94 protein-coding genes and 1 rRNA gene are annotated in these 114,593 nt (G+C 51.9%); 49 read left to right on the top strand and 46 right to left on the bottom strand.

Going from position 1 to position 114,593, the window contains the following annotated elements:
* A 16S ribosomal RNA gene (locus FCL42_RS17060) occupies window positions 1–115 on the bottom strand; the annotation flags it as partial.
* Between the two features lie 413 nt (window positions 116–528).
* On the opposite strand from FCL42_RS17060, the gene FCL42_RS17055 reads away from it, so the two are divergent.
* A complete protein-coding gene (locus tag FCL42_RS17055) occupies window positions 529–1,059 on the top strand; it encodes a gamma carbonic anhydrase family protein (RefSeq protein ID WP_136864635.1) in 531 nt (176 codons plus the stop codon).
* On the opposite strand, the gene FCL42_RS17050 is transcribed toward FCL42_RS17055, so the two are convergent.
* The 6 genes from FCL42_RS17050 to FCL42_RS17025 form a co-directional block, all read right to left on the bottom strand.
* Window positions 1,052–1,327, bottom strand: coding sequence for a DUF1488 family protein (locus tag FCL42_RS17050; protein ID WP_136864634.1), 276 nt, complete (start codon window positions 1,325–1,327; stop codon window positions 1,052–1,054). The genes FCL42_RS17055 and FCL42_RS17050 overlap by 8 nt on opposite strands.
* Before the next feature lie 7 nt (window positions 1,328–1,334).
* Window positions 1,335–2,177, bottom strand: a complete 843-nt coding sequence (gene aroE, locus FCL42_RS17045; protein ID WP_205729293.1) for a shikimate dehydrogenase — start codon at window positions 2,175–2,177, stop codon at window positions 1,335–1,337.
* A gap of 69 nt (window positions 2,178–2,246) precedes the next feature.
* The gene (gene hemF / locus FCL42_RS17040) at window positions 2,247–3,164 is read right to left on the bottom strand and encodes an oxygen-dependent coproporphyrinogen oxidase (protein WP_136864632.1); all 918 of its coding nucleotides are present in this window, start codon (window positions 3,162–3,164) and stop codon (window positions 2,247–2,249) included.
* Between the two features lie 19 nt (window positions 3,165–3,183).
* Entirely contained in the window at window positions 3,184–3,750 is a 567-nt protein-coding gene (locus FCL42_RS17035; protein WP_136864631.1) for an L-threonylcarbamoyladenylate synthase, read from the bottom strand.
* 6 nt (window positions 3,751–3,756) lie between these two features.
* Window positions 3,757–4,263, bottom strand: coding sequence for a 5-(carboxyamino)imidazole ribonucleotide mutase (gene purE, locus FCL42_RS17030; protein ID WP_136864630.1), 507 nt, complete (start codon window positions 4,261–4,263; stop codon window positions 3,757–3,759).
* A gap of 52 nt (window positions 4,264–4,315) precedes the next feature.
* Window positions 4,316–4,876, bottom strand: a complete 561-nt coding sequence (locus tag FCL42_RS17025; RefSeq protein ID WP_136864629.1) for a DNA topoisomerase family protein — start codon at window positions 4,874–4,876, stop codon at window positions 4,316–4,318.
* A gap of 132 nt (window positions 4,877–5,008) precedes the next feature.
* Here FCL42_RS17025 and FCL42_RS17020 point away from each other — a divergent pair, with 132 nt between their 5' ends.
* Window positions 5,009–6,763 carry a collagenase gene (locus FCL42_RS17020; RefSeq protein WP_136864628.1) on the top strand — a complete coding sequence of 585 codons (1,755 nt, stop codon included), beginning with the start codon at window positions 5,009–5,011 and terminating at the stop codon, window positions 6,761–6,763.
* Between the two features lie 71 nt (window positions 6,764–6,834).
* Here FCL42_RS17020 and FCL42_RS17015 read toward each other — a convergent pair whose 3' ends face one another.
* From FCL42_RS17015 to FCL42_RS17005, 3 genes are read right to left on the bottom strand one after another with little or no spacing between them, the layout of a single operon-like run.
* Window positions 6,835–7,308 (bottom strand): DUF494 family protein, encoded by a 474-nt coding sequence (locus FCL42_RS17015; protein ID WP_136864627.1) that lies wholly within the window; start codon window positions 7,306–7,308, stop codon window positions 6,835–6,837.
* A gap of 3 nt (window positions 7,309–7,311) precedes the next feature.
* On the bottom strand, window positions 7,312–8,388 hold the full coding sequence (dprA, locus tag FCL42_RS17010; RefSeq protein WP_136864626.1) for a DNA-processing protein DprA: 1,077 nt from the start codon (window positions 8,386–8,388) through the stop codon (window positions 7,312–7,314).
* Entirely contained in the window at window positions 8,388–9,389 is a 1,002-nt protein-coding gene (locus tag FCL42_RS17005) for a LysM peptidoglycan-binding domain-containing protein (RefSeq protein ID WP_136864625.1), read from the bottom strand. The genes dprA and FCL42_RS17005 overlap by 1 nt, the downstream gene beginning before the upstream one ends.
* Window positions 9,390–9,534: 145 nt before the next feature.
* Between FCL42_RS17005 and def the strand changes: the two genes are divergently transcribed.
* The 5 genes from def to FCL42_RS16985 are packed head-to-tail and all read left to right on the top strand — an operon-like array spanning window position 9,535 to window position 15,155.
* Window positions 9,535–10,047, top strand: coding sequence for a peptide deformylase (gene def, locus FCL42_RS17000; protein ID WP_136864624.1), 513 nt, complete (start codon window positions 9,535–9,537; stop codon window positions 10,045–10,047).
* Between the two features lie 9 nt (window positions 10,048–10,056).
* On the top strand, window positions 10,057–11,001 hold the full coding sequence (gene fmt, locus FCL42_RS16995) for a methionyl-tRNA formyltransferase (protein ID WP_205729292.1): 945 nt from the start codon (window positions 10,057–10,059) through the stop codon (window positions 10,999–11,001).
* The gene (rsmB, locus tag FCL42_RS21845; RefSeq protein ID WP_205729291.1) at window positions 10,998–12,305 is read left to right on the top strand and encodes a 16S rRNA (cytosine(967)-C(5))-methyltransferase RsmB; all 1,308 of its coding nucleotides are present in this window, start codon (window positions 10,998–11,000) and stop codon (window positions 12,303–12,305) included. Before fmt ends, rsmB begins: the two co-directional genes overlap by 4 nt.
* Before the next feature lie 3 nt (window positions 12,306–12,308).
* Window positions 12,309–13,709, top strand: coding sequence for a Trk system potassium transporter TrkA (gene trkA / locus FCL42_RS21840; RefSeq protein ID WP_205729290.1), 1,401 nt, complete (start codon window positions 12,309–12,311; stop codon window positions 13,707–13,709).
* Window positions 13,710–13,712: 3 nt separating this feature from the next.
* Entirely contained in the window at window positions 13,713–15,155 is a 1,443-nt protein-coding gene (locus FCL42_RS16985) for a TrkH family potassium uptake protein (protein WP_136864622.1), read from the top strand.
* Window positions 15,156–15,218: 63 nt separating this feature from the next.
* Here FCL42_RS16985 and hemG (FCL42_RS16980) read toward each other — a convergent pair whose 3' ends face one another.
* Window positions 15,219–15,755: a menaquinone-dependent protoporphyrinogen IX dehydrogenase gene (gene hemG, locus FCL42_RS16980; protein ID WP_136864621.1), complete on the bottom strand. Its 537-nt coding sequence runs from the start codon at window positions 15,753–15,755 to the stop codon at window positions 15,219–15,221.
* Between the two features lie 701 nt (window positions 15,756–16,456).
* Here hemG (FCL42_RS16980) and FCL42_RS16975 point away from each other — a divergent pair.
* The gene (locus FCL42_RS16975) at window positions 16,457–16,765 is read left to right on the top strand and encodes an ArsR/SmtB family transcription factor (protein WP_205729289.1); all 309 of its coding nucleotides are present in this window, start codon (window positions 16,457–16,459) and stop codon (window positions 16,763–16,765) included.
* A 62-nt stretch (window positions 16,766–16,827) separates the two neighbouring features.
* On the opposite strand, the gene hemG (FCL42_RS16970) is transcribed toward FCL42_RS16975, so the two are convergent.
* The 4 genes from hemG (FCL42_RS16970) to pepQ are packed head-to-tail and all read right to left on the bottom strand — an operon-like array spanning window position 16,828 to window position 20,781.
* Window positions 16,828–17,355, bottom strand: coding sequence for a menaquinone-dependent protoporphyrinogen IX dehydrogenase (hemG, locus tag FCL42_RS16970; RefSeq protein ID WP_136864620.1), 528 nt, complete (start codon window positions 17,353–17,355; stop codon window positions 16,828–16,830).
* Window positions 17,356–17,367: 12 nt separating this feature from the next.
* Window positions 17,368–18,825 carry a TrkH family potassium uptake protein gene (locus tag FCL42_RS16965; protein ID WP_136864619.1) on the bottom strand — a complete coding sequence of 486 codons (1,458 nt, stop codon included), beginning with the start codon at window positions 18,823–18,825 and terminating at the stop codon, window positions 17,368–17,370.
* A gap of 16 nt (window positions 18,826–18,841) precedes the next feature.
* Window positions 18,842–19,462 carry a YigZ family protein gene (locus FCL42_RS16960; protein WP_136864618.1) on the bottom strand — a complete coding sequence of 207 codons (621 nt, stop codon included), beginning with the start codon at window positions 19,460–19,462 and terminating at the stop codon, window positions 18,842–18,844.
* On the bottom strand, window positions 19,462–20,781 hold the full coding sequence (gene pepQ, locus FCL42_RS16955) for a Xaa-Pro dipeptidase (RefSeq protein WP_136864617.1): 1,320 nt from the start codon (window positions 20,779–20,781) through the stop codon (window positions 19,462–19,464). Before pepQ ends, FCL42_RS16960 begins: the two co-directional genes overlap by 1 nt.
* A gap of 209 nt (window positions 20,782–20,990) precedes the next feature.
* Here pepQ and fadB point away from each other — a divergent pair, with 209 nt between their 5' ends.
* From fadB to FCL42_RS16935, 4 genes are all read left to right on the top strand, one after another.
* A complete protein-coding gene (gene fadB, locus FCL42_RS16950) occupies window positions 20,991–23,144 on the top strand; it encodes a fatty acid oxidation complex subunit alpha FadB (protein ID WP_136864616.1) in 2,154 nt (717 codons plus the stop codon).
* An 11-nt stretch (window positions 23,145–23,155) separates the two neighbouring features.
* Entirely contained in the window at window positions 23,156–24,319 is a 1,164-nt protein-coding gene (gene fadA / locus FCL42_RS16945; protein WP_136864615.1) for an acetyl-CoA C-acyltransferase FadA, read from the top strand.
* Between the two features lie 164 nt (window positions 24,320–24,483).
* Window positions 24,484–24,729: a sulfurtransferase TusA gene (gene tusA, locus FCL42_RS16940; RefSeq protein ID WP_136864614.1), complete on the top strand. Its 246-nt coding sequence runs from the start codon at window positions 24,484–24,486 to the stop codon at window positions 24,727–24,729.
* A gap of 221 nt (window positions 24,730–24,950) precedes the next feature.
* Window positions 24,951–28,154 (top strand): amidohydrolase family protein, encoded by a 3,204-nt coding sequence (locus tag FCL42_RS16935; protein WP_136864613.1) that lies wholly within the window; start codon window positions 24,951–24,953, stop codon window positions 28,152–28,154.
* 60 nt (window positions 28,155–28,214) lie between these two features.
* Here FCL42_RS16935 and FCL42_RS16930 read toward each other — a convergent pair whose 3' ends face one another.
* The gene (locus tag FCL42_RS16930) at window positions 28,215–28,808 is read right to left on the bottom strand and encodes a DNA-3-methyladenine glycosylase I (protein ID WP_136864612.1); all 594 of its coding nucleotides are present in this window, start codon (window positions 28,806–28,808) and stop codon (window positions 28,215–28,217) included.
* A gap of 111 nt (window positions 28,809–28,919) precedes the next feature.
* On the opposite strand from FCL42_RS16930, the gene glyQ reads away from it, so the two are divergent.
* The 3 genes from glyQ to FCL42_RS16915 all read left to right on the top strand — a co-directional run bounded on the left by glyQ (window position 28,920) and on the right by FCL42_RS16915 (window position 33,226).
* Window positions 28,920–29,831, top strand: coding sequence for a glycine--tRNA ligase subunit alpha (glyQ, locus tag FCL42_RS16925; protein ID WP_136864611.1), 912 nt, complete (start codon window positions 28,920–28,922; stop codon window positions 29,829–29,831).
* Between the two features lie 6 nt (window positions 29,832–29,837).
* A complete protein-coding gene (gene glyS, locus FCL42_RS16920) occupies window positions 29,838–31,910 on the top strand; it encodes a glycine--tRNA ligase subunit beta (protein ID WP_136864610.1) in 2,073 nt (690 codons plus the stop codon).
* 278 nt (window positions 31,911–32,188) lie between these two features.
* A complete protein-coding gene (locus FCL42_RS16915) occupies window positions 32,189–33,226 on the top strand; it encodes a GMP reductase (RefSeq protein ID WP_136864609.1) in 1,038 nt (345 codons plus the stop codon).
* 102 nt (window positions 33,227–33,328) lie between these two features.
* Here the strand turns inward: FCL42_RS16915 and gyrB are convergent, their stop codons facing one another.
* From gyrB to dnaA, 4 genes are read right to left on the bottom strand one after another with little or no spacing between them, the layout of a single operon-like run.
* Window positions 33,329–35,743: a DNA topoisomerase (ATP-hydrolyzing) subunit B gene (gyrB, locus tag FCL42_RS16910; RefSeq protein WP_136864608.1), complete on the bottom strand. Its 2,415-nt coding sequence runs from the start codon at window positions 35,741–35,743 to the stop codon at window positions 33,329–33,331.
* Window positions 35,744–35,757: 14 nt separating this feature from the next.
* The gene (recF, locus tag FCL42_RS16905) at window positions 35,758–36,825 is read right to left on the bottom strand and encodes a DNA replication/repair protein RecF (RefSeq protein WP_136864607.1); all 1,068 of its coding nucleotides are present in this window, start codon (window positions 36,823–36,825) and stop codon (window positions 35,758–35,760) included.
* Complete coding sequence (gene dnaN, locus FCL42_RS16900) at window positions 36,825–37,925, bottom strand: DNA polymerase III subunit beta (protein WP_136864606.1); 1,101 nt, start codon at window positions 37,923–37,925, stop codon at window positions 36,825–36,827. The genes recF and dnaN overlap by 1 nt, the downstream gene beginning before the upstream one ends.
* 13 nt (window positions 37,926–37,938) lie before the next feature.
* A complete protein-coding gene (gene dnaA, locus FCL42_RS16895) occupies window positions 37,939–39,327 on the bottom strand; it encodes a chromosomal replication initiator protein DnaA (protein WP_136864605.1) in 1,389 nt (462 codons plus the stop codon).
* Between the two features lie 404 nt (window positions 39,328–39,731).
* Between dnaA and rpmH the strand changes: the two genes are divergently transcribed.
* The 19 genes from rpmH (at window position 39,732) to FCL42_RS16800 (ending at window position 56,164) form a co-directional block, all read left to right on the top strand.
* Complete coding sequence (gene rpmH, locus FCL42_RS16890) at window positions 39,732–39,866, top strand: 50S ribosomal protein L34 (protein ID WP_136864604.1); 135 nt, start codon at window positions 39,732–39,734, stop codon at window positions 39,864–39,866.
* A 27-nt stretch (window positions 39,867–39,893) separates the two neighbouring features.
* Entirely contained in the window at window positions 39,894–40,256 is a 363-nt protein-coding gene (gene rnpA / locus FCL42_RS16885; protein ID WP_136864603.1) for a ribonuclease P protein component, read from the top strand.
* Window positions 40,238–40,456 carry a membrane protein insertion efficiency factor YidD gene (yidD, locus tag FCL42_RS16880; RefSeq protein WP_136864602.1) on the top strand — a complete coding sequence of 73 codons (219 nt, stop codon included), beginning with the start codon at window positions 40,238–40,240 and terminating at the stop codon, window positions 40,454–40,456. Before rnpA ends, yidD begins: the two co-directional genes overlap by 19 nt.
* An 18-nt stretch (window positions 40,457–40,474) precedes the next feature.
* Entirely contained in the window at window positions 40,475–42,082 is a 1,608-nt protein-coding gene (gene yidC / locus FCL42_RS16875; RefSeq protein WP_136864601.1) for a membrane protein insertase YidC, read from the top strand.
* 83 nt (window positions 42,083–42,165) lie between these two features.
* Window positions 42,166–43,530 carry a tRNA uridine-5-carboxymethylaminomethyl(34) synthesis GTPase MnmE gene (gene mnmE / locus FCL42_RS16870; RefSeq protein WP_136864600.1) on the top strand — a complete coding sequence of 455 codons (1,365 nt, stop codon included), beginning with the start codon at window positions 42,166–42,168 and terminating at the stop codon, window positions 43,528–43,530.
* Window positions 43,531–43,648: 118 nt separating this feature from the next.
* Window positions 43,649–44,089 carry an FMN-binding protein MioC gene (mioC, locus tag FCL42_RS16865; RefSeq protein ID WP_136864599.1) on the top strand — a complete coding sequence of 147 codons (441 nt, stop codon included), beginning with the start codon at window positions 43,649–43,651 and terminating at the stop codon, window positions 44,087–44,089.
* A gap of 420 nt (window positions 44,090–44,509) precedes the next feature.
* Window positions 44,510–46,399, top strand: coding sequence for a tRNA uridine-5-carboxymethylaminomethyl(34) synthesis enzyme MnmG (gene mnmG / locus FCL42_RS16860; protein WP_136864598.1), 1,890 nt, complete (start codon window positions 44,510–44,512; stop codon window positions 46,397–46,399).
* Between the two features lie 86 nt (window positions 46,400–46,485).
* The gene (rsmG, locus tag FCL42_RS16855; protein WP_136864597.1) at window positions 46,486–47,112 is read left to right on the top strand and encodes a 16S rRNA (guanine(527)-N(7))-methyltransferase RsmG; all 627 of its coding nucleotides are present in this window, start codon (window positions 46,486–46,488) and stop codon (window positions 47,110–47,112) included.
* Window positions 47,113–47,127: 15 nt separating this feature from the next.
* Window positions 47,128–47,919, top strand: coding sequence for a ParA family protein (locus FCL42_RS16850; RefSeq protein WP_136864596.1), 792 nt, complete (start codon window positions 47,128–47,130; stop codon window positions 47,917–47,919).
* Window positions 47,920–47,928: 9 nt separating this feature from the next.
* Entirely contained in the window at window positions 47,929–48,846 is a 918-nt protein-coding gene (locus tag FCL42_RS16845; protein WP_136864595.1) for a ParB/RepB/Spo0J family partition protein, read from the top strand.
* 423 nt (window positions 48,847–49,269) lie between these two features.
* Window positions 49,270–49,662 carry an ATP synthase subunit I gene (locus FCL42_RS16840; protein ID WP_136864594.1) on the top strand — a complete coding sequence of 131 codons (393 nt, stop codon included), beginning with the start codon at window positions 49,270–49,272 and terminating at the stop codon, window positions 49,660–49,662.
* Between the two features lie 3 nt (window positions 49,663–49,665).
* Window positions 49,666–50,487 (top strand): F0F1 ATP synthase subunit A, encoded by an 822-nt coding sequence (gene atpB / locus FCL42_RS16835; protein ID WP_136864593.1) that lies wholly within the window; start codon window positions 49,666–49,668, stop codon window positions 50,485–50,487.
* A gap of 40 nt (window positions 50,488–50,527) precedes the next feature.
* Window positions 50,528–50,749 (top strand): F0F1 ATP synthase subunit C, encoded by a 222-nt coding sequence (gene atpE, locus FCL42_RS16830; RefSeq protein WP_028110369.1) that lies wholly within the window; start codon window positions 50,528–50,530, stop codon window positions 50,747–50,749.
* Window positions 50,750–50,826: 77 nt separating this feature from the next.
* Entirely contained in the window at window positions 50,827–51,297 is a 471-nt protein-coding gene (gene atpF / locus FCL42_RS16825) for a F0F1 ATP synthase subunit B (protein ID WP_136864592.1), read from the top strand.
* A 15-nt stretch (window positions 51,298–51,312) separates the two neighbouring features.
* Window positions 51,313–51,846, top strand: coding sequence for a F0F1 ATP synthase subunit delta (gene atpH, locus FCL42_RS16820; protein WP_136864591.1), 534 nt, complete (start codon window positions 51,313–51,315; stop codon window positions 51,844–51,846).
* Window positions 51,847–51,859: 13 nt separating this feature from the next.
* Entirely contained in the window at window positions 51,860–53,401 is a 1,542-nt protein-coding gene (atpA, locus tag FCL42_RS16815; RefSeq protein WP_136864590.1) for a F0F1 ATP synthase subunit alpha, read from the top strand.
* Window positions 53,402–53,417: 16 nt separating this feature from the next.
* The gene (gene atpG, locus FCL42_RS16810; RefSeq protein WP_136864589.1) at window positions 53,418–54,278 is read left to right on the top strand and encodes a F0F1 ATP synthase subunit gamma; all 861 of its coding nucleotides are present in this window, start codon (window positions 53,418–53,420) and stop codon (window positions 54,276–54,278) included.
* Window positions 54,279–54,311: 33 nt separating this feature from the next.
* A complete protein-coding gene (gene atpD, locus FCL42_RS16805) occupies window positions 54,312–55,715 on the top strand; it encodes a F0F1 ATP synthase subunit beta (protein ID WP_136864588.1) in 1,404 nt (467 codons plus the stop codon).
* A 20-nt stretch (window positions 55,716–55,735) separates the two neighbouring features.
* Entirely contained in the window at window positions 55,736–56,164 is a 429-nt protein-coding gene (locus FCL42_RS16800; protein WP_136864587.1) for a F0F1 ATP synthase subunit epsilon, read from the top strand.
* Window positions 56,165–56,491: 327 nt separating this feature from the next.
* Here FCL42_RS16800 and FCL42_RS16795 read toward each other — a convergent pair whose 3' ends face one another.
* Complete coding sequence (locus tag FCL42_RS16795) at window positions 56,492–57,061, bottom strand: sugar O-acetyltransferase (RefSeq protein ID WP_136864586.1); 570 nt, start codon at window positions 57,059–57,061, stop codon at window positions 56,492–56,494.
* A gap of 12 nt (window positions 57,062–57,073) precedes the next feature.
* Window positions 57,074–57,964, bottom strand: a complete 891-nt coding sequence (locus FCL42_RS16790) for a DMT family transporter (RefSeq protein ID WP_136864585.1) — start codon at window positions 57,962–57,964, stop codon at window positions 57,074–57,076.
* A gap of 225 nt (window positions 57,965–58,189) precedes the next feature.
* Here FCL42_RS16790 and glmU point away from each other — a divergent pair, with 225 nt between their 5' ends.
* Window positions 58,190–59,545 (top strand): bifunctional UDP-N-acetylglucosamine diphosphorylase/glucosamine-1-phosphate N-acetyltransferase GlmU, encoded by a 1,356-nt coding sequence (gene glmU / locus FCL42_RS16785; RefSeq protein WP_136864584.1) that lies wholly within the window; start codon window positions 58,190–58,192, stop codon window positions 59,543–59,545.
* A 229-nt stretch (window positions 59,546–59,774) separates the two neighbouring features.
* Here the strand turns inward: glmU and FCL42_RS16780 are convergent, their stop codons facing one another.
* Window positions 59,775–61,439, bottom strand: a complete 1,665-nt coding sequence (locus tag FCL42_RS16780) for a hypothetical protein (RefSeq protein WP_205729288.1) — start codon at window positions 61,437–61,439, stop codon at window positions 59,775–59,777.
* A 68-nt stretch (window positions 61,440–61,507) separates the two neighbouring features.
* Entirely contained in the window at window positions 61,508–63,319 is a 1,812-nt protein-coding gene (locus tag FCL42_RS16775; RefSeq protein WP_136864583.1) for an alkaline phosphatase PhoX, read from the bottom strand.
* 233 nt (window positions 63,320–63,552) lie between these two features.
* Here FCL42_RS16775 and FCL42_RS16770 point away from each other — a divergent pair, with 233 nt between their 5' ends.
* Window positions 63,553–64,335 (top strand): DeoR/GlpR family DNA-binding transcription regulator, encoded by a 783-nt coding sequence (locus tag FCL42_RS16770; protein WP_136864582.1) that lies wholly within the window; start codon window positions 63,553–63,555, stop codon window positions 64,333–64,335.
* 2 nt (window positions 64,336–64,337) lie between these two features.
* A complete protein-coding gene (gene glmS / locus FCL42_RS16765; protein WP_136864581.1) occupies window positions 64,338–66,170 on the top strand; it encodes a glutamine--fructose-6-phosphate transaminase (isomerizing) in 1,833 nt (610 codons plus the stop codon).
* A gap of 71 nt (window positions 66,171–66,241) precedes the next feature.
* Here glmS and FCL42_RS16760 read toward each other — a convergent pair whose 3' ends face one another.
* The gene (locus tag FCL42_RS16760) at window positions 66,242–66,838 is read right to left on the bottom strand and encodes a GTP cyclohydrolase II (protein ID WP_136864580.1); all 597 of its coding nucleotides are present in this window, start codon (window positions 66,836–66,838) and stop codon (window positions 66,242–66,244) included.
* 50 nt (window positions 66,839–66,888) lie between these two features.
* A complete protein-coding gene (locus FCL42_RS16755; RefSeq protein WP_136864579.1) occupies window positions 66,889–67,245 on the bottom strand; it encodes a winged helix-turn-helix transcriptional regulator in 357 nt (118 codons plus the stop codon).
* 125 nt (window positions 67,246–67,370) lie between these two features.
* On the opposite strand from FCL42_RS16755, the gene FCL42_RS16750 reads away from it, so the two are divergent.
* Window positions 67,371–67,955: an NAD(P)H-dependent oxidoreductase gene (locus FCL42_RS16750; protein ID WP_136864578.1), complete on the top strand. Its 585-nt coding sequence runs from the start codon at window positions 67,371–67,373 to the stop codon at window positions 67,953–67,955.
* Window positions 67,956–68,017: 62 nt separating this feature from the next.
* Here FCL42_RS16750 and FCL42_RS16745 read toward each other — a convergent pair whose 3' ends face one another.
* Window positions 68,018–68,989, bottom strand: coding sequence for a S41 family peptidase (locus FCL42_RS16745; RefSeq protein ID WP_136864577.1), 972 nt, complete (start codon window positions 68,987–68,989; stop codon window positions 68,018–68,020).
* Window positions 68,990–69,067: 78 nt separating this feature from the next.
* Window positions 69,068–69,460 carry a hypothetical protein gene (locus tag FCL42_RS16740; protein WP_136864576.1) on the bottom strand — a complete coding sequence of 131 codons (393 nt, stop codon included), beginning with the start codon at window positions 69,458–69,460 and terminating at the stop codon, window positions 69,068–69,070.
* A gap of 186 nt (window positions 69,461–69,646) precedes the next feature.
* Between FCL42_RS16740 and FCL42_RS16735 the strand changes: the two genes are divergently transcribed.
* Both FCL42_RS16735 and FCL42_RS16730 read left to right on the top strand, forming a co-directional pair.
* Window positions 69,647–70,564, top strand: coding sequence for an acyl-CoA desaturase (locus tag FCL42_RS16735; RefSeq protein WP_136864575.1), 918 nt, complete (start codon window positions 69,647–69,649; stop codon window positions 70,562–70,564).
* A gap of 122 nt (window positions 70,565–70,686) precedes the next feature.
* A complete protein-coding gene (locus FCL42_RS16730) occupies window positions 70,687–71,865 on the top strand; it encodes an MFS transporter (protein WP_229359894.1) in 1,179 nt (392 codons plus the stop codon).
* A gap of 37 nt (window positions 71,866–71,902) precedes the next feature.
* Here FCL42_RS16730 and FCL42_RS16725 read toward each other — a convergent pair whose 3' ends face one another.
* From FCL42_RS16725 to ygfM, 6 genes are all read right to left on the bottom strand, one after another.
* Window positions 71,903–72,142, bottom strand: a complete 240-nt coding sequence (locus FCL42_RS16725; protein ID WP_136864574.1) for a YdcH family protein — start codon at window positions 72,140–72,142, stop codon at window positions 71,903–71,905.
* 314 nt (window positions 72,143–72,456) lie between these two features.
* Window positions 72,457–73,833 carry a uracil-xanthine permease family protein gene (locus FCL42_RS16720; RefSeq protein ID WP_136864573.1) on the bottom strand — a complete coding sequence of 459 codons (1,377 nt, stop codon included), beginning with the start codon at window positions 73,831–73,833 and terminating at the stop codon, window positions 72,457–72,459.
* A gap of 95 nt (window positions 73,834–73,928) precedes the next feature.
* The gene (locus FCL42_RS16715) at window positions 73,929–75,287 is read right to left on the bottom strand and encodes an NCS2 family permease (RefSeq protein WP_136864572.1); all 1,359 of its coding nucleotides are present in this window, start codon (window positions 75,285–75,287) and stop codon (window positions 73,929–73,931) included.
* Between the two features lie 132 nt (window positions 75,288–75,419).
* Window positions 75,420–76,736 carry a guanine deaminase gene (guaD, locus tag FCL42_RS16710; RefSeq protein ID WP_136864571.1) on the bottom strand — a complete coding sequence of 439 codons (1,317 nt, stop codon included), beginning with the start codon at window positions 76,734–76,736 and terminating at the stop codon, window positions 75,420–75,422.
* Window positions 76,737–76,850: 114 nt separating this feature from the next.
* The gene (locus FCL42_RS16705; RefSeq protein ID WP_229359893.1) at window positions 76,851–79,730 is read right to left on the bottom strand and encodes a molybdopterin-dependent oxidoreductase Mo/Fe-S-binding subunit; all 2,880 of its coding nucleotides are present in this window, start codon (window positions 79,728–79,730) and stop codon (window positions 76,851–76,853) included.
* Window positions 79,730–80,512 (bottom strand): molybdopterin-dependent oxidoreductase FAD-binding subunit, encoded by a 783-nt coding sequence (ygfM, locus tag FCL42_RS16700; RefSeq protein WP_136864570.1) that lies wholly within the window; start codon window positions 80,510–80,512, stop codon window positions 79,730–79,732. Before ygfM ends, FCL42_RS16705 begins: the two co-directional genes overlap by 1 nt.
* A 454-nt stretch (window positions 80,513–80,966) precedes the next feature.
* Here ygfM and fdhF point away from each other — a divergent pair, with 454 nt between their 5' ends.
* The gene (fdhF, locus tag FCL42_RS16695; protein ID WP_169308429.1) at window positions 80,967–85,091 is read left to right on the top strand and encodes a formate dehydrogenase subunit alpha; all 4,125 of its coding nucleotides are present in this window, start codon (window positions 80,967–80,969) and stop codon (window positions 85,089–85,091) included.
* Between the two features lie 577 nt (window positions 85,092–85,668).
* Here the strand turns inward: fdhF and FCL42_RS16690 are convergent.
* From FCL42_RS16690 to FCL42_RS16665, 6 genes are all read right to left on the bottom strand, one after another.
* Window positions 85,669–86,490, bottom strand: a complete 822-nt coding sequence (locus FCL42_RS16690) for an FAD binding domain-containing protein (protein ID WP_136864569.1) — start codon at window positions 86,488–86,490, stop codon at window positions 85,669–85,671.
* Entirely contained in the window at window positions 86,484–86,954 is a 471-nt protein-coding gene (locus FCL42_RS16685) for a (2Fe-2S)-binding protein (protein WP_136864568.1), read from the bottom strand. The genes FCL42_RS16690 and FCL42_RS16685 overlap by 7 nt, the downstream gene beginning before the upstream one ends.
* Window positions 86,944–89,070 (bottom strand): xanthine dehydrogenase family protein molybdopterin-binding subunit, encoded by a 2,127-nt coding sequence (locus tag FCL42_RS16680; protein WP_136864567.1) that lies wholly within the window; start codon window positions 89,068–89,070, stop codon window positions 86,944–86,946. The genes FCL42_RS16685 and FCL42_RS16680 overlap by 11 nt, the downstream gene beginning before the upstream one ends.
* Window positions 89,071–89,154: 84 nt before the next feature.
* Window positions 89,155–90,483 (bottom strand): putative aminohydrolase SsnA, encoded by a 1,329-nt coding sequence (ssnA, locus tag FCL42_RS16675; RefSeq protein ID WP_136864566.1) that lies wholly within the window; start codon window positions 90,481–90,483, stop codon window positions 89,155–89,157.
* Window positions 90,484–90,557: 74 nt separating this feature from the next.
* Window positions 90,558–93,662 carry a putative selenate reductase subunit YgfK gene (gene ygfK / locus FCL42_RS16670; RefSeq protein ID WP_136864565.1) on the bottom strand — a complete coding sequence of 1,035 codons (3,105 nt, stop codon included), beginning with the start codon at window positions 93,660–93,662 and terminating at the stop codon, window positions 90,558–90,560.
* A gap of 294 nt (window positions 93,663–93,956) precedes the next feature.
* On the bottom strand, window positions 93,957–94,586 hold the full coding sequence (locus tag FCL42_RS16665; RefSeq protein WP_229359892.1) for an NTP transferase domain-containing protein: 630 nt from the start codon (window positions 94,584–94,586) through the stop codon (window positions 93,957–93,959).
* On the opposite strand from FCL42_RS16665, the gene yqeC reads away from it, so the two are divergent.
* The 6 genes from yqeC to FCL42_RS16635 all read left to right on the top strand — a co-directional run bounded on the left by yqeC (window position 94,558) and on the right by FCL42_RS16635 (window position 102,818).
* Window positions 94,558–95,346, top strand: a complete 789-nt coding sequence (gene yqeC, locus FCL42_RS16660; RefSeq protein WP_136864564.1) for a selenium cofactor biosynthesis protein YqeC — start codon at window positions 94,558–94,560, stop codon at window positions 95,344–95,346. The genes FCL42_RS16665 and yqeC overlap by 29 nt on opposite strands.
* Before the next feature lie 2 nt (window positions 95,347–95,348).
* Window positions 95,349–96,944 (top strand): selenium-dependent molybdenum cofactor biosynthesis protein YqeB, encoded by a 1,596-nt coding sequence (yqeB, locus tag FCL42_RS16655; protein ID WP_136864563.1) that lies wholly within the window; start codon window positions 95,349–95,351, stop codon window positions 96,942–96,944.
* 166 nt (window positions 96,945–97,110) lie between these two features.
* Window positions 97,111–99,030: a methyl-accepting chemotaxis protein gene (locus FCL42_RS16650; RefSeq protein WP_136864562.1), complete on the top strand. Its 1,920-nt coding sequence runs from the start codon at window positions 97,111–97,113 to the stop codon at window positions 99,028–99,030.
* 159 nt (window positions 99,031–99,189) lie between these two features.
* On the top strand, window positions 99,190–100,092 hold the full coding sequence (locus FCL42_RS16645; RefSeq protein WP_136864561.1) for an oxidoreductase: 903 nt from the start codon (window positions 99,190–99,192) through the stop codon (window positions 100,090–100,092).
* 13 nt (window positions 100,093–100,105) lie between these two features.
* Entirely contained in the window at window positions 100,106–101,005 is a 900-nt protein-coding gene (locus tag FCL42_RS16640) for a helix-turn-helix domain-containing protein (protein WP_136864560.1), read from the top strand.
* A gap of 262 nt (window positions 101,006–101,267) precedes the next feature.
* Window positions 101,268–102,818 carry an Ig-like domain-containing protein gene (locus FCL42_RS16635; protein WP_136864559.1) on the top strand — a complete coding sequence of 517 codons (1,551 nt, stop codon included), beginning with the start codon at window positions 101,268–101,270 and terminating at the stop codon, window positions 102,816–102,818.
* Window positions 102,819–102,952: 134 nt separating this feature from the next.
* Here the strand turns inward: FCL42_RS16635 and FCL42_RS16630 are convergent, their stop codons facing one another.
* The 6 genes from FCL42_RS16630 to ygeW form a co-directional block, all read right to left on the bottom strand.
* Window positions 102,953–103,867, bottom strand: coding sequence for an AraC family transcriptional regulator (locus tag FCL42_RS16630; protein WP_136864558.1), 915 nt, complete (start codon window positions 103,865–103,867; stop codon window positions 102,953–102,955).
* Window positions 103,868–104,264: 397 nt separating this feature from the next.
* Window positions 104,265–105,167, bottom strand: coding sequence for a carbamate kinase (arcC, locus tag FCL42_RS16625; RefSeq protein WP_136864557.1), 903 nt, complete (start codon window positions 105,165–105,167; stop codon window positions 104,265–104,267).
* Between the two features lie 15 nt (window positions 105,168–105,182).
* Entirely contained in the window at window positions 105,183–106,604 is a 1,422-nt protein-coding gene (gene hydA, locus FCL42_RS16620; protein WP_267873242.1) for a dihydropyrimidinase, read from the bottom strand.
* 26 nt (window positions 106,605–106,630) lie between these two features.
* Window positions 106,631–107,854: a YgeY family selenium metabolism-linked hydrolase gene (locus tag FCL42_RS16615; protein ID WP_136864556.1), complete on the bottom strand. Its 1,224-nt coding sequence runs from the start codon at window positions 107,852–107,854 to the stop codon at window positions 106,631–106,633.
* A 58-nt stretch (window positions 107,855–107,912) separates the two neighbouring features.
* On the bottom strand, window positions 107,913–109,112 hold the full coding sequence (gene dpaL / locus FCL42_RS16610; protein WP_136864555.1) for a diaminopropionate ammonia-lyase: 1,200 nt from the start codon (window positions 109,110–109,112) through the stop codon (window positions 107,913–107,915).
* A gap of 53 nt (window positions 109,113–109,165) precedes the next feature.
* Window positions 109,166–110,353, bottom strand: coding sequence for a knotted carbamoyltransferase YgeW (gene ygeW / locus FCL42_RS16605; protein WP_136864554.1), 1,188 nt, complete (start codon window positions 110,351–110,353; stop codon window positions 109,166–109,168).
* Between the two features lie 469 nt (window positions 110,354–110,822).
* Between ygeW and FCL42_RS16600 the strand changes: the two genes are divergently transcribed.
* Window positions 110,823–112,589 carry a sigma 54-interacting transcriptional regulator gene (locus FCL42_RS16600; protein WP_229359891.1) on the top strand — a complete coding sequence of 589 codons (1,767 nt, stop codon included), beginning with the start codon at window positions 110,823–110,825 and terminating at the stop codon, window positions 112,587–112,589.
* 112 nt (window positions 112,590–112,701) lie between these two features.
* Window positions 112,702–114,129 carry a cytochrome c oxidase accessory protein CcoG gene (gene ccoG, locus FCL42_RS16595; protein ID WP_136864553.1) on the top strand — a complete coding sequence of 476 codons (1,428 nt, stop codon included), beginning with the start codon at window positions 112,702–112,704 and terminating at the stop codon, window positions 114,127–114,129.
* Window positions 114,130–114,593: the final 464 nt, after the last annotated feature.

The following is a 114,593-nucleotide window of genomic DNA, read 5'->3' as shown; positions in this document are numbered from 1 at the left end:
CCGCTCGACGCCCAGTAAATCCACCGAAGCTTCAATACTGTCGTTTCCGCTCGACTTGCATGTGTTAGGCCTGCCGCCAGCGTTCAATCTGAGCCATGATCAAACTCTTCAATTAAAAAGTTTTTTGAAGTCCGAAAACTTCGACTCAATGAATTACTGAATTAACTTGTTATAGTCACTCAGTGCAACATTGATATATGAGATATCAATCCTGCGCGAGTGCCCACACAGATTGTCTGACAAATTGTTAAAGAGCTTGCTACGAATTTTCGTCCGTAGCGGGATGCGTATGTTACGCCTCCGAGATATTAAGTCAAGAAATTTTTCGTCGAATTTCGTAGAAATCGTCACTTGGCTTACTATCTTCAACGAAGGCGGCGTTTTCTGCCGTTGCCCCCGTCGATGGATGCGCATTATAGGGGGTAATCTGACGCTGACAATAGCTAATTAGAAAATTCTCTATCGTTCGCTCACAATTCGAACCAACACGTTTAAAAAGCCAACTGCCAGTGCAATAAGGAAGCAAAAATGGGGCTATATACCTATAACCAAACCCAGCCAACCGTAGATGAGTCAGCCTTTGTAGAACAAAGTGCCGTACTCTATGGAGATATCCATCTTGATGCGGACGCCAGCATCTGGCCATTGGTCGCAGCCCGAGGGGATGTGAATCGCATCCGTATCGGTAAGCGTTCTAACATTCAAGATGGCTCGGTACTGCATGTCACACGCAGCAGTAGCAATAATGAAGCGGGCTACCCACTGCTCATTGGTGATGATGTCACCGTTGGCCACAAAGCGATGCTGCATGGCTGCCAAATTGGTAATCGCGTATTAGTCGGCATGGGGGCCATCATCTTAGACGGTGCCGTGGTTGAAGATGACGTGATGGTCGCAGCAGGCAGCTTGGTGCCTCCGGGTAAAAAACTGGAATCGGGCTTTCTTTATGTAGGTAGCCCGATTAAACAAGCCCGGCCGCTAACCGAGAAAGAGATAGCCTTCTTGAAAGTCTCCGCAGATAACTATGTTCGTCTCAAAGATGAGTACCTATCTAAATAGGGTCGTGCTGTAACCAGATTCGACCTTGAGCGTCATAGTTTTCTTCATCTATTAAGGTTTCCGCTTCGTCTTCTAGGTCGAAGCGGTATTTCTCAAAGGCTTGCCCAATCTGCAGCTCGGTTTCCAGTGGGCTTTGAGCCAGATGAGACAAGCTAGGCACACTGATGTAGCAACCAACCTGCTGACCTGAGACCATGGCGTTAAAACGGAGCCACTGCTGCTGCATGTCAATTTCAAACTGGTCATTAAAGAGAATTTGCTGGTTCATGGCGACCTCACAACTGCCGTTTAATTAAATCATAGACAGGTTGAGGGTCAGGCGTCACTCCACGCCAACGCTCAAAGCTCACCGCCGCTTGTTGAATCAACATGCCGAGGCCATCTAGGCTTTTGCTGACCCCAAGCTGCTTAGCCTGCTGCTGAAATACAGTCGGTTCGCTGCCATAGGCCATGTCGTAGCAGCACTTGGCCCGCTGAATCACATCAGCGTTAACAGGAAGCGCCGTAGAAGATAAAGAGGCCGAAGTGCCATTGATGATGAGATCAAACGCGCCATCAATCTCATCCATCGCACAACTGGAAATATCACCAAGTTCTGCAAAATGCTGAGCTAACGTCTCTGCCTTGGCTTGTGTTCTGTTAGCGACCACGATGGACTGTGGCTGTTGCTCAAACAGAGATGGAATCACCCCACGAACTGCGCCGCCGGCGCCAATCAACAAGATACGGCAGCCTTTGAGTTCAACTCCATTACGTAGCAGATCACGTACTAACCCCTCCCCGTCGGTGTTATCTCCCCACAGTTGGTCACCCTGCCAATATAGGGTGTTCACTGCACCAGAAAGTCGAGCCCTATCGGTCAGGCCATCACAGAGTTCAAACGCCTGCTGCTTAAATGGCAAGGTGACATTGGCACCCTGCCCGCCCTGGCGACGAAACTCTGCCACCGCTTGCGGGAATTGATCTTCTGCCACCAACTGTTTGTCATAGCTAAGCTGTTGCTGGGTTAGTGACGCAAATTCAGCATGAATAAGCGGGGATTTGCTATGGGCAATGGGGTTACCAAAAACGCAGTATCTGTCCATGGGTGTCATCGAATGTTTAGGTATTTCAACCATGGTGACGGCTCGCAAATTAAAAGGAAAGCCTAAAACGAAAAAGCGCCCTGATTCAGAGCGCTTAAAACCTTATGCCAACTCGTTGAGCCAATCCCGAGGTCGTAAGTAATCCTCATAGAGTTTAGCTTCTGGGCTGCCCGCTTGTGGCTGGTATTGATACTCCCAACGCACCAACGGCGGCATCGACATTAGGATGGACTCCGTTCGGCCACCGGATTGCAATCCAAATAGAGTTCCACGGTCAAAGACCAAATTGAATTCTACGTAGCGACCACGGCGGTACAGTTGGAACTGACGCTGTGCTTCGCTGTACTCATCGTGTTGACGACGCTCGACCACAGGCAGGTACGCATCTAAGAAGCCATTACCCACCGCCTGCATAAAGGCAAAGCTATCTTCGAACCCCGGCTCATTCAGATCATCAAAAAACAGGCCGCCGACACCACGAGTCTCATTACGGTGTTTTAGGAAGAAGTAGCGATCGCACCACTCTTTGTATTTCGGATAGTAATCATCCCCAAACGGCCGGCATAACGTCTCTGCAGTACGGTGCCAATGCAGCACATCTTCATCAACTGGGTAGAAAGGCGTCAGATCGAAACCTCCACCAAACCACCAGATTGGCTCAGCGCCCTCTTTCTCTGCAATGAAGAAACGAACGTTGGCATGACTGGTTGGAATATGAGGGTTGCGAGGGTGAATCACCAAAGAAACGCCCATGGCTTGAAAGCGGCACCCTTCCAGTTCTGGTCGTTGCGCCGTCGCCGACGCTGGCATCTTATCGCCAAACACGTGAGAAAAGTTAACCCCGGCTTGTTCAAACAGCCGCCCTTCGGTCAGCACTCGGCTGCGGCCACCGCCGCCCAATTCGCGCTGCCATTGGTCTTGCTGAAATTGCGCCTGACCATCAATGTCAGCCAGTTGCTCACAGATACGGTCCTGCAGCCCTAATAGAAACTGCTTAACTAATTCAATCCGTTGCTGCATGTCGTCCTCGGGGGTGGCGTTAACCGGCGCGAATCAAATCGCCTGTTATCGCATCTCTAATGGTGGAAGGCAGACGCTGCTCCCCGACCTGGCTGTCGAGGACACCGTCCAGTAGATCGCCCAATGCTTCAATGACCTCATCAACGGACGTTCCTGGAGGAAAGGTCGTGAGGTTAGCACTGGTGGAGATAATCGGTTTACCAAAGGCTTGGGTAAGCTCAGCCGCTTGCTGATGCGCGGTCACGCGAACCGCTACCGAATCAAATTGACCGGTAACCCAGCTTGGTGTTTTGGATTGGGCTGGCACGATCCAGGTGAACGGACCAGGCCAAGTAGACTCAACGCGATTCAGCTGAGCTTCGGTCAGCTGAGTGAAGTCCACATAGGGCTGAAGCTGCTGTTGGCTAGCCGCCAGCAAGATCAGCCCTTTCTCGATGGGGCGTTGCTTTATCTGCAACAAACGCATTACCGCTTGCTCATTGTCTGGGTCACAACCCAATCCAAATACAGCTTCGGTGGCATAAGCAATTACGCCACCGGATTTTAGAGCGGTGACCGCCTGATCTAGGGTAATGCGTTTACTCATCGTTTATTAGCGACCCAACTTCTCTTGCAGGGCAGCATCTTTCGCGATTACGGCTTCAGCGTTCTTCTGACGATCCGCTTTAACACGCTCAGCCATGGCATCGTCACCGATAGCCAGCAGTTGAGCAGCTAGGTAACCTGCGTTCTTAGCGCCCGCTTTACCGATAGCGACAGCGGCAACTGGAACACCACCAGGCATCATGACGGTAGACAGCAGAGCATCGTGGCCTTGAAGTGGGCCCGCATCGATTGGTACACCAATCACTGGACGAGTGGTGATACCAGCAACAGCACCAGCTAGGTGCGCAGCCAGACCGGCAGCACAGATGAATACTTTACAGCCACGCTCTTCCGCATCGGTAACGTATGCGTGAGTCGCTGCTGGAGTACGGTGTGCTGAGGTTACTTTTACTTCGAAATGGATATCAAAGCTGGAAAGCACATCTAGAGTGGACTGCATAACGGGCAGATCGGAATCTGAACCCATGAGTACTGCTACAAAAGGTGTGGTCATTGGTACTTCCTTTTTATACCGTTTTATTATGGGTAGGGTATTTCGACGGCGATTATAGCGTTTCACCTCGATATTTACACTGCCGTTGAGGACAAACTAACCTAAGTTCCCCTCGAACCTTTTTCTCAACCAGTACCCCCCAACCGCACTCAGGACAGCATTGTTGATGCGGTTTATCGTTAACAGCGTATTTACACTTAGGGTAACAACTGCATGGGTAGAAGGTTTTGCCACTTCGGTTACTTCGAGCAACCAGTTCGCCTTTTCCGCATTCAGGGCAATTTACGCCTGCCGATTCCACCTCTTCACGAACAATAAAATCGCAGTTGGGATGCGCTGTACAACCGATATAAATTCCATAACGACCGGATTTCAACGCCAACGGCTGCTCACACTTAGGGCAAAGCTGATCCTCCATCACCTCAATAATACCAACCTCTTGGTGGCTTAAGGGACGGCTGTAATCGCAACTTGGGTAACTTTGGCAGCCCAAAAATGCGCCTCGTTTGCCATTTAGTACATGGAGCTCAGAGCCACACTTAGGGCAAACTTCATATTCACGCTCAAGGGCATGTTCGTGGGCACTGAATAGACCATCGTCAATTTTGCTCATGGCCGTTAATACCTGTTCATCCAGTTAGTTAATTAATGATACCAGTGGTTGGCGGTTTTAACGCACAACAATTGCACCCGCCGCCACATCGGGATACTGTATACAAAAAATAATTCTGATAAGGAGCATCAGGTGAACCAACGCATCACCCTTTCCGCCATCGCCTCTCTGCTGTTTTTAGCAGGCTGTGCTTCCACAGCACCAACGCAAATACCCCAGAAGATAGCGCTAAGCCAAGCCAACCAAGGCGACCCAGCCCAGATAAACGAAACTCTGTTTACTCAAGCCAGTCTTGGCACTTCTCAACTGATTGAAGCCAACCAGCAGCAACCACTGCTGTTAAATCAACTGGGTTATCTGCGCACGTTTAGCTACTTCGGTGAATTAGATGAAGTGTCTGAATCCGCTCAGCAACAGTTTAATGAGGCAATGGTTGCTCTAGGTGACACCCTTAACGCAAACACCCCAAGCCTAGTTGAGCAGTGGAGCGTACTGGTGTACCGCTACTACGCCAACGAAAAATTCGATGCACCATTGGACGACATCTTCGATACTCAAATTCGATTGCTGGCTCAGTTCGAAACCACCCCGATCACCAACATTGAGCAGGAATATGCCCTGTGGGAGTTAATTCGCAGTGTTGGCCTACTGATGCACTCCACCTATCGGGAAGACAGTGACAATCCGCTCAAGCAGCAACTGTTGGCATCGAAGCTTAGCGACAGCCTACTGAAATTTGCCAGCAGCGATAACGCCATCATCAATGGCGACGACTGGCCTCTGCAAAATACTTATTGGGCACTGGCGATGTGGCAACTCAACCAAGAGGGTGATGACTGGAACCAACTGGAGGCAAAAGTCACTCCCATTGCCAAAGCCGATATCACTAAGCGTGGCGATGAGGCCAAGCAAGCCTTCACTCTGGGTTATCTGGTTAACGGTTTTTACGGTCAAGAGGCCTGTAACGAGGAGTACAGTGACTACTGCTTAATGCCTACGGAAGAGCAGATTCTGCCCATCGAGCATTATTGTTCAGACAGCTTGTTTATTCGTACTCAAGACCTGTCGCAACAGGAACTGGCAATCTCCTGTGAGAAGCTAACCTCGCAAGAGTCTAACTTCCATCATCTGCTCAACACCCACCAACAGCCGGTTGCCAACGACAACAACACCGCACTGAAAGTGGTTGTGTTTAAGAACTGGAGCCAATACAACGCCTACGGCCAGCTGCTGTATGACATTGGTACCGATAACGGTGGTATGTATATCGAGGGCACGCCACAGGCGGAAGTAAACCAAGCGACCTTTTATGCTTTCCGAGCTTGGTGGTTGGAGCCGGAATTTAAGGTATGGAACCTAAACCATGAGTACGTTCATTATCTAGATGGTCGTTTCATTAAGTACGGCGGCTTTGGCCACTTCCCCAACAGCCTAGTATGGTGGGCGGAAGGGATGGCAGAGTACATCTCCAAAGGTAACGACAACGACAAAGCTCTTCGGTTAGCCAAAGAGACGGACAAAGCCGAGCAGCCCAGTTTGGAAACCATCTTTGCCACCGAGTACAACGATGGTCTGGATCGCACCTACCGCTGGAGCTATCTGGCGATACGCTTCCTGTCAGAACATGACCTCGAAGGTCTAAACCGTTTAGGGCAGCGCCTAAAAGCCGATGACTTCGGTGGTTATGAAGCGCAGATGGCCAAATTGGCCAAACAGCATCAACCGCAATTTGAGCAATGGCTGGCTACGATCAGTTCCGAAGTTAAGGATGAGCAAGTGCAAAGCGATGACGGCATGTTGAAGCCCCACAAGCAAAATCGTTACAGCTACCGAGACTACCTCAAACCGGAGCATCTAAGCTTAGACAGTTCTCGCCTGCACTTCTGATGCGAAGTGATCCGAGATCAACAAGGGCAAGCCTAAGCTTGCCCTTTTATTTACTTATCGTAGTTTGAGATTTAGTGAATCAGACCATCGGGCTCTTCAAACACCAGATCTTCCATCTGCCGATAAGCGGTTTCATTGCCTGGAGCATTAAACAGCACCATCAGCACCACCCATTTAAGGTCATCCAGACTTAATGGCTCACCGTCGAGCTCCATCACTCGATCGATCACCATCTCGCGAGTTTCCCCACTGAGCACCTTGACCTGCTCTAGGAACAACAAGAAGCCACGGCAAGTGGTATCCAATCGCAACATCTCAGCTTCCGTGTAAACCCGCACCGTTTTAACCGGATTGGCATACAGATAGGGTTGATCCCCCGCTTCCTGCAGCGCCGCTAGCTTTTCAATCCACACTAGGGCTTTGCCAATCTCATCGGCGCGAAATCCCGCTCGGCTTAACTCCTCGGTTAGCTCTTCACGATCCAACAACAGCTCAACGTCACTCTGCACATAGGTTTCAAATAGGTACATCAGTATGTCAAACATGCGTTACCCTCCCCTAAGTCGAACATAACCACCGGGCACTTGAGCCACCCGGCCCTCGAGTTCCAGCATCAACAGCTGTTCTAGTACCTCCTCTACAGGAAGATCGCTTCGAGCTACGACAACGTCCACCGCTGTCGCCTCATAACCCACACTATCCAACAACTTAGGCAAAGGCAACTCAGTCTCAACCGCAGCTGCCTCTATCGCCTGAGGTTGCCCCATAGGCAACAGCTCCTCACTAATGTGGACCGGCTCAGTCACCAGTTTGGCACCCTGCTGAATTAAAAAGTGACAACCCGCAGCCTCTGGGTGAGCAACCGAGCCCGGTACCGCAAACACCTCGCGTCCCTGTTCAGAAGCTAAGCGAGCGGTAATGAGCGAACCCGACTTCAACCCCGCCTCCATCACCACCGTTCCATAACTTAGACCGCTGACAATACGGTTTCGTTGCGGAAAATAAGCCCGCTTCGGTTTTTCCCAAGGAGGAAACGGCGATACCAACGCCCCTTTAGTTCGAATCTGCTGGCTTAATTCATAATGCCGCTTGGGGTAACACTGAGCCAAACCACAGCCGGTTACCGCCACCGTAAGCCCCGCTTCCAACGCGCCTCGATGAGCACAGGCGTCCACGCCTTCGGCCAAACCACTGACGATCACCCAGCCTTCTGCGGCCAGTTGCCTGCTCCACTCAGCCGTGAGTTCTTTTGTGGTGACTGAGGCTCGCCGGCTGCCCACCACCGCCAGCCCAGGTCCATTAATCGCATTAAGGAGGCCCTCAACAAACAGCACTAGGGGAGGGTCAGTTATCTGTTTTAGAGCAAAAGGGTATCGCTCATCGGTGAGTGTCACCAAGTGCCGGTCGGCGGCGGACTCACACCAATCCAAGCATTGCTGAATCGCCCTTTTATCTGGCGTTGCCAACTGTTGCTGTATACGAGTGGAGACCCCAGTTAGATCCCCCGCAATGGCCCACCGCCTTAACACTGACGGCGGCGCCAATTGCAGCAGTTTAAGCTTGCCCTTTAACCCCATGCCTTTGGCCAACAGCAGTGCCAACCAATCGAAAAGGGAATCCGCCATTAAAACCGCTCCCGATCCGTGCCACTTAGAGCACGCTCGCCATACTCATTCACCGTCACTGCGATGCCAAGCCTTATGGGTTCCAAACTGCGACTGACGATGACAGCACACACCACGCCTTCGCAGTGGGTCACAACCCCTTGGCCAACCTGATGAATACTTTCCCCATCAAACTGAGAATGCCAAAAATGCACCACCTGCCCACCAACCAAAGGCAATTGAGATGACGCCCCGATATAGGCAAGGTCGCCCTTAGCCAGCAAACTCTGATTCATGGCTCCCGCAAGCAGTTCTATCTCGCCATCAGGTAATCTAGGAGAGCCTGACAACAACCGCCTGGGTACAGACATCACCTGTAGAGGCAATAACCACTGGCCGACCTCAACCTCCTGATAGCTATCCGTTAATCTCAGTTGCCGACTTGGCAGTCCCGGAGACACTTTAGCGATGGCGGTTAGCTCAAGCACCTGAGCCAACGCTTGCCCGGAGGAGTGGAGTAAACTCCGCCCTAATCGGTAAACGCCCCAAGTGGTATTGGCGGGTAAAGTATCACTGGCCAACAGCGAATCGCCGGCGCTAAAGCGCAATCGATCAGACTCCCCCGCCACCACTTTGGTTTGAAGATTCTCGTCACCATTCCAATCTAATACTAAACGGATACGCTCGACAGCACGCTGCTGCCAATTCAGGGCTAGGATGGCCGAACGTTCGGCTGAGCGTTTTGATAGCGACGGTTGTCGAATTAATTGAGGCTGGCCATCGACCCAACTCAATTTGAGTTGGTCACCAGGGTAGATAAGGTGTGGATTGGCAATTTGAGGGTTGCGCTGCCAAAGCTGCGGCCAGCGCCAAGGGGCATCCAAATAAAGCTCAGAGATGTCCCAAAGGGTATCGCCCTCCTTCACCGTGTAGCGTGAAGGAGCATCGGATTTTATCTGCAGCACCTGCGCCCCAAGATTGGCAACGAACATCAGGCACGCACTCAACACCCAGATCCGCATCCAACTTCCCTGTTGATCGCCCTAAGGTTTACGCCTAATTCCGCTGTTACTGTAAAAGGACAAGGCAAAGCGTTAAAATTAGGCTCATGACAACCTAATTATAATCAGGTTGAGTATTTTTACCGATTTTGAAGACGAGAGAACCATGGCCACTTTGGAAGTCCTGCGTTTCCCTGACGAACGCCTACGCACCGTCGCTAAGCCAGTGACAGAATTTGACGATGAGCTGCAAACCCTTATCGATGACATGTTCGATACAATGTATCACGAGAATGGAATCGGTCTGGCCGCAACTCAAGTAGATCGCCACGTGCAAGTGATCGTAATGGATCACTCCGAAGATAAAGCCGAGCCAATGGTATTTATCAACCCTAAGCTGTCGAACCTACAGGGCGCATTCACCAACGAAGAGGGCTGCCTGTCCGTTCCCGGGGTTTACGCCAAGGTGGAACGTCATGAGACCGTTACCATTGAAGCTCAGGACCGAGAAGGCAACAGCTTCACCGTAGACGCAGATGAACTGCTGTCCATCTGCATTCAGCACGAAATGGATCACCTGCTAGGCAAGCTGTTTGTCGACTATCTGTCGCCTCTGAAGCGTCAGCGCATTCGTCAAAAGCTTGAAAAGCAAGCTCGTTTAGACGCAAAACACGCCTAGGAGATGGCCTTGACCCCGTTGAAAATCGTTTTTGCCGGTACTCCGGATTTCGCCGCTCGCCACCTACAAGCCCTGATCGACAGTGAGCATCAGGTGGTTGGCGTTTACTCTCAGCCAGATCGTCCTGCCGGTCGAGGCAAGAAACTGACGGCCAGCCCAGTAAAGCTGCTGGCGCTGGAACATGACATTCCAGTCTATCAGCCGAAATCCCTGCGTCAGGAACCTGCGCAACAGGAGTTGGCAAGCCTGGATTTCGACATCATGGTGGTGGTGGCTTACGGCCTTATCTTGCCAAAAGTGGTACTAGAAACTCCTCGTCTAGGCTGCATCAACGTCCACGGCAGCCTGCTGCCTCGTTGGCGTGGCGCGGCGCCAATTCAGCGCTCTATCTGGGCTGGCGACGCCACCACTGGCGTAACCATCATGCAGATGGATGAAGGCCTAGATACCGGAGCCATGCTGCACAAGGTGGAACTGCCTATCGCTGCTGATGACACCTCAGCCAAGTTGTACGACAAGCTGGCGGAGCTGGGCCCTCAAGGCCTTTTAGAAGCGCTGGAACAGATCGCCAGCGGCAGCGCAGTAGCCGAGGTTCAAGATGACGCCGAAGCCAACTACGCCGAAAAACTCTCCAAAGAGGAAGCTCGCATCGACTGGGCTCAAGACGCGGACTTTATCGAGCGCTGCGTACGTGCCTTTAACCCTTGGCCGGTTAGCCACTTCGAAGCTGCTGAGCAGAGCATTAAATTGTGGCAAGCAGAAGTAGTGGAAAACCCAGATAACGCCGCTGCAGGCACCGTTATCCAAGCGGACAAAACGGGCTTGGTTGTTGCCTGTGGCAAACAAGCGCTGAAGCTGGAAACCATCCAGATCCCTGGTAAAAAAGCGATGGCTGCCGCCGATGTGCTGAACTCCCGAGGCGAATGGTTCCCGGTAGGTAGTCAATTGTCATGAGCAAGCGCAACCTAAGAGCCCAAGCCGCCTGGGTCATTGAGCAGGTGATCGACAATGGCCAATCACTGGCCACCTGCCTACCTCAAGCACAAAGCAAGCTAAGCAAACCTCAAGACAAAGGTATCTTGGCGGAGATCTGTTACGGCGTCATGCGCCACCTGCCGGTTCTGGACTCTCAGGTCTTAGCCTGTTTGGAAAAACCACTCAAAGGCAAAAAAAGAATCATCCACTGCCTACTTTTAGCTGGCCTATACCAGCTAAAGCACATGCGCATTAAGCAGCACGCGGTGGTGACCGAAACCGTAGAAGCCACCCGCCAGCTAAAAGCTGACGGCATGTCTGGTCTGGTAAATGGCATTTTGCGCCGTTTCTGTCGCGAACTGGACAGCCTGCAGCAGCAGAGTTTCGAAGATGACAGCCGTAAGTATCTGCACCCACGCTGGTTTATCCAGCGCTTGCGCGATGCCTACCCAGACAACTGGCAACAGATTCTCGACGCCAACAATCAGCACCCGCCCCTATGGCTGCGTAATAACCCGCAACACCAGAGCCGAGATCAGTATCTGACACTACTCGCGGAACAAGGCATCGCAGCCAGCGCCGGTAACAACGCCAACAGCCTGCGGCTACATCAACCCATGGACGTTACCCAACTGCCTGGTTTCGATAACGGCGCCATCTCGGTACAAGATCATTCCGCCCAGTGGTCAGCCTACCTGCTAGAACCTCAAGCGGGCGAGCGCGTTCTCGATGCCTGTGCCGCACCTGGCGGCAAAACCTGCCACCTACTGGAAACTCAGCCTGAGCTAACCGAAGTGGTGGCTCTGGATATTGATGACCGACGTCTGGCCCGCGTGCAGCAAAACCTGGATCGCATCGGCCTCAACGCCACCTTGATTGCTGGCGATGGTGCAAATCCTGACAGCTGGTGGGACGGCAAGCCCTTTGATCGCATTTTGCTGGACGCACCCTGCTCTGCCACCGGCGTGATTCGTCGCAACCCAGACAGCAAATGGCTACGCCGCAACGATGACATCGCTGCCCTAGCGGAACTGCAGCAACAAATTCTGCACGCCTGTTGGAAGATGCTGAAGCCTGGCGGCACCTTGGTTTACGCCACCTGCTCGGTATTGCCTGAAGAAAACGTGAGCCAGATCAAAACATTCCTTCAGCAACAAGCGGATGCTATGCTGCTTACCATTGCGCAGGACACGCCGGACAACCCTGGCTGGCAGTTATTGCCTCAAGCCGATGGGGGCGACGGCTTTTACTACGCCAAACTTCAAAAACAGACAGTAAGCTAATCGATGAAGATCATCATTCTTGGCGCCGGACAGGTCGGCGGAACTCTGGCGGAAAATCTGGTTGGTGAAAACAACGACATCACCATTGTCGACAGCAACCATGAGATTCTGCGAAATCTGCAGGACAAGTACGATCTCCGCGTGGTTCACGGCCAAGCCTCCCACCCGGGTGTGCTTCAGGAAGCCGGAGCCGAAGATGCAGACATGCTTATAGCGGTAACCAACTCCGACGAAACCAATATGGTGGCCTGCCATTTGGCCTACACCCTCTATGGTACTCCAACCAAGATTGCTCGAATTCGTTCTCAGCAATACATGGCTCGCCAAGATTCGCTGTTCCAAAGTGGTGGCCACGGCAACAACTTCCGTGGTCGCTTCTTCATCGATGAACTGATCGCCCCTGAACAGCTGGTAACCCAAGACATCAGGCGCCTAATTGAGTACCCCGGAGCTCTGCAGGTGGTGGAATTTGCCGAAGGCAAAGTCAGCCTGGTGGCGGTGAAAGCCTATTACGGTGGGCCGCTGGTAGGCAACGCCCTGTCAGCACTGCGGGAACACATGCCCAATATTGATACCCGGGTGGCAGCCATCTTCCGTCAAGGACGGCCAATTCTGCCTCGAGGTACCACGGTGATCGAAGCCGACGACGAGGTGTTCTTTGTCGCCGACAGTAAGCACATCCGTGCAGTCATGAGTGAGATGCAGGAGCTAGAATCCAGCTATCGCCACGTGATGATCGCCGGTGGCGGTAACATCGGTTTTGGCCTCGCCAAAGCATTGGAGCCCTACCACGACGTTAAGCTGATTGAGCGTGACCCTCAGCGGGCAGCAGTACTGTCTGAATGGCTAGACGGCACCACGGTATTCCACGGCGACGCTTCCGATCAGGAGCTGCTCACCGAAGAGCAGATCCACCAAACCGATGTCTTCATTTCGGTAACCAACGATGACGAAGCCAACATCATGTCAGCCCTGCTGGCCAAGCGCTTGGGCGCCAAAAAAGTGATGGTGCTGATTCAGCGAGAAGCCTATGTGGATCTGGTCAAAGACGCCAACATCGACATCGCCATCTCCCCCAAGCAAGCCACCATCTCGTCGCTACTGACTCACGTCCGTCAGGGGGACATCACCAACGTTTACTCCCTTCGAGGAGGCGCAACCGAAGCCATTGAAGCGGTCGCTCACGGCGATGAGCAGACCTCAAAAGTGGTTGGCAAGCAGATTCAGGATATCAAGCTGCCACCGGGCACCACCATTGGTGCCGTCGTACGCAAGGATGAAGTGTTGATCGCTCATGACCGCACCGTTATCGAAACCGATGACCATGTGATCATGTTCCTCGTGGATAAGAAGTACATTACCGAGGTCGAGCGACTGTTCCAGCCAAGTGCGTTGTTCATCTAAGTCATGATCAACTTACGACCGCTGACCTTCCTGCTGGGGCTGTTTTTAGCCGCAGTGGCACTGTTGATGTGGGTGCCTGCCGGCGTGTCCCTCTACCACAATGAGGGACTCACCGCCGATTTCATCAAGGCATCCCTGTTTACCTTCACCGCGGCCGCCATCGCCATCTCCGGCGGGCAGCGCAGCCAGATAAAACTCAGTACCCGCGACCTCTACCTGTTCACCACCTTTACTTGGGTTGTGGTGTCCATTTTCGCGGCACTGCCGTTCACCTTCTACCACGGCATCACCTATACCGATGCCTTCTTTGAAACCATGTCAGGGATCACCACCACTGGCTCCACAGTACTCTCGGGACTGGACAACACCGCTTGGTCAATCTTGATCTGGCGCTCACTGCTGCAGTGGGTGGGTGGCATCGGCTTCATTGTCATGGGCGTAGCCATCTTCCCCATGCTCAACGTTGGCGGCATGCGCCTGTTCCGTACCGAGTCTTCCGACTGGTCTGATAAATGGTTGCCTCGAACTCACCTGATTGGTCGAGAGCTGGTTAAGGTGTACTTGCTGCTCACGGCCTTGTGCTGTTTGGGTTATCTGTTATCCGGTATGACGCCATTCGAGGCGATAAACCACGCCATGACGACGCTGTCCACCGGCGGCTACTCCACCACCGACAGCTCCATGACCAACTTCAGTACCGGCGCCCACTGGAACGGCACTCTGTTTATGTGGTTGGGCGGCCTGCCGATGTTGCTGTTTGTACAAATGAAACACATGCGCAGCATCAAGGTATGGAACGACCAGCAGGTAAAAGGCTACTTATTATTCACCGTCTGTGCAGCGCTTGGCTTGGGCGTTTGGCTCAGTTCGGCTCAAGATATGCCACTGTTCGAAGCCCTGACCTTGGCTTCCTTTAACCTCGTTTCGGTGATCACCACCACTGGCTTCGCCTCCACGGATTACTCTGCATGGGGACCAGCGTTTGCCATGGTGTTCCTGTTCTTGATGTTTGTGGGCGGCTGTTCCGGCTCCACCTCAGGGGCGGTGAAAATCTTCCGGTTTCAGCTGGCATTTACCATCCTCAAAAAGGCGCTGAGATTACAGATTCACCCTAATGCCGTGATTGCTGCACGTTACAACCGCCGGGTTATTAGTGAAGACATTGTGCGCTCACTGATCAGTTTTACCCTGCTGCTGATGGCGACCATCGTGGTGGTTTCCATCTTATTGGTTGCCATGGGGGTGGATCCCATCACCAGCTTTACCGGCGCCATCACTACGGTAACCAACGTCGGCCCTGGCTTGGGTGAGGTTATTGGCCCTGCAGGAAACTTTGCCACCCTGCCCGATGGCGCTAAATGGCTATTGGCGTTCAGTATGTTGCTTGGTCGACTGGAGATCATCACCATTGCGGTGCTGCTGCTCCCCGCCTTTTGGCGTTACTGATGCCCACTCCACATACAAAAAGAGGTGCCTATCTGGCACCTCTTTTTTTCAAGTTCAATCCGCTCACGCTAGGGTAATTAGGTGGCGGCCATAAGCCTTCACGTCTTCCCAATCGGTATAATCGATCACTGAGGTTTTGTCGGTAGGGCCATTGGTGAACTTCATGATCATCTGAATCATCAAGGTGTCCAGCCAACCCCAAGATGGGTAATCCACTTTACCTGCTATTACTTTCAGATCTTGAGGCTTCCATGAGGACAGCTCCAAAAACTTCTGCATGTAACGGTTGCCTTCAACCGTGGCTTTCTCAGGCGTTCGCGCCACTACTGACAGATTAAAGAAACTGTTTGGTTTGGCGTTCCAACGCTCAGAGTGAGCTTCAACGAACGCTAAGAAACGCTTGTCATAACTGCCATAAAGCACCGGCGCACCCAGCGCCACCAGATCATAACTGTCCCAGTCTACAGACTCATGAATCGCCTCGTTGATGTCCATCATGTCGCACTGATGATTTTCATCGTGGATGGTGTTCATGATGGTGCGGGCTACGCGAGCCGTATGACCACCCTGGCTGGTGTAAAGGATCAGAATGCGTTTCAAGCGAACTCCTAAAAATCGACAATGATTGAGGTCTGTTGACCTTTTGTGCTCATTTTTGCGCCACAAATTGGCATTTTTGTTCTGTATTTAACCGCTTATGTCAGGTTAGATGGCAAACAATGGGTTTCTGAGCGCCCTACGGGTCTGACTAACGGCTTTATACCAAATGCAACAATGCTCTGTGCAGTTCAGAAGCTCTCACAAGTTCTGAATCAAGGCAGCGTTGCGAAGGAATGTAGGTACCTTTCGAACAACGCTAACGCAGAGTCGGGGCTTGTGAGGGCTTCCCGGAGGGCTGATTTAATCGGCACTCATGCTGCGTTAGTAAACCTCACTTTAGGCCCACTAGAGCTTCGCTTTACTGCCTTGCCTGAGAACCGATTAATTTCAGCTGAACCATCAGACCATTAGTGCAATTGGTATTTCTCTACGTCAAACGATTTCAACGTAGAGTCACTATGCCATCAATCGTTTTCCTTGATTAAAAGCCGTTATCCTAGACCAAATTCTCATCACTAAAGATAAACAGACCCTAATTAGCTGAGTGTAATATGGTAAAAATGTTTCCTGACCGTTTTGGTATGGATCACAAAAATCGCCATCAACCCTGATTGAAGCTTCAATTTCGCGATCCAACCCAGCTTAACAAAGCCCATGTTTGCCCTTAATATGAATGGCAAATCATCACCTTGAGGTACTCCATGGCACTAACCATAGATTTAGAATCCATGACCAGCAATGCAGAGCAGGCATCAAAACTGCTAAAAACCATTGCCAATCCTCATCGCTTGATGTTGTTGTGCCTTATTGGCAAACAGGAGCTCACTGTCAGCGAGCTCAATGAACAGGTGCCACTGAGCCAATCGGCTCTATCACAACACCTAGCGGTACTGCGCCGCGAAGGTTTGGTCAGCACCCGTAAAGAGGCACAACAGGTTTGGTATCAATTGGACAGCCCTGAGGTAGAGGCGATCATCAACCTGATGTACGACCTCTACTGCGCCAAGTAGCGCAGCTCTGAACACAAAAAAGCGAGCCTAGGCTCGCTTTTTTAATGCGTCATAGCCCCACTCTATTGGGAAGAGATGTTATCCGCGAAGGCTTCGACCTTACCCCAATCGGTAAACTCCTGATTGGTCGAAAAGTCTGTCGGGCCTTTGGTCATCCACATAATAAATCGAATGATGTGCTTATCGAAAAAGCGCAGTTGGCTGTAGTTCAGCGAACCCGCAAATACCCCTAGAGATTTGGGCTGCCACGGTGATTCCTTCAAAAACTTCTGCATGTAGGCATTGGTTTGCGGCGTGTTCTTCTCTGGCTTACGAGCCACCAGATTAACGCAGAAGAACCCTGAGTGTTTACGCGCCAATAGCCCCTGATATTGATTCACAAACGCCATCACATTGGGGCGAAACTTGCCGTAACGGATACTCGCCCCTAAAACGATGGCATCGAAATCTTCAAGCTCAGCTTTCATTGGCTCATCCAAAGAAGCCAACACCACATGGTTATCGGTAGCTTCCAATCGCCGCTGCATCCGCTTGGCTATCTTGAGCGTTTGTCCATCCACCGTTGAATACAGAATCACTATCCGTTTCATCCGTCAATGCCCCTAACTCTTCCAAAATGCCGGAGTAAATAACACCAATAAGGTAAAGATCTCCAAGCGACCAAACAACATCGCCAGAATCAGCACCCACTTAGATACATCATGAATGTCGCCGTAATGGGACGCAACCTGTCCCAAACCAGGGCCAAGGTTGTTCAAACACGCAGCCGTAGCGCTGAACGCCGAGATGTCATCCATTCCCGTTGCCAACAGCACCACCAAACAGAGGGCAAACACCGCCGCATATGCGGCGAAAAAGCCCCAAACTGCGTCGATAACTCGATCGGGAACCGCTTTATTGTTCAGGCGAATCGAGTACATGGCCCTTGGATGAACCAAACGCTTAAGTTCGCGGCCGCCCTGCTTCAAAAGCAAAATAAAACGCACCACTTTCATGCCTCCACCCGTGGAACCGGCACAACCGCCAACGAAGCTGGAGAGAATCAACAATACCGGCAGGAACAAAGGCCATTCAGAGAAACTGCCGGTACCAAAGCCTGCGGTGGTGGAGATGGATACCGCTTGGAACAGCGCGTAATCAAAGGTCGCTTCTGGAGAATCATAGATGTCTCGATTCAACAGCACTAAGAAACACAGCAGGGTTAGAATCAATTGAAACAACAGGAATACGCGGACTTCCGCATCACGCCAGTAGTTCTTGAGATTAAGACCTCGGCGGGTAAAGGCACCAAAGTGTAGACTGAAGTTAACCCCAGCAATCAGCAGAAACACCACGCAGATGGTATTGATCAGCTGGCTATCAAACTGCCCCATGGAAGCGTCATAACTGGAGAAGCCGCCAATGGAAACCGTAGAAAAGGCATGGCCAACCGCATCAAACACATTCATCCCCGCTGCCCAATAGGCGCCCGCACAGCATAGGGTTAGAGTCAGATAGATGTACCACAGTGCCTTGGCCGTTTCGGCAATTCGAGGGGTCATCTTGGCGTCTTTCACCGGACCCGGCGTTTCGCAGCGATAAAGCTGCATGCCACCAATGCCCAGCATCGGCAGTACTGCAACCGCCAAGACAATGATACCCATGCCGCCCAGCCATTGCAGCAGATGACGATAAAACAGAATCGCTTTAGGAAGGTGATCCAAACCGGTCATCACCGTCGCCCCTGTGGTGGTCAACGCCGAAAACGCCTCAAAGAAGGCGTCGCTGACACTCAACGCGGGTTGTGACGACAACAGGAAGGGAATTGCACCGATCGATCCGAGAACGGTCCAGAAAAGCACCACAATAAGAAACCCTTCCCGGGCCTTCAGCTCCTCTTTGGTGTGGCGATTGGGGTACCAAGCGATCAAGCCGATCACTAGGCTTATCACCAAGGCCTGCATGAAAGTAGAACCCTCACCATCCTTGTAGATCACCGCAATCAGCGCCGGAGGCACCATGGTTAAGCTGAATAACATCACCAGCAGGCCGATGATGCGAATGATGGAACGATATTGCATCTAAATTCTTAATTTATCACTGGTCGTCCCAATGGACTGACAATCTTCCTTGGCTGCTTTGGGCTAACTGATGTGAAAACTGCTCACAGTTAGCTTGAGGCACAGTTAGGGTATAACTTACTTGTTGTTCAAAGCTTTGGGTAATGATTTCGCCATCAAATTGACCAACCCAATGGGCCACATTGGCCTGATCGCCATATTCAGCCACCAATTGGCCCTGAATCATGGGGATGAACGGCTTAGTTTGCAACTGTTCCAAGGCCAATTTGACGCCACCAGAGTAAGCGCGTACTAACCCGCCAACCCCTAATTTAGTGCCCCCGTAATAGCGAATGACCACCACAGCAAATTGACCAACATCGGCACCAAGCACCACGTTAAGCATCGGCTTACCCGCCGAGCCAGCAGGTTCACCATCATCGCTGGCACCAATGTCTCTGGTATTTCCCGGAGGCCCGGCATTGAACGCCAGACAGTGATGACTGGCGTCAGGATGCTCCGCTCGCGCTCGCTGCTGCAATGCCCGAGCTTGCTTACCGTCGGTTACGTGAGCAACCCAGGTGATAAAGCGACTTCGCTTTATCACCTCTTCGACCTCAAGAAAGGCCGCAGGAATTTGAAAACCGCTTGCCGACATCAATCCAAGCCAAGGTCTCGAGTCATATTCTCAATCCGATTTTCGTGCACGATAACATCATCTTCGATGCGGATACCGCCAAATGGGCGCATGGCATCGATGGCGCTCTGATTAAGCATGGTACGAGCTTGTGGGCTCAATTGAGTCAGCAGTGAATCAATCACATACAGGCCCGGCTCGATGGTCAACACCATGCCAGGCTCAATCACACGGGTACAACGCAGGGCACGATGCTGCTCTGGCGCTGCCAAATGGGTTCCCTGCTCGTCCTGCATAAAGCCCGCAACATCATGCACCTGCAGACCAATTTGATGGCCTAAGCCATGGGGGAAGAACGCCGCAGTTACGCCAGATTCGATCAGTGCCTCTTCTGAGCCACTAGCCAAATTGAACTGAGCCAACATGGAAGCAACTCGCTGGTGCATATTCAGGTGCAGATCGGTGTAGCGCATGCCTGGCTTGATGCTGGCGATGATCTCCCGTTGATGTTGATCCATCACGGCAATCATCTCGGCAAAGATGCTGCTCTTATCGAAAGCGTAGGTTCGAGTAATGTCGGAGGCATAACCATGGAAGCTGGCGCCAGCATCGATTAGGAAGCTACGTAGGGATTCTGGAGTAACAGTTTCCAACTTGGTGTAATGCAAGATGGCACTGTTTTCATTGAGTGCGATGATGTTGCCATAGGGAACCTGATTCTCCCCCTGCCCAGTCGCACTGAGATAAGCCAGCTGAATCTCAAACTCACTCTTCTGGCCATAAAACGCATCGCGGGCCGCTTCATGACCACAGACAGCAATCTCACTGGCCACACGCATGCACGCCAATTCATAGTCGGTCTTGATGCTGCGATGGAAATGCAGATAGTCCAACACCGGCTGAGGGTTGCACTGAGTCATGCCCCACTCGGCCGCCAAATCAGTGTGCTCGCCAAGGTAGGCATACTGGTCAAGATTAGCAGGCAATTTAGCCTTGGCCTCAGCTGGCGTTTCAATCAACTCAATGTCGAACCCATCAGTCCAAAATTCGCTGGGAACTGGCGGCACTTTATGCCAGAAATCGACTGGACGATAGAACAGCAGCTTAGGTTTGGCTTCTGGGCGAATCACCAACCAACAGTGCGGGTTATCCGTGACAGGCAGCCAGTGTTTAAAGTGAGGGTTCACCTTAAACGGGTAGTCCATATCATCAAGAAAAATACGATGCGCCTGACCAGAGTGAATCACAAGTCCCTGAAGATTCTGGCGGCGAATGATGGTGTCACTGCGCTGAGACAGTTCTGCAATATGGCTAGCATAGAGTGGAGCTAAACGGTCCATGGCACTCTCTTTATGGTTGCGACTCTGAGAAGCGGCCAGTGTACCACAGACGCTATGCCACTAAACCTAGGGGCTGCCACACCTTGTAACGATGATCTTAAACAGGTGTTTTAAATAGGTGTTGCAATTTAATGTGACCCAAGACACACTTTGAGTAATCGGTCACCACTTGGAGCGGTGACTTTGTCGCGGTAAAAAGGAAACCAAGCATGATTTTTCAAAGCAGCACCATCAAGGTCAGCTGGCTGGAACCCGGTATCGCTAACCTGTGTTTTGATGCCGCAGGTTCAGTCAATAAGTTCGATCAAGCCACCCTCAACGATTTTGACCAAGCCCTTTCGGCTTTAGCCCAACAAGATGAGCTAAAAGGCGTTGTCATCAGCAGCGGCAAGCCCGCGTTTATTGTTGGCGCCGACATCACTGAATTCCTAGGCCTATTTGCCGCCCCGGAAGAGACGTTAGCCAACTGGGTTGTGGAAGCCAATGCCATCTTCAACAAGCTTGAAGATCTGCCAGTCCCAACCATCGCCGCCATTCGCGGTTTTGCCCTAGGTGGCGGTTGTGAAGCCATTCTTGCTTGTGACCTACGAGTGGGTGACACCACCGCCCGTATTGGCCTACCAGAAACCAAGCTGGGCATCATCCCTGGCTTCGGTGGTACCGTGCGTCTGCCTCGAGTGATCGGTGCCGATAACGCCATGGAGTGGATCACCACAGGCCAAGAAAACCGCGCCGATAAAGCGTTGGCAGTTGGCGCCCTGGATGCAGTGACCGCCCCTGAAAAACTAGAGCAAGCCGCAGTTAAGATGCTGAAGCAGGCGATCAGTAAAGAGATCGACTGGCAGGCACGCCGTCAGCGCAAGCAGCAGCCTCTCAACCTATCGCAAATTGAAGCCGCCATGTCATTCACCACCGCCAAAGGCATGGTGGCAATGAAAGCCGGTCCTCACTACCCTGCGCCTCACGCTGCCGTAGCCGTTCTAGAATCGGCCGCGGGTTTTGGCCGCGCTGAAGCTCTAAAAGCAGAAGCCGCCGCCTTTATAAAACTGGCTAAAGGCGACGTAGCTCAGGCTCTGGTTGGTATCTTCCTCAATGACCAATACGTCAAAGGCAAGGCCAAGAAAGCCGGTAAAATCGCTAAGAAAGTTGAGTCTGGTGCCGTCATCGGTGCGGGCATCATGGGTGGCGGTATCGCCTACCAGTCAGCACGCAAAGGCGTACCTGTGGTGATGAAAGACATCGCCCAACCGGCTCTGGAGCTTGGTCTTAACGAAGCCGCTAAGTTGCTTTCGAAGCAAGTTGAGCGCGGACGCATGAAACCTAGCGCCATGGCTGGGGTGCTGAACAGCATCGTACCGTCTTTGGATTACGAAGCCATTAAGCACGCCGACATCGCCGTGGAAGCGGTGGTGGAAAACGAAAAGGTGAAAGGCATTGTGCTGGCAGAGGTCGAGCAGACCATGAAAGAGGATGCCATCCTCACCTCCAACACCTCTACTATCTCCATTACCCGTCTGGCTGAAAAGCTGCAGCGCCCAGAAAACTTCTGTGGCATGCATTTCTTCAACCCGGTACACCGTATGCCGCTGGTTGAGATCATCCGTGGCGAGAAGAGCTCAGACGAAGCCATCGCCACCACCGTGGCTTACGCCGCGAAGATGGGCAAAACCCCGATTGTGGTAAATGACTGCCCAGGGTTCTTCGTTAACCGCGTACTGTTCCCCTACTTCTTCGGCTTTAACATGCTGCTGCGTGATGGCGCTGACTTCCAGCAAGTAGATAAGATCATGAGCAAGCAGTTCGGCTGGCCGATGGGTCCCGCGTACCTGCTTGACGTTGTAGGCATCGATACCGGTCACCACGCCGTTGAAGTGATGGCCGAAGGCTTCCCGACTCGCATGGGCAAAACCTTCCGCTCTGCACTGGATGTAATGTTCGACGCCGGCCGCTACGGTCAAAAGAACGGCAAAGGTTTCTTCCAGTACGCACCTGACCGCAAAGGTAAGCCAAAGAAAACCGTTGATGATGAGGCCATTGCCCTGCTGAAAGCCGAATACGGCGACAGCAAGCCATTTGATGCCGAAGAGATCATCGCCCGCACCATGATTCCGCTGATCAACGAAACCGTTCGCTGCTTAGAGGAAGGCATTGTTGCCACCCCTGCCGAAGCAGACATGGCTCTGGTGTATGGCATCGGTTTCCCTCCATTCCACGGCGGCGTATTCCGCTACCTGGATACCATGGGCTTGGACGCCTATGTGGCACTGGCAGACCGTTTCGCTCACCTAGGCGAAATGTACCAAGTAACAGACAAACTGCGTGAAATGGCCGCCAATGGCGAACGTTTCTACTCGGCTAAATAAGGAGATTGGCAATGAAACATGCGGTAATCGTCGATTGCATCCGCACCCCAATGGGTCGTTCCAAGGGTGGGGTATTCCGCAATGTTCGTGCTGAAACCCTATCAGCCGAACTGATGAAGCAACTGCTTGAGCGTAACCCTCAAGTGGATCCAGAAGAGATTGAAGACGTTATCTGGGGTTGTGTTCAGCAAACCCTAGAGCAAGGTTTTAACGTTGGTCGTAATGCCGCCCTACTGGCTGGCTTACCGAAAAGCGTAGGTGCCGTAACCGTAAACCGTTTGTGTGGCTCCTCCATGCAAGCGATTCACGATGCGGCTCGTGCCATCATGATTGGCGACGGCGACATCTTCATCGTTGGTGGTGTTGAGCACATGGGTCACGTTCCCATGAACCACGGTGTGGACTTCCACCCAGGTCTGGCCAACAACGTCGCCAAAGCCGCTGGCATGATGGGGTTGACTGCGGAGATGCTGGGCAAAATGCACGGCATCAGCCGTCAGGCTCAGGACGAATTTGGCGCGCGCTCTCACCAATTGGCTCACCAAGCCACGCTGGAAGGTCGTTTTGCCAATGAGATTGTGGCCATCAATGGTCATGACGCCGACGGCGCACTGATTCGAGTAACTGAAGACGAAGTGATTCGTCCTGAAACCACCGCAGAAAGCCTATCCACGCTGCGTCCGGTATTTGATCCAGTCAACGGCACCGTAACAGCGGGCACATCATCGGCACTGTCTGATGGAGCCTCAGCCATGCTGATGATGAGCGAAGATAAAGCCAAAGCCCTTGGCCTGCCAATTCGTGCTCGTGTTCGTTCCATGGCCATTGCTGGTTGCGATCCATCCATCATGGGTTACGGCCCAGTACCTGCGACTCACAAAGCATTAAAGCGTGCCGGTCTAACCATGAACGACATCCAGCAGGTAGAGCTAAACGAAGCTTTCGCCGCTCAATCTCTGCCTTGTGCCAAAGACTTAGGTTTGCTGGATAAGATGGATGAAATGGTAAACCTAAATGGTGGTGCCATCGCTCTGGGTCACCCGCTGGGTTGTTCCGGTGCTCGTATCTCTACCACCTTGATCAACCTGATGGAACATCGTGACGTTGAACTGGGTCTGGCGACCATGTGTATCGGTCTAGGTCAGGGTATCGCCACCGTATTTGAACGTGTCTGAACCTAAGTAGAGTTTATTCGATACTCATTAAGGGAAGCTTTGGCTTCCCTTTTTTGTGATCCTGACTGTATAAATAATGCTCAACCCAAGGCCTACCCTTGCACCTCACCATGGGGGGAGTATGATGAGCGCCCTGAAATCGATTCAACCTAGGTGGATATTTGATGACCGACCGTTTTAACGACGCCAATCATACACTCGACGCCATCGGCCTTCGCTGCCCAGAGCCAGTGATGATGGTCCGTAAAACCGTGCGCAATATGGCAGAGGGAGACACCCTACTGATCACCGCTGACGACCCATCCACCACTCGTGATATCCCTAGCTTCTGTCGCTTTATGGACCACACCTTAGTGGCCAGTCAGGTTGAACAATCCCCGTATCAATACCTGATCAAAAAAGGCAGTTGACCTAAATTCATTCAGACACACTCTTTTTCAAAAAAGCCGTTTATGACGGCTTTTTTTGATCCTAAAGGGCTAAACACTGGTGTTGGTTGATTTCATCAACTGGGTTCACTGCACAAGCTTCCTGTAAAACAATAAGCCTCTTGATAAATCGGCCCGAGTTACGGCCGCTGATAATCGGTTTTTAGTATGCTGGCCTGATAACAACAACATCAGGGAAGACCATGAAACGATTCAGCCCTCTCTTTGCCTCTCTCTTGGCCATTGGCCTGAGCTCCACCATTCACACAGTCCATGCCGAAGAAGCCACAGCCCCAAAATGGGACGTAAACAATCCACAAGCGCCCCTAAACACCATCGACATCAAAGTCGATCAGGGTACGTGGATGAATGTGGACATCAGCCCGGATGGCAACACCATTGTGTTTGACCTTTTGGGAGACATCTACACCATGCCAGCCAGTGGCGGCAAAGCCACGCCATTGGTGAAAGGCATCGCTTGGCACATGCAGCCACGCTTTAGTCCTGATGGCAAACAGATCGCCTTTACCTCGGATCAGGACGGTGGCGACAACATCTGGGTAATGAACGCCGATGGCACCAATCAACGCCCTGTAACCAGCGAAACCTTCCGCCTGCTTAACAGCCCAGCGTGGTCTCCTGATGGTCAGTATCTGGTTGGCCGTAAACACTTTACCGCCCAGCGCAGTCTCGGTGCCGGTGAAGTGTGGATGTATCACGTTCAAGGGGGCAAAGGCGTGAAGCTGACCGCCCGCCCTAATGATCAGAAAGACTTAGGCGAACCGGCTTTCTCCCCTGATGGTCGCTACATCTACTTCTCTCAAGATGCCACCCCAGGAAAGACCTTCCACTACTCCAAAGATTCAGTGAAGGGCATCTACAAGATTAAACGTTATGATCGCCAAACCGGCGAGATTGACGTGCTCATCAGCGGCACCGGCGGTGCCATTCGGCCAACCCCGAGTCCCGATGGCAAAACCTTGGCTTACATCACCAAAGATGGCTATCAGTCGGTGTTGTACCTGTATGACCTAGAATCAGGCAGCAAGCGCATGGTGTACGACAACTTGGACCGAGACATGCAGGAAACCTGGGCCATTCACGGCGTCTACCCCAACATCAGTTGGACCGACGACAGTGACGCCATCGTGTTCTGGGCTGGCGGAAAGATAAACAAACTGGATGTGGACTCTGGCACCACCAAGGTGATTCCATTCGAGGTGGAAACCACCAAACAGATCCAGCCTGTCGTTCGCTTCGAGCAAACTCTTGATACCGATCAGTTTGATGTGAAGATGTTGCGTCAGGTGCAGGTATCGCCAAACGGCAAATACGTGATATTCGAAGCACTGGGCAAACTGTGGAAGCGAGATCTTCCCAACGGCAAACCAAAGCGGCTGACTAAACAGGATGACCATTTCGAACTCTACCCGCAGTTCTCCCGTGACGGACGCTATCTGGCCTACGTAAGCTGGGACGATCAAAAGCAAGGCAGTGTTAAAGTCCGTGACCTTAAGCGAGGCAAAACCACCACCTTAACCAGCAAACCGGGTAAGTACTTAGAACCCACCTTCTCTCCTGATGGTTCAACTGTAGTATTCCGTAAAGCCCGTGGTGGTTACCTGACCCCCGCCACCTGGAGTCAGAACAGCGGCATCTACAAGGTATCTCGTAAAGGCGGCACTCCTGAGCAGATTACCGATTGGGGACAAGCGCCTCACTTCGGCAAAGACGGCAGCCGTCTCTACCTATCGACTAGAAAGGACGGCAAACCGGCCTTTGCCAGTGTTAGCTTAGATGGTTTCGAGACGCGCATTCACTTCACCTCAGATCACGCCACCGAATTCCATGTTGCTCCCGATGGCAGCCAACTGGCCTTTGCTGAGCGTTTTAAGGTGTTCCTGACGCCACTGGCTCAACACGGTGAAACCGTGCACATTGGCCCCAATGGTGGCGGCCTGCCAATAAAACAGCTGTCACAACGGGCCGGTGAGAACATCAACTGGAACCAAGATAGCAACACCCTCTATTGGAGCCTCGGCCCAGAGCTGTATCAGGTGGATGTCAGCAACCTGTTCGAATTTGGCTTTGACGGTGAAACTGAGGTGGAGATGACCGACATCGGCTTCAGCAAGCCGATGTATGTTCCACGTGGAACAACCGCCTTTGTGGGTGGCCAAGTGGTGACCATGGAAGGTGAGCAGGTTATTGAAGATGGCGTGGTGATTGTCGAAAACGACACCATCGTTGCCGTTGGTCAGCGTGATGTCGTCGAGATACCTAGCTCAGCAGAGGTGATCGACATTACCGGTAAAACCCTAATGCCGGGCCTATTTGATGCCCACGCCCACGGTGGTCAAGGCAGCAATGAGATCATCCCAGAGCAGAACCGCATCAACTACTCTAGCCTGGCCTTTGGGGTTACCAGCATTCACGATCCCTCCAACGACACCACCGAAATCTTCGCAGCCAGTGAGATGCAGAAGCACGGCGACATCGTTGGTCCCCGTATTTTCTCCACCGGCACCATCCTCTATGGTGCCAATGGCCCGGGCTACACCGCCCACATCGATAGTCTGGATGACGCCAAGTTCCACATTGAGCGTTTAAAGAAGGTTGGCGCCTTCTCGGTTAAGAGCTATAACCAGCCTCGTCGAAATCAACGCCAGCAGGTGATCACCGCCGCTCGAGAGATGGAGATGATGGTGGTACCGGAAGGCGGCAGTTTGCTGCAGCATAACCTCAGCATGATTGCCGATGGCCACACCAGCATCGAGCACTCCATTCCTGTGGCGAACATCTACAACGACATTCGTCAGTTCTGGGGCCAGAGTGAAACCGGGTATACCCCAACACTTGTAGTGGCCTTTGGGGGCATCTGGGGTGAGAACTACTGGTACAACAAAACGGAAGTGTGGAAGCACGACCGTCTCAAGCAGTATGTGCCGAAAGAGACCCTAGACGCTCGCTCCATGCGCCGAGAAAAAGCGCCAGATAACCACTACAACCACTTTAACGTGGCCCGCATCGCCAACGAGCTGCAGGACGAAGGGGTTATCTCCAACATTGGTGCTCACGGCCAGCGTGAAGGCCTGGGGGCTCACTGGGAGATCTGGATGTATCAACAAGGGGGCATGACCAATCTCGAGGCGCTGAAAACCGCCACCATTAATCCAGCCAAGCATTACGGTATGGACAAGCAGATTGGTTCCATTAAGAAGGGCAAACTAGCGGATCTGATCGTCATCGATGGTAACCCACTGCAGGACATTCGGGTCACCGACCAAGTGAGCTACACCATGGTTGGCGGCCGCCTCTACAACGCAGAGACTATGAACGAGCTCAACGGTGAGCAGCGTCAACGGCAGCCATTCTTCTTCTACATGGGCCACGACCATCAACACTAAGGTTTACCCCTAAACAACAACGCCACCCCAAAGGGTGGCGTTTTTTATGCGCTACTGCTGTTACAGCAAGCCAGCTTCGGTAGCATCGTCCACACAGGGCTGATAACTGGGGCAACTCACCAGATGATCATTAACCATCCCCACCGCCTGCATAAAGGCATAACAGATGGTGGTTCCCACAAAAGAGAATCCCGCCTTTTTTAGTGCCTTACTCATGGCGTCGGACTCGGCGCTGCGAGTAGGATACTCATCCCCGACACTTAACCGATTGTTGATCACCTCACCGCCAACGAACGACCACAGGTATTCGGTGAAATCGATCCCCTGCTGCTCCAGCGCAATGTAAGCCTTAGCGTTTTTGATGATGGAATTCACCTTAAGCCGATTACGCACAATGCCCGCATCCTGCAACAGGGTTTCCACCCTAGCTTCATCAAACTCAGCGATCTTGTATGGGTCGAACTGCTCAAACACCTCATAGTAACGAGGTGTTTTACGCAAAATGATCAACCAAGACAAGCCCGCCTGCTGGCCATCGAGGCAGAGTTTGGCAAACAGTTCTCGACCATTGGTAACCGGTCTACCCCACTGATTATCGTGATAATCGACATATTGCGGATCATCTCCGCACCATTGGCAACGTTTTTTATCCATCTATAGAGTTTCGCCCCAAAATTAGCCTACAAGCCATAAGCGCCAAGGGGTATACTAACCAACATTTCGCACAAGTTTCACGCTATTTAGCCGTATCCAGGTAGATACCCAATGAATAAGTTTGACGTAAAGACCTTCCAGGGTCTGATCCTGCAACTACAGGACTTCTGGGCTCGTCAGGGTTGTACCATCGTACAGCCGCTGGACATCGAAGTGGGAGCCGGTACCTCTCACCCAATCACCTGCCTGCGCGCCATCGGTCCTGAGCCGTTCGCCAGCGCCTATGTACAGCCTTCTCGTCGTCCTACCGACGGTCGCTATGGTGAGAACCCAAACCGCCTTCAACACTTCTACCAGTTCCAGGTCATCATCAAGCCGTCTCCGGCTGAGATTCAGGAGCTGTATCTGGAGTCTCTGCGTGAACTGGGTATCGATACCGACATCCACGACATTCGCTTCGTAGAAGACAACTGGGAAAACCCAACACTGGGTGCCTGGGGTCTGGGTTGGGAAGTTTGGCTAAACGGCATGGAAGTGACTCAGTTCACCTACTTCCAGCAGGTTGGCGGCCTAGATTGCAAACCGGTTACCGGCGAGATCACCTACGGCCTAGAGCGTTTGGCCATGTACATTCAAGGCGTAGATAACGTCTATGACCTGATCTGGTCTGATGGCCCTCTGGGTAAGACCACCTACGGCGACGTGTTCCACCAAAACGAAGTGGAGCAATCCACCTACAACTTCGAACACGCCGACGTCGACTTCCTGTTCACCTTCTTTGACCAGTGTGAAAAAGAAGCCCGTGAACTGTTGGATCTGGAAAAACCACTGCCTCTGGCAGCGTACGAACGCATCCTGAAAGCGGGCCACGCTTTCAACTTGCTGGATGCTCGCAAGGCGATTTCGGTAACCGAACGCCAGCGCTACATCCTGCGTATTCGTACCCTGACTAAAGCCGTTGCCGAAGCGTACTATGCCTCCCGTGAGGCACTGGGCTTCCCTATGTGTCAAAAGGAGCAGTGATCCACCATGGCTAACCAAACTTTCCTAGTAGAGCTGGGCACCGAAGAGTTGCCACCAAAAGCGCTGCGTACTCTGGCAGAAGCGTTCCGCAACAACCTTGTTGATGCCCTGGCTAAAGCTGAATTGAACCACGGTGACGTAGAGTGGTTCGCCTCTCCACGCCGCATGGCCGTTAAGATTGCCGATATGGCAGCTGGCCAACAGGACAAAGTCGTTGAGAAACGTGGTCCCGCCATCAAGTCAGCTTTTGATGCTGACGGCAATCCAACCAAAGCCGCCATGGGCTGGGCTCGTGGTAATGGCATCAGCGTAGAACAAGCCGAGCGCCTGGTTACCGATAAAGGCGAATGGTTGCTGCACCGCGCTGAAGTCAAAGGCAAAGCGGCCAGTGAATTGCTAAGCGATCTGGTTGCTGATGCCCTATCTAAGCTGCCTATCCCGAAAGCGATGCGTTGGGGCGACAGCGATACTCAGTTTATTCGTCCGGTGCACACCCTAACCATGCTGTTAGGCGACACCCTGATCCCAGGTGAAATCCTTGGAGTTACCAGCGGAACCACCATTAAAGGTCACCGCTTTATGGGCGAACGTCAGCTTGAGATCACCTCAGCCGATCAATACCCAACCAAGCTGTTGGAACAGGGCAAAGTGGTTGCCGATTACGAAGTCCGTAAGGCCACCATCAAAGCCGACATCGAAGCCGCTGCAGCCGAAATCGGTGGCAATGCGGATCTGGATGAAGAACTGCTAGAAGAAGTGACCTCGCTGGTTGAATGGCCGGTGGTTCTGGTTGCCTCGTTTGAGCCTGAGTTCCTTAAGGTTCCTGCCGAAGCACTGGTTTACACCATGAAAGGCGATCAGAAGTACTTCCCTGTCTACGACGACAACGGTGCCCTGCTGCCGAAGTTCATCTTTGTTTCTAACATCGAATCCAAAGACCCAGCTCAGGTTATCGATGGCAACGAGAAAGTCGTTCGCCCTCGCCTAGCCGATGCGGAGTTCTTCTTCGAGACCGATAAGAAAGAAAAATTGATCGACCAACTGCCGAAACTGGAAAGCGTATTGTTCCAGAAGCAATTGGGCACCTTGAAAGACAAAACCGATCGCATCCAAGCGCTGGCCGAGTACATTGCTGGCCAGATTGGTGCCAACACCGACCACGCTTCTCGTGCCGGCCTACTGTGTAAATGTGACCTGATGACCTCCATGGTATTTGAGTTCACCGACACCCAAGGCATCATGGGCATGCACTACGCTCGTCACGATGGCGAAGCAGAAGAAGTGGCCGTAGCTCTGAACGAGCAGTACATGCCTCGTTACAGTGGTGATGACCTACCAGCATCAGGTGTGGCTCAAGCACTGGCGCTCGCAGATAAGATGGACACCCTAGTGGGCATCTTTGGTATCGGCCAAGCACCGAAAGGCGCCGCTGACCCATTTGCCCTACGTCGTGCCGCCATTGGTGCCCTGCGTATCATCGTAGAGAAAGACCTAGAGCTAGACCTAGTTGACGTTATCGCCAAGGCCCAGGAGCTGTTCGGCGACAAGCTAACCAACGACAAGGTTGCCGATGACGTTCTTGAGTTCATGCTGGCTCGTTTCCGCGCTTGGTATCAAGACGAAGGTTACCCAGTCGACGTGATTCAAGCAGTACTGGCACTGCGCCCAAGCCGTCCTGTGGACTTTGACCGCCGAGTGAAGGCGGTACAGAGCTTCCGTCAGTTGGACGCAGCACAGGCGCTGGCAGCGGCTAATAAGCGTGTAGGTAACATCCTAGCTAAGTCCGATGCTCCAGTATCCGATTCCATCGACAGCGCTCTGCTGCAGGAAGAGGCTGAAAAGGCCCTCGCCGCGGCCATTGCCGATGCCAATGCCAAAGTGGCACCACTGTTTGCCAACAGTGACTACACCCAAGCGCTGAGCATTTTGGCCCAACTGCGTGACACCATCGATGCCTTCTTCGATAACGTTATGGTGAATGCGGAAGACCCAGCACTGAAAGCCAACCGCCTGGCGATGCTACAGCAGCTTCGCGGTTTGTTCTTACAAGCTGCTGATATTTCTCTGTTGCAGCAGTAAGTTAGCCAAGACACCTTTAAAGCCGCTCCCTGTGAGCGGCTTTTTATTTGTCTGAAGAAACTTGGGTTCGAACGAATAAGTCCCATTTTGAGAACACTGTATTCGCACGAAACAGTTTGCCTTTCCAATTTTGCAGCATAGAATGCTGAAAACCGGTGCGTACGACCACTTTTACAGGGTCAGAGTATCGGTGCATCTAAGGTCACATAAATCCCCACAGCGTCGATTCTCTTCCCCCTCTCATTCGCAGTATTCGAGATATTAATCGGGAATTGAACATGCACATTGAAGCTGACATCAAACTGGGTTTTAAAGACGTCCTGTTTCGTCCTAAGCGTTCCACACTGAGCAGCCGCTCTGCCGTCGACATCAACCGTACCTTTATCTTTAAACACGCCAAAGGCGATTGGACTGGTGTGCCTATCATCGCTGCTAACATGGACACCGTTGGTACTTTTGAGATGGCCGAAGCCTTAGCCAAGCACGGTATGTTGACCGCTCTGCACAAGCACTACAGCGAACAGCAGTGGAACGACTGGCTGGCGGATAAGGGCGACGACTTCTTTCAGCGCATCATGGTCTCTACCGGTGTGTCGCAGAATGACTTCGAAAAGCTGGGCCGCATCCTAGGGGACAACCCAAAACTTCGATTCATCTGCATCGATGTGGCCAACGGTTATCAACAGAGCTTCGTCGACTTCGTTCGCAAAGTACGAGCTCAATATCCTGATCATGTCATCGTCGCCGGCAACGTGGTTACCGGCGAGATGGTGGAAGAACTGATCATCAGTGGTGCCGACATCGTTAAGGTGGGTATTGGTCCAGGCTCAGTATGCACTACCCGAGTAAAGACCGGCGTTGGCTACCCACAGCTTTCCGCAGTGATTGAGTGTGCCGATGCTGCCCATGGTCTCGGCGGCCAAATCATCAGTGATGGCGGTTGCTCCTGTGCCGGAGACGTTTCCAAGGCCTTTGGTGGCGGTACTGACTTTGTGATGATTGGTGGCATGTTTGCCGGCCACGACCAAAGTGGCGGCGAAGTGGTAGAGAAAGATGGTAAACAGTTCCGCGCCTTCTATGGCATGAGTTCAGCCACGGCGATGGATAAGTACGCTGGCGGGGTAGCCAACTACCGAGCGTCTGAAGGTAAAACTGTTATGGTTCCCTATCGTGGTGACGTAGAGTTTACCGTTCAAGATATCCTCGGCGGCGTGCGCTCTACTTGCACTTATGTGGGCGCATCAAAGCTCAAAGAGCTGTCCCGACGCACCACCTTTATCCGAGTCCAAGAACAGGAAAACCGCATCTTTAATTGAATTGGTATGAGTGTTCCACGTGGAACACTAATTAAAACATCGAACCAATAAAAAAGGGCTTCCATTAGGAAGCCCTTTTTCGTGCACTAACGACAGTGCAGATTAAACGTCTAGGTTGGCCAGCAGTGCGTTCTGCTCAATGAAGTCACGACGAGGTTCTACCTGGTCGCCCATCAAGGTAGTGAACAACTGGTCACAGGCGATGGCATCTTCAATGGTCACTCGAAGCATGCGTCGAGCTTCTGGATCCATGGTGGTTTCCCACAGCTGCTCAGGGTTCATCTCACCCAGACCTTTATAGCGCTGAATGTACAAGCCACGCTTGGACTCATTCATCAGCCAATTCAGGCCTTGCTCAAAGGTATCGATAGCCAGCTTACGCTCACCACGACGAACGTAACCGCCCTCTTCAATCAAGTCACCAACAGCCTTACCCAGTGCCACAATGGACTGGTAATCAGGAGACTGCAGGAAGTCGTAAGTCAGCAGATACTCATGATCGATACCGTGTTGACGCAGCACCAACTTAGGCAGATGAGCGTTACGCTCAGAATCAAAGCTCACTTCGCAGCGATAGTAAGAGCCATCAGACTCACCATCATTGATGGCGGCAACTAAGGCATCACCCCAAGCCTGAATGCTAGACTCAGATTTGATCGACTCTTCGGTCAGGCCTTCTACGTAGATAAGCGCTTTTAACAGGTCTACAGGGAAACGGCGGCTTTGACGCTCAATCACCGTTTCAACACTGCGGAACTGGTTTACCAGACCTTCCAACACGGTGTCGCTGATCCCTGGGGCGTCGGCATTCACGTGCAGAGAGGACTTCTCCAGTGCCAGTGTAGTCAGGTATTCAGTCAGCGCTTCATCGTCTTTGATGTAGCGCTCTTGCTTACCCTTCTTCACTTTGTACAGTGGTGGCTGAGCAATGTAGATGTATCCGCGCTCAATCAGTTCAGGCATCTGACGATAGAAGAAGGTCAACAGCAAGGTACGAATGTGGGAGCCGTCGACGTCCGCATCGGTCATGATGATGATGTTGTGGTAACGGGTCTTCTCTGGATCGTAATCATCACGGCCGATACCACAACCTAATGCGGTAATCAGCGTAGCCACTTCCTGAGACGACAACATCTTATCGAAGCGTGCCTTCTCTACGTTTAGAATCTTACCTTTCAACGGCAGGATGGCTTGTGTCTTACGGTTACGACCCTGCTTGGCACTACCGCCCGCTGAGTCACCCTCCACAATGTAAATTTCAGAAAGCGCTGGGTCTTTCTCTTGGCAATCTGCCAACTTACCCGGCAGACCAGCAAGATCCATCGCACCTTTACGGCGAGTCATCTCACGGGCTTTACGGGCCGCTTCACGAGCACGAGCGGCATCAACAATCTTGTTAACGACTTGCTTGGCGTCGTTTGGGTTCTCCATCAGATAATCGGTAAGTTTCTCACCCATGGCCTGCTCCACTGCAGACTTCACTTCGGAGGAAACCAACTTATCTTTAGTCTGAGACGAGAACTTAGGATCCGGTACTTTAACCGAAATAACCGCCGTCAAACCTTCACGGGCATCATCACCGGTGGCGTTGGTCTTGCTCTTCTTATTGAACCCCTCTTTCTCCATGTAGGTGTTCAGAGTACGGGTCAAAGCAGAACGGAAACCAGCCAGGTGAGTACCACCATCACGCTGAGGAATGTTGTTGGTAAAGCAGTAGATGTTCTCTTGGAAACCATCGTTCCACTGCATGGACACTTCTACTGCAATGCCATCTTCACGCTCTAGATCAAAGCTAAAAGCCGTTGGGTGGATTGGGGTCTTGTTCTGGTTTAGAAACTCTACGAACGCTTGAATACCACCTTCATAGCAGAAGTGATCATTCTTGCCATCACGCTCGTCAACCAACTTGATGGAAACACCTGAGTTCAGGAACGACAGCTCACGCAGACGTTTAGCCAAGATCTCGTAATGGAATTCAATGTTGGTAAAGGTACCTGGGCTTGGCCAGAAACGGATAGAGGTACCGGTCTTGTCGGTATCGCCAATCGCCGCAACCGGTGCCTTTGGCTCACCTAGGTGATATTCCTGATGGTGTACCTTACCTTGACGACGAATGGTCAGTTCAAGCTTGTCGGACAGAGCGTTAACTACGGAAACACCTACACCGTGCAGACCGCCGGATACTTTATAGGAGTTATCATCAAATTTACCACCGGCGTGCAGTACGGTCATGATCACTTCCGCTGCAGACACACCCTCTTCTGGGTGAATGTCTACCGGAATACCGCGACCATCATCCTGTACGGACACAGAGCCATCTAGGTGAATGGTAACGATGATGTCGTTACAGTGACCTGCCAACGCCTCATCGATGGAGTTATCCACCACCTCAAACACCATGTGGTGAAGGCCGGTGCCATCATCGGTATCACCAATATACATCCCTGGACGCTTACGCACGGCGTCCAGACCTTTTAGGACCTTAATACTTGAGGAACCGTAATTTTGTTCTGACATACGCTTGTCTCTGGTTAACTATCCGTGGTGTTGATTCGACCCTGTTCCACGTGGAACATCCGCTGCCACGAAATCATGGCTAACTGTTCGGGGTCGATGGCTGTCACAAATACCTGACTGCCCGTTTGCTCCAGTTGCTGCAGTAGCAAGGTTCGTTTTTCTGAATCCAATTCTGAAGCCAAATCATCAACTAAATAAATACATTGCTTACGATGCTGCTGACTCAAGAGAACCCCTTGAGCAATCTTGAGTGCGCAAACCAACAACTTAAGCTGGCCGCGAGAAAGTACATCCTGAACCGGGATATTGTTCACTCGAAGTCTAAGGTCTGCCTTATGGGGACCCGACACGGTGTAACCCAGTTGCTTATCTCGCTGTAGCTGTTGTTTAAGTATTTGTTCTATAGGTGTTTTAGAGTCCCACCCCTGACTAAAGGATACCCTGACCTGTGCGTTGGGTAAAAACTTCCCTATTATACCCTCCAACACGCCATTTAACGAGTTTACCCATGCACGACGGCGTTCGGTCAACTCATTGCTGTAATGGGCAAACTGCTGGTCCCAAATCGCAATCTGACGGTCGTCCGCTTGTGCTCGCAAAAGCTGATTACGTTGCTTCAGTAATCGACGACTGCGAGCCCAGATAAGGTGAAAATGGGGGTCGCTGTGAAACGCCCCCCAATCGATATATTCACGACGCGCCTTAGGCCCATCCAATAACAACGCAAAGCTCTCTGGCGTGATCAACTGCAGTGGCAGTAACTTTGCCAGCTCAGCCACCTTTTCAGGCTTATCACCATTTACCTTAATGGTGACGTCGCCTTGCCGAGTTCGCCGTAAGCCTACTTTATCTTGTTCACCAATACGGCAAAACAGGGTTAGCTGCTCCTGCTCGTATTGGATAACACGCTGCGCTTGATTACTGCGAAACGAGCGCCCTAACCCAAGAAACCAAATGGCTTCCAGCACACTGGTTTTACCGGAGCCGTTGGCACCATAAATAAGATTAAGGCCCCCGGCTGGGGTTAGTGCGGCGGCCTCAATGTTTCGAAATTGATTTATGGTTAACTGCGATATCGACATCAGAGTCGCATCGGCATCACGACGTACAGCGCCTCATCGTCTTCGACGTTTTCAAATAAGGCACTGCTGTTGGCGTCGCTCATTACCAATTTCACTTGATCACGCTTAAGGGCGTTGAGTACGTCCAGCACGTAGGAAACGTTAAAGCCGATCTCGAGGTCGCTATGGGGGAACTCCACATCCACCATCTCAACTGCCTCCTCCTGCTCTGGGTTATTGGCAGTGATCTTCAGCTCATTGTTGTCCAGGTTAAGGCGGACACCTCGGAACTTCTCATTAGACAAAATGGCTGCGCGCACGAAGGCTTGCTTCAACACCGCCCGATCGGCAATCAGAACTTTGTCGCCACCTTGAGGCAGTACTCGGCGATAGTCTGGGAAGCGACCATCCACCAGCTTCGAGGTCAAAATGGCGTCATCGGCAATGGCGCGAATATTACCGTTACCAATGCTCAGGGTGATGTCGCTGTCCTCTTCATCGAATAAGCGCACCAACTCCACAACCCCTTTGCGAGGCACGATCACCTGCTTTTGAGGCAACTCGGCATCGATATTACGATAAGCCACTGCCAAACGGTGACCATCGGTGGCCACCGTACGCAACAATTTATTGTCAGTCTCGAACAACATGCCGTTCAGGTAATAACGAACGTCTTGGTTGGCCATGGAGAACTGAGTCGCTTCAATCAGCTGTTTCAACTGACCCTGTTTTAGGGTGAACTCCATCTCATGCTGCCAATCCCCCATGTTTGGGTAATCGTCAGCAGGTAACGTGGTTAGGTTAAAGCGACTGCGACCACTGCGGATCATCAGTCGGTTTTCCTGCTGTTCAATCTGAATGTCCACCAGATCCGGTAGGCTACGACAGATGTCCAAGAACTTACGCGCAGGCACCGTGGTGCGGCCAGCAATGATTTCGCCTTCCAGCGTTGTCTGACCGATTAGTTCCACTTCCAGATCGGTTCCAGTCAACTTAAGTAAGTTATCGCTAACCTCCAAAAGCACGTTGGATAGGATCGGCAGGTTATGTCGTCTCTCCACCGCGCCTGAAACTAACTGTAAAGGCTTAAGTAAAGACTCACGGTTAATGGAAAATTTCATTGTTAGCTATCTCTTAAGAGGACAGGGTCCGAATCAAATTGGCGTAATCTTCTTTTATATCGTGACTCTCTTCACGAAGCTGCTCAATTTTTCGGCAAGCGTGCAACACCGTGGTGTGGTCGCGGCCGCCGAAGGCATCGCCAATTTCAGGCAGGCTGTGGTTGGTTAGCTCTTTAGCTAACGCCATCGCCACCTGACGCGGACGGGCAACGGAACGAGAACGGCGCTTCGACAAGATGTCGGCCACCTTAATCTTGTAGTACTCCGCTACCGTTTTCTGAATATTGTCTATGGTCACCAACTTCTCTTGCAGCGCCAGCAGGTCCCGCAGCGCTTCACGAACAAAATCGATGGTAATAGGACGACCAGTAAAGTTGGCGTTGGCGATGACGCGGTTCAACGCCCCTTCCAACTCACGAACGTTGGAACGCAGTCGCTTAGCAATAAAGAAGGCCACCTCATCAGGAAGATGAATGCTGCTCTCTTCCGCTTTGCGCATCAAGATCGCCACTCGAGTTTCCAACTCTGGTGGTTCGATGGCCACCGTCAGCCCCCAGCCAAAGCGAGACTTGAGGCGATCCTCTACCCCGTCGATCTCTTTCGGATAACGGTCGGAGGTCAAAATGATCTGATGATTGCCTTCCAGCAACGCGTTAAAGGTGTGGAAGAACTCCTCTTGGGAGCGATCTTTATTCGCAAAGAACTGAATGTCATCGATCAGCAAAGCGTCAACGCTGCGGTAGTAACGCTTAAATTCGGCAATGGCGTTATTTTGCAGCGCTCGCACCATATCCTGAACGAAACGCTCAGAATGCATGTAAACGATCTTGGCATTGGGATTGTTTTTGAGGATGCCGTTACCCACCGCATGCAGCAAGTGAGTCTTACCTAAACCGGTGCCCCCATAAAGGAACAATGGGTTGTAAGCGCCACCAGGGTTATCGGCAACCTGAGTCGCTGCCGCACGGGCCAATTGGTTAGACTTACCTTCAACGAAGTTATCAAACTGGTAGGTTCGATTCATATTACTGCGGCCGGCGGCATTAGGATTGACCGGGGCAGGCTCACTGCTTGGCATCGGTGCGGGAGCAGAAGCAGGAATCGGAGCGGGTTGACTGGCTGCACGAGGTTGTTGCGGCTGGCTAGGAACCGCTGGAGCTCGACTGCCAATATCAAATTTCAATATTGGCGCTTGATCGCCCAAAGTGGCTTGGAAGAAACGGTTTATCTGATCCAAATACTTATCGCGTACCCAATCCAATACAAAGCGGTTAGGTGCATATAAGGTTAATGTTTGATCGTCGAACTCTGCCTGCAGGGGTCGAATCCACATACTAAACTGCTGCGCGGGTAGCTCCTCTTGCAGGGACGCTACACATTGCTGCCAAACAGACAAAGTCACCGTAAATACTCCGAAATCAATCTTTACCAAAGGATCAATTCTACCGCTCCCGACCGGTGATAGCTAGTGATTTACCTAAGTTATCCCCAATTCCGATCCTAGATCTTGATCCCTAAAATCAATCACAAAAGATCAAAAAGATCCTGATCAAAACCCACATTTATCAAGCACTGGAAAGGGATCGCAAAAATCCGTATACTCCGTTGCCATTCGATCCGATCGCGATCGGGTTGTCTATATCTTGGGGTGAACACACAGTGTTATCCACAAGAACTGGGGGTGACGAAAAAATCTCACCTTCAGTTTGACTAATGAGGTCGAGTTTTAGTAAAATTCGGCCTCTTTTTTGAACCGATTCCACCGCATTAGCGGGAGTCGAAGCTTAACTTAACGGTAATGAAGCTATGAAACGTACTTTTCAACCGAGCGTACTAAAGCGTAAGCGTAACCACGGCTTCCGTGCTCGTATGGCCACTAAAGCTGGTCGTCAAATCTTGGCACGTCGCCGCGCCAAAGGCCGTGCACGTCTGTCTGCTTAATCTTTTTTGATTATGCAAGGCGCATCAGTGGTGCGTTATACCTTTGAGCGGGAGTTACGTTTGTTAACTCCCGCTCAATTTAAATCTGTCTTTGCTAATCCCGTCCGGGCAGCACACCCTCATTTGACTCTTCTCGCCATTCCTAATGAATTAGCCCATCCGCGGCTAGGCCTTACTGTGGCTAAAAAGCACGTCAAAAAAGCCTGTCAACGAAATCGCATCAAGCGCATCGTTCGCGATGAATTCCGTCTTCATCAACACCGTTTGCCCAATGTCGACATAGTTGCCATTGCTAAGAAAGGTGTGGATGATCTCGACAAAGCTGCTATCCACAAGTTGACTGAGAAGCTTTTTAAAAAGCTGACAAAGAGATGCAACAGCTCCTCATAGGGTTAATCCGACTTTATCAAAAGTGGATTAGTCCTCTGCTAGGACCAAATTGCCGCTTTCAACCAACTTGTTCGCATTATGCGATTGAGGCCATCAAAGTACATGGCTGTTTCAAAGGAAGTTGGTTAGCATTAAGACGCATAGTAAAGTGTCACCCTTTGCACCCGGGTGGACGCGATCCCGTACCTCCATCTAAATAAGGTAGAGCTTAACCGGTCATGGAATCTCAACGTAATCTACTTTTGGTAGGTCTGTTGTTTGTCAGCTTCTTGCTGTGGCAACAATGGCACTTAGACCAGAACCCACAACCAGCCCCTCAGCAAACCGCTGAGCAGGCATCAAACCACAGTGTGCCTTCTAGCACCGGCGGCGACACTTTACCTCAAGTGAGCACCAGCGAAGGTAAGCTTGTTACCGTCACCACTGACACTTTACAACTGACCATCGATACTCAAGGTGGTGATATTGTAGAGGCTCAGCTGTTGAAGTTCCCTCTGGAGCAAGGTAGCGAAGAACCTCTGAAACTGTTCCAACGCCACAACGGCTACAACTACGTAGCTCGTAGCGGCTTGATCGGTGCTCAAGGCCCAGATTCCTCTGGCACTCGCCCGGTGTTCGCCACCGAAAGCGATGAGTACAAGCTAAATGGTGCCGAGCAACTGGTCGTTCCGATGACCTTCGTTGACGCCAACGGCATCCAATTCGAAAAACGCTTCATCTTCACCCAAGGCAAATATGATGTCCGGGTTGAATATGTGGTGAATAACCAGTCAACAACCAACGCCTCCATGCAGTTCTTCGGTGAACTTCGCCAGAGCATCACCGCAGAGGAAGGCAGCATGATGATGCCGACCTATCGTGGTGCGGCCTACAGCACCGCGGATACTCGCTACTCAAAGTATGACTTTGAAGACATGCAGGATCGCGCTCTAGTAGAAGCAACTGCCGGTGGTTGGGTAGCCATGCTGCAGCACTACTTCGTGTCCGCTTGGATTCCGGTGGCCGATCAGCAAAACACTCTGTACTCCAAGATCTACGGCAATGAAGGTGCCATTGGCGTTAAACAGCCACTGACCGTCATTCCTGCAGGCGCCACCATGACCATTGGTAGCGAAATGTACGTAGGTCCTAAGAATCAGGATGCCCTGTCTCAACTTTCAGAAACTCTGAACCTGGTGGTTGATTACGGTTGGTTGTGGTTCATCGCTCAGCCTCTGCACTGGCTGCTGATGGCTCTGCAATCTGTGGTTGTGAACTGGGGTGTGGCCATTATCGGTATTACCCTGCTGGTTCGTGGCGCACTGTACCCACTTACCAAAGCTCAATACACCTCCATGGCGAAGATGCGTAATCTGCAGCCTAAGATGGAAGAGCTTAAGAAGAAGTTCGGCGACGACCGTCAGCGCCTAAGCCAAGGCATGATGGAGCTGTACCAGAAAGAGAAAGTGAACCCAATGGGTGGCTGTCTGCCAATGTTGCTGCAGTTCCCTATCTTCATCGCCTTCTACTGGGTACTGCTGGAAAGTGTTGAACTGCGTCAGGCTCCATTTATGCTGTGGATCACCGATCTTTCCGTTAAAGATCCGTACTACATCCTGCCGATTCTGATGGGTATCTCCATGTTCATCATGCAGAAGATGCAGCCGATGTCTCCAGGCATGGATCCAATGCAGCAGAAGATGATGCAATACATGCCAGTTATCTTCACTGTGTTCTTCCTGTGGTTCCCATCCGGCCTAGTACTGTACTGGTTGGTAGGTAACCTGGTTGCCATCACCCAGCAGAAGTTTATCTACGCCTCTCTTGCGAAACAGGGCATTAAATAACCCCTAGCAAAGATTGGTGAAAAGGCGGCATTGATGCCGCCTTTTTTTGTACACTATTGAAAACCTTTTTAATGCAAAAGCCTATGACTCCCACAGACACCATTGTGGCTCAAGCCACCGCTACCGGCCGTGGTGGCGTTGGCATCGTACGGATTTCCGGTCCCAACGTCGAAGCCATTGCCAAACAGTTACTGCCTCGCGTGCCTAAAGTTCGCTACGCTGACTACCTGCCGTTCATGGACAGCGATGGCCAACAACTGGATCAGGGCATTGCCCTGCTCTTCAAGGCTCCAAACTCCTTCACTGGCGAGGACGTTTTGGAGCTTCAAGGCCACGGCGGTCCCGTGGTGCTGGACATGCTACAACGGGCCATCATCAATACCGGCTTGGCCCGCACAGCCAAGCCAGGGGAGTTCTCTGAGCGCGCATTTTTGAACGACAAGATGGATCTGGCTCAAGCGGAAGCCATCGCAGACTTGATCGAGGCCTCCTCAGAACAAGCCGCACGCAGTGCCCTAAAGTCGATGCAGGGCGAGTTCTCCAAAGAGGTGATGGATCTGGTCGAGAAACTCACCGTATTGCGCATCTATGTCGAAGCGGCCATCGACTTCCCCGATGAAGAGGTCGATTTCCTTTCTGACGGCAAAATTGATGCGGATTTGCGACAAGTGCAAGATCAACTGGCCACAGTGCGTGCCAGTGCCCGTCAAGGCGCGCTGATGCGTGAAGGGATGAAAGTGGTGATTGCGGGTCGACCTAATGCCGGTAAATCCAGCTTGCTTAATGCCCTCGCCGGTCGTGAGTCAGCCATTGTTACTGACATCGCTGGTACCACTCGTGATGTGCTTAGAGAGCATATCCACATTGATGGCATGCCACTGCACATCATCGATACTGCCGGTCTTCGGGAAGCCAGTGACGAAGTTGAACGCATCGGTATCGAGCGAGCTTGGGAGGAGATTGAGCAGGCCGATCGCGTTCTGTTGATGATCGATTCCACTGAAACCAATGAGATCGACCCGATGCAGATCTGGCCCGAATTCATGGCGCGTCTACCAAAAGAGATGGGACTAACCATCATCCGTAATAAGGTCGATCTCACCGGCGAAGATCAACTGACAGAAGATGACCACCAGTTCCCGCTGTTTAAACTATCCGCCAAAACCGGTGACGGTATGGAAGCGCTTCGACATCACCTGAAAGCCTGTATGGGCTACCAGGGGTCAGGAGAAGGCGGCTTTATGGCTAGAGGTCGTCACCTAGAAGCCTTAGCCGCTGCCGATGCCCACCTCGTGATGGGACGCGAACAGCTTGAGGTCTTCCAAGCGGGAGAATTGCTGGCGGAGGAACTTCGAATGGCGCAGCAAGCGCTTACGGAGATCACCGGAGAGTTCAGCTCCGACGATCTGCTGGGCAGAATCTTCTCATCCTTCTGCATTGGTAAATAGACTGAGGCAGTCTACATAATCACAGTTAAGCCCGCTTTATGCGGGCTTTTTTATGCCTCTATTCTCACCGAAATCCCAGCTCTATAATGGAGTGACATTCACCAGTAGGAACACCACTATGACCACAACTGCCGTCATCGTCGGAACCACATTAGGTAACGCAGAAGCTGTTTCCGATGAACTGATTGAGCTGTTAAATGACAACGGCATCGACACAGAACAGTACCTAGAGCCTGAGTTGAATCAGGTGATCGAACACCAAAACTGGCTCGTTGTGACCTCAACTCACGGGGCAGGAGAACTGCCAGATAACCTACATAAGCTGTTTTCTGAGCTGGAAACTGCCGATCTTTCCAGCATTCGATTCGCCATTTGCGGCATTGGTGACTCCAGCTACGATACCTTTTGCCAAGCGGCTTCTTTACTTGATCACAGGCTAACCCAGCAAGGTGCCACTGCGCTTGTGAATAAGATCGAGATCGATGTACAAGCGGTGGATCTCCCAGAAGATCAGGCATTAGAGTGGATCCAACCTCTGATCTCCCTGTTGAAGTCTTGATCGTTATACACAATAGATCCAAGGTTACTCACAGAAACAACACTAATTAACAGGTGTTTGTGCATAACCTTGGATCAAACTGCGATCTTATCGGGGATTAATTCACACCCTCGATCTAAAGCGATCTAGCCTGTGTATAAAACAGCGATCTAACCCCACCTTATACGGCCTTTGATCCGGATCTACTCACAGGGATCGATCGCACTTAAGATCCTGATCGTTATGATAAATACTGACTTAACCACAGAAAACGGCCTCTATAAGAGTAAAAATAATAAAGATCTTATATATAGATCTTTATGATCTATTAGCTTTTCACCAAGATCTCTCAGACTAAAAATTGCACTTTTCTCTCCACTAGAAGCGGTGCTAGAATGCACCGCTTTTTTTAGACCAATCCGATCCAGAGGGTAAATATAGATGCAGGCTCAAGAGCGTTATGACGTCATTGTGGTAGGCGGAGGCCATGCAGGTACCGAAGCCGCATTAGCCAGTGCTCGCATGGGCGTAAAAACCCTACTACTCACACACAACCTTGATACGCTGGGTCAGATGTCCTGCAACCCTGCGATCGGTGGGATCGGAAAAGGTCATCTAGTTAAAGAGATCGATGCGTTAGGCGGGGCCATGGCATTGGCAACGGATCGCGCTGGTATTCAGTTTCGTACTCTAAATGCCTCTAAAGGCCCTGCAGTACGGGCAACTCGCGCCCAAACCGACCGTGCTCTGTATCGCCAAGCGATCCAACAGATCTTATTTGCTCAAGATAATTTAACGATCTTCCAGCAAGCGGTTGATGATCTTGTGGTTGAACAGGATCGCGTTGTTGGTGTAGTAACCCAGGCTGGAGTGCGTTTTGATGCGACTACCGTCGTATTAACGGTTGGTACCTTCCTAGGGGGTCAGATCCACATTGGCTTAGACAACTACCAAGGCGGTCGTGCCGGAGATCCACCTTCTAATGCATTGGCTCGTCGTCTTCGAGAACTGCCGTTCCGTGTTGATCGACTGAAAACCGGCACGCCAGCTCGTTTGGATACTCGCACATTGGACTACTCGGTAATGCAAGCTCAGCCGGGTGATACCCCGATTCCAACCGTGTCTTTCATTGGCAAAGCATCGGATCACCCACAGCAGATCCCGTGTTACATCACTCACACCAATGAGCGTACTCACGAGATCATTCGATCCAATTTGGATCGTAGCCCAATGTACGCTGGCGTCATTGAAGGGGTTGGTCCTCGTTATTGCCCGTCAATTGAAGACAAGGTGATGCGCTTTGCCGACAAAAACAGCCACCAAATTTTTGTGGAGCCAGAAGGGCTAAACAGCATCGAGATCTATCCAAACGGCATCTCAACCTCGCTACCGTTTGATGTACAGCTGAAGCTGATCCGCTCAATTACCGGTTTTGAACAGGCACAGATTCTGCGTCCAGGTTACGCCATCGAGTACGATTTCTTCGATCCTCGCGACCTAAAATCCAGCTTGGAAACCCGTTTCATTGATGGCCTGTTCTTCGCTGGACAGATCAACGGCACCACCGGCTACGAAGAAGCGGGCGCTCAAGGGTTGCTGGCTGGCCTTAATGCCGCTCGCAAAGTGAAAGAGCTGGAAGCGTGGGCGCCGAAGCGGGATCAAGCTTATCTAGGTGTATTGGTTGACGATCTGTCCACCTTGGGCACCAAAGAACCGTACCGGATGTTTACCTCTCGTGCCGAATATCGCTTGCTGCTTCGTGAAGATAACGCCGATCTACGCTTAACCCCTGAGGGTCGTGAGCTGGGTCTGGTGGACGATCATCGCTGGGCGGCATTTAACGAGAAAGTGGAAGCCATTGAGCAGGAGAAACAACGTCTGCGTAGCACCTACGTTCAGAAAACCGGTGTTCAAGCGGATGAGCTCAACCCACAACTGAAGACGCCACTGTCTCGAGAAGCGAACCTTGAGGAGCTGATTCGTCGACCTGAATTGACCTACGCTCAGTTGATGCAGGTTTCCGATGTTGGCCCGGGTCTGAGCGATCCAAAGGCCGCTGAGCAGGTAGAGATTCAGATCAAATACGCCGGCTACATTGAGCGCCAGAAAGATGAGATCGCCAAAACTCAGCGCAATGAGCAAACCAAATTGCCTGAAGATATGGATTACAGTCAGGTATCTGGCCTCTCCAATGAGGTGGTTGCCAAGCTCAAATCTCACAAACCAGAAACTCTGGGAGCGGCTTCTCGTATCTCTGGAATTACCCCTGCGGCCATCTCTCTGCTGCTGGTTTACCTCAAAAAACACGGTTTACTACGAAAAACCGCGTAACCATCCCCACGCGGGGCTTTCCAAGCCCCGCTTCGCACCGCATAATAAACCGTTTATCATTGTTTCAATCCAAAGGGTATCAACACGTGTTAGCCACTAGGCTTGCAGAGTTGGTTGCGCAAACCGATCTGCCTTTGTCCTCCGAACAGCAGCAACAACTGGTGAAGTTGGTTGAACTGCTCAACAAATGGAATAAGGCCTATAACCTGACCTCCATCCGTGATCCCAAGCAGATGTTGGTGAGTCACATCATGGACAGCATTGTGGTCGGCCCACACCTGCAAGGAAAACGCTTTATCGATGTGGGCACCGGCCCAGGTCTTCCAGGATTGCCACTGGCAATCTGCAATCCAGATAAAGAGTTTGTATTGTTAGATAGCCTTGGAAAACGTATTCGATTCATCACCACCGTGGTACACAGTTTAGGGTTGAAAAATGTCACCCCTGTACAGAGCCGGGTGGAGGAGTATCAACCTGAGCAGAAGTTCGATGGCGTGTTGAGCCGAGCTTTTGCCTCACTGAACGATATGTTGAGCTGGTGTCATCACTTACCGGATGATAACGGCCACTTCTATGCCCTAAAGGGGCAACTTGATCCGGAAGAGATGCAGGCCATTCCTGCAGGATTTGAGATTCTTCAACAGCAGGAGCTGCTGGTGCCAGAGTTGGACGCTCAGCGTCACCTGGTGATGGTCAAGAAACAGAGTAATTAAATTGGGGATCCATTCATGGCTAGAGTGATTGCTGTTGCAAACCAGAAAGGGGGCGTAGGTAAAACCACTACCTGTGTGAACTTAGCCGCCTCTTTGGCCGCCACCCGTCGCCGGGTGTTGCTGGTCGATTTGGATCCACAGGGCAACGCCACCATGGGGAGCGGTGTCGACAAATACGAAGTGGAGTATTCCGCTTACGATCTGCTGGTTGAGGAAACCCCAGCCAAAGAGGTCATCGTTAAAGATACCAACGGTAAATACGATCTGATCGCTGCCAACGCCGACGTGACCGCTGCCGAAATTAAGCTTATGGAGTTTTTTGCGCGCGAAGTGCGTTTAAGAAATGCCCTAGCGGAAGTTCAGGACGATTACGACTTTATCTTTATCGACTGTCCGCCATCGCTGAATATGCTGACCGTGAATGCCATGGGCGCCGCCGATTCGGTGCTGGTGCCGATGCAGTGCGAGTATTATGCCCTTGAGGGATTAACCGCATTGATTGACACCATCAGTAAGCTTGCGGCGGTGGTGAACCCAGATTTGGCCATTGAGGGTATCTTGCGTACCATGTACGACCCACGTAATCGCTTGGCCAATGACGTTTCCGATCAGCTAAAACAGCATTTTGGCGATAAGGTGTATCGCACCGTTATCCCTCGGAACGTTCGACTGGCTGAAGCGCCAAGCTTCGGCGCACCAGCGATCTATTATGACAAAAGCAGTGCTGGCGCTAAGGCGTACTTGGCCTTAGCTGGCGAGATGTTACGCCGAGCCGAACGCACTGAACCACAAGCCGAAGAGGTCTAAAGGAACACCATGTCTGCAGCAAAGAAACGAGGTTTGGGGAAAGGCTTGGATGCCCTATTGGGCAGCAGCAAGTCGGTGGTGGAAAAGCAGAAACCCGCTGAGCCCCAGCCTACTCCTGAGATCTCTGTACCGGTTGAGGCGCCGTCGGACGGTGCCTTGGTAAAGATCCGATTGGAGCGTTTGCAGCGTGGCGTTTACCAGCCTCGTCGCGACATGTCACCGGAAGCCCTTGATGAGTTGGCCGAGTCCATTCGTAATCAAGGCATATTGCAGCCGATTGTCATCCGCCCTATTGGTGATGAGCGTTATGAGATTCTGGCTGGGGAACGCCGCTGGCGAGCGGCTCAGATAGCTGGGCTGGATCTGGTGCCTTGCATTATCAAAGAGGTGGAAGACGAAGCCGCCGTGGCCATCGCCCTGATTGAAAACATTCAGCGCGAAAACCTCAATGCCATGGAGGAAGCCATTGCGCTGCAGCGGTTGGCGGATGAGTTTGAGATGACTCATGCCGAAGTCGCTCAGGCCGTTGGTAAGTCTCGAGCCACCATCTCTAACCTGCTTCGATTGAATAACCTCAACGATGAGGTGAAAACTCTGCTGGAGCATGGCGATATCGAGATGGGGCATGCCCGAGCGCTCTTGGCTTTGGAAGGCGATGAGCAGACTATGGCTGCCCGTACGGTTGTGGCGAAGGGACTAACGGTTCGTGATACTGAAAAACTGGTGTCAAAACAGCAGCAACCTAAAGCGGAAAAGCCGGCTAAGACTGTAGACCCGGATGTAAGCCGATTGCTGAATCAGTTGACCGAGCACCTAGGTGCTAAGGTTGATATTCAGCAAGGGACTAAGGGCAAAGGTAAGCTGGTGATCAGCTACGATGACCTCGAACAGCTCGATGGTATTCTAAGTCGCGTTATGGCCAATTAAGAAAAAACCTCCTTCGGGAGGTTTTTTTGTGGTTGTGATCCTAACCACAAACTCGATTTTTCTTCCTTGGTAGTGCCCTAAACACCATTACGGTCAAAATGTCCAATTGAGCGTAATTTAAATTATAAATACGTTTATAAACATCAGAATAAATCGCATAAATAAAAAATTTGCGGAGTAAATGCACAGTATTTGGTTCGAATCCGAATCGTTATAACTGCTGTTTGTTGATCAATAACTAATATGACTGTCATGGTGTGAATTAACTCCGTATGGGTCCACTGCTGCTAAGGATCTAGGTCACAGTTTTCGCGGGTGGGTTTGGTTGCATCGTCAAGGTAAGTAGGTATACTTTCGCTTGCTTTTAGGCAGATCGTGGTAAGTAAAAACCACCTTCTTATTAAAGATTACGGAGTCAAAGCGTTGAGACGAGATCCCAGACGCAAAGGGAGACTGACCGCATATCGGTTGGTTGCCTGCCAAGCAGCGGTGGTAGCTCTGATTAGTACGCTTTGTTTCGTACTGTGGGGAGAACAGATGGCACTGTCAGCCTTAATGGGTGGCTGTGTGGCTGTTGTGCCCCACTTCGTATTCGCAATCCTCACCTTCTCTCCTCGTTGGGAAAAGGTAACCGGTAATGTGGTCAACGCCTTTTACCGGGGAGAAGCGATTAAACTGATGCTAACCGTAACTCTGTTCGTGCTGGCATTTGCAGTGGTCAAATCGGACCCACGGGCCCTATTTGGCAGCTACATTTCGGCACTTTTGGTGTTATGGATGGCACCTTTGTTGTTTCAACGAAAACATTTGGGATGAATCATGGCTGCTAATCCGCAGGAGTATATCGTCCACCACCTTCAAAACGCGCAAATGTGTATGGTCGACGGCAACGTCGCCTTTAACCATGCGTGTCACGAAGCTGGTTTCTGGACTTGGAACATTGATTCGTTGCTGTTTTCGGTTGGGCTCGGCATTTTCTTCCTTTGGTTGTTCCGTCGCGTCGGTGTTAAAGCCACAACAGGCGTCCCTGGTAAGCTGCAATGCTTTATCGAGATGATTGTTGAGTTTGTTGACACTAGCGTTAAAGAATCATTCCACGGCAAGAATAAGCTAATCGCACCTTTGGCTCTGACCATTTTCGTCTGGGTTTTCCTGATGAACTTGATGGATCTGATCCCGGTTGACCTGTTACCTCTGGCGGCTTCCGCTGCGGGCGCAGACTACCTGAAGGTTGTACCTTCAACGGATCTGAACATCACGTTGGCCATGAGCTTCAGCGTCTTCCTTCTGATGGTGTTCTACAGCATCAAAGTGAAGGGCGTGTCCGGGTTCGCTAAGGAGCTGACGCTCCAGCCGTTTAACAACAAGTTAATGATCCCCTTTAACTTCCTGCTTGAGACTGTAAGTCTGCTCTCCAAACCTGTGTCCTTGGGCCTTCGACTATTCGGCAACATGTACGCGGGCGAGCTGATCTTTATTCTTATTGCTCTTATGTATACCGGTAATGCGGCCATCGGCGCCTTGGGCGGCGTGGCACAGATTGCTTGGGCAATCTTCCACATTCTGGTAATTACACTGCAGGCGTTTATCTTCATGATGCTGACGATTGTGTACCTCAGCATGGCTCATGAAGATCATTAATTAATTAATAAGTAATACTTTTTTAAAACTGGAGAATACGATGACTGCTATTGCTGTTGCTCTGTTGATTGGCCTGGGTGCCCTGGGTACTGCTATCGGTTTCGGTCTGTTGGGTGGTAAGTTCCTTGAGTCTGTAGGTCGTCAGCCTGAAATGACCCCTGCACTGCAAACCAAAATGTTCATCATGGCAGGTCTGTTGGATGCGGTACCAATGATCGGTGTTGGTATTGGTCTGTACATCCTGTTCGTTGTTGGTGTTTAAGGCGACCCTTTAATCCAATGTCTACGCGTTTCGGAGTACCGAAACCGACTTTGAATGGGTTTTGAGGAGGAGCCGTTGTGAGTATCAACGCGACTTTTATTGGTCAGATGATCGCCTTTATTGTTTTTGTCTGGTTCTGCATGAAGTATGTATGGCCACCTTTGATGGCTGCCATCGAAGCACGACAGAAAACAATCGCGGATGGTCTGGCAAACGCTGACCGTGCATCAAAAGATCTTGAGCTGGCTCAAGCAGACATCAGCGACAAGCTGAAAGATGCTAAAGCACAAGCTGGCGAGATCATTGAGCAAGCCAACAAGCGTAAAGCGCAAATTGTCGACGAAGCTAAGGAAGAAGCGGAAGCTGAGCGTGCGAAAATCATCGCTCAGGGTCACGCAGAAATCGAAGCCGAGCGTAACCGTGCCAAAGAAGCTCTGCGTAAGCAGGTAGCTGTTCTGGCCATCGCCGGTGCTGAGAAGATCATTGAGCGTACCATCGACGCTGACGCACATAGCGACATCGTTGAAAAATTGGCCGCGGAGCTTTAATAGGGGAAAGGGCATATGTCTGAACTGACTACTGTTGCACGCCCCTATGCCAAAGCTGCATTTGAGTTTGCGGTAGAGCATCAAGCCGTTGAGGCGTGGCAATCCCAACTGGATTTCGCTGCCGAAGTAGCAAAAAACGATGCAATTACTGATCTGTTGTCTGGCGCCATTGGGGTTGAGCAGGTTTCCGAGATCTTTATTAAGGTCTGCGGCGAAAACCTGAACGACCATGGACAAAACCTGATTAAGGTGATGGCTGAAAATGGACGTCTAACTGCACTGCCAGCAGTGGCGGCTCTGTTTAAAGAGTTGGCCGACGAGCACGCAAGCGTAGTTGAAGCCGATGTGGTTTCAGCAACAGAACTAAATGAACAGCAACTGCAGAGCATTACTGAAACGCTAGAAAAGAAACTGGCACGTAAAGTAAAGCTCAACAGCAGTGTTGATCCGCAGCTTATCGCCGGTGTTGTTATCAGCGCTGGTGACTTGGTCATTGATGGCTCGGTCCGCGGTAAATTAAACCGCATGGCCGATACGCTGCAATCCTAACGGGGATTTAAGCATGCAACTGAATTCAACTGAAATCAGTGAACTGATCAAACAACGTATTGAACAGTTCAATGTTGTCAACGAAGCTCGCAATGAAGGTACCATCGTATCTGTAAGCGACGGTATTATCCGCATCCACGGCCTGGCCGACGTGATGCAGGGTGAAATGATTGAGCTTCCTGGCAACCGTTTCGCTATCGCACTGAACTTGGAGCGTGACTCCGTTGGTGCCGTAGTTATGGGCCCATACGCCGATCTGGCTGAGGGCATCAAGGTTAAGTCCACTGGCCGTATTCTGGAAGTTCCAGTTGGTCGTGGTCTGCTGGGCCGTGTTGTTAACACTTTGGGTGAGCCAATTGATGGCAAAGGCCCAATCGACAACGACGGTTTCTCACCGGTAGAAGTGATTGCACCTGGCGTAATTGAGCGTGAAGGTGTATCTCAGCCGGTACAGACTGGTTATAAGTCTGTTGACTCCATGATTCCAATCGGCCGTGGCCAGCGTGAGCTGATCATTGGTGACCGTCAGACCGGTAAAACCGCTCTGGCCATCGATGCAATCATCAACCAGCGTGACTCTGGCATCTTCTCTGTATACGTTGCGATTGGCCAGAAGGCCTCTACCATCGCTAACGTAGTACGTAAGCTGGAAGAGCACGATGCACTGAAGAACACCATCGTGGTTGTTGCTTCTGCATCTGAGTCTGCTGCACTGCAGTACCTGGCACCATATTCTGGTTGTGCCATGGGTGAATACTTCCGTGACCGCGGTGAAGATGCTCTGATCGTATACGATGACCTGTCTAAGCAGGCTGTTGCTTACCGTCAGATCTCTCTGCTTCTGAAGCGCCCACCAGGCCGTGAAGCATACCCAGGTGACGTATTCTACCTCCACAGCCGTCTGCTGGAGCGTGCTGCTCGTGTAAACGCTGACTACGTAGAAAAGTTCACTAACGGTGAAGTGAAAGGTAAGACCGGTTCTCTGACCGCCCTGCCAATCATTGAAACCCAAGCGGGTGACGTATCTGCATTCGTACCGACCAACGTAATTTCCATTACCGATGGTCAGATCTTCCTGGAAACCGACCTGTTTAACGCTGGCCTACGTCCTGCGGTTAACCCAGGTATCTCGGTATCTCGTGTAGGTGGTGCGGCTCAGACCAAGATCATCAAGAAGCTGTCCGGTGGTATTCGTACCGCTCTGTCTCAGTACCGCGAACTTGCTGCATTTGCTCAGTTCTCCTCTGACCTGGATGACGCCACTAAGGCGCAGCTGGATCAAGGTGAGCGTGTAACCGAGCTGATGAAGCAGAAGCAATACGCTCCTATGAGTGTTGCTGAGCAGGCCGTTGTCATCTTCGCAGCTGAAAAAGGCTTCCTGAAAACCATCGAAGTAGCAAAAATCGGTGATTTCGAAGCTGCGCTGCTCTCCTATGTGCATGCAGAACATGCCGAACTGATGAAGCTGATCGACGAGACTGGAGACTACAACTCCGACATCGAATCTCAGCTGCAAGCAGCTTTGGAAAAGTTCATTGCAACTCAGACCTGGTAACAGGGGGAGATAGAAGATGGCCGGCGCTAAAGAGATCCGTACCAAGATCGCGAGTGTAAAAAACACTCAGAAGATCACCTCTGCCATGGAGATGGTAGCTGCGTCCAAGATGCGTAAAGCTCAGGACCGCATGCACGCCAGCCGTCCATACGCAGAGAACATGCGAAAGGTGATTGGTCACGTAGCGCAGGGCTCTCTGGAATATAAGCATCCATACCTGGAAGAGCGTGAAGTTAAGAATGTCGGTTATATCGTCATCTCAACTGACCGTGGTTTGTGTGGTGGCTTGAACATCAACATGTTCAAGTCGGTAGCTAAGGCTGCCACCGAGTGGGCGGAAAAGGGCGTTAACGTCCAATACGCCGCTATCGGTTCCAAAGGCGCAGGCTTCTTCCAAAGCTTTGGTGGCGATGTTACCGCACAGGCCACTGGTCTGGGCGACGCCCCTTCCCTAACTGACCTAATTGGTTCAGTTAAGGTGATGCTGGATGCCTACAACGAGGGCAAGCTGGATCGTCTGTATCTGGTGTACAACAAGTTTGTAAACACCATGAAGCAAGACCCAGTGATCGATCAGCTTCTGCCGTTGCCGAAAGACGACACCGAAAAACGCGCTCACGCTTGGGACTACATTTATGAGCCCGATCCGAAAGCGCTGTTGGATAAACTTCTGGTTCGTTACGTCGAATCTCAGGTTTACCAAGGTGTAGTTGAGAATGTCGCGTCTGAACAGGCCGCGCGTATGGTTGCGATGAAAGCCGCAACTGATAACGCCGGAACCCTGATTGAAGACCTGCAACTGGTGTACAACAAAGCTCGTCAGGCTGCGATTACGCAGGAACTGTCTGAGATTTGTGCCGGTGCTGCGGCAGTTTAAGGCAGCGGAAACGAGATAATCAGAGGATTAATCATGAGCACAGGTACTGTCGTTCAAGTTATCGGTGCGGTAGTTGACGTGGAGTTTCCACAAGACGCCGTACCACAAGTATACGACGCCCTGCACATCGACAACGACGGCGCAAAGCTGGTGCTGGAAGTTCAGCAGCAGCTGGGTGGCGGTGTTGTTCGTACCATTGCAATGGGTGCGTCTGAAGGTCTGCGTCGCGGACTGGTAGCTACCAACACTGGTAGCGCAATTAAAGTTCCAGTTGGTACTGCGACCCTGGGTCGTATTATGAACGTACTGGGTGACCCAATCGACGAGTGTGGTGCGATTGGCGAAGATGAGCAGTGGGAAATCCACCGCGAAGCACCTAGCTACGAAGATCAGTCTTCCGAGAATGAGCTTCTGGAAACCGGCATCAAGGTAATCGACCTGGTTTGCCCATTCGCTAAGGGTGGTAAAATTGGTCTGTTCGGTGGTGCGGGTGTAGGTAAAACCGTAAACATGATGGAGCTCATCAACAACATCGCGAAGGCACACTCCGGTCTGTCTGTATTCGCTGGTGTAGGTGAGCGTACTCGTGAAGGTAACGACTTCTACTACGAGATGGCTGAGTCTGGCGTTGTAAACCTAGACGACAAAGCACAATCTAAAGTAGCGATGGTATACGGCCAGATGAACGAGCCACCAGGAAACCGCCTGCGTGTAGCTCTGACCGGTCTGACCATGGCAGAGAAGTTCCGTGACGAAGGTCGTGACGTACTGTTGTTCGTGGACAACATCTACCGTTACACCCTGGCAGGTACTGAAGTATCAGCACTGCTGGGTCGTATGCCTTCTGCGGTAGGTTACCAGCCGACTCTGGCTGAAGAGATGGGTGTTCTGCAGGAGCGTATTACCTCCACTAAGACTGGCTCCATTACTTCGGTACAGGCGGTATACGTACCTGCGGATGACTTGACTGACCCATCCCCAGCGACCACCTTTGCCCACTTGGACGCAACCGTAGTACTGAGCCGTGACATTGCTGCTCGCGGTATCTACCCTGCGATCGACCCACTGGATTCCACCTCTCGTCAGCTGGATCCACTGGTAATCGGCGTAGAGCACTATGAAGTTGCTCGTGGCGTGCAGACTAACCTGCAGCGCTACAAAGAGCTGAAAGACATCATCGCGATTCTGGGTATGGACGAACTGTCTGAAGAAGATAAGCAGACCGTTGCCCGTGCTCGTAAGATTGAGCGATTCCTGTCTCAGCCGTTCTTCGTGGCAGAAGTATTTACCGGTGCACCTGGTAAGTACGTTTCGCTGAAAGACACCATCCACGGCTTCAAAGGCATTCTGTCCGGCGAATACGATGAACTGCCTGAGCAGGCGTTCTACATGGTTGGTGGCATCGACGAAGCCGTCGAGAAAGCGAAGTCACTGTAAACCACTTCCGGGAGGATGAGATGGCAGCTATGACACTTCATTTGGATGTCGTTAGTGCGGAAGGCAGCATTTTTTCTGGTCGCGCTCAGTACCTGCAAGTTTCAGGTACCGAGGGTGAGCTAGGGATCATGGCTGGCCACACTCCACTGCTGACCGCCATCAAACCCGGTATGGTTCGCATCAGAAAGCAAGATGACAGTGAAGAGGTAATCTACCTGTCAGGTGGCATTCTCGAGGTTCAACCCGATAATGCCTCCGTGCTGGCTGATGTTGCCGTACGTGGTGAAGATATCGATGTGGAGGCTGCAGAAGCAGCCAAGCGCGCAGCCGAAGAGCAGATGGCATCCGCCTCTGCAGACATGGACTACGAAGCAGCCGCAATCGAACTGGCGAAAGCGATGGCACAACTTCGCGTTGTGGACACCATCCGCAAAGGTCTGGGCAAATAAGCCCAAGCTCGCAGCGAAAAAGGCGACCCTAGGGTCGCCTTTTTTATCGGCTAAAATTCGACGAAGTCGATAAGCCGTCCCTGCGAAGGCAGGGATCTAGAGACTTTGATTTCCAGCTCTGCTGGTCAGCTACCCTGACGAAGGTTGGGGCAGCACCTTTAAGATTCATAGCACAATGCTATTGGATACCGACGTACGTCGGCATGGCGTTTAAGGGTGAGTCTTGAGCTGACAACCCGCCGCCAGCACGGATACACTCCTTACCCGCCTCTCTGACGCACGTCAGAGCCCAGCGTCTTTAACGTTAGAGCCTTTAAAAATAGAAAATCACGACTTTCCAGCTGCAATCGGAGGGTTATCTTTGATCCACTTAGCTGGGTTACCGCCGACAACCGTATGAGGTGCCACGTCTTTGGTCACCACCGCACCGGCAGCCACTACCGCTCCTTCTCCAATGGTAACGCCGCCTAAAATTAAGCAACCGGCACCAATCCACGCGCTGTCCTCAACCACAATGGGTTTGGCGCTCTCAAAACCTTCATTGCGGCGGCCTAACTCCATATCGTGATTTACGGTAAGGAATTGGCAACGTGGACCCACGGCGACGTCGTCACCAAAGGTGATGCCACCGTGGTCCAGCATGATGCAGTCCCAGTTAACAAAGCAGCGCGCCCCTAATTTGATGTGGCGGCCATAGCAGGTGCGAAATGGCGGCTGAATGTAGGCGGTTGGGTGCAGATCTATCCCAACTTCTTTGAGTAGCTCAAAGCGCTTGTCGGCGTCCAGTTCATCATTGAATTGGCGTAGCAGCAGGTAGTTGTGCTCTCGAACTTGTTCAAGTTCATCATTGAATAGGTTGTAGCTCTCTCCGGAGCGCATGATGTCAAAAATATTCATGGTTGTTCACTATTACAGAGGGTGTTGTCTATCGAGGTACAAGATCCACAGTAGGCAGATAAAGATCATCGCAATGCCAGGGATGACCCAAAGGCTGGGTAGCGGTTTCTCTAGGTAGGCATTGATGCCGATCACGAGTACTGGCGTAAGTAGCCCATAGGCGTGGGCTGAGCCGCCGCCTACCACGATGCTGGCGGATTTAAACAGGAAGAAGGTAAACATGGTGGTGCCGATGGCCAACCAGATGATCAGCTGCCACTGTGAGTAAGTTGGTAATGACAGTTGCGGTTGCATGACTAGGATTGCCAAGGTCAACCAGAAGCAACCGCTGATCATCGACCATCCGGTAATCACCATCATGGGCTCGCTGCGATAGAGGCTTCTGAGCACCATTGGGTAGACCGCCATTAACAGGCAAGCGAGTAGAAAAATGCTGTTGCCCAAAGGCCAATCCCCAGCTAAGCGGCTCAGATGACCCTCGGTCATTACCCACAACGCGGCCAGTGCTCCCAGAAATAACGCCAGCAGCCTCTGTTTTGACAGCGGGGTTTTCCAGATTAGGTGTCCAAGAATCAAGCTGGCAATGGGCACGCCAGTATAAAGGCCGCCTAGGTGCAGTGCTGAAGCGGTCTCCCCGGAGACAAACATCAACAGGAAAAAACCAGTAATGGGGAAACTGATGAGAGCATAACGGCCAACGGAGCGCCAACCGGGCCAGTGCAGCCTATTTTGCAGCCTTAATAATAGGGCAAAGCCTAAGGCGGCAATGAGAAAGCGAAACCAGGTGGTCAATACCGGAGGGTAGTCTTGGCCAAGGGCTGCCGCTATGGGAAAGGCGGTACTGATAAGCAGTGCATAAAGAGCAAGCTGAAGGTGTGCCGTAATGACCGAATGTGATGACATGTGAATGCTCGTTCCCTCTGAGATTCAGGTGGTCAGTTTACTCCTATTTGGTGCTTAATAATTGAGTTTGTTATCGAATTTTGGATTTTTTCAGATTCATCCTCAGAGAACTGATATTCAATATCCTCGGGGTAAAGGCGCTTACGTTCCCTTAAGCTGATTTTCCTATGGGCTAACGTTATACTCAGCCCTTTGTAATTTCAGTTAAACCTTCACGGATCCCCTATGAGTTTGGAAATTGTCATCCTAGCGGCGGGTAAAGGCACTCGCATGCGCTCTAACCTGCCTAAAGTGCTTCACGGTATTGCCGGTAAGCCAATGGCTCAGCATGTTATCGATGCGGCAGCGGCGCTGTCTCCAGTTCAAACTCATTTGGTATATGGTCATGGCGCTGAGCAGCTGCAGCAAGCACTGGCGCATAATAAAGTTAGTTGGGCACTGCAGGCGGAGCAGCTAGGTACCGGTCATGCGGTCGACCAAGCATCATGGCAAGACGACAGCAAAGTGCTGGTGCTCTATGGCGATGTGCCACTGATTCAAACAGAGACTCTGTCACGTTTACTGGCGGTACAACCGGAGAATGGCATCGGTTTGTTGACCGTGAACTTAGATGACCCAACGGGTTACGGACGCATTGTGCGTGATGATACGGGTACGGTAACCGCCATTGTAGAGCACAAAGATGCCAATGAGGTGCAGCGAGCCATTGCAGAGGTGAATACCGGCATTCTGGTGGCACCGGGTAAAGCGTTGAAGCGTTGGCTGGCCAACCTGTCTAACGACAACGCTCAGGGTGAGTACTACCTCACTGATGTCATTGCCATGGCCGCAGCAGAAGGTGGCGTGGCCACTGCACAGCCTGACACTGCAATTGAAGTGGAAGGGGCCAATAATCGGGTACAGCTGGCGGCATTGGAGCGCGCATTTCAGGCTCGTGCGGCGGAGAAGGCGATGTTGGAAGGGGCGACTCTGGCCGACCCTGCCCGTTTTGACGTGCGTGGTGAGCTGATCGTGGGTCAGGACGTGTTTATCGACGTCAATGTGGTGATCCAAGGCAAAGTCGAGATCGGCAACAACGTGGTGATTGGCCCAGGCTGTGTTCTTAAAGATTGCCGCATTGGCGATGGCAGCGTGCTTAAACCCTTTACCCTAGTGGAAGATGCCACTGTGGGTGAGATCTGTACCGTCGGCCCATTTGCACGACTGCGTCCTGGCGCAGAGTTGGTGCATGACAGCCACATTGGTAACTTCGTTGAGATGAAGAAAGCCCGTTTAGGTAAAGGCTCGAAAGCTAACCACCTTGCCTACATTGGTGATGCTGATGTGGGTGAGAAAGTAAACATCGGTGCCGGAACCATCACCTGCAACTACGACGGTGCCAATAAGCACAAAACCGTGATTGAAGATAATGCCTTTATCGGTTCCGACAGCCAGTTAGTGGCGCCGGTAACCATTGGCAAAGGCGCCACTGTTGCGGCGGGCTCTACCATTACTAAGGATGTGGCTGAGGGTGAATTGGTGCTCACCCGCACTAAGCAGAAGCATCTTACTGGTTGGCAGCGGCCACAGAAGAAAAAGTAAGCAGTCACTTACTTTGTAAGGTTTATTGCGCCGCCCTTGGTTACTGCCAAGGGCGGCGTTTTTGATTTATACCAATTCAACTAAAGATCTAGTCATTATTGCTTGTTTAAATTGCCTCACTCTTCGTTGCTCAATTTGTTGTTAGAACCACTAGCAACGGCATTGAGCGTCTAGATTGAGACAATTTACTCGGCGCACTAAGCTGATCATCTCCTTAATTGAATTGGTATTACTCCTCCGCAGTTTGCTGGTTGGTCGTCGCCAATTGTGACTTTTTCATCGACTCAGCAAACCACTCTAAGCGGATATCAAACCGGTAACGGTGCTGGGGCTCTAGTGGTGCTACATCGGCATCGATCTGCTGGAACACATTGGTGGCTGGTGCCAATACCGCATCTCGGCCAAATAGATAACTCTGCTCTTTCACGATCTCCCGATAAGCTTTATTGAGCGCCCTTGCCCGCTGTGGTGAAGGCAGGATCAGTTCGGCAATGGAGCTTACGCTCTCCACTTTGGCCACATCCACGTTACCCTCAGCATCAAACCAACGGCTGAGCATCTCAGTATTTTGACGAAACTCATCGCCACCGCCCACTCGCTGCATGTAAGTCAGAAACTCACCCTGGGTTTTGCTGAGAGTTTGGTTGTCGCTAAAGCTGGGGACGTCCTGCTGAACACTTAGATCCAGATAGCCCCAACCCTGGGCACCTTCCACTTTGCGGGCAAAGGAGAATACCTGATCGATGGTGGTGCCGATGGTTTTGTGGCAACCGTTGCAGAACGCCAGTTCCTGTTGATTTTGGTGACGAAGCTCGCCAGTGTCATCTTCGATGTAGCCATTGATGGTCCAGCCAAAGTTATTGGCGATGCCTTTGTCACCAATGAAGGTGGTTTGCGGCAAGTTTTCGAATAGTTTCTCTTTACGTTCTAGGTAATAGGCGCTGCGCAGTTGTTGTGGAGTAACGTCGATGTGCTTGCGCATGTAGCGTAGCTCTTTCATTCGCGGCGCGGGCTGAATGTTACCGTGAGCATCGATGTCGATGTAGCGCACGCTGTGCAGAAATTCGGTGTCTTTGGGATACAGCATCCGGTTGAGCGGTTGATTGCTGGCATCTCCAAGGAAATGGCTCTGTCTTTGAATCTGGGTGATCTGAGGTTCTAGCTGACCATTGCCGTTGAGATCCAGTTTGAGTTTGGTTTCAGACAGAGGCGGTACGCTAAGGCTATCCTGGTCTTTGATTGTCATCTCCAGTAGGCTGAGGTTGGCCAGATAGAGATCTCTGGAGTAGTGGCCCTGATGTTCACGAAATGCTTTTGGAAGACGGATCATCACATCGCCGGTGGAGCCGTTGGTGGGCCAAAAGGTGCTGGGAAACGGTTTGTAGTTGAAGGCCACCCAGTGGCTGCCGTCCTTGGCAAAGCCAAGTTCATCAAAGGCTTGGTTAGGGTAAGCCAACTGCTCTAGTTGCAGCGGCTCTGCTGGCCATTGTTCTGAGTTGGCGCGACTCAGTAGGGTCTGATAGTTGTCTTGGCGCACATAGGCGTCAATGTCGGCGTCTGAGGTGGCCTTTATCGCGTCACGGCGATCTTTAAATAGATTCTGCCAATGGTTATTGAGGCCAAGGTCGGAGAAGTCGTAGCTTCCCTGAAGGCTGCCATCGTTCATGGTGTTGGGTCGACCATCCACATTGGTCTGGTGACAGACAAAACAGGGGTTATTTTTGCCTTCGGTTTTGGTGTAGCACTGAGGTGGAATCACCGACTCGGCGTTATAGAGGCTGTTGTGCTCTAGGTAGGCACGAGCGGGAATGTCGTCTCGCAACGCCAGTGGCGTATCGGCAGAGTCGGCAAGAACAGAGGCACTGAACACTAGCGGTAATATTATCGTTTTCATTATGTTAGACCGATTAGGATCGAAAAATCGGCCAGCCCAATAGGACTGGCCGAGGTTCACAAGTTGGCTTACTTGTTGATTGGGTTGTACATCCACAGGGTGTTGTTGGTCTGGAAACCGTCTTCACCAATCAGTAGACGACCATCGTCCATGACGATAACGTTGTCAGGCTGAGACAGTTGGTCAACGTCACAGCGGGCGGCGCCGGTTAGGCTGTCGCGATAGGTGCTGCCCATGACTACCGGTTCGATGCGGTTGACGTTGTAGTTGTCACCCAAAGGCATGCGATACACCCCGCCACAGTCTTTCACGCGGCTAGATAGCGCAATGTCCCCTTCCCCATCGATCATGGTTTTATCCAGATCGGCAATGGCAAAGTAGACGTAAGCGCTGTCGATGGTTTCGTTTTCAAAGTGAACTTTGCCGTCGATAGCCTGTTCGGCGCGTTTGGCGTTGATGTTGATGCCTTCCAGTTTACGGAACTCAGAGGTGGCACCCTTAAGGTCGGCGGCGTAGCGAGATTCTAGAAATGCGGCGCGGTCGTCCATGGGCTTGCCTGCGGTAACGGCACTACCGCCATCTGCAACGCTTGGGTAGTTGGCATCGCCATTAGCCCAAGCTTCCACGTCAGCATTGGTCATGTAGCTGGTTTCGCCTTCCACGTAATCATCGCGGTCGATACCATCGTATTCACGGATCCAGCTTTCAATCTCATCGCTGTTGCCGTGAGCCAATTCAACCCACTCAACGTCGAAACCTGTGGTTAGAGGCTCAGTCGAGCCAGCATCTTGAGTCAGTTTGGCACCGTAAAGGGTACCGGCACTCAGATCGCCTGCGGCATCGGCAACAAATTTAAACATCACGCCACCGGTATCATCCTGAGACAGGTATACGGTGCGCTGATCCGGCATGACTGTGCCATTTTCGTGTTCATAGCGACCCAAAGCGTAGTGTTTAACTGGCTTGGCTTCCCCTTTCGGATCGGTCACTTCGATGATGTAACCGTAGTCGTAAGGGTTTGGATAGCTGCCATCGAGCATCGCTTGCATGGCTGTGTCGTTAGCGTACTGTGCGTCAGGGTTGTTCCAGTCGAAGTTGGTTACCTCACCGGCGCTGGAGCCAACAATCCACTCCTCTGAACTCAGTGGCGTACCCCAAGGGGTCAGGCTACCAAAACAGTTGGCGGCGGTGCCTTTGATCTCGGAGAAGTCCAGCATCATTGCGTCGTCGATTTTCCAGGAGCCATCGGCACTCTTGCTGATCATCAAACGGCTCATGCCACCGGGAATGTGCTCCCAGTTGGTGAATAGGTAACCCTTACCCTCTTCAACAGCAACGTAAGCGTTGAAGTCAGGCATATCGGTATCGGCAACGGCAGTGTCGCCACTGAGGCTGTGAATAACACCTAAGCCTTTTGGTAATTTGCCATCTAAGGTATCGCCGTTCTGACCAATGATCTGATATTGGCCGTAGGCCGCCATGACGGTCTGCTGCTCTTTCTCAGACGCTGGCACCGGAGAATCAACCAGATCCATTGGCAGTTGGTTGAAGTTGACGCCAGTTAACACGCCCACGGTACCGCGGTTGTAGGCGGTGTCGTTATGATCGGTTTCGGTATTGGCGGAAGATGGGTGCTGCAGGTTGAAGAACAGATCACCTTCTTCGTTTAGGAAGATACCGGTTACTTCGGCGCCCAGAGGCACAGTGGCGATGCGGGTCAGTTTTCCGACCTGACCGTTTTCGCCATTGGAGCCATCTTGTCCATTTTGACCGTTCTGACCAGGGGTGCCAGCCGCACCATCGCTGCCATCATCGGCACAGCCTGATAAGACTGCCGCTAGGGTCATCGCCATCAGCGACAGTTTAAATCCCTTGTCCATAATTGATTCTCACACAGTATTTAATTATTGAATTTGAATGCGTCGATGACGCAGTAGCTGGAAGCTAAACAGTCTGTGTGTCTCTTTTGTGAAAAAAATATTGCCGTTACGGTTTGATTTTTTTGCGGCGTAAAGCGTATTCGGGGTGCTGATAGGGTTTTAAGTCGGGAAAACTTGCGACTTATGGCTTAGCAACTATACTACTTATCTTTCAAAACGAAACTTAAATTCCAATGTCGAAACGTAATACTCAACAGCGTCGTCATAACATTGTGGCGGTGGTTAATGAGGCTGGCGAGGTCAGTGTTGAGCAGTTAGCTCGTCAATTTGAAACTTCAGAAGTTACCATTCGAAAGGACTTGGCGGCATTGGAAACCAGCGGCCTGTTGTTACGTCGATTCGGTGGCGCGGTGGCGATGCCTCAGGAGGTGATTGAAGATGATCCTCTGCACAAGAGGTCGCCATTTAAAGTGGCTATCGCGCGGGCAGCTATGGCGCTGATTAGGGACCATCAACGCATTGTTATCGATAGCGGTCGAACTACCGCAGCTCTTATCCCAGAGCTTAATAACAAGCGTGGCCTAGTGGTGATGACCAATTCATTGGATGGCGCAGAGGCGCTAAGAGCATTGGAGCCTGAACCCACTATTTTGATGACCGGAGGAACCTGGGATCCCCATTCTGAATCGTTTCAGGGACAAGTGGCGGAGCAGGTGCTGCGCTCTTACGATTTTGATCAACTATTTATTGGTGCCGATGGCATCGACGTTTCACGTGGAACCACCACATTCAATGAACTGATTGGGCTGTCTCGTGTGATGGCCAGCGCTTCGAGAGAGGTGAATGTGATGGTGGAAGCGGACAAGGTTGGACGACGTATTCCCAATCTTGAACTGCCGTGGTCCGAAGTGACCAGGCTGATTACCGATTATCGTTTGGCGGACGATGTCCGCCAGCAAATTGAATTACAGGGTGTGCAGGTTATCTGTGCATCTCAACTCGAATTAGGAGCCTAATTATGTGTGGCATTGTTGGTGCAGTAGCTCAGCGTGATGTTGCTGAGATCTTGGTGGAAGGTCTGAAACGACTGGAATATCGTGGTTATGATTCAGCCGGTGTGGCGATTATTGATGGTGACAATAATCTAAATAGACTGCGTCGTTTGGGTAAGGTGCAAGAGCTTAAAAATGCGCTAGAAGCTCAGCCTTTATCTGGCGGTACTGGTATTGCCCACACTCGCTGGGCGACTCATGGAGAGCCATCTGAGCGCAACGCTCACCCTCACCAATCTAGCGGTGACATTGCGGTAGTGCATAACGGCATTATCGAAAATCACGCTCCCCTGCGTGAGCGCCTACAAGGTCTGGGTTACCAGTTTGAATCGGATACTGATACCGAAGTGATCGGTCACCTAGTCCATCACGAACTGAAATCTCACGACAGCTTGCTAGCGGCGGTTCAGGCTACCGTGAAGCAGCTGGAAGGCGCCTACGGTACTGTGATTGTGGACCGCCTTGATCCGGAGCGTATGGTGGTGGCTCGCTCCGGTAGTCCATTGGTGATCGGTTATGGTGTGGGCGAGCACTTCATCGCTTCTGATCAACTGGCTCTGCTGCCTGTAACCCGCCGCTTTGCTTTCCTTGAAGAGGGCGACGTGGCTGAGGTGACTCGCCGTGAAGTAAACATTTTTGATGCTAACGGTAATTCAGTAGAGCGTGAGGTGAAGGAGTCTGAGGTTTCCCACGAAGCCAGTGATAAAGGCCCTTATCGTCACTACATGATGAAAGAGATCCATGAGCAGCCGCTGGCACTGCAGCGCACGTTAGAGCATCGCATTGTGGGTGGCAAAATTGCCGCCGATGCCTTCGGAGAAGGCGCCGATGCACTGCTGGCCAACGTTGACCATGTACAGATCATCGCCTGTGGTACCAGTTATCACGCCGGTATGGTGGCTCGTTACTGGCTTGAGCAGCACGCAGGCGTTTCCTGTAACGTTGAGATTGCGTCTGAGTTCCGCTACCGCAAGTCCCACGTATTCCCGAACAGCTTGCTGGTCACCATCTCTCAATCCGGTGAGACTGCAGATACCCTAGCTGCCCTTCGCCTAGCCAAAGAGATGGGTTATCACTCTAGCCTAACCATCTGTAATGTACCTGGCTCCTCTTTGGTGCGTGAGTCAGACATGGCTTACATGATGAAAGCGGGTGCAGAGATTGGTGTAGCCTCTACTAAAGCCTTTACCGTGCAGCTGGCGGCGCTGCTGATGCTGACCGGTGCCATCGGTCAACATAAAGGAATGGGTGAAGCCACGCTGGCGCACCTCATTCAGAGCCTTCAGTCTCTGCCAACTAAAGTTGAGCAGGCGCTGAGCCTCAATGATGAGATTGAGGATCTGGCTGAAGATTTTGCCGATAAGCAGCATGCGCTGTTCTTAGGTCGTGGCGACCAATATCCTATCGCTATGGAAGGGGCATTGAAGCTGAAAGAGATTTCATACATCCATGCGGAAGCTTATGCTTCTGGCGAACTTAAGCATGGCCCTCTGGCCCTGATCGATGCCGACATGCCGGTTATCGTGGTGGCGCCAAACAACGAGTTGTTGGAGAAGCTGAAGTCTAATGTGGAAGAGGTGCGTGCCCGAGGCGGCTTGATGTACGTATTCGCTGATAAGCAGGCGGAGTTTGCCTCCGACGACACCATGAAGGTACTGCCAGTGCCTCATTGTGACGAGTTTATTGCACCTATCATCTACACCCTGCCTCTGCAGCTGCTGTCCTACTACGTGGCACTGATTAAAGGTACCGACGTGGATCAGCCACGTAACCTAGCGAAGTCGGTAACCGTAGAGTAAGCGCGGCAAGATCCAACGCAAACAGGAGCCCAATGGCTCCTGTTTTCGTATCTGCGGCAGTTATCACTGAATTATGACAATGCCAACTGATGGCCGCCGTGGCTTTTCTTCGCGGCTAGGTAACTGGAGTTGCCGGGTTTTAGGTGAACGCAGGTGTTTACCATGGTTTCGACCTTGATGCCGGCTTCGGTCAGTTGTTTGTTTTTACGTGGGTTGTTGGACAGCAGTCGGATGTGATCCACCCCGAGCGCTTTCAGCATTTCGGCCGCTTCGGCGAATTCGCGCTGGTCTTCACCAAAGCCCAGCTTCACGTTGGCTTCGTAGGTATTAAGCCCAGTGTCCTGAAGCACGTAAGCATCCAACTTATTGTACAAGCCGATACCGCGCCCCTCCTGACGCAGATACAGTAAGATGCCGCCTTCGGTGTGGATGCGGTTGATCGCTTCGTTCAACTGCTCGCCGCAATCACAACGAGAGGAGTGGAATACGTCTCCCGTCAGACATTCCGAGTGCATGCGAACCAGCGGAATGTTGCTACTTGGTTGGGTGCCTTTAAATCGCATGGCAACGTGCTCAAGGCCGGATTCCAGCCCAGTGAAGGAGATGATCTCCGCTTCTACTTGAGCTTCGCCAACTCTTAATGGAACGGCTTGTCTTACTTCAACCATGTGCAAACTCTCTACATCTAAACTTTTAAATCGTACGTCTTATACGTTGGTTACAGGTCATTGGATTGGGACCAGAGCCTCAGCTTGTCCAAAATATCCAGTGCCGATCGACCGAAGTCTGTCAATTCATAGGTGACTGCTACTGGGCGATCGTTTATCACTTTACGAATGACCATATTATTGGCCTCAAGTTCTTTGAGGCGCTGATCCACCATCTTTTTGCTGGCCCCGCCTAACATCCGGGATAGGTCGTTAAACCGCACTGGACCATCTTTAAGGTGGAAAATCAGTGAACCGGTCCACTTTCCGCCGATCAAGCGCATCCCTTTTTCAATGGCGCAGGGTTCAAGGCAAGGATTGACTGCTTTTTTTCTTCCGTAAGAGTCTGTTTCTACTTGGCTTCTCAAATTTACCCTCAAAAATAAACTAGGTTACTAAAAGTATACTAATTGATTAACGGCGCAAGGTTACCATAATAAACCACATCTCAACAAACCCATACAGATAGCCAAATCGCTTTAGGAGTTACGTAATGAGTCAGGTACTGATCATTAATGCCCATGAACCCTCACCCTACTCAGAGGGTAAGCTGAATGCGTCGTTGGTCGAAAAAGCCAAAACACAGCTGCAGCAAAAGGGCCACCAAGTTAGAGTGGTGACCATGCAGGATGACATTGTGGTGGAGGAACAGTTAGCCCACTTTGAATGGGCCGATCGGGTAATTCTGCAGACTCCAATCAATTGGATGACCATTCCATGGTCTTTCAAACGTTACATGGATGAGGTGTTTACCGCTGGCATGGGGGGCGCGCTCTGCCATTTTGATGGGCGAACCCAAGAAGCACCTACGAAAAACTACGGTACCGGTGGTACTCAAACTGACACCAAATACATGCTGTCGGTCACCTTTAACGCCCCCAAAGCGGCCTTTGATGACGAAGCCGAGTACCTGTTTCAGGGCAAGTCGGTGGATGATCTGCTCCTGCACATGCATGCCAATTTCCGTTTCTTTGGGATGACGGCGCTGCCAACCTTCGCCTGTTATGATGTGATGAAAAATGCCGACATCGACGGTGATTTCACCCGTTTTGATGCGCATCTTGAACAGCACTTCTAATCGATAATATTCCTAAACTAGGGCGCCAACTGGCGCCCTATTAGATTGATTCGATTATTTGGTTAACCAAAATTCCTTAGCCACAGCTGAGCTCGTTCTAGTGCATCTAAGGCTGGAACCTTAAGTTGAGGTTCCACCCCTTTGGCCTCCCAACTCTCTCCTGTTGCTGATACCACCGGCTTGATCAAGGAGAGTCGAAACACCAACTCATCGGTCACATTGCGCACTCCCACTAAGTGCCCCGCTCCCGCAGTGGTTTCCCCAATCACGAGGGCGCGTCCTTGAGCTTGAAGTACGGCAGCAAACAGCTCGGCAGCACTGGCGGTGTGATGGCTGGTAAGTAATAACAGAGGGGTATCTGCACTGATTCGTTGGGGGTTGACCGCGCTAGCGAAGTGAGTTTCCAACAGTTCATCTCCTTGGCCATAGAGTTGCCAAAGTTCGGTATTGCTACTGATCAGATGACTCAGAAAATACTGAACCAACTCTGGCGAGCCGCCAACGGTATCGCGCAGATCGATGATGATGGCATCGGCGCTGGAGAGAAAGCCCAAAGCGTGGTCTACCGTGGCCTTAGCCTCGTTATCAGGGGAAAATTTGTTGAACTTGAGGTAGCCAGTGTTGTTGGCAAGATAACTAACCTGCTCGAAACCGCCGTTGTGGGTCAATTTGCCTTGAGGGTGGGTTAATTCGTGGCTTGCCTGCTGGTTAGGTGCTTTAACGTACAAGCTCATGTGATCATCGTTTAAGGACAAACGGATGTCGCGACCGACGGACTCGGCAAACTGCGTTAGGGTATGGATATCATCATAGTCCCCTCGTTCTAACTTACTCTGCAGGTGGTGGGCTACGTCATCCACCCGGTGGGGGTTGATGTAATGGGCTCGCATCACCTCAAGGCTCTGTTCAATCAGCGCTTCTACCTTGTCGGACGCCATTGGCGCAGCGTAAGCCGTTAAGCTGGAAAGGCAGAAAATAACGACTAACAACACCAAAATGGCGTTGGAAAAAAATTTAATAACACGTTGTTTCATATGGATTCACCTTAAATTTGGGGTACACAAAGTCGGCACTGTCGGAGGCTCCGAAGCGCAAATTGGGTAAAGGTGAACTCAGTGTTCGAAGGTTAACTGCCCTCGATACAGCAGGTTTGAATCCCGCCAGCCGGAGACTCGACTCGGAGGGGCTTGCTGCTGATGAAACCAAGGTTTAGGGAGTGGAGTACTGAGCCAGAATACAACTAGGGTCAGTGCCACCCACCAGATTGGGGTTGGTAGCGCCCATTCTACGCCGGAATTTTGCCTTGGGTGGGCGAAATGAAAACCGCTGGTTGCGGCGTGGTTTAGGCTCAGCGCTGGGGCATCATGGATGCTGTCGTAACCCTGTGAACGGCTTGGTTCAAAATGGTTGGCGTCGCCGTGGATAAACAGCGACAACAGCACCACCAACAACATGGCGAGCATGCTGCTGTGCAGTTTTGATTGTTGTGCTTTGGCGATGTCCATGATTGTCCACTTAATAAGCCGTTAACCACGATCTGGGGGCGTTTTATGGCAATTCAATGGGCAAGGATAAAGCGTTAGCTTGTGATGCTTATCTGCTGGGAGGGTAATTCAACCACTGAGACTTAACTGATCCTCTAAAGAGGTAGGCTCGTAGCAGTTAACTTCACACCATGGAGGAGCGCTGGCATGAGCCATTGGAAAGTCTGGTTGGATAACGAATCTACCCCGTTGGAAGACCCTCACAGTCGGCGGTTTAATCTAGTGCGATGCCTGCCGTTTATCATGCTGCATGTTAGCGTGATTGCCGTGTTCTGGGTGCCAGCCTCGGCGTTCGCTTTGGCTATCGCCGCAGTGCTCTATGTTGTTCGGGCGTTTGCGCTCACCGCCTTTTATCATCGCTATTTCGCACACAAAGCGTTCAGAACCCACCGGTGGGTCCAGTTTGTGTTTGCTTTCATTGGTGCCAGCGCCGCCCAGCGTGGGCCATTATGGTGGAGTGGTCACCATCGCCAGCATCATGCCCACACCGATAAAGAGGGGGATCTGCACTCGCCCAAAGACGGCTTTTGGTGGAGTCACATGCTGTGGTTCACCTGCAACGCCAGTTTTGCTACGCCCTATAAACAGATTCCTGAATTCAGTCGTTTTCCCGAACTTCGTTGGTTAAATCGCTTCGATTGGGTGGCACCGCTGTCGCTGATTGCAACGCTGTTCCTAGTTGGCGAGTTGTGCGCCGCTTACCTTCCTAGTTTAAACACCGACGGAGCGCAGCTGGTGGTGTGGGGCTTTGTGGTGTCGACCTTGGCATTGCTGCACGCCACCTTGGGGGTAAACTCGCTGTGCCATCGCTTTGGCAGTCGTCGCTACGATACTGACGATATGTCCCGAAACAACTGGGTGGTGGCCTTGCTGACTTTGGGAGAGGGATGGCATAACAACCACCACAAATATCCAAAATCCGCCCGAAATGGTTTCTATTGGTGGGAGTTGGATCCAACCTTTTGGGGACTCAAAATCATGGAGCGATTGGGGCTGGTTTGGCAGTTGGCACCGGTTCCTAAGCAGGCCTACCAAACCGTCGGCGACCCCCAGTCTGAACCATAAGTTTTTCTATTGTTGGCCACCTAAAAAATTTCGTTTTACTCCAACCGATTTCGGCCCTAATATCCCGCCGTTCTTAGCCCCTGCAGAGGTTCAGGAGGGCGGGAGTTTGATTGGAGGCTGTGGTGGTCTTGTCGGAAAGTTCCCGTGCTCAATCCGGGGTTGTTGCGCCGATTGGCGGGCTGTTTTTGTTTGCGATAGCGGCAGGCTATCTGATGAGTTTGTTGCCGCTTTCTTTGCTGCCTTTAGGTATGCCTGAGGCGATGGCCGCGTGGCTGGCCAGCAGCCTCTATGGTGGCTTATTGCTGGGTGCCATGTTCATTGAGCCACTGGTTAAAAAGATTGGTCATCGCTGGTCGTTGATTTTGTCTCTGGCGGTGTTGGTGGTGACCATTGCCGTCATGTGGCTGCTGCCCTACCCCATGGTGTGGCTTGGAATGCGCCTGCTGGCGGGCATCGCCACTGCAGGGGTGTTTGTGGTGGTGGAATCTTGGCTATTGCTGGTGGAAGATGAGCGTAAGCGCGGGCTACGCCTAGGCCTCTACATGACCGCACTGTACGGCGGTAATGCGTTAGGGCAACTGCTCATCGGCCAGTTTGGATTTACTGGTTCATTGCCATTTGGGGTGGTGATGGGGTTAATGCTGTCTGCCATTGTGCCGGTGTTGGTGGCTAGAAACAGCTCGCCGCCGCCTTTGGCGTTAGAGCCTGTCGAGTCTGCGCCTCAGGTAAAGCGGGTGAGTATCTCTGCCACCATTGGGTGTTTAATCTCTGGATTGTTACTTGGGCCGATGTATGGGTTAATGCCGGTGTATCTGCATCAGCAGCCTTTGCTCGAGGGACAGACCGGCTTGATGATGGCGCTCATGGTGGTTGGCGGTATGGCGGTGCAGCCGCTGGGGAGCTGGCTCTCCAGTCGCATCGGTAAGGCGCTGCTGATGTCGATGTTCAGTCTAGTTGGAGCCCTGTCGGCGGTGCTGATGGTGCAGGCTCAGTCCTCGATGGATTTTGGCGTTGCCATGGTGTTGCTCGGGGCGTCGGCGTTTGTGCTCTACCCTATTGCGATTAATCAGGCGTGTGAGGGCGTCTCGGCCAGCAAGATTGTTCGGGTTACCCAATTGATGTTGCTGAGCTACAGCGTGGGCTCGGTGACTGGCCCGCTGTTGGCGCAAGGGGTAACGCACATCAATCTAGGCATGGCGCAGTATCTGGGCATCATCTTTCTTGCTACGGCACTTTACATGCTGATCGCGGCATTAAAGAAGATTGCACCGGTGATGCAACCGCCCAAAGGGATGGAGTGAATGAGACAGGGCAGCCAATTGGCTGCCCTTTTTGGAATTAGGGGGTTATTAGGCGCTGATACAGGCTATCTTTGAGCTCAGAACGCTGATGTTTAAGCTGATGCATGGCTTCATCACTTATTGGGCTGTCTGCCAACTCAAGCTCGCGAATCTGCTTGTCCAAAGCGTTGTAGCGGTTGTTGTCTTCGGCAAAACGGTCATCATTCGCAATCAGTTGGTGAATCTCACTTTTGTGGGCTGGAAAGTCGTGCTCAAGGGTGTGAATCTCGCCTAACATAATCGGCCTCATTGTCATAAGTGGGGAATGGTTGAATTAACTATAGCAACCTCCCATGACATTGATAATGACAGAAATAATACCAATTACATTAATGTTCTGTGCAGTTCAGAAGCCCTCAAAAGTTCTGAATCAAAGCCGCGTTGCGAACCAATGTAGCTACCTTTCGAACAATGCTAACGTAGAGTCTGGGCGTTTTAGCGCTTCCCGAAGGGCTGATTTAATCGGCCTTCATACTGCGTTAGTAACTTTCACTTTCTCTGTTCTGCATAAAAAAGGCAGCGAAATCGCTGCCTTTTCAGAGTCAGTTTCGGTTAACTGGCACCATCTTCGCTAGTGACCAGATCCTCCTCTTTCACCTTGGCTTCCTCTTTGCCTGGTAGTAGCAGGGAGCAGAGCATGGCTGTGATACCACCGGCAGAAACCGCAGTACCAAAGACGTTCTGCAACATAGGCGACAGATCCTTAAGCACTTCCGGAACGAACACCACACCCAAACCGATACCAAAGGAAACGGCAACGGTGATCACCTGCTTCCGTTGGAAGTCCACACCCGCCAGAATGCGGATGCCACTTAAGGCGATGGTGCCGAAGATGAAGGTGGTGCAGGCACCCAGAACCGGTGTAGGCAGTTGCTGGAATACCGCGCCAATGATGGGGAACAGTCCCATCACCACCAGAATGCCGCCTACCAACATGCCCACATAACGACTGGCGATACCGGTAATGGTGATCACACCGTTATTTTGGCTGAAGGTGGTGCAAGGGAAGGTTTGTAAAATGGCAGCGATAACGCAGTTAACCCCGTCACCTAAGATGCCGTTGCTGATGCGGCGGCGATACACCGGACCATCGGTGGGTTCGTCGGAGGCACGAGAGGTGGCGGTTAGGTCACCAATGGCTTCCAGCACACTCACCAGATAGATCACCATAATCGGGATGAATAGGGTGAAATCGAAGCCGATGCCATAGCGGAATGGCATGGGGAGCACGAACCAGTCGATGTGGGACAGATCTGGCGCCGATAGCTCGCCCATAACCGCTGCCATTAGGCAACCGAAGAACATACCCAACACCAACGAGGCAACCCGAAGAATCGGGTGACGCATGACGTTAAACACCAATACGATAATCAGGGTAAACAGACCGAGTCCAATGTGGCGAATATCACCAAGATCTTCTGCACCAAACCCGCCCGCCATATCGGTCACACCAATCTTGATAAGGCTCAAGCCGATCAAGGTCACCACGATGCCGGTTACGCAAGGGGTGATGATCTTCTTTAGTTTATCCAGATAGAACGACACGAAAATGATGATGAAGGAACCCGCGAAGGTCATGCCAAAGATGTTGGCAAGTAACTCCTCTTCGCTCAAACCCTGGCCTTTAAGCACAAAGCCTGCGGAGATCAGGATGGGAACGAAGGAAAAGTTAGTCCCTTGAATACTCATCAACCCAGAGCCAACCCGGCCGAAGGTGCGTGCCTGAATGAAACTGGCGATACCAGAAACAAACAGCGACATCGCCACTAAGTAAGGAAGCTGATGGGTTAGCCCCAGAGTGGAGGCAATGATGATGGGGGGAGTAATGATGGCCACAAAAGCAGCCAGAATGTGTTGCAGTGCAGCCAGGAAAGCTTTTCCTGGGGTCGGGCGGTCATGCAAACCATAAATCAGGTCAGAGCTACTCATAATCACAACTTCCTTTTTTCAAATGGGTGGAGTGAAGCAAGGCGCAAAGTGCGCCCAGCCTCACTGGATTGAGTAGATTGAAAAGGTGTTTGGGCTTATAGGGCCCAGCCGCCGGCGTAGAAGATAACCAGGGCGATGGCAATGAGAACTGTGCCTAGGTTCAGTTTGGACACCTCTTTGGAGAACAGGCGACCGATAACCAGAGTGGCAAAGCCCAGCATGATGCCGGTAACGATGTTGGAGCTCAGTACGATGAATACCGCACATACCAAGCCTGCCAAGGCATCAACGAAGTCTTCGAAGTCCAGTTTGGCGACGTTAGACAACATCAGTAGACCTACGTACATCAGAGCTGGCGCAGTGGCGTAACCAGGAACCAGATAGCTCAATGGCGCTAGGAAGATAAGTACTAGGAACAGTGCGCCAACCAGAGCCGCAGTCAGACCGGTTTTACCACCGGCAGCGGTACCCGCCGCAGATTCGATGTAAACCGCTGCAGGAGCGCCACCAGTCGCACCGGCAACGATGGAGCTGACGGAGTCGGCGGTCAGTGCTTTACCACCATTGATGATTTGACCTTTGTCATCCAGAAGACCGGCTTGGCCAGCAACCGCGCGGATGGTACCGGTTGCATCAAAGATGGCGGTCATCACCAATGCCAATACGGCGGGCAGAACCACAGGGCTCATGGCGCCCATGATGTCCATGGTGCCGAACAGGGAGTTTTCGATGCTAGGCAGCGCGAATACGCCGTGGAAAGTCACACCTGGGTCAAAGATCAGGCCCAGTACTGAGATGGCAACGATCACCATCAGGATGCCACCAGGCACTTTCAGTTTTTCCAGACCGATGATAGCTGCCAGGCCCAAAAGTGACATGATCACAGGGAATGAGGTGAAGGCACCCAGAGTTACAGGCAAACCGTCGTGTGGGTTTTTGATGATAAGACCAACACCGTTAGCTGCGATCAACAGCAGGAACAGGCCGATACCGATACCGGTACCGTGGGCGATACCCGCAGGCAGGTTATTGAGGATCCACTGGCGCACACCGGTGACGGTGATCAGAGTAAACACCACACCCATCAGGAATACGGCACCCAGAGCCACAGGGATACTGACCCCTTGGCCTAAGACCAAACTGAATGCGGTAAATGCGGTTAATGAGATGGCACAACCAATGGCCATGGGCAGGTTCACCCAAAGACCCATCAATAACGAACCGAATGCGGCCACTACACAGGTGGCGATAAACACCGCACCTTGGTCGAATCCGGCGGCGCCCAACATGTTGGGAACCACGATTACCGAGTACACCATTGCTAAGAAGGTGGTGAGACCGGCAATCAGTTCTTGACGAACGGAACTGCCACGCTCGGTAATTTTAAAGAAATTATCGAGCTTTTGGTTGAGGGTACCTGCTCCACTTGCAGGTGCGGTTTGAACATCAGACATGGTACTTCCTTTACTTTTGGTATGTAGGAGTGCAGCTATCAGCGCTTCTCTCAATACGCGCCATTAACCGCAGACCGCCTGGTTTTATTAAATTTGCCGGTGGCGAAACTACGCCACCGTTTTCGTCATCATCTAGCCTCTTTCGTAGGCCAAGCGACCATCCACATAGGTACGGTAGACCGTGCGGTCATCGCCTAGGGTGATCAGAACAAACAACAGATCCGCCAGAGACTTAGAGTTGTCCCAGCGCAGGTGCTGTAATGGGGTTGCGCAAGGATCAAGAACCACGAAGTCCGCTTCCTTGCCCACGTTAAAGTTACCGATCTGGTGATCCAGAGACAGCGACTTCGCGCCCCCCAGAGTGGCCAGATAGAAGGCTTCAAAGGCAGACAGCTTGTCTTTTTGCAGCTGCATTACCTTGTAGGCTTCGTTGAGGGTTTGCAGCATGTTGAAGGTGGTGCCGGCGCCAATGTCGGTACCCATGCCCACTTTCACTTGCTTCTTCCACGCTTCGCGTAGTTTGAATAGGCCACTGCCCAGATAGAGGTTGGAGGTTGGGCAGAAGGCGATGGCGGAATCGGTATCGTGCAGGCAGTCCCACTCGTGATCTTCCAGATGCACACAGTGAGCGAATACGCTGCGCTTACCGGTTAGGCCGTGGTGATGGTATACGTCCAGATAACCGTTTTGCTCTGGGTAGAGCTCTTTCACCCAAGCGATCTCGTTTTCGTTTTCGCACAGGTGGGTGTGCATGTAGGTGTCTGGGTATTCCTGCTTGAGGCGATGGGCGGCGTCGAGTTGTTCGGGGGTGGAGGTGGGGGCGAAACGTGGGGTGATGGCATACAGCAAACGGCCCCGTTTGTGCCACTTCTCGATCAGTGCTTTCGACTCTTCGTAGCTGCTTTCTGGGGTATCAAGCAGGTAGTCAGGCGCGTTGCGGTCCATCATTACTTTACCGGCAATGAGGCGCATGTTCAGGGTTTCGGCGCGCTCAAACAGCGCTTCAACGGATTCAGGGTGAACCGTACCGAACACCAAGGCGGTGGTGGTACCGTTACGAAGCAGTTGCTTCAAGAAGAACGAGGACATCTCACGGGCGTACTCTTTGTTCTTATAACGGCTTTCAGTTGGGAAGGTGTAGTTGTTCAGCCACTCCAGTAGCTGCTCACCATAGGCACCTACCATCTCCGCCTGTGGGTAGTGGATGTGGGTGTCGATAAAGCCAGGAACGATCAGCTTACCTTGGTAATCACGAATGCGGACACTCTTTGGAATTCTGTCCTTGCCCTCTTCCCATTCGCCGAACCAGTCGATGTGACCGTTTTTAATCAGCATTAAGCCATCTTTGATGTAGCGGGTGTTGCCCTCTACCTCTTCAGCGGTTTCTGAAGTCTGGCGAATGTCCAGAAAGGTACCGCGGATGGCCTTAATTGAATGTTCGTGTTTCATACTTACTCCTTGTCAATCCGCTTCGCCGCAAATCTCCCAAGGCGAAACCGATTGTTCAGCATTTATGTGTTTCAAGGCTCGGACGGTTTCCGAGCCTCGAAACGGTTCCCAAAGTTAAATTTTGTTTAGTCCCTTTAGGATCTTCTCAGGGGTAAAGTGCCACTCTCTGAGCCACACGCCGCAGGCGTCATGGATGGCGCTGGCGATGGCTGGAGAGGCCCCGTTTACACCAATTTCAGAGATGGATTTGGCACCAAATGGACCCACTGGATCGTCACAAGGTACTAATTTTGCTACAAATTCTTCCGGTATATCACCGATCATTGGAGCGCCATAGGACTTCAGATCACGGGTGAGAGGTTGGCCAGCTTTGTCATAGGCAATCTCTTCCGTCATGCTGTGACCGATGGCGCGCATGCTGGCACCGTAGATTTGACCTAGGGCCAGATCTGGGTTCATCGGCGTACCGCAATCCAGTAGGGCGTGGAACTTCTTCAGCTTCACTTCACCGGTACGGGTGTTGACTGCCACTTCGGCGAAGTTGGCACCGTAAGGGAAGGCAAAGTCTGAGGTGATGAAGCTGCCGGAGGTCAGTAGCTGCCCCCAACCCTTACCGCCTTCCGCTTTGTGAGCGATTTCGGCGTAGGTGATGCGGCGGCCATCTTTAGCCTGAACGGTGGCTGGGTGAACCAGTTCAACGTCGGCCAGCGTCACTTCCAATGCGTCGGCGGCGCAGGTCAGGATGCGTTCGCGCATCGCTTCCACTGCCTTCTTGGCGGCATTACCGGAGAAGCAGGTACCTGAAGAGGCGTAGGCCCCTTTATCAAACGGGCAGTGGTCGGTATCACCGGAGATAACGGTGATCTCTTCCAGTGGCATCTTCAGAGTTTCAGCGGCAATCTTGGCCACCACCAGATCCAGACCGGTACCGATATCGGCGCCACCGGAGTGAACAATCAGAGTGCCATCGGAAGCCAGTTTGGCGCGGCAGTTGGCTTGGTCGATATCTGGAATACCGGATTTCTGCTGGATGATGGCCATACCGCGGCCAACGGTCCAATCTTTGCCTAGATCCGGTTTTGGTGTATCCCAACCAAACTGTTCACGACCCATGCGCATGATGTCGTCCAGTGCACAAGAGAGTACTTTTGGCGGCTCAGTTGGCAGGTCACCTTCACCGACGGCGGCTTTGATCTTCAGCGGGTCGCCTTCGTGAACGCGGTTCTTTTCGATGATTTCGAACAGATCCATGTCCAGCTCTTTGGCAATTTCCGCCAGTATCATGGTCAGTGCGAACACCCCTTTCGGAGCGCCATAACCTTGATAAGCACCGGTAGGACAGATGTTTGAGTAGTAGGTGGTTACCTTAAAGCGCACGTTATCAATTGGATACAGTGGCAGTGACAGTGCAGGACCGTTAGAAGGTACGGTCAGTGCGTGGTTACCGTATGGGCCAGTGTTGGCCATAAAGTCCATGTCGATGGCGGTTAAGGTACCGTCTTTCTTCGCACCCACTTTCAGATTTACTTTGGCCACGTGACGGCTGGAGCAAGCGATAAACTCCTCTTCACGGGTGTAGTGCAGGTAACAAGGACGACCGGTCACGAACGCCGCATAGGCGGTTACGTCTTCAACCAAGATGTCCTGCTTGGAGCCGAAGCCACCACCTACACGCACTTTCTGAACCTGAACTTTGTTCTGCTTCACGCCAAGGAGACGAGCAACCTGGCGGCGAACGTGGAACGGTACCTGAGTGGAGGCGTGCATCACCAAGCGATCACCGTCCATGAGTGCATGGCAGATGTGAGTTTCGGTTGGGGTTTGCTGAGCCTGCTTGGACTCGTAGGTGCGCTCCAATACGATGTCGGCATCGGCAAAGCCTTGGTCGATGTCGCCAATCTTGCCCTGAACGCCGGCGGCGATGTTCTTGCGAGGCTCGCAGCCAAATGGGAAGTTGACGATCAGTTTGCCTTCACGGGGATCGGCGTTGGCATTCTGCTCATCCAGATCCGCTGGGGCTCCGGCCATAAACTCGATAGGCTCGTTGTGCACCAGTGGCGCACCTTCAGCACGGGCTTCATCGATGGTCATGACGGCTGGCAGAACGTCGTACTCGACTTCAATCAGCTTCATCGCTTCGGCGGCAATGGCTTCCGATTCGGCGATAACGCCAGCAACCCGGTCGCCCACGTGACGCATCTTCTGGCCGAACATGCGGCGATCCAGTGGCGATGGCTCAGGGGCACTTTGGCCACCTGGAGTGTATGGGGTATCTGGTGTGTTGCGATAAGTAAGAACCTTCACAACCCCTTCCAAAGCTTCTGCTTTGGTTACGTCCAGCTTACTGATGAACGCATGAGGGTGAGGGCTGCGCAAAATTTTGATGACGCAGGCGTCTTTGGCGATGAAGTCTTCTACGAAGCTTGGTTGAGCTTTCACCATCTTCACCGAGTCGGTTTTCGGCGCCACTTTACCAACCACATCCAGCTCGTCACAGAACTCTGGAGCGTACTCGGCTTTCTTTTCTGGGTTATCGCGGCGGGCAATGGCCAGCTCGATCACTTCATAGAACTGCTGGTAGCCACCATCGCGGCTGAAGATACCGGTTAGGGCATCGTCGATTTCGGCGCGGCTAGGATTGGGGATGCGTTCCAGCAGGTCGGTTAGGATCAGTGACATGGCTGGGTCGTTGTAGCCAGATTGCACGGTGCCCACATCGATCATCGCCTGTTGCACTAGGCTTAGCTGGTTCCACTCACTTAAGGATTCGGCTGTGCGAATTTCACAACCTTCTAGTTGAGCGGCAACCAGCAGTGAAGCGTTAATGATGGTGCCGTTAAACCAGATGGCATCGGATCCGGCGAAACCGAAACCGTTGTCGGAGTCACGCACTGAGTGCAAACCCAAACCATGCAGCAGGCGTTGTACATTGTCACCGGCAGCGCAGTCGACGGTGGTGGCTTTGCCATTTAGGGTAAATTGAATTTTCATCATTATTTCTCCTGCTGCGCTTGAGCCAGTAGATCCGCAATGACGACACCGGCAATGTATTTCTTGTATTCAACGCTGCCGCGCAGATCTTCGACTGGGTGAATCGCATCGGCGACGGCGGTTTCTAGCGCTTCGTCAGCCAATCCTTGGGTCTCCACATCGCGCAGGCGCAGTGGTTGTTCGGCCATGCCATCGATCACTATGATGGGGTGGTCGCAGCCGCTGGGTAGTGATACCGCAGCGGTCAGTACCGCTAAGCCTGCCGCCGAACGGGTAACCTGTTCATTGACACAGATCATCTCTGGCTCCGGCAGAATCACCGCAGTGATCAAACCGTGATGCTGACCCTGAAGATAAGTTTCCATATCGATGCGAAGGCTTTGGCCATCGATTTGCATCAACTCCAGCTGTGCTTGCAGAGCAACCAACGCAGGAATCAGGCGACGTTCAGGCTGAACCGCCGCAATTTCACCGCCTAAAGTGGCTTGATTGCGGATGTGTCGGGAATAGATAAAGCGCAGAGCGGCTTTGAGAGAGGTTGGTACGTCGGCGTGGTCCAGCAAGCTTTGCAAGCGGGTTCCTGCACCGAGTACTAAGGCACCGTCTTTGGTGTCGATGCCTGAGAGGTTGAGGCCGCTGGTTGCAATCGCAACGGGCTTAACCACCTTCGTTGGTGTGGCGTTGGCTTTGGAGCCGCCGCCTAAGAAGAATGCCTGTTCACCATGTTCTGCCTTTAGGGCAATGGCTTCGGCGACGGTAGTGGGTTGCAAGTATTGTTTGATCATATCGCTACCAATGTTTTTATGATTCTTGAATCTGTAATTGCATTAATCACGCCAAAATTAAAAATCCAGCAAATAGAAAACAGGGAGCTGTGATTCACTTCTTGATATCAGGCCTGATCGAGAAGCGTTTTCATGGTGGAAATAGGGTGACGGAGGGTTTTGATCAAAAGTGTCAGCGGCTTTCTTCAAGCATCACGCGGGTTTATATCGAATTGATACCGGAGTTTAAAAGGGGCGTTTGAGTCTCATATCAAATTGATAGTGATAGTCGTTGGGGAGAAATAGCCGTAATCAAAATTCGTTTTTTACTATTAAGTTAAGGAATTTATAGGCTTTATCTCTTATTTAAAACAAATATAAAGTTTGGTTTTTTATAGTCGGCTCAGTTATTGCAGAGGTAGGGAAAGTATGCAGATAAAACGCGCATGTCGTAATAACGAAAAAGGATACTCCCGTGGCCTCTTCAACAGTCAACATTATTATTAATGGCCAGCGCCAGGAGGTACTCAGTAATCAACGTCTGATTGACGTATTACGGGTTCAAGGCGTTGCCGTACCTGCCCTTTGTGCGGACAACCACAGTCAGCAACGGGGGCCTTGTGACCTCTGTGTCGTCGAGATCAATGGCAAGCTGGAGCGCAGCTGTGAGGTTCGACTGACCAAAGCCGTCGAGGTGGTGACCGAGTCGGAGGCCATCACTGCTCGCCGCCGTCAGGCACTGACCAAGCTGATGGAACATCATGCCGGGGATTGTGAAGCCCCCTGTAAACAAGCCTGCCCTGCCAAAGTCGACGTTCAGGGCTACCTGTACCACATCGCTCAAGGTGATTTTGCTGAGGCGATGGAGGTGGTTAAGCAGCAACTGCCGATGCCGCTCTCTATTGGTCGAGTGTGCCCAGCGTTCTGTGAAGCGGAGTGCCGCCGCAGCCTAGTGGATGAGCCGTTAGCGATTCGCCAACTGAAGCGCCACGCTGCCGACGAGCAGATGTTGATGAACGAAGAGCCCCCGTTGGCGCCCATTAAGCGCAAAACCGGTAAGCGAGTCGCCATTATTGGTGGTGGACCGGGCGGGTTGAGTACCGGTTATCACCTGACCCATGCGGGGGTAGAGGTGGATCTGTTTGAAGCGATGCCAGCCGCTGGCGGTTGGCTACGTTATGGCATCCCCGAGTATCGACTGCCCAAGAAAGTACTGGACCGGGAGATTGAGTTGATGTGCCGTGCCGGCATGTCCATTCATACCGACATGCGCTTAGGTCGAGACGTTCAGTTGGCGCAGCTTCAGGAGGATTACGACGCGGTGTGTTTGGCCCTAGGGGCGCAAAATGCCGTAGACATGCCCTACCCAGGTTCAGATCTGAAAGGGATGATTCTAGGCGTTGATTATCTGCGTGATTTCACCCTAGGTCGACCCGTAGCCATTGGCAACAAAGTGGCGGTTGTCGGTGGTGGTAACACCGCGGTGGATTGTGCTCGAACGGCGAAACGCCAAGGGGCGGATGTCACCATAATCTATCGTCGTACCAAGGCTGATATGCCCGCAGAAGAGTACGAAATCTTAGAAGCGGAACACGAAGGCATCGAGTTTATGATGCTGTCGGTACCGGTGGAAAATCAGGCCGATGACAAAGGCCGAGTCTGCAAAGTTAAGGTCGAACGGCTTGCGATGGGCGAACCGGATGATTCTGGTCGTCGTCGTCCTGTACCGACTGGTGAGTTTCAGTGGCACGAGTTTGATACCGTCATTCCGGCGGTGAGCCAGAAGCCAAATTTGGATGGTCTGCCAGAAGATGCGATTCCTCTGACTCGCTGGAGCACCGCCGATGTGGATCCTCTGACTCTGCACACCGGAGTTGGCAACCTATTTGCCATCGGTGATTTCCGTTTGGGCCCCGCAACCGCTGTGGAAGCCATTGGCGACGCCAGTCGCTGCGCCAAGTCGATTTTGCAGTACTTCAAGCAGGGACAATTCAAAGTGGACCCTGTGGCTTATAACGCCCGTAAAGCCGCCAGCTTAAAGCAGGTGGAGGAGCGTTATTTCGACCACATCCCTGAGAAAAAGCGGGCGGTGATGCCGGAGTTGGCGCTGCACGATCGTCTCACCAGTTTCAAAGAGGTGGAGCTGGGCTTTGACGCCAGTGACATTCTGGAGGAGGCGGCGCGATGCCTCTCCTGTGGCTGTCAGAAGAGCGAAGATTGTTTGCTGCGCGACTGCGCCACCGAGTACAAGATTGAAGTCACCGACGCCCCCCAGCGTCAGTATAAGATTGATGAGTCCACGCCTTTCATCCGTTTGGATCCAAACCGTTGCACCAGTTGCGGCCTCTGTGTGGAAGCCTGTCACCAGGCTGGCCATGACATCTTGAATTTCCCCGGTGGCGATACCAATGAGCGGGTACAAGTTCGCGATGGCATTGAGCTCAACAAGAGCCAATGTGCCCAGTGTGGTAACTGCATCCAGGCGTGCCCAGTGGGCGCCATTACCGCCAAAACTCAGCATCAACATGGGTTCAAACCTGAGTATCGCAAGGTTAACACCGTGTGCACCTATTGCGGTGTCGGTTGTGGCATCACTCTGCACGTGGATGACGAACACAACAAGGTGATGAAGGTGACCGGAGTTGAAGGCTCGCCGGTGAACGATGGCATGTTGTGTGTGAAGGGCCGTTTCGGTTTTGATTTCATCAACTCTCCTGAGCGCCTAACTCAGCCGCTGATTCGGGTGGATGGTGAGCTGCAGCCCGCCAGCTGGGGGGAGGCCATCGACTTGATCGCGTCTCGCATGTTGGCGCTGAAACAGAAACACGGGGGTGGCAGCATCGCCGCCCTCTCCTCAGCTAAGACCACCAACGAAGATAACTATGTGCTGCAGAAGTTTATTCGCAGCGTGGTGGGTTCCAACCACGTCGACCATTGCGCTCGGTTGTGTCACGCGTCCACCGTATCTGGGTTGGGGAAAGCCTTGGGCAGCGGTGCCATGACCAATGACATCGACAGCATCAAAGACTCAGATCTCATTCTGATCATCGGCTCCGATACCTCCAGTGCTCACCCCATCATTGCCTCTAAGATCAAGCAGGTGGTGGCCACGGGTAAAGCGCGTCTGGTGGTGATCGACCCAAGGCGCATCGATATGGTGTCCCATGCGGCGCTGCATCTGCGTCAGCGTCCAGGTACCGATGTGATGTTGCTGAACGCCATCATGCAGCAAATTTTGGTGAACGGTTGGGAAGATGAGGGCTATATCCGTCGACGCACCACCGGCTTCGCTGAGCTCAAAGCCGAGTTGATGCGTGCCGATTACGCGCTGGACAATGCCGCTGCGGTCACCGGGGTACCAGCTCATCAAATTCTGGAGTTGGCCCAGCTGATTGGCACCGCACACCACACGGCCGTGTACTACGCCATGGGCATCACCCAACACACGACGGGAACCGATAACGTGCACGCGCTGGCCAACCTGCAGCTGATGTGCGGCAACATTGGTGTGACTGGTGGCGGCATCAATCCGCTGCGTGGTCAAAGTAACGTACAAGGCGCCTGTGACATGGGGGCTCTGCCCACCTACTTCCCCGGCTATCAGAAACTGTCTGATCCGGAAATGGTGGCCAAGTTTGAACGCCACTGGCAGTGTGAACTGCCTAAGCACAAAGGCTTGGCATTGACCGAGATGATTGGTGCCATGATTGAGCGTGAGCTCAAGTGCCTGTACGTCATGGGGGAAAATCCGGTGCTGTCGGATCCGGATCAGGCCCACGTAATCAAGGCCCTTGAGAGTCTGGACTTCCTGGTGGTTCAGGACATCTTTCTAACGGAAACGGCTCAACTGGCGGACGTGGTTCTGCCCGCCTACAGCTTTGCTGAGAAGATTGGTCACTTCACCAACACCGAGCGCCGAGTTCAGCGTTTGCGTCCGGCGGTTATCGCTCCGGGACAGGCGCGCCGAGATTGGAGCATCATTCAGTCTCTGGCTCAGGCAATGGGCGCTGAGTGGCGCTATCTGGATGAGTGCGACATCACCGCAGAGATCTGCGAAGTCACCCCAAGCTACGCCGGATTGACTTGGGATCGCCTGTCTAACCAAGGGTTGCATTGGCCCTGCCCTGATACGGATCACCCTGGCACGCCAGTACTGCACCGTTTCCGTTTTGCAGGCATGGCACAAGCGAAGTTTAAAGCCACCCCATTTAGGGCGGCGGCGGAGTTGCCTTGCGATGAATACCCGCTGATTCTGACGACGGGGCGCGATCTGGCTCAGTTCCACACCGGCACCATGACTCGGAAAACGCCGGGGCTGGAGGCGTTGGCGGGACCTAAGGTGGCGATCTCCGTGGATGATGCCATTCGCCTCGGAGTCAACAATAGTCAGCGAATTCGAGTGATCACCCGTCGTGGTCAGGTGGAGGCTCCAGCATTCATCACCAAGAAGATGCAGCCTGGCGTGGTGTTCATGCCGTTCCATTTTGCGGAAGCGGCGGCCAATGTGTTGACCAACCCCGCTTTGGATCCGGAAGCCAAAATTCCAGAATACAAAGTGTGCGCGGTGAAATTGGAGGTGGTGGAACCCGCAACGGCTTAGGCATCGATAAGCTCTAGAGTGTGGCCGGGATTCAATACCAATCGCACTAATGGTCTGTTCATTCAGCTGAAGTTAATCGGTTCTCAGACAAGGCAGTAAAGCGAAGCTCTAGTGGTTCTAAAGTGAGATTTACTAACGCAGTATGAGGGTCGATTAAATCAGCCCTCCGGGAAGCCCTCACAAGCCCTGACTCTGCGTTAGCGTTGTTCGAAAGGTACCTACATTCCTTCGCAACGCTGCCTTGATTCAGAACTTGTGAGGGCTTCTGAACTGCACATAACATTAATGTGATTGGTATTAGGCCCGGCTTTGTTGTTTTGGAAGCCTTTTGACCAAAAACATCAGTGAGTGTTGTGGAAGTGTGACACTGGATCCTTAATTGAGAATGCCACACCCTAAGTCATGATGGTCGATATCTGGTGGTGACGCCGCCGCCACCGTTAGTTTCTGTGAGTGCCGCTCAGCACTATTTTGCTCAGATGCCCGATTTTGAAACAGTATCTCGTGTCTTAGTCAGCTTAAAGAATTGATAAAAAAACGCCTCCACTTTGGGAGGCGTTTTTGATTCGGGTCGGGTTTACTGCTGCAATTGCTCCATCCAATGTTTGAGCAGATTCAGACTGGCGCGGCGGCGATACTCCGCGGTGGAACGCTGATCATCGATGGGGTGCAATAGCGCATCGTAGCTGCCCAAAAGCTGCTCCATATCGACCTCTTCTGGCTTACAACCGATGAGGCTGAGTTCGATGTCGCGATTACGTACCACGGTCGGGGCGACGGCACCGAACGCAATACGCCAATCTTCCAGTGCGCCACTGTCATCGAATCTAGCCAGTGCGGCCACCGACAGTTTCGACAGGGCGTTTGCCGCGCGGGTCCCCACCTTGTGATACATGGAGTGGTGGCAAGGAATGCGGGCTATTTCCACTTGAGTCAGCATTTCGCCAGGCTGCAAGATGGTTTTTCCTGGGCCGATAATGAACTCATCGATGGGCAGCCAGCGCTCACCATTGACGTTTTGCAGGCACACTTTGGCGTCTAGCAACGTCAGGGCAGGCAGGGAGTCTGCCGCGGGTGAGGCGTTCACGATGTTGCCGCCAATGGTGGCCACGTTGCGCAGCGCCGGTGCGGCGATCTGATGCAGTGCCTGCACCAGATTGCGGGGCAGTGCGGTGTGCTCCACCAACTGTGCCAACCGGCAACCAGCACCAATGCGGATGCTGTTTTCATAGACCTCGATCTGCTGCAGCTCCTCAATGGCATCCACGAACAGGATGGCGTTGTGGGGCTTGAGTTCGTGAACCATAAGATCGGTTCCGCCAGCAAAGATCAGCGTTGGTTCGGCATTGAGTTGCGCCAGCGCTGGGGCTAATGTGCTGGGTCTGAGTTCGGTTACCATAGTCCTTTCCCCCGTTTCAGAGCGATATGGGCAGCGTCGATGATCATGCCGTAGCCGGTGCATCGACATAGGTTGCCGGACAGGGCTTCACGAATCTGGTCATCGGTTGGGTAGCGGTTTTCGTTGAGCAGCGCATACAACGCCAGCACCATGCCTGGGCTGCAGAAGCCGCACTGAACCCCTTTGGCTTCAAGTAGTGCTTCGATGAGGCAACGGCCCTTGTCGGTTTCCCGCAAGCCTTCCAGTGTCATTACCTCGGCCCCTTCCAGTTGCGCACTGGCCAGCAGACAGCTGTTGACCAGCTTGTCATTGACCAAGATAGAGCAAGCACCGCACTCCCCTTCCCCACAGCCCTCTTTGCAGGCACTGAGGTTGAGGCGTTCTCTGAGCAGTTCCAGCACCGACATGGTGGCGGAGATCTCCAGCGATTGTGGCTGGTGATTTAGGGTGAAATTAAGCTTCATAGCACGCCTCCATCAGCGACTCTGGGGTAACCGGAATGGCCTGAATGGAGCGGCTAAGAGCGTGCTCTACGGCGTTAACCAACGCCGCTGCAGCACCATTGTGAGTGAGTTCGCCGCCACCTTTGGCGCCCAGTGGCCCATAGTCATAAGGGTTGTCCACCAGCTCACTGTGGATGTGAGGCACATCCATGGAGGTTGGGATGGTGTAATCGGCCATGGTGGTTTGGGCAAAGCGACCATCGGCGGTCAGTTGCAGCTTCTCCAAGCTGCCGTAACCCATGGCTTGCACCATGCCGCCATCGATCTGGCCTTTGAACACCTCAGGGTCGATCGCTTTACCGATGTCGAATACGCCCCAGGCGTCGACAATCTTGATCTCATAGGTGACCGGGTCTATCTCCACCTCTAAGGCGTTAATGCCGTAACTGGTGACCTGATAGGCGTTGCCGATGAATTTTTCCTGATCCCAGTTGTGGTAATCGGGCTTTTCGTACACCTCTTCGATGCATTGGGCTAGGCCGCTGCACCAGTTTTGCTTCATCTTCTTGGCCGCTTTCTCAAGCAGGTAGCCCACAATTACGATGGAGCGAGAGGCCACCGTTGGTCCAGAATCGGGCACGATGCCAGTGTCCGGGTGATAGTAGTTCACTGTCTCCAGTGGCACGTTGAGGGTGCGACTGACGATCTTACGGAAGGTCAGCGACAGGCCCTGGCCAATGTCGGTATTGGAGGCGTGGATGTGCAGGGTATCGTCGCTGTTTTTCAGTAGCCTCACCTTCGCTTTTACTAAGGTGTCTTCCAGATCGCCGGCAAAGCCACAGCCGTGTTGGAACAGCGCCATGCCGATGCCGCGCAGCTTTTGGTTGTCCCCAGCTTTACCGAAGCTGGCGCGTTTCTGAAGATAACCACTGGAGCGAGTGATCTTCTCCAGCATGGTTTCCAGCACCAGATTTTGATGCATGGGGGCACCAGTGAGTGAGGTGGAGTCGCTGTTGAGCAGGTGAGCCTGTTTGAAAGCGACCGGGTCTTGGCCCACTTTTTTGGCCAGGTGACTCATGTGAGTCTCCATGGCAAAGCAGTTTTGTGGTGCTCCAAAGCCTCGGAATGCGCCGTTGGGCACCGTATTCAGCGCCCAAGCACGCCCTTTCACCTGAACATTGGGGATGTCATAGACGTTGGTGGCGGTGCTCATGGAGCGCTGCAACACAATGCCGGACAGAGTGAAATAGGCACCGCCGTTGACCTCAACATTGATCTCCATGGCGACGATTTTGCCGTCGTCATTGAGGCCGGTACGGTAGTGGATTCTTAGTGGGTGGCGTTTGGAGGTGCAGGCGATGTCTTCCTGACGATCCAGAATCAATCTTACTGGCTGTTTGAGGGCGTTGACCGCCACCGCCAGTGGACCGGCTAGCACATCTGGCCAATCCTCTTTGCCGCCAAAGGCGCCGCCGGTGGGGCACTGGCGAACTTGAACGTCGTCTGAGGCCAGTACGGTGTGCATGGTGTGATGCACATACCAAGGGCACTGCATGGTGCCTTCGATGGTGACCTTGCCATCTTCGATGTAGCCCACCAAACCCTGAGTTTCTAAGTAGGTGTGCTCTTGGTGACCGGTATTGAGGGTCTCCTCTACGATGGTGGTGGCCTGTGCCCAGCCAGCGTCCAAATCGCCTTTGTTGATCTGGTTGTGGTCGAATAGGTTGCCATCTTCCAAGATGGTGGGGTGTTGCTGCGCCATCGCATCGTCTAGGGTGAGAATCGGTGGCTGCGGCTGGTAATCGACCTGTATCTGCGACAGCAGTTGATCAATCACCTTTAAATCTGGGCCTACCAGTAGGCCGATCGGCTGACCAACATAGCGCACTTCATCTTCGGCGAAGGCGGGCATGTCGGTACGAACATTGGGAATGACATTGTCACCGGGAATGTCTTTGGCGCTGAAGAAGGCGTAGCCTTCTGGTAAGGGGGGCGCATTCAATTCTCGGATGCGTCCTCGCGGACAGCTGGAGCGGAAGAACCGAGCATGAAGCAGGTTGGGGTAACTGCGGTCGGCTATAAACTTGGCCTCGCCTGTGGCTTCGGCCCATTTAAAGTTGTTGTTAATCGCTTCCATAACAATGCCTTTCCTTAATGAGAGCAGTGCATTAGAAAAAATGGCTACCTCCCCCAGGACGTAGCCATTTTGCTTTTCGATCTGTTAATCCAGTTGATCCATCCTCTGCCAGATGCCCTTGGCTACCTTGCGGGCTTCGGCATAGATTGGCTCGATATCAAATGGGAATTGACGGTCTTCCAGTACCATCTGGCCCTCTACCATCACGGAGTGGACGTTGCCTTGGTTCAAGGCGAAGGCGAAGTGACCCGGCAGGTTGTCGCCGACCAGTGGGGTTGGTGCGGTGTAATCACAGATGGTCAGATCGGCTTTGTAACCGACTTCCAGACGACCGAACTTGGCGCCGAAGTTACGGGCCAGCAGTTCGTTACCGTTGTAGAGGTGACGCAGGAAGCTGTCAGGCCACATTGGACCACGGTCATCACGATGCTTGAAGAAGGCAAACTTCAGCTCTTCGAACATGTCGGCACCAATTCCATCGGTACCCAGAGCCACGTTCTTCAGCTTGGTCAACTGGCTGTTGTAACCCACGCCGTTGTTCATGTTGGAGCGAGCGTTGTGCACTAGGAATGCATCGCGCTGGTTAAGGATGTTGATGTCGTTTTCTGACAGGAACAGCCCGTGAGCCAGCAGGGTTTTGTCGTTGATCAGGCCAAAGCCATCTAAACGTTCGACGATGTCTTTGCCGTAGATGTGGTGGCTGTGGCTGACGTCATACAGATCTTCGGCGGCGTGAATGTGCAGGCCACGTCCGGTGGCTTTGACCGCTTCGGCCATCATCGCCATGCCTTCGTCACGCACGGTAAAGGGAGCGTGGGCACCGATGTGGGCTTCCACTAAGTAAGGGCTGGTGCCCGCAGCGCGCTCGGCGTCGATCAGCTTAGCGAAGTTGATGTTCTCTTCCACGCCCGCCTGCAGTTCCGCCAAACCGCCGTTGCGGTCAGTGGTTTCAAAACAGGTCATGCCGCGCAGACCGGCTTTGAGGAAGCCTTTACGCAGGGTATTCAGAGAGCCGGCGATGTAGTTCGGTGACGCATGGTGATCGATCACCGAGGTACAACCGCTGCGAATCGCTTCCAGAGAGCAGATCAGGCCGCTGTAGTAGAGGGACTCTTCATCCAGTGCGCGGTCGAGGCGCCACCACAGGTTTTTCAGGGTGGAGATGAAGTCAGGACAAGGCTTGATGTCGGCCATGATGCCGCGAGCCAGCCCGGAGTAGAAGTGGTTGTGGGAGCAGACGATGCCGGGCATCACCAGTTTGCCAGCCATCTCTTTGACTTGGGCGTCTGGGTATTGGCTGCTGAGGTTGCTGCCCACGGCAACAATTTTATCGCCGTCGATAACGATGTCGACGCCTTCGGTGACCTGAGCGGGTTCAAACTGAACCGCGGTGGCGTTCTTTAGGATCAGCATGAGCGGATATCCTTATATTGATGAGGGCGAGCCAGAGGCTCGCCGCTGTGATTTCAGTCCTTGTAAGAGCTGGGTTACAGCTCTACAGGGCCCAGCAGGTAGCTGTGCTTCTGATGGACGAATTGGATGATCTTGGCCATGTCGGTAATGTCATCAGGCTGGCCTTCAATCTGACCTTGGTCATTGATGGTCAGGTTATGGATGGCATCCCCTTGACGAACCAGAACTTGCTCACCGTTAACGAAGAAGCCAGGGTTGTTACTGTCATGGAAATCCTCTTCCAGGCTGAAGATGGTGACCTTCTCTTCGTATGGCTTGCTGTCCCATGGGCAGAAGCGACCACAGTTACCACACTCGTTACAGTAGGCATCCAGGTGCAGGGTCTGGAACGGGTTGTCGAAGCCAGGTACCGGCAGTGAGATGTTGGCGCGGTTCGGGCACACATCCACACACTTGCTGCAGATGTAGGAGCATTCCAGACAGCGTCCTGCTTCCTGCTCGATGAAGGCGTCTTCTTGATCGGAATTCACCATCTCTGTTGGGATGATGCCTTTACGGGCATACACTTCCTGAGCTCGGGTTGCAGAGTAGTGAGTCAGAGGCTTATAGCGCTGCTCTTCACGCTCCAGAATGGTTTCTGCAGCTTTATGAGCACCGGCAATGGCACCAACGATGTTGGATGGACCGGTGTGGGCATCCCCCATCAGGAACACGTTTTCAACACCGGTTTCGCAGGTCTCTTCGTTCACCTGAGGCCAGCCATCTTCACCCATAGGCACGCCCATCTTGGTGAGGACGTCACGGTTGGTCTGCTCACCCACGGCGGTGATCAGTGCATCCACTTTCAGGTCGATGGTGCGGTCGGTAGCCACAGGACGACGACGGCCGCCAGCATCGGCTTCACCCAGCTCCATTTCGCGAACGGTCAGAGTACCGTCTGCCGTGAAGCGCTCTGGGTTGCTGAGGAACATGAACTGAACGCCATCTTCCACGGCTTCATCGTACTCCTCTTTGTAAGCCGGCATCTCGGCGATGGTACGACGATACACGATGGTGACTTTGTCAACGCCATCCACTTTCAGTGCCGCACGGGCGCTGTCCATGGCGGTGTTACCGGCACCCACAACCACAACGTGCTTGCCAAGTTCTGGCGCATTGCCGTCGTTGTAGGCTTTTAGGAAGTGCAGTGATTTATGGATGTTGGTGTTGCCACCTTCCAGCTTCATTGGGTTGCCCTTATCGGCACCAATGCCCAGACAGATGTACTCGAAGCCTTGGGCTTTTAGCTCATCAATCGTCAGGTTGGGGTTACAGCCATACTCGAAGTTAACGCCGTGCTTGGTGACAAAGTCGATGTCGTGCTCGATGGCTTCCGCTGGAATACGGAAGTGCGGGATGATGTTCTTAACCACACCACCAGCGTTCTTCTCTTTCTCGAATACGGTCACTGGGTGGCCAAGACGAGTTAGGAAGTAGGCTGCAGATAGGCCCGCAGGACCGGCACCCAATACCGCAACTGGGTGTTTCTCTTGGATGATAGCCTGACGCCAGTTGGCTTCATACTCATTCCAACCCTTCTTGAGGGCTATGCGCTTCATCTCACGGATGTTTACCGCACCTTCGTAGTCTCGACGGGTACAGTTGAACTGGCACTGGTGATCACAGATGTGGCCAGTGATGGATGGCAACGGGTTGCGGGCGTAGATAAGTTCCAGAGCTTCGCCGTACTTCTTCTGACCCATCAGGCGCAGGTATTCAGGGATGTCTTGGCTGATTGGGCACGCGGTCACACATGGGGCCACGTAGCAATCGGTCAGAGGCACCAGTTTGTTGATGCGGATCTCTTCTGGGCCACGCCACTCTTTCTGGGTGTAGTTGGCCACCAGAGATTTCTCTGCCAGCGCGGTGAGCTTGTCGAGATCGATGCCTTGATGGTTCCAGTCATCGCTGCTGTCCAGTTCACGGGCGCAGTCAGTCAGACGTAAGTAGCCACCAGGCTTGAGTAGATCCGTCGCCATGGTGATTGGGCGAATGCCGGTTTCGAAGATCTCTTTGATGTTGAGCTTGGACGCACCACCAGAGTAGGAGATCGGCAGCTGACCGTTAAACTCGTCAGACAGCACCTTGGCCACGTTGATGGACAGTGGGAACAGGGCTCGACCAGACATGTACATCTCATCGCCAGGCAGTACGCCCTTGGCGTTGATGGTACCTAGGGTGTTAGTAAGCTTAACGCCGAAACCCAGACCTTTCTCTTTGCCTAAATCCACCAAGCGATGCAGCATCGCTTTGGCGTCTGCCAGTTGCAGATCGTGGGAGAAAGACTCTTCACTCAGGCCAATATAGTCAAAGCCAGCGTTGTCCAGAATCTCACGAACTTTGTGGTAGCCCAGCAGAGTTGGGTTCAGTTTCACGAAGGTGTTGATGCCCTTCTCTTCCAGCATGTAGCGGCAGATGGCTTCGATTTCGTGTGGAGGGCAACCGTGCATGGTAGACAGGGTCACGCCCTCTACCAAGCGGCTTGGGATCAGGTCAGGTAGGCGCTGTAGACGCTTGATGCAATCTTCATCTAACTCTAGGCGCTCTAGGTAAGCGGTGTTGCTTACGTACTCACGCAGCTCTTCGATGTGAGTTTTGAATACGGGGTGTTCGCTGGCGTCCATCATGCTGTCGATGAAGGTCTGCATTGGCACAGTCTTAATGCCAGCCAGATCGTAGCCCACACTCATGTTGAAGATGAACGACTTGGCTTCGCCTTCGAAGCGAGGGTCGAAGATCTCTTCCATCAAGTACAGAGCAATCCACGCTTTTACGTATTCATCGAAGGCTTTAGGAAGGGTGTACTCAGTAGACCATTCGGTATTGAAGCATTCATCTTCCGCATCAATACAGGGCTTTTCGATTTCGAGGGTGTCCATCTTCTGGACGGTTTTCAGCTCCATGAAGCGGCCGCCCGCCAACCATGAGGTGACGATGTTTTGGCTAAGCTGGGTGTGAGGGCCTGCCGCAGGACCTAAGGGGGTCTCACAGCGCTCACCGAAGACGCTGATACTGCGGTCATCTTGTTTCTTATAGAACTGCGCCTCTGGGATACCGAAGATTGACCGGTTTTGTTGGTATTCTTCGAATATCCGGTTCAACAGTTCGGTAAAAGGCAACGGACGCATGAGGTCACTCATCATATTCTCCTTGGCGATTCGGCTTGCCAGATTTGAACGCTGATGAACTTCTGGCTAGCAAATAGGTTGTCCAAGAAGGAATTTGCAACTACCTTGCCAAAATTAAATTAAAGAATATTCAGAGCCCCATAGAATTAGCCAAACTTCGATGGGAATAAGGTTTTTGTTGTTATCGAGTAAGAAGTTTCGATAAATAAATCCCCAGCGGAATCCACTGATAATGAGCTATCAAAATTGCGCTAGTGACACTATCAATATGATATTGATAGTCGATAATTTTATTTTTAATTGAAATTAATTCTTATTTGCGTTGTGGTGTTTAATTAATTCTTGATAACGCTCTGGCGTGTCCACATCCCATAAAACGCCCTCATCGTTTACTTCCACAAACTTTGGTTGCAACTGTTTAAGTTGCCATTTCATTGAGTATTTCTGCTGGTTGGCTGTGGCTGCCAAGATACTGGGAATGGCGGTGCTAGGCAGCAGCACCGGATGGCCCTTTTCGCCTTGATAACTGGGCATCACTGGGTGTTGGCATCGATGTTGCCACAACCTGTGGTACGTGGTGGGCGCAATTCGAGGAAGATCCCCATGGGCGATGAAGCAAAACTCGCTCTCTACCTGTGCTAGACCCCGTTGAATTGAGCCAAACAACCCCCGTTTAAACTCTGGGTTGTGAATCAAAGTAATGGCGGGGTGGGGTTGATATCGTTGCTGTAATTGCTCGCCATTATGGCCGGTAACCAGAATGACTCGGCTGCAAAAATGCAAAGCATTCTCGATGCTTGTATCGAGAATGGTGCGGTCCCCATAGGGAAGCATCATCTTCCATTGGCCCATTCTGGATGACAGGCCAGCGGCGGTGATAACACAGTCTACCGATGCGGAGGCATCCATGTGCTTGGACTCAGATTTAGCAGACATTTTCGGGGCTCCTGATACCCAACTCATCGCCCTGACTGGGGGCGGAGGGAAAACTTCATTGGCGCTGAGGTTAGCGCAACAAGCATGCCAACAAGGGTTGTCGGTGCTGGTATCGACAACCACCAAGATGTATCACCCCAAACCGGATCAGTTTGATGCCATTGCCATCCATTCTGACCCAGATACTTTGTGGCAGCAACTGAGGCCAATCCCAGGAAAATCTGCTTTTGTTGCCTGCTCTTATGATGCCAAGACCAATAAAGTATCTGGGTTTGCTCCTTCCATTTTTGATCAAGCCAAATTCGAACAAAAATTTGATCTGATTCTCATTGAAGCCGATGGCGCTAAACGTTTGCCCATAAAAGCGCCTTCGGGGCATGAACCTTGCATTCCACTCAGTAGCGATACGGTTTTTCAGTTGATGGGTGCCGATGCCCTGATGGCACCCTTAGGACCAGAACTGGTTCACCGTTGGCCAAGATTTGCGGAGATTACCGGTGCCCAATTGGGGCAAACGTTATCGACAGCGCATCTGCAGCGGTTGCTCAATCATCCCGAAGGGGGATTCAAAGCAGCTCCGAAGTCGGCCAGAAAGATCTGGGTGGTGAACAAAGTCGATGAGATTAATGGCGATCTCGATACTTGGGCCCATTCAGTTATCGCAGGGGCAGACTTGATTGATGAGTGCTGGCTGACCTCGACATTGACGGCCAACTTCATCGTCAAACGCATACTAAAAACTAGATTGAATCGGATGTGACCATGAGCCTATTTGCGAAAGCCGCCGAACTCGAGCAACAGAACCAACCCTTTGCCTTAGCTACCATTACGGAGACCAAGGGATCTGCCCCCCGACACAATGGACAGATGATCGTTGAACAAAATGGTGCCATTCACGGAACCGTGGGTGGTGGCATGATTGAGCGCCACATCATTGAGCAAGCGTTGGAGGCCATTCAGGCGGGTGAAGCCCGTCAGATCAGTGGCCGCATGGCTCGCAGTGGGCCCGATGCTATGGACATGGACTGTGGTGGTGCCATGAGCGTGCATATTGCTGTGCATGGCATCTATCCACGATTGTTTCTGATTGGTGCGGGCCACGTAAACCGTGCCATTGCTCATAATGCCGCTCGGTTGGGGTTCGAGGTGATTGTGGCCGATGCCTATGCCGAGTCTTTGGCTGAGCACCACTTCCCTGCCGGCACCAAGCGCGTTCTCGGCGACACCATGCTGGATGCCATCAACAAATTGGACATCGATGCCCATAGTTACGTCATCATTGCCACCAATCACCAAGATGGCCAGGCGATGGATGTGGTGGCGCAGATGACCACCCGTTACACCGGTTTGCTGGGCAGTAAGCGCAAGGTGCAAACCTTGTTCAATGGCTTGCGCAAACAGGGCGTCAGCGAAGAGCAACTCAACTTCATCCACTCACCTGTAGGTTTTAAAATTGGCGCAGAAACCCCAGAGGAGATCGCCATCAGCGTGATGGCGGAAGTGCTGTTGGTTCGCAACTGTGGTGAGGGTGCGGTGGCGTCGCAGATGAAGGACGATCCCCGCTTAAAACGCAATAAGTTGGTGTACGTTCGTGGTGCTGGTGACATGGCCACCGGGGTGGCACTTCGTCTGCATAACTCTGGTTATCAGGTGGTGATGTCTGACATCGAGAAGCCGACCGCCATTCGTCGCAGTGTCGCGTTTGCTCAAGCGATTTTTGATGGCCAAACCGTGGTCGAAGGGGTGACGGCTCAATTGGCTAAGAGCTGCAGTGACGTATTCAATGTGTTAGAGCAAAATCGCATCGCGGTGGTGGTGGATCCGGAAACCAAACTTTTGAGCCGCCTGCGCCCTCAGTATGTGGTGGATGCCATTTTGGCTAAGCGAAATCTGGGAACCACCAAGACCATGGCGCCGGTGACCATCGGTCTAGGCCCAGGTTTTACCGCCGGTGAAGATGTACACGCGGTAATTGAAACCAACCGAGGCCACCATCTAGGCCGCATTTTGTATCAAGGTAAGACCGCGGCAAACACGGGTATTCCAGGTAACATCAGTGGTTACACCCACGAGCGGGTGCTGCGTGCTCCGGCGGCAGGCACCATGATTAATAAGGTAAAATTGGGTGACATCGTCGCCGAAGGGGATCTGATTGCTCAAGTGGGCGACCATAAGGTGGTGGCACCTCTGTCGGGTATGGTTAGAGGGCTGCTTACCGATGGCCTCGAGGTCACCGAAGGCTTTAAAATCGGCGATATTGACCCGCGTGGTGAAGACGCTGATTTCACTACGGTGTCAGATAAAGCACGAGCAATCTCTGGTAGTGTGCTGGAAGCTATGATGGCGCTCTCAAAATAGAATTAAATCGTAAATAAGGGTATCGAGAGATGCCCTTTTTAGTTATTAATCGTTTGTATTAAGTTTTGAAAAAATAATTCTGTTTATCATTTAAAATCACTTCGTATTTATTGCTCTTATCACTTAATACGGTTGGTCTCATAAACATTGATGTTAGAGGTTACGCGTGAAGATTAAGACCAAAATTTTATTAACCACTTCGATTGCGTTTGCAGTCAGTCTTATCTTAGTAGTTTTAGTTAACGGTTATCTCTTTAATGATTTAACTCAAAAGCGGCTGCAACAGCGCGAGTTTCCGGCCCAGTTGGGGATGCTGGCGGAGGGGGTGTCGCGTAACTTGGCTGAACCATTGGCGGTTACGGATATATTGAGTATTACGCCGCAAGTCGTTCACTTCTTGGAAGATGGCGAGCCCAGTGACAGTTTACCGGTATTAAAAGAATATCTCTTGTCTGTTAAACAGCGTCACCAAGCAATTGCGACGTTTGTTATCTCTACCGAAACGGGAAGTTATTACACAGAAGCCGGACTTAATCGAGTAATTAGAAAGAATGATGGTCGCAATGATTGGTTCTTCCAATTTCTTGATACCGGACTTCCCTATGAGTTAACCCTGGACGTGGATGATGTCACCGGCGTTCCCTCTTTGTTTATTAATCACCTTGTAAACGATGCCAAGGGCAACGTCATCGGTGTCACTGGCATTGGCCTGTCTCTGGCCGGCGTCAGTGAGATGATCAAAGGCTTTAAGGTGGGTGAAGCGGGCCAAGTGCTGATGGTGGATAGCCAGGGCATCATCAAGCTTCATGGTGACAATCAGTGGATTGGCAAGCCGCTCACTGAATTTCGCCAGTTGGATCCCAGTGCATTGCTGACTCCCCATGGTGAGCAGTTGGTGAAGGCGAGTAGCGGCTCAGAAACCAGCTTAATGTTGGCCAAACTGGTGCCCTCTCTGGGGTGGTATCTGGTGGTGGACATGCCGGAGTCGGAAGTCTATCGCGGCATTGAAAAGGCGCAGCTGAGCTCGATCTCCGTTGGCGCTGGCTTGGCTTTGGCGTTCATTCTGTTTACTACCTTGCTGATTACTAAGTTGTTTGCCCCTATTGATCGGGTGGCGGAGAAGTTGGAAGAAATTGCCGCCGGTGGTGCCGATCTGACTCAGCGTCTGGACGTGGCGAATGACGATGAGTTAGGCCGCTTAGCTCAGGGTTACAACCAATTTGTGGAAGCGCTGGCGCAGATGCTATTGCAGGTGAAGCTGCGCAGTGAGGAGCTGCATGAGCTGGTTGCGGTGTTGACTCAGGAGCTGAATGACATCCGTCACCACATTACCAATCAGCAACGACAGACGGATCAAGTGGCGTCGGCTATGGAGGAGATGGGTGCCACAGTGGCTGAAATTGCTGAGAATGCTGGCGGTGCCGCCGATAGTGCTCGAGAGGCCGACGATGGTTTGCAGGAGGGCAATCAGCAACTGCAATCCACCTTGAGTCAGGTCAGTTTGATTGAAAGCCAATCTCACTCGACTGAGGAGTCGGTGCAGGAGCTGGCGGACAAAGCTCGCTCTATCGATACCGTGTTGGAGGTGATCAGTGGCGTGGCCGAGCAAACCAACTTATTGGCATTGAATGCCTCCATTGAGGCGGCTCGAGCTGGCGAACACGGCCGCGGGTTCGCAGTGGTGGCCGATGAAGTTCGTGCGTTGGCCAACCGTAGCCATGAATCCACAGAGCAGATTCGCGCCATCATTGAGGAGCTACAAACCACCGCTCAACGAGTGGCGGGCGAGATGAATACCAACGTCTCCCTGTCGGTTGAGGGTAAGAGCTCGGCGACTGAGTCCAGTGAAAAGCTCAGCGGCATCAGCGTCGCGGTGGCCAAGATGAATGACATCAACACTCAGATCGCGGCGGTGACGCAGCAGCAATCGGTGGCAGTCAATGAGATGAACCGTTTGGTCACCGACATCGCCATTGGTGCTCAGAAGAGTTTGGACAATACCGAATTGGCTAGCGAACGTTGCAACAGCCTCAATGAGCAGGCGGAAGTGATGCACACCTTGGTGAATCGCTTTAAGTTGTCATAGCCTCTTGGTGACAACGGAAATGGCCGCTCTTTGGAGCGGCCATTTTTTTGGCTTATCTACCTGTAAAACGTATAAGCCTTACCGAGCTGGGTATAATTTGTACCGGCCTAAGTTAGGTAGCATGGACTCAAGTTAATGATTTCCAGTTAGGAGCACGTCATGAGTCAAGCTGTTTGGACCCCAGCCCAGATCGAACCTCAACAAGGTCGAGTTATTTTGGTGACCGGTGCCACCAGTGGTATTGGTTTAGAGACCGCCAGAGTGTTGGCAGCCAAAGGAGCCGATGTCATTATCGGTGCCCGCAATATTCCGAAAGCCGAAGGGGTGATCGCTAAGATAAAGGCCCAACATGCGAACGCTAAATTGCATCTGTATCCGCTGGACCTAACTTCGCTGACTTCGGTGGCCAACTTCACCCAGCAGGTAACGACTCACTTCGAACGTCTCGATGTACTGATTAATAATGCGGGCATCATGGCCTGTCCTGAGGGGCGAACCGAAGATGGGTTTGAGCTGCAATTTGGTACCAACCACCTGGGCCATTTCGCCATGACCATGGGGTTATTGCCACTAATCAAAAGCACTGAAGGCGCGCGGGTTGTGGTGCTCTCTAGCTTGGCTCATTACTTTGGCAAGTTGGATTTGAGCGATCTTAATTGGCGTGCCCGTAAGTACAATAAGAACCGAGCCTACGGTGATAGCAAGCTGTCTAATCTCTATTTTGCTTATGAGTTGGATCGACGGTTTAAGGCCGAGGGCATTGATGTGAGAGTAACCGCCGCCCACCCAGGTTGGACGGCAACCGAGCTTCAACGTCATACCGGCTTGGTTGAGCGATTGAATGGTTGGTTTGCTCAAGGGGTGGAGATGGGAGCCCAGCCTACCCTGCGCGCCGGTTTCGATGACTCCGCTCAAAGTGGCGATTTCTTTGGCCCTTCTAAACACTTTGAGCTTCACGGTGCGCCCGTTAGAGTGTCCTCCAACAAGCGCTCCATGGATCGCAATGTGGCTCAGCAGTTGTGGCTTCAGTCAGAGCAATTGACGGGCTGTTACTATCAGTAATGGGGTGAGTAAAATGTCTGAGTTGATGGTGCTCGATAGCATTGCTCAAATACACCGCTGGATGCGCCGAGGGGCGGCATCACACCCGTTGGTGGCCGTCATTCGTCACTGTCACTTGCCGGCGGTGGACCCGTCGATGAGGTTTCGCAGTGAGCTGTATATGATCTCCCTAAAAGGCAGTGTTAGTGGCTCCATGGGCTACGGTCGCAGCCGTTACGATTTTGAAGCGGGTACCATGACCTTCTTCGCACCGGGTCAGGTGATGCAAGCTCATACCATGGACGCCAATTTCGACACTGAAGGCTGGAGTGTGGCCTTCCATCCAGATCTGATACGTCGACATCCCCTAGGTAAACGCATAAATCAGTTCAGTTTCTTTGGTTATGAGGTCAATGAAGCGCTGCATCTGTCAGAGGCGGAGCGTCGCAGTATGAGTGAGTTGGTGGACAAGATTGAGCGTGAGCTTAATCAGGCCATCGACCGCCATACGCAACATTTGCTGTGCAGCAACATCGAGCTGATGTTGGATTATTGCCACCGTTACTACGACCGTCAGTTCTATACCCGCACCAATCAAAGTGATGAGCTGGTACAGCGGTTTGAGTCGCTGCTGCGAGACTACTTCGATCAAAAGCGGATGTTGGATCAGGGGTTACCCAGTGTGGCCTACTGTGCGGAATCCTTGGCCATCTCTGCGAATTACCTTGGGGATTTGCTAAAGAAAGAGACCGGGTTAAATGCCCGCGAACACATCCATCAACACGTGATTGAGCGTGCCAAAACCGCCCTACTGGGAACGAGTCACAGCATCAGCCAAGTGGCTTATGATCTCGGCTTCGACTATCCCGCGCACTTCACTAAATTATTCAAGAATCAAACGGGGATGAGTCCATCGGAGTTTCGCAAACATTGAAGGGCATGAACTAAGGGTTAAGTACAGGGGTAACCGTTGCAGGAATGCTTGGTTATTGCGTTCCAAAACAGGTCGATATAACTGTTCTGGATGGGTTGATGAATCGGTCACAGTTTGACCTTTAGGTTCACTATTGACCAGTTTGCGGCCATTCTTGCTCTCTTTTGGGTGAATCGGCTGACTTAGGATGGAGTCACATCGACGGCACAACAAAATCGATTGTTCCGCCGATGTTGATAAATAAATCAATAAGGAAAAGATGATGACTCCTAACCTATCAGGCTTACCGCTTAAGGTGGTAAGTGCTGCGTTCGCATTGTCCCTGCTAAGCGCATGTAATAGCGATAATGACGATGATGCAATCATTCCCGAAAATGCCGCTCCCATTGCCAACCCAGTCGATGCTGAAGCCAAAGTTGGCAGCACTAAGTTAATTGATGCCTTAATCAACGATACCGACGCCGATGGCGACGCTTTAACGTTGCACAACGTTGAGTTGACCGAGGGCGAAGGTATTGCGTCAATTCAGGACAACCAAATTCGGTTTGAAGCCACCATGGCGGGTACTACGGTGCTGAGTTACCAGATCAATGATGGTAACGGAGGCGAGGCCGGCTCTACAGTGACCATCACCGTGACTGCCGAAAGCCTGAGCTACGTTGGCTCTGATCGTTGTTTACTGTGCCACAGAGACAAGTCCAGCTATCTAGAAACTGGGCACAATTTTAAATTGACCAAAGTTAATGGAAAGGCACCTCAGTACCCATTTACCTCCATCGATGGCTCGGTCGACTTTCTCAATGTTGATAACTCTCTGGGTAACCCGAGCGGCTGGCAAGACATCAGCTACGTGATTGGTGGTTATAAAAGTAGCGCGATGTTTATAGACCAAAATGGTTACATCATGGCGGGTGATAAAGCAGGAACCGGTCTGGCTCCGAAAGGTGAGAGTGTCAGTGAGAGCATGATTTGGCCTTATCACCCTGGTGATACTCCAGACAGTCATGGTTTCGATTACTGTGGCCGTTGCCATACGACGGGGTGGCAGGACACCACCACGGCACTGCACGATGACCGCAATCCAAACCGACAGAACGACATGCCGGGAATGGGCGGAACCTTTGCATTAACCGGCATTCAGTGTGAGGCCTGCCATGGTGCCGGTTCGAAGCACATCAAATCACCATCTAAGCAGAACATCACTAAAGATGCGGCTCCACGCATGACCGATGACTATCTGGCGGATGATATGGGCTTTGGCCTCGCCATTGCTTGTTCCGAATGCCACACCGTAGATGATTCGTTGAAACGGTATCCGGACTATGTGTCTCCTAAAAATGAGATTTTTGGTGGTGATTCTCAAGGCGGTCGTATGACGGTAAAAGAGGGGCGTCGTGATGGTCGAGGTGGTCGTCATGCGGCAGATACCTTGCTGGGGACCGACCCTGACACCGGCGAAGCAGTCGGGGTGAAGAAGCACTTCCGATGCTCAACGTGTCATAACCCCCACATGTCTGAACACTACCAGAACGAACCGGGTCATGAAGGCGCTATGGTTAGACAGTGTAGCGACTGTCACACGATGGAGTTTGAAGAGCCGGTTCATGGCATGGCTCAGTGTGTCGACTGCCATATGCCTGGCTCATCGCACATGTTCCAAATTGATTTGTCAGCCCCTTCTGACGATCCTCATCACTTCTCCGCCGATGGCGATTACAACAAGCCGTGGTTGCGTGCTTATGACAGTTGCCAAGGGTGTCACCCGAGTGATTATGACGAACGTGCAGCCCGTGTCGGAAAAGTACACCGCTAAGCGCTAGTTAACCATTGCTGGCGAGTCTATAAATCGGGTGTCGATCAGCGCCCGATTTTTTATTTTCCAATCGTTTATTTGAATGTGTGGGCCATATTTCATTGCCAATAGCCTAGCAAGCGATTGTTGGAACTCTAGGGACTATTGATTGGAGTCGATGTTAGATGATTGGAGTCGATGTTGGATAGGGCCAACTGTTGATAGTTTTCTCGATACACCGTTGGGGTCACGCCATGGTGACGCTTGAAGTAGCGAACGAAGTTGGTGGTGTCGTCAAACCCCAGTTCGAAGGCGATCGATTGAATGGTACCGCCACTCATTGATAGCTTACGGGTAATTTCCAGATTCAATCGAAAGTCGATCAGCTGTTTACTGGTTTGTCCGCAGCAGTGTTTGCACAGTTGATTGAGGGCTTTAAAGCTCATGTGCAGTTGATTGGCGTAGTCTTTGGCCTCGCGATTGTGGCTGAACTGCTGCTCGACCAGATTCAGAAAGCCATTAAAACGATGTCGCTGGGTGTCATTGATGTTGAGACTGTGCTCACGGCGATGGGCGGCCAATTTAGTGAGTAGGGCAGAAAACAGCAGCTGCACAACAACGGGATCGTCTTTGGCGTGTGTAATGGCAACACTGGATTCACGCAACAGGGTTTGGCAACTTTGGTTGAGCAGTTCGGGTAATTGCACCACAGGCTGATGCGCCAAACTGAGGTGGAAAGGCACAAAGTAGGAGTTACGAAAGTTAGCGGCCACTTCTGAGAAGAAGTTGGGGGTGATGTTGACCAGTTTTCCCTGAGGTTGGTCGTTGGCATCAAAGGCATGTGCTTGCCCTTGGTTGATGAAGATGACACAGCCATCTTGATAAGGATAATCGACGCCATTGATCTGATGACTACCCTGCCCTGTCTCAATGTAGATGAAGCAAAAGTAGCTTACTTGATGTGGCAAATAGGGGCTGAAATTATATCGATTGAGGCGAGCTCGAAACCGTTCTAAGTCCACCACTTCGATGCCGTAATTGTCAGATTTACCGGTTCGATACTGAACCATGGGCAAGTCATTGGTGGAAGTCAAAACAACCTCAAAAAAGGGCCTAACGGCGTTAGACCCAGTGTAACTTAGTTCTTAATTTGCTCAATCATGACTATATGATCTTTGCCGTGCTCGTTATTGAAAGCGATCAGGTATCGTTGCTTTTTTGGGGGCGTTCATCATCATTTCCCGTGATATATCCGGCTGTTTTTACGTTTCTTAAAGTAAAACTTATGAAGGGCTTGGCACAGGTCAGGAGTGTCTTAAGGATGGTCAAAAACGTACCTGAACTTGGGAGTGTGAAGCGGATCGGAGGCGGTTCGTTTTTGCTGGTCGAGGTGCACAAAAAAGCCCTCTGGCAGCAGAGGGCAATAAGGCTTAGGACGTGCCTTAAACTGGAGTCCTGTTTAGGCGGTTAAGCGTGTACACAGGTACCGGCTTTTTCATCCAGAATGTCTACGCCCTGATCCAAGGCGCCAATGTAGGCACGGCCACCTGAGTTGGCAAAGTCGCTGGCGGCTTCCACTTTTGGACCCATAGAGCCTGCAGGGAAATCGTATTGGGCTAGGTCCGCAGTGCTTACCTGGCGCAGGGCGGTCTGCTCTGGGGTTCCCCAGTTCAGGTAAACCGCGTCGGCGTCGGTTAGGATAAGTAGCTTGTCAGCGTTCAACTCTTTGGCCAACAAGGTGGCGGCCAAATCTTTATCGATCACCCCTTCAACGCCGCGGTAGTTACCTTCCTCTTTACATACAGGAATGCCACCGCCGCCACAGCAGATCACGATGTGGCGAGCATCAAGTAGGGCATCAATGGCGGGTTTATCGACGATGGTTTGTGGCTTAGGAGAGGCCACAACGCGACGCATGTACTCGCCATCTTGCTTCATGATCCAGTTGTTCTGACGCGCCATCACGGCTGCTTCTTGCTGGTCGTAGATAGGGCCAACGAATTTGGTTGGATCCAGCATACTTGGATCTTGAGGATCCACTTCGATGCGAGTCAGCAGGGTGGCTACTGGCACTTTAGGCAGGCGGTTTTGCAGCTCTTGAGCCAGCATGTAGCCGATCATGCCTTCGCTTTCGGCTCCCAGAACATCCAGCGGATAGGGAGCAACCTTGTTGTAGGCTAGGTTTTGCAGAGCCAATAGGCCAACCTGTGGGCCGTTACCATGAACGATCACCACTTTGTATTTTTTAGAGATTTCGACGATGGCGTCCACGGCCAACTTGACGTTTTGCATCTGGTTGGCGAACGACGGTGAGTCACCTCGACGAAGAAGCGCGTTACCGCCAAGGGCGATCACAGCTGTGGGTTTCATGGGTACTCCTTAAAATTAGTGTAATTCGACTATCGGGTTGAAAGGCTGACGGTGAAGGAATTGGCCTTGACCGGCATGTCCTAAGAATTGGCCATCTTTGGCGACGATCTGTCCTCGCAACAGGGTCATGGTGAGCTTGCCTTTGAGCTTCATTCCCTCATAGGGGCTGTAGTCGCAAGCGTCATGCAGTTCGCTGTGGCGATGGATGCTGTCGGCGGCAGGATCGATGAGGATGAGGTCTGCATCACTGCCGACCGCCAGACAGCCTTTTTTCGGGTATAGGCCAAATAACTTGGCGGGGTTGGTGCTGGTCAGCGCTACGAAGCGTTCTAGTGTGATGCGACCTTGCATCACCCCTTCGGAGAACAGCACCGGAATTCGAGCTTCAACGCCGGGCATGCCATTGGGGCAGCGCGTGAAATCGGCGTGTTGAGGCTGCTTCTGTTGTTGATATAGGAAGGAGCAGTGATCCGTGGCAACGGTATCGATCTGTCCTTGCTCTAATCCCACCCAGAGTTTGTCGCACTCGGCTTGCGGGCGCAGTGGTGGGCTTAAGATGAATTTGGTGGCGTCCTCTCTGGTGTAGACGGTTTCGTTCAGCGTCAGGTATTGAGGACAGGTTTCTACCCAGACCGGTTGCTGTTGGCCTCGTGCGAGATTGAGGTAATCCAGACCTAATCCGTTGGAGAGGTGCACGATGTAAAGCGGTGCGTTGTCGGCCAGCTTAGCCAGATTGATCATCCGAGCAATGGCTTCGGCTTCGCACTCAAGGGGGCGGCTAACGCCATGGTATTTGGGCGCGGTTTTGCCCTGCTCCACCAACTTACTGCGACGAGCGGCGATGGCGGCGTCGTTCTCCGGATGCACCGTGGTGAGTGCTCCGACTTGGTTGAGGCGTTCTAGGGCTTTAAATACATCTTCGTCACCGAGCTTGTAGCCGTAGGTGAGGTAGAGTTTGAAACTGGAGATGCCCTCTTCGGTGACCATGGCGGCCATCTCGTCGAGAATGTCATCGTTAATGTGTTGAATCACGCCGTGGAAGCTGTAGTCAGCAACGGCGTTGTCTTTGGCGTGAGCTTTATACACCTCAAGTTGATGGTGCAAGCTGCAGCCTTTGGGGCCAAACCCCATGTGGTCAACAATGGTGGTGGTACCACCACAGACGGCACTGCGGGTGCCGGTGAAGAAGTCATCGCAGCTACGAGCGATGCCTACGTCGATATTAAAATGGGTATGAACGTCGATGCCGCCGGGCAGCACCAGCTGGCCGGAGGCATCGATAACAGTGGCTTGGGGGTGGGCAGCGGCATCGATGTGGTCCGCGATGGCGGCAATCTTGCCATCGATGATCAACATATCTTGATGCGACTGCCCGCTAGCGCGAACCAGAGTGCCGTGTTTAATCAGTGCGTCGTTGTTAAAGTTGGGTCTGGACACGCTAACCTCCTCGCCGTTTTCTTGGCTTACTTAGCTTGAGCTTGCTTAGCTAGGTACATCTGAGGAATCACTGCGTACATTGCGGCGCAGGTAACCAGATGATCTTTCCAAGTCTTCTCGTTTGGAGCGTGAGCTTCTGGCTCTTTACCAGGACCGAAGCCGATGACTGGAATGCCGTGACGACCCATGATGGATACGCCGTTGGTAGAGAAGGTCCAGCGGTTCACGTTAGGCTTCTTGTCGAACAGCAGTTCGTAGCAAGATTCCAGAGTCTTAGTGGCCACGTGCTCTTCGTCGATCTTCCACGCTGGGAAGTAGCACTCAGTTGGGTAAACCAGACCGGTGTAAGCAGGACGGTCGTAGTTGTACATGGACACTTTGGCGTCGAACTTCTTCACTGCAGGCAGGTTAGCAATCTCTTCGATGGCACCTTCCCAAGTTTCACCCCAGGTCAGACGACGGTCGATGGAGATGGCGCAGCTGTCAGCTACCGCACAACGGCTAGGAGAGGTGTAGAACACTTCGGATACGGTCAGAGTACCTTTACCCAGGAAGTCGTCGTCGCCCAGGTTGCCGGCCAACTCTTCGATTTCACCTAGGATGTGGCCCATCTTGAAGATGGCGTTAGAGCCACGCTCTGGAGCAGAACCGTGGCAAGAAACACCCGCTACATCAACGCGAATCTCCATACGGCCACGCTGGCCACGGTAGATTTGGCAATCGGTAGGCTCGGTAGAAACTACGAACTCAGGACGGATCTTGCTCTCTTCGATGATGTACTGCCAGCACAGACCATCACAGTCTTCTTCCTGAACGGTACCGGTTACCAGCAGGGTGTACTCATCTTCTAGGCCCAGATCTTTGATGATCTTGCCAGCGTAAACCATAGAGGCCATGCCGCCCTCTTGGTCAGAAGCACCACGGCCACCGATCACTTCGTCATCTTCCATACCTTGATATGGGTCGAACTCCCAGTTGTCCATGTTACCCACACCTACGGTATCGATGTGTGCATCCATAGCGATCAGGTGAGGACCGTGACCAATCCAGCCAAGTACGTTACCCATTGGGTCGATCTCAACTTTGTCGAAACCAACCTTTTCCATCTCTTCTTTGATGCGAAGAACGACTTTCTCTTCATCACAGCTTTCGCTTGGGATGGCGATCATGTCGCGTAGGAACTTGGTCATGTCGGCTTTGTAGTCTTGGGCTTTGGCTAAGACTTTGTCGAAAGGAATTTGAGTTGTCATAATTATTCTCCTGACCGGGGCCCCTGCCCCGGCGTGTTATTTTTAGTAAAAATTTGAATTAGATGGCGTGCTTGCCTTCCCAAACCACTTCACGGTAATGCACTGGATCGGTGTCACCTTCGGTGTTGATCACCAAGATCACGGAGTCTTTATCCAGGCCCATCTGTTGGTAGAAAGCATCACGGTTCGGGTGGCTGTCGACGGCAACAAGGAAGCCTGCGCCAACGGCACCGGATTCACCGGAAACCACACGTGGGTCATTGCCAAGAGGGTTGCCCAAAACGCGCATACCTAGAGCAGCAACCTTATCTTGGCAAGACACAAACTGAGTGGCGCAATCGCGCAGTACAGGCCAGCCAATAGGGTTTGGCTCACCGCACGCTAGACCAACCATGATGGTGTCTAGATCGCCGTCCACATTGACCATTTCACCCTGTTCGCTGATACCGGAGCGGTAGATGCAATCGGCTTGCTCAGGCTCGAGGATGATCGATTTGATGCCGTTGGCACCGTACTTGTTGGTTAGGTAACCCAGAGCGCCACCGGCCAGTGCGCCTACGCCCGCTTGCAGCAGTACGTGGGTTGGCTTTTCGATGTTCATCTCTGCCATCTGATCTACCGCTTCGGCAACCAGAGTGGTGTAACCCTGCATAATCCAGGTTGGGATCTCGGTGTAACCTTCCCAAGCGGTGTCCTGCACCACTTTCCAGCCGTTCTCATCGGCGGTTTTGATCGCCAGACGAACGGTATCGTCGTAGTTCATGTCGGTAACAATGCACTCGGCGCCCAGTTTGCGGATGTTGTCCACACGCTCTTGTGCTGCGCCTTTTGGCATGTATACCACTGCGCCTTGGCCTAGCTGATTGGCTGCCCAGGCAACGCCACGACCGTGGTTGCCATCGGTGGCGGTGGCAAAGGTCATGGGTTCTTTAATGTCGGTTTTTAGCTTGTCGAAGCTGAAATCGTTAATGTCGATGTTGTATTCCTGACACAGCAGACGGGCGATGGCGTAAGCGCCACCCAGCATCTTGAATGCGCACAGGTCGAAACGTTGGGATTCGTCTTTTACGAGTACTTTGCCCACGCCGATGCTCTTGGCCAGGTTATCCAGCGGCTGCAGGGGAGTGGGTTGATAACCTTCCACTTGTTTATGGAAGTTACGAGCTTTTTCAGCTTCTTCTACGGAGAATAGAGGCGACAAGGTGCCGTTGAAGTGGCGGTTGTCGGCGATCTCCATTTTGAGAGTAAATGTAGACATGGGCCTGGCCTTGTAAGAGTTGGCGGGGCGAACCCCGCCGGGATTGGAGATAATTACTTAACGCGCTTGTCGGCTTCTTTCAGAAGCTGTTCCAGCACCAGAGCAGGCTCTTTGTACTTACGGTTCATGATCATTGCGGCGATGATGTAAGGCTTCCAGCTTGCTTCTTTGTAGGTTTCGATGCGGTACTTCTCGAATACGCCTTCGGTTACTTCACCCTCTTCACAAGATACGCCGGTGATGTCTGCAGGTAGGCAGTGCATGTACAGCGCTTCGCCGCCTTTGGTCAGCTTCATCTTCTCTTCGGTGCAGTGCCAATCTTTGTGGTTGGCGTTCTGAGCCAGACACTCTTGCTCAAGGGCTTTCAGGCCAGCTTGATCGTTAGCGCGCAGCAGGTCAGTACGCTTGCCCATTACGTGGTAAGGTGCCCAAGATTTTGGATATACGATGTCGGCGTCTTTGAACGCTTCGTCCATGGTGTTCACTTGAGTGAAGCTACCGCCAGACAGTTCAGCGTTTTTCTTCGCTTCTTCTACTACTTCAGGGATCAGGTCGTAACCTTCTGGGTGAGCCAGAGTCACGTCCATGCCGAAGCGAGTCATCAGGCCGATGATGCCTTGAGGCACAGACAGAGGCTTACCGTAGCTAGGGCTGTAAGCCCAAGTCATTGCAATCTTCTTACCTTTCAGCTCTTCCAGAGAACCGAAGTGCTCTTGCAGCCATGCCAAGTCAGCCATGGACTGAGTTGGGTGGTCGATGTCACACTGCAGGTTAACCAAAGCAGGACGCTGTGGCAGTACGCCTTCTTTGAAACCTTCGTCCAGAGCTTCACCCACTTCACGCATGTAAGCGTTACCGGCACCTAGGTACATGTCATCACGGATACCGATGGCGTCAGCACAGAAGGAGATCATGTTGGCGGTTTCACGAACGGTTTCACCGTGAGCAATCTGAGACTTGCCTTCGTCTAGGTCTTGTTGGGCCAGACCCAGCATGTTCAGCGCAGACGCGTAAGAGAAACGAGTACGAGTGGAGTTGTCACGGAAAAGGGAGATGCCTAGACCGTTATTAAATACGTTGGTGTTGATGTTTTCGTTACGTAGAGTTTTTAATACTTCAGCGGTTTTAAGTACTTTTTCTAATTCTTCTGGAGTTTGTTCCCAAGTAAGCAGGAAATCTTTTTCGCTTAAGTTAGACTCTAATTCTTTAATTTCTTTGATTAACTTTTCTACGTTGCTCATAAGTATATTCCATTTCTTTATGTCGGGGCTCTTTAATAACAAAGAGCAGATTTGTGAGGTTGCCTTGTTGGTAATCGGAGGCTGTCTGCTCACTGTTATCCAACTTTTGTGCCAAAGATTTGAATCACTTTTTAAATCGGCTTAAATGATTGATTTTAATGGTTTTTGATGGGGCGCTTTGTGGGTGGCTGAACTGAATGGAATTCAAGAGGCCGAAATGAAGAGAAAATATCAATGTTGATAGCAGCCAAAATGATACCCAGCATAAGCGTGTGTATCAGAATGATATTAGAGAATAAATACACAGATATATGGGTGCTTTTTGTGATCTTGCTCTGCGAATAACCGCAAGCCATCGGTAGAATGGAAAGGCTGAATGTGCCGTTTAGTTTTTATTCAGCTTTGTTTAGATAACTTGTATGCTGTTCAATGTATATGACCTCTAAGTAGGCTGAAGTGTCGGGTGACCATGAATAGAAAACTCTCTAACGCATCGGAGTTGATGCAGGTACAAACCACCATCTTGAAGTTTACCAAGATGCTGTCGACGGTCTTGGATGTGGACGCGGAGGTGGTGGATGCCAATTTAGTACGGATTGCTGGTACCGGACCATGCAATAGATTGCTGGGAAAGAAACTGACCAGCAGTGCGCGCCTGTTTAAGTATGTGTTAGAGACAGGTCAGGACAAGGTGGTAATCCACGCTCGCCAAGATGCACTGTGCGCCGATTGCAATTGCCGAGACAACTGTCGGGAAAAGGCGTTTCTTGGTGTCCCCATTATGATGGAAGCGCGCTGCATTGGAGTGATAAGCCTAGTGGCTTTCACAGACGAGCAGCAGCAGCGCATTCACGATAACCTGCAGATCTTTACCGATTACGTTCGCCATATTGCTCAGATCTTTGTGGCAAAGGTGGTGGAGGAATCCCGAAGTCATAGCGCCATTGATCGTATCTTTATGAGCTTGATAGATCATATGGATCAAGGGGTGCTGGTTCTGGATGAAGACGATCATGTGCTTATGGGCAATGAAAAGGCCCTGTGTCAATTGGGTCTGCACAGCAGCGATATCGAATCTGAGCAGATCCTGATTAAAGCCCTAACGACCCATGCCGAAGGGCATCAGCAGCACATTATTACCATTGGTAAGCGACAGGAATTGGTTATCGGTCAGTTCCACGAAATCCAAGGCTGTCAGTTGTTCCTGATGGCCTTTTTTCAACCCAATAGCCAGTTGGAAACTGCACCGGATGCCGACACTACATTAAGTAATGTGGTGGGAGACTGTCGTCCGATGAAAGCGATCAAACACCTCATCTCTCGTATTGCTGACAGCCCATCCAGTGTGCTGATTCACGGTGAAAGCGGGACTGGTAAAGAGGTAATTGCTAGCGCCATTCACCAGAGCAGTCAGCGTAAGTCCAAACCTTTCATTGCCATCAACTGTGCTGCCATTCCAGAGCAGCTTCTGGAAAGCGAGCTGTTTGGTTATGTAAAAGGCGCGTTTACCGGAGCTTCCTCCAACGGTAAAACCGGTCTTATCCGTGCTGCGGATAAAGGCACCCTATTCCTTGATGAAATTGGCGACATGCCATTGGCGTTGCAAGCTAAGCTACTGCGAGTGCTGGAGTCTCGTGAGGTGATGCCCATTGGGGCGAGTAAACCGGTTCCGGTCGACATTCGCGTGGTTTCCGCGACCAACCAAGATTTCCAGCAGATGATCACCGAAGGCAAGTTCCGTCAGGACCTCTATTATCGCCTCAATGTAATCCCAATGTTCCTCCCTGCCCTACGAGAACGCGATGGCGACATAAACCTGTTGTTGCATCGATTCTTGGAGATCCACAGCCAGAAGATTGGCGTGAGTTATCCAGGGGTTTCTGATGAGGTGCTGTGGGCGCTGAATCATTACCAATGGCCAGGTAACGTGCGGGAGCTGAGCAACCTAGTGGAGTACTTGGTGAACGTGGTGCCCACGGGTGAGATGATCGATACCGACCTGCTACCTCCTTACATCCAAGCGCCCGAATTGCCGGTTCAATCGCAAACCGAGACCAGTGCAACCATCAGTATTAATAAAGAAGATGCCAGCCTACAGGACATGGAAGCGCAGTTGATTAAATCAACCCTAGCTCGGGTGCAAAACCGCAAGATGGCAGCCAAAGAGCTTGGTATCGGTATCGCAACTCTCTACAGAAAGATCAAAAAGTACGGCCTAAACAACATAGAGTACTGATGTTATTAGACTTTAGTCTTATGGTTGAATTTTATTGATCTCGTTACTGATTGTTTGTTAGGGAAAACTGATATACTGCGGCGAGTAGTAAACATGGAAAGGTTTTGCTGTTATGGCTGGTCCACGTAATGACGCACCTGCTCGCCCTATTAAGGTTCAAGCTGCGGATCCCCGCAAATTAGATCGCTTTAATCCTCGTAACCCCATCTACGTCCGTAAGTCGTCCGGTGAATGGACCAACTTACGACGCAAGATGGGTTGGGTGTTTATGGCGTTCTTCCTTCTTATTCCCTGGATTCCCTGGGGAGACCGTCCCGCTATCTTGTTTGAGTTAGCGTCCCGTAAGTTCTATGTGTTTGATCTGGTGATTTGGCCTCAAGACCTGATGGTGTTGGCCTTCCTCTTTATGATCGCCGCATTCGCCCTGTTCTTCTTTACCACCTATTTAGGTCGAGTCTGGTGTGGTTATACCTGCCCGCAAACCATCTGGACCTTCATCTTTATCTGGATAGAAGAGAAGATAGAGGGCGCGCGCAACAAGCGAATAAAGTTAGATAAAGCGCCATGGAATACTGAAAAGGTAATAAAGAAGACCAGCAAGCACCTTGCTTGGTTTCTGGTTGCCCTAGGCACCTCACTGGCGTTTATCTCCTATTTCTATCCGGCCACTGAACTCTATATCGATTTCTTTACCGGTCAGGCCAGTGGTACTGCGTACTTCTGGACACTGTTCTTCACTTTCGCCACCTATGGTAATGCGGGTTGGATGCGCGAGATCATGTGCCTGCACATGTGCCCTTATGCTCGATTCCAATCGGTGATGTTTGATAAAGACACTTACCTAGTTGGCTACGACGCGACTCGCGGAGAAACTCGCGGTCCTCGTGGTCGTAAGCAAGACCCGAAAGCCATGGGCTTGGGTGACTGCATCGACTGTAACCTCTGCGTACAGGTTTGTCCTACGGGCATCGATATTCGTAATGGCCTCCAGTACGAATGCATTAACTGCGGCGTATGTGCAGAAACCTGCGATGACGTTATGGGTAAGATGGGTTATGACAAAGGCCTTATTAGCTACACGACCGAGCGACAGTTAGAGGGCGGCTCCAGTAAAGTGATGCGGCCTAAGTTAGTTGGTTATGGCGCGGCATTGATTGTCATGTGTATCGCGTTCGTGTTTATGGTTAACGCCATTAAGCCGTTAGCCCTCGATGTGCTTCGTGACCGTAATATGCTGTACCGAGAAACCAACGCTGGCCTGATTGAAAACGTCTACACCCTGAAGGTCATGAATAAGAGTGAGAAGGCGGTCAACTTCGATCTGTCCCTCACCGGCTTAGATGACTTTAAATGGATAGGGCCACAACAACTATTGGTCGATGCTGGTGAGGTAGCCAGTTTGCCAATCTCCATTGCGGTCGATCCCTTCGATTTGAAGATGCCAATCATGGATGTTCAGTTCCATTTGAAAGCAAACATCAACAATGAAGAGTTTAGTGATCAGCAAGATTCCCGATTTATTGGGGCTGGTGGCCGATAATCACTCGTAAAAGATGCAGAAATTGACCCTTTGGGTCAATTTCTGGTCTGACGAAACAAAATGACAAGTTTTCACTTGCGTAACCAAATTCTCTCCCTATAATGCACTTCCTGTCGACGGGGCACAGCGGCTTAGAAAACAAGGCGCTAGGCAACGGTTTGACTCCCAAATCACGGTTTTGAATTAACTTTTACTGATTGAAGTAAAAACTTAAAAAATCGCTTGACGGGAAACGAGGAAAGCGTAGAATGCGCAGCCTCAGCAACGGGAACCACGGTTCAAGTTGCAATGCTCTTTAAAGCGCTGCGGCGTTAAGAGCTCGCTCTTTAAAAATTAAATCAGACAATCTGTGTGGGCACTCGCGCAGGATTGATATCTCATATATCAATGTTGCACTGAGTGACTATAACAAGTTAATTCAGTAATTCATTGAGTCGGAATTTTCGGATTCCAAAAAACTTTTT

The sequence above is a fragment of the Ferrimonas aestuarii genome (assembly GCF_005116665.1).
GTDB lineage: Bacteria > Pseudomonadota > Gammaproteobacteria > Enterobacterales > Shewanellaceae > Ferrimonas > Ferrimonas aestuarii.
The sequence above is the reverse complement of the archived record's forward strand: the minus strand, read 5'-3'. Positions and strand labels throughout refer to the sequence as shown.

Excerpts from the sequence above, each read along its gene's own strand:
- FCL42_RS16740 (WP_136864576.1), bottom strand. The coding sequence starts at position 69,460 with ATGGACATCGCCAAAGCACAACAATCAAAACTGCACAGCAGCATGCTC.
- purE (WP_136864630.1), bottom strand. The coding sequence starts at position 4,263 with ATGACCACACCTTTTGTAGCAGTACTCATGGGTTCAGATTCCGATCTG.
- atpE (WP_028110369.1), top strand. The coding sequence starts at position 50,528 with ATGACTGCTATTGCTGTTGCTCTGTTGATTGGCCTGGGTGCCCTGGGT.
- dnaN (WP_136864606.1), bottom strand. The coding sequence starts at position 37,925 with ATGAAATTTTCCATTAACCGTGAGTCTTTACTTAAGCCTTTACAGTTA.
- FCL42_RS16745 (WP_136864577.1), bottom strand. The coding sequence starts at position 68,989 with ATGAAACAACGTGTTATTAAATTTTTTTCCAACGCCATTTTGGTGTTG.
- FCL42_RS16770 (WP_136864582.1), top strand. The coding sequence starts at position 63,553 with ATGTCGAAACGTAATACTCAACAGCGTCGTCATAACATTGTGGCGGTG.
- mioC (WP_136864599.1), top strand. The coding sequence starts at position 43,649 with ATGACCACAACTGCCGTCATCGTCGGAACCACATTAGGTAACGCAGAA.
- FCL42_RS16845 (WP_136864595.1), top strand. The coding sequence starts at position 47,929 with ATGTCTGCAGCAAAGAAACGAGGTTTGGGGAAAGGCTTGGATGCCCTA.
- FCL42_RS16780 (WP_205729288.1), bottom strand. The coding sequence starts at position 61,439 with ATGAAAACGATAATATTACCGCTAGTGTTCAGTGCCTCTGTTCTTGCC.
- guaD (WP_136864571.1), bottom strand. The coding sequence starts at position 76,736 with ATGAAACACGAACATTCAATTAAGGCCATCCGCGGTACCTTTCTGGAC.
- FCL42_RS16960 (WP_136864618.1), bottom strand. The coding sequence starts at position 19,462 with ATGTCGGCAAGCGGTTTTCAAATTCCTGCGGCCTTTCTTGAGGTCGAA.
- FCL42_RS16685 (WP_136864568.1), bottom strand. The coding sequence starts at position 86,954 with ATGAAGCTTAATTTCACCCTAAATCACCAGCCACAATCGCTGGAGATC.
- FCL42_RS16790 (WP_136864585.1), bottom strand. The coding sequence starts at position 57,964 with ATGTCATCACATTCGGTCATTACGGCACACCTTCAGCTTGCTCTTTAT.
- rsmB (WP_205729291.1), top strand. The coding sequence starts at position 10,998 with ATGAGCAAGCGCAACCTAAGAGCCCAAGCCGCCTGGGTCATTGAGCAG.
- fadB (WP_136864616.1), top strand. The coding sequence starts at position 20,991 with ATGATTTTTCAAAGCAGCACCATCAAGGTCAGCTGGCTGGAACCCGGT.
- FCL42_RS16800 (WP_136864587.1), top strand. The coding sequence starts at position 55,736 with ATGGCAGCTATGACACTTCATTTGGATGTCGTTAGTGCGGAAGGCAGC.
- yidD (WP_136864602.1), top strand. The coding sequence starts at position 40,238 with ATGCAACAGCTCCTCATAGGGTTAATCCGACTTTATCAAAAGTGGATT.
- mnmE (WP_136864600.1), top strand. The coding sequence starts at position 42,166 with ATGACTCCCACAGACACCATTGTGGCTCAAGCCACCGCTACCGGCCGT.
- FCL42_RS17005 (WP_136864625.1), bottom strand. The coding sequence starts at position 9,389 with ATGCGGATCTGGGTGTTGAGTGCGTGCCTGATGTTCGTTGCCAATCTT.
- FCL42_RS16645 (WP_136864561.1), top strand. The coding sequence starts at position 99,190 with ATGAGTCAAGCTGTTTGGACCCCAGCCCAGATCGAACCTCAACAAGGT.
- atpA (WP_136864590.1), top strand. The coding sequence starts at position 51,860 with ATGCAACTGAATTCAACTGAAATCAGTGAACTGATCAAACAACGTATT.
- FCL42_RS16750 (WP_136864578.1), top strand. The coding sequence starts at position 67,371 with ATGAGTCAGGTACTGATCATTAATGCCCATGAACCCTCACCCTACTCA.
- ccoG (WP_136864553.1), top strand. The coding sequence starts at position 112,702 with ATGGCTGGTCCACGTAATGACGCACCTGCTCGCCCTATTAAGGTTCAA.
- hemF (WP_136864632.1), bottom strand. The coding sequence starts at position 3,164 with ATGCAGCAACGGATTGAATTAGTTAAGCAGTTTCTATTAGGGCTGCAG.
- def (WP_136864624.1), top strand. The coding sequence starts at position 9,535 with ATGGCCACTTTGGAAGTCCTGCGTTTCCCTGACGAACGCCTACGCACC.
- FCL42_RS16630 (WP_136864558.1), bottom strand. The coding sequence starts at position 103,867 with ATGGTTCAGTATCGAACCGGTAAATCTGACAATTACGGCATCGAAGTG.
- dprA (WP_136864626.1), bottom strand. The coding sequence starts at position 8,388 with ATGGCGGATTCCCTTTTCGATTGGTTGGCACTGCTGTTGGCCAAAGGC.
- atpG (WP_136864589.1), top strand. The coding sequence starts at position 53,418 with ATGGCCGGCGCTAAAGAGATCCGTACCAAGATCGCGAGTGTAAAAAAC.
- FCL42_RS16635 (WP_136864559.1), top strand. The coding sequence starts at position 101,268 with ATGACTCCTAACCTATCAGGCTTACCGCTTAAGGTGGTAAGTGCTGCG.
- aroE (WP_205729293.1), bottom strand. The coding sequence starts at position 2,177 with ATGGTTGAAATACCTAAACATTCGATGACACCCATGGACAGATACTGC.
- FCL42_RS16850 (WP_136864596.1), top strand. The coding sequence starts at position 47,128 with ATGGCTAGAGTGATTGCTGTTGCAAACCAGAAAGGGGGCGTAGGTAAA.
- FCL42_RS16915 (WP_136864609.1), top strand. The coding sequence starts at position 32,189 with ATGCACATTGAAGCTGACATCAAACTGGGTTTTAAAGACGTCCTGTTT.
- FCL42_RS16795 (WP_136864586.1), bottom strand. The coding sequence starts at position 57,061 with ATGAATATTTTTGACATCATGCGCTCCGGAGAGAGCTACAACCTATTC.
- arcC (WP_136864557.1), bottom strand. The coding sequence starts at position 105,167 with ATGAAACCCACAGCTGTGATCGCCCTTGGCGGTAACGCGCTTCTTCGT.
- gyrB (WP_136864608.1), bottom strand. The coding sequence starts at position 35,743 with ATGTCAGAACAAAATTACGGTTCCTCAAGTATTAAGGTCCTAAAAGGT.
- atpD (WP_136864588.1), top strand. The coding sequence starts at position 54,312 with ATGAGCACAGGTACTGTCGTTCAAGTTATCGGTGCGGTAGTTGACGTG.
- glmS (WP_136864581.1), top strand. The coding sequence starts at position 64,338 with ATGTGTGGCATTGTTGGTGCAGTAGCTCAGCGTGATGTTGCTGAGATC.
- FCL42_RS16775 (WP_136864583.1), bottom strand. The coding sequence starts at position 63,319 with ATGGACAAGGGATTTAAACTGTCGCTGATGGCGATGACCCTAGCGGCA.
- trkA (WP_205729290.1), top strand. The coding sequence starts at position 12,309 with ATGAAGATCATCATTCTTGGCGCCGGACAGGTCGGCGGAACTCTGGCG.
- ygfK (WP_136864565.1), bottom strand. The coding sequence starts at position 93,662 with ATGAGTGACCTCATGCGTCCGTTGCCTTTTACCGAACTGTTGAACCGG.
- FCL42_RS16985 (WP_136864622.1), top strand. The coding sequence starts at position 13,713 with ATGATCAACTTACGACCGCTGACCTTCCTGCTGGGGCTGTTTTTAGCC.
- glmU (WP_136864584.1), top strand. The coding sequence starts at position 58,190 with ATGAGTTTGGAAATTGTCATCCTAGCGGCGGGTAAAGGCACTCGCATG.
- atpB (WP_136864593.1), top strand. The coding sequence starts at position 49,666 with ATGGCTGCTAATCCGCAGGAGTATATCGTCCACCACCTTCAAAACGCG.
- glyQ (WP_136864611.1), top strand. The coding sequence starts at position 28,920 with ATGAATAAGTTTGACGTAAAGACCTTCCAGGGTCTGATCCTGCAACTA.
- FCL42_RS16690 (WP_136864569.1), bottom strand. The coding sequence starts at position 86,490 with ATGGTAACCGAACTCAGACCCAGCACATTAGCCCCAGCGCTGGCGCAA.
- FCL42_RS16975 (WP_205729289.1), top strand. The coding sequence starts at position 16,457 with ATGGCACTAACCATAGATTTAGAATCCATGACCAGCAATGCAGAGCAG.
- FCL42_RS17015 (WP_136864627.1), bottom strand. The coding sequence starts at position 7,308 with ATGTTTGACATACTGATGTACCTATTTGAAACCTATGTGCAGAGTGAC.
- FCL42_RS16705 (WP_229359893.1), bottom strand. The coding sequence starts at position 79,730 with ATGATGAAAATTCAATTTACCCTAAATGGCAAAGCCACCACCGTCGAC.
- mnmG (WP_136864598.1), top strand. The coding sequence starts at position 44,510 with ATGCAGGCTCAAGAGCGTTATGACGTCATTGTGGTAGGCGGAGGCCAT.
- rpmH (WP_136864604.1), top strand. The coding sequence starts at position 39,732 with ATGAAACGTACTTTTCAACCGAGCGTACTAAAGCGTAAGCGTAACCAC.
- recF (WP_136864607.1), bottom strand. The coding sequence starts at position 36,825 with ATGTCGATATCGCAGTTAACCATAAATCAATTTCGAAACATTGAGGCC.
- FCL42_RS16665 (WP_229359892.1), bottom strand. The coding sequence starts at position 94,586 with ATGTCTGCTAAATCTGAGTCCAAGCACATGGATGCCTCCGCATCGGTA.
- FCL42_RS16760 (WP_136864580.1), bottom strand. The coding sequence starts at position 66,838 with ATGGTTGAAGTAAGACAAGCCGTTCCATTAAGAGTTGGCGAAGCTCAA.
- pepQ (WP_136864617.1), bottom strand. The coding sequence starts at position 20,781 with ATGGACCGTTTAGCTCCACTCTATGCTAGCCATATTGCAGAACTGTCT.
- ssnA (WP_136864566.1), bottom strand. The coding sequence starts at position 90,483 with ATGCTGATCCTAAAGAACGCCACCGCGGTTCAGTTTGAACCCGCTCAG.
- FCL42_RS16640 (WP_136864560.1), top strand. The coding sequence starts at position 100,106 with ATGTCTGAGTTGATGGTGCTCGATAGCATTGCTCAAATACACCGCTGG.
- FCL42_RS16600 (WP_229359891.1), top strand. The coding sequence starts at position 110,823 with ATGAATAGAAAACTCTCTAACGCATCGGAGTTGATGCAGGTACAAACC.
- glyS (WP_136864610.1), top strand. The coding sequence starts at position 29,838 with ATGGCTAACCAAACTTTCCTAGTAGAGCTGGGCACCGAAGAGTTGCCA.
- FCL42_RS16935 (WP_136864613.1), top strand. The coding sequence starts at position 24,951 with ATGAAACGATTCAGCCCTCTCTTTGCCTCTCTCTTGGCCATTGGCCTG.
- yqeB (WP_136864563.1), top strand. The coding sequence starts at position 95,349 with ATGAGCCTATTTGCGAAAGCCGCCGAACTCGAGCAACAGAACCAACCC.
- FCL42_RS16735 (WP_136864575.1), top strand. The coding sequence starts at position 69,647 with ATGAGCCATTGGAAAGTCTGGTTGGATAACGAATCTACCCCGTTGGAA.
- atpH (WP_136864591.1), top strand. The coding sequence starts at position 51,313 with ATGTCTGAACTGACTACTGTTGCACGCCCCTATGCCAAAGCTGCATTT.
- ygfM (WP_136864570.1), bottom strand. The coding sequence starts at position 80,512 with ATGATCAAACAATACTTGCAACCCACTACCGTCGCCGAAGCCATTGCC.
- FCL42_RS16680 (WP_136864567.1), bottom strand. The coding sequence starts at position 89,070 with ATGGAAGCGATTAACAACAACTTTAAATGGGCCGAAGCCACAGGCGAG.
- yidC (WP_136864601.1), top strand. The coding sequence starts at position 40,475 with ATGGAATCTCAACGTAATCTACTTTTGGTAGGTCTGTTGTTTGTCAGC.
- tusA (WP_136864614.1), top strand. The coding sequence starts at position 24,484 with ATGACCGACCGTTTTAACGACGCCAATCATACACTCGACGCCATCGGC.
- FCL42_RS16725 (WP_136864574.1), bottom strand. The coding sequence starts at position 72,142 with ATGTTAGGCGAGATTCACACCCTTGAGCACGACTTTCCAGCCCACAAA.
- FCL42_RS17055 (WP_136864635.1), top strand. The coding sequence starts at position 529 with ATGGGGCTATATACCTATAACCAAACCCAGCCAACCGTAGATGAGTCA.
- hemG (WP_136864620.1), bottom strand. The coding sequence starts at position 17,355 with ATGAAACGGATAGTGATTCTGTATTCAACGGTGGATGGACAAACGCTC.
- fadA (WP_136864615.1), top strand. The coding sequence starts at position 23,156 with ATGAAACATGCGGTAATCGTCGATTGCATCCGCACCCCAATGGGTCGT.
- yqeC (WP_136864564.1), top strand. The coding sequence starts at position 94,558 with ATGTGCTTGGACTCAGATTTAGCAGACATTTTCGGGGCTCCTGATACC.
- dpaL (WP_136864555.1), bottom strand. The coding sequence starts at position 109,112 with ATGTCTACATTTACTCTCAAAATGGAGATCGCCGACAACCGCCACTTC.
- FCL42_RS16715 (WP_136864572.1), bottom strand. The coding sequence starts at position 75,287 with ATGTCTGATGTTCAAACCGCACCTGCAAGTGGAGCAGGTACCCTCAAC.
- ygeW (WP_136864554.1), bottom strand. The coding sequence starts at position 110,353 with ATGAGCAACGTAGAAAAGTTAATCAAAGAAATTAAAGAATTAGAGTCT.
- FCL42_RS17035 (WP_136864631.1), bottom strand. The coding sequence starts at position 3,750 with ATGAGTAAACGCATTACCCTAGATCAGGCGGTCACCGCTCTAAAATCC.
- FCL42_RS16965 (WP_136864619.1), bottom strand. The coding sequence starts at position 18,825 with ATGCAATATCGTTCCATCATTCGCATCATCGGCCTGCTGGTGATGTTA.
- FCL42_RS17050 (WP_136864634.1), bottom strand. The coding sequence starts at position 1,327 with ATGAACCAGCAAATTCTCTTTAATGACCAGTTTGAAATTGACATGCAG.
- FCL42_RS17025 (WP_136864629.1), bottom strand. The coding sequence starts at position 4,876 with ATGAGCAAAATTGACGATGGTCTATTCAGTGCCCACGAACATGCCCTT.
- FCL42_RS16615 (WP_136864556.1), bottom strand. The coding sequence starts at position 107,854 with ATGACAACTCAAATTCCTTTCGACAAAGTCTTAGCCAAAGCCCAAGAC.
- FCL42_RS16720 (WP_136864573.1), bottom strand. The coding sequence starts at position 73,833 with ATGAGTAGCTCTGACCTGATTTATGGTTTGCATGACCGCCCGACCCCA.
- FCL42_RS16930 (WP_136864612.1), bottom strand. The coding sequence starts at position 28,808 with ATGGATAAAAAACGTTGCCAATGGTGCGGAGATGATCCGCAATATGTC.